We start from the raw sequence: 115,343 nt of genomic DNA, 5'->3' as shown, positions 1-115,343 counted from the left end.
CTGTTATGGGCTATCATATCGACAAATATCAGTCGTCGCCGACCGCTTATGAAAAGCATCATAAAAATTTTAACGTGCAGGTTAGCAAACGCAACACTCAAAAAAGGTTCCTGAAAGGAGATTATGTTATTTATCTTGATCAGCCGGCGAAGCGATACCTTGTTGAAATGCTGGAACCGACCGGCGATGATTCATTTTTTGCCTGGAATTTTTTCGACGCCATTTTACAGCAAAAGGAAGGTTACAGCGATTACCGCTGGGAAGATATTGCCGCAAAGATTTTGAAAAATGATCCGGTACTTAGTCAAAAGCTCGCTCAAAAGAAAGCCTCTGATACAAAATTCGCGAATGACAGTCACGCCATACTGAATTTCATTTATAAAAATTCGAGTTACTATGAAGCCGCGCATCTTCAATATCCGGTTTATCGGATAGAATAACGGCCAAATGCCATAATAAGCCAGGCAGCAATTGCGTAATAAACGACAACTGCTGTCTGACTAAATGTTTATAAGATTGGTTGTTTCAGCTGATCATCGAAAGGAATAGTTTCAGGTGCATTCCATTTATCATCAACTTTGACCGAAAAACCGGCAGGTTGCGACGAGTCAAATAAATAACCTGAAAATATATACTCCGTATTGGCGACAGCATTTAAAGCATAGATCTGGGAATCAACTTCGAGAGACTTGTGTTTAATTAGCTTATTGTTTTTATCATATACGTCCAGAAAATAAGGGTAATAAGGCGAGTGCGGCCAGATAAAAGCGGAAAAGGTCAGATTAGCTTTTCCCTGGTCGGTGGCTTTAACATTAAATGGCAAAACCCGGTCATCGAAATCATATCCATGAGAGGTATTATATGCAGCGCTTTCGGAAAACATATCAAATTCGGGAACAGCATTCCCGATTGAAACAACGATTTTTCCGACGTTTTCAGGCATGGCGTCCTGAATTTTAAATGTAATCTTACTGGTAATTCTCTTTAAAAGAATGTTTTTGTTAACAGCGCTTTGCACATCCAGGTCGACTTGCTGTAAAAAGGTGTCGCCCATCGACGATGTATAACCGTAGTAGCCGCTATAACTCGATGTATTAAACCCTAATGACGGGTGGTAGCTCCAGTCTACATAACTAAGGATATTCTGGCCGGTTCTATAACCAGACGATGTCGATCCAACGAAAAATACCTTGTATTTCCCGGCCGGGAGGGAATCGGTTATTTTGCCGAACGAAGCGTCGATAGACTTTTGCTCAATTTTTTTAACCAGCTTTAATGAATCCGGCGAGCCTTTATAGACAAAATAGGTGAGGAATTTAATTTGATCCTTAAGGCCATTTAAGGTAGCGCCTGTTCCTTTTACGGACATTCCTTTGGTTTCTACAGTGAAACCAGTGAGCTTAAAATTCACGGCGAAAAGATTGGAAGATGATGGTTTATCTGGCTTTAGTCCTGCGTCTTTTTTGCATGAAATTGAAAAAGCAATCGCCAATACCAATACGAGTAGTTTTGTTTTCATAGTTTAAAAAATTTACGTGAATTATTAAAAGTGATTTTTGAATTGCAGAAATCGCTATTTCGGAGCTATAGCTACTTTACTGGTTAAATAATTATCTGATTGTTATAAAGGTATTTAAATCAGATATATTAACTAATCACACATTTAGCTTGTATAGTATTGTGAGAAAATTTGGGAAATTTTGTCTTTAAACCCATGATAAATACGGCGAGGCGAATAAGACGAACGTATTTCAGTTCGTTCAAAAACTGCTATTTGTGAGTTAAAAACTTCGGAAGTTTAAGATGCTGTGTAGTATTCTTCCGTCTCAGTATTGTGTAGTCGGATAATTCCGGATAGCACTAAGTTGACCAGGATACGTTGTGCCTTACGCCTGGGAAGTTTCATAAGTTTTCCGTATTCTGCTGATGTGATTCTGTCGTGATCAGTGAGATATTCGAGTATTTTTTTTTCGTTGATGGAATATTCGAGATGAACGCCTACGTCGCTGTTGCTACGCTTCAGCACGTCTACAACAACTTTACTAGCGAGCAGGCTTTTGTCTTTCACCCTTATGTAAACCCACCATTTTTTATCCTCGCCTAAAGCATAATGAGGCTTTGTGTCACTTTCTTTAATTTCGGCAACCAGTACAATTTTGCCGTCTACATATATTTCCTCATAACTTATATCGATGGTTGGATGACAATAATTTTGCCCGGCTTTATCTAAAACATATTTTTCTTCCTCTTCGGACTTTACACCTTTAATCTGTCCGTCGTCGGCAACTCCTACGAGCAGTTTGCCGCCTTTATTGTTTGCGAATGCAACCAGAGTTTTTGCAATCTTTTCGCAGTTATTAATCGTCTTTTTAAAATCTATCGTTGCGTTTTCACCTTCAAGGATGGTTCTCTTTAAATTCATGGCGAGCGACTGAAGTGGCTATGGCTTAGTAAGCTACAACCTGATTTTCCCCTTTGTATAAGTTTCTAATATACACTTCGTTTTGAACTGTTGCACATAGTTCACCCTCTTTGTTGAAAATTTCCATTGGGAAGGTTTTGACAAACTTTCCCACGGTATCAAGCACCTGGCATGCTTCATCAATATTTTCTTCTGTTAGCACAATATTAAAGTACATATTCGTTCGTCCGGGTTTTAAATAGCTTATTTGACCACTTTTCAGCCACACACGCACTTTATAACCCCGTCGCTGCAAAACCTGATCAAACAGTAGTGAAAAGAAGGGATCGGTTGCCGCATAGATCGTTCCGCCGAAGATTGAATTGTTATAATTGGTGTTGAAAATACTTTTGGAAATTTTCACATCTGCACTTTTAAATCCCTGTCCAAATTTTCGAACCCAGATACGTTGAAAAAAAAGGGGAGGGTAAAAACGCATAGCCCATTTGAGGGTATTCTCTGAAACTTTCATTGTAAACGAATATCCGAAACCGCCATCAGGTTTTAAAATTTATCAGGGATTTTCGCATTAGGTTGACAAATGATTTATTTATTCAACAGGATTTGTATTTTCGGAGCCTAAACCAATTAGATCGTTTAAATGGCACTGGAATCACCGAAAACTACGGCAACAAGGAATGTCACTTTCTTAGTTATTGTTGCAGCGTTAGGATATTTTGTCGACATCTATGACCTTGTGCTTTTCTCAGTGGTGCGTATTAAGAGTTTTCATGATATAGGGATTTCCGAAGCCGACATGCGTACAAGCGGCGAGTTCGTCATCAATATGCAAATGGCTGGCCTGCTGATCGGCGGTATTATCTGGGGTGTTATCGGTGATAAATTTGGCCGGATCAAAGTATTGTTTGGTTCAATCCTGCTTTATTCGGTTGCTAACTTTATTAATGGACTGGTAACGGATGTCAATTCTTATGCGATAATCCGTTTCATTGCCGGTATAGGTCTTGCAGGCGAATTAGGTGCCGGTATTACGCTTGTGAGCGAAACAATGAATAAGGAATATCGTGGTTACGGAACAATGATCGTTGCAGGTGTCGGACTTTTTGGTGCAGCTGCCGCTGCTACTGTTGCAACCCATTTCACCTGGCAAACGTCGTATTTTGTTGGCGGCGGATTAGGCATGCTTCTTCTTTTTCTTCGCGTCGGAACATTTGAATCGGGTATTTTCAAAGAGGTGGAGAAGTCTGATGTTAAAAAAGGGAACTTTCTAATGTTGTTTACTAACCGTAAACGTTTTTTTAAATATTTGTATTGCATTTTAATCGGGATGCCGCTTTGGTATATCGTTGGAATTTTAGTTACACAATCTCCGGAATTTGGAAAAGCCCTCGGTGCATCCGAGCCGCTTAGCGCCGGAACCGGAATTATGTTTACTTATTTTGGTATTGCTATCGGCGACGTGTTTGCGGGACTCTTTGCACAACTTACGAAATCAAGACGGCTTACGATTCTTATATTCCAGGTCCTGTCGGTAATCAGCGTCATCATTTACCTGAACAGTAAGGGAATAACTGAAGACAAATTTGTGTGGCTGTGTCTATTCATGGGTTTTGCAGTTGGTTATTGGGCCACATTTGTCACCATAGCCGCTGAGCAGTTCGGAACTAATATCCGGGCAACAGTAACAACTACCGCTCCGAATTTCGTCCGTGGCGGATTAATACCAATCACTTTTATTTTTGAGTTTTTCGTCGGCAAATACGGGATTATTACTTCGGCTTATATCGTGATGTTTATATTGACAGCCATCGCAATCTTCGCTTTAAGCCAGTTAAAGGAAAGTTTCAGTAACGATCTTAATTATCTCGAAGAAGATATCGCTGCCGGTCAGGGAAATGTCCTTTCTTAAAATTGCAGCTGTTCGTAATCGCCAAAAACGCAAATTTGCGCCATGATTTCAAAGGAACAAATTGCCGAAGAATACAAAAAAATCCAGGAAGAAATTTGTCGCGGCCTTGAAAAGGCAGATGGTAAAGGTACTTTTATCGAAGAAGCTTGGGAACGCGAGGGCGGCGGCGGCGGACGTACCCGGATACTTCAAAACGGCGCTGTTATTGAAAGGGGAGGCGTAAACTTTTCAGCAGTATATGGCAAGCTTCCGGAAACCATAAAAAAAGCTCTCGGTGTTACCGAAGATGACTTCTTTGCTACAGGCGTATCCATTGTTATTCATCCGGAAAATCCATGGGTGCCGATCATTCACATGAACATTCGCTATTTCGAGCTTAATGAACAGGTACGCTGGTTCGGTGGAGGTATAGATGTTACGCCGCACTATGTTATCGAAGATGACGCCCGTTTTTTTCACGAATTTCAGAAATCTATTTGCGATCAATATCACCCGGCCTTTTACCAGGATTTTAAATCCTGGGCGGATAATTACTTTTTTATCAAACATCGTAATGAGACACGTGGCATCGGCGGAATATTTTACGATAGACTTAATCCCGAAAAATACGGCTTAGACTGGCCCGAATTATTTGAATTCTCTAAATCAGTCGGCCGTTCATTTGTCCCGATTTATACTGAGCTCATAAACAGAAATAGAGATAAAGAATTTAACGCGCAGCATAAACAATGGCAATACCAACGCCGCAGCCGTTACGTCGAATTTAATCTTGTTTATGATTCCGGTACAAAGTTCGGACTGGAAACAAACGGACGAATCGAATCTATTTTGATGAGCCTGCCGCCTCAGGCTAATTGGGTGTATGATTTCCGGCCTGAAGAGGGTAGTTTAGAAGAGGAAACATTGAATCTTCTGAAGAAAGATATTGATTGGGCGAACTAACGCGTTTTTGCAGTGAAAGGATAGCAGTAAACCTGGTTGAAGCGATAGCTTTTGCTGTTGAGAAAACTTTGAAATAGCTGTTGCACGCATAGTGAAACTAAAATGAAACACAGGACTACCATTTGCAAAATGAGCCGTAACCTGTTTTTCGATAAATTGATATTATTCAAACACAATCGTTTTGTTACCGCTGATAAAAACCCGATCCTGAAACACCAGTTGCATAGCTTTGCTTAAAACGGCGGTTTCGATTTCCTTTCCGGCGGTTACCATATCGCTTACTGTGAAAGTGTGATTTACATGAATGGTTTGCTGCGCTATGATCGGTCCTTCATCCAGATCATTTGTGACGAAATGCGCGGTTGCGCCGATTAACTTGACTCCGCGTTCGAATGCTTTCCTGTAGGGATTTGCGCCGATAAACGCCGGCAGAAAGGAGTGGTGAATATTTATGATTTTATCAGAAAAACTGGCAATAAAATCCGGCGAAAGTATTCTCATAAATTTTGCCAGGATAATATAATCGGGCAAATAAACATTGATGATATCCTTTAATTCTCCTTCAAATAATTCTTTCGTTTTGTTTTCGTGAGAGACATAATGATACGGCAGCGAAAAACTTTCGGCAAATTTTTGTAAAACATCATGGTTACCAATTACAGCGCAAACTTCTGCGTGCAGCGATTGAAAGAAATGACGGGTTAAGATATCGCCCAGACAATGATACTCTTTTGTGACAAGCACAACGATACGTTTCTCACGTTTCGGGTTTATTTTGATCTTCGAATCCTGTGGTAAAACGCTTAGCAAATCATCCAACAAAATTCGCTCATCGGCTATCGTTCCTGAAAATTCAACACGGGTAAAAAATCGCTTTGACGGTTCATCCACAAACTCGCGCATAGAAGTGATATTGCAGTTGAATTTTGAAATGATATGTGAAATGGACGACACTAGTCCAACCTTATCGCGGCATTGGATCAATAACAGATTCTTATCCATCCGGTAAATTTAATATTAGCCCGCTGCGCTGCAAATAATCTGTTACATTTCATCAAATAAGGGTTTATTCAAGCCACTTTTTTTCAACACCAGAGGTCAAACCCACATATTTTACTAACTTCGCAAGTCGCTTTTTAAGGCGGCCTTTTGCTTGAGAAAATCAGGCAAAAATTATTTTAGAACCAATCATAAAAGATGGCAGAAGGAACAGACAACGAAAACCAACTACCTCCAAACGACCGGATTATCCCCATAAACATAGAAGAAGAAATGAAATCCGCCTATATCGATTATTCGATGTCGGTTATCGTTTCGCGTGCATTGCCCGATGTGCGTGACGGTTTAAAACCCGTTCACCGCCGTGTTTTGTACGGTATGCTCGACCTTGGGGTGACCAGCAATAAACCTTATAAAAAATCCGCACGTATCGTCGGTGACGTATTAGGAAAGTATCACCCGCATGGTGACTCATCTGTTTACGACACAATGGTGCGTATGGCTCAGGACTGGAGCTTAAGATACCCGCTGGTTGATGGCCAGGGAAACTTCGGTTCAATGGATGGCGACAGCCCGGCGGCAATGCGTTATACTGAGGCAAGACTGAAAAAGATTGCCGAGGAAATGCTGGCTGATATCAACAAGGACACAATTGATTATCAGCTAAACTTTGACGACTCGCTGGAAGAACCAACTGTATTACCGACTAAGATTCCGAACTTGCTCGTTAATGGTGCTTCGGGTATTGCCGTTGGTATGGCCACGAATATGGCTCCTCATAACTTAACGGAGGTGATAAACGGCACAGTCGCATACATTGACAATAATGATATCGATATTGCCGGACTGATGCAATATATTAAAGCCCCCGATTTTCCGACCGGGGGAACAATTTATGGCTATTCAGGCGTTCAGGACGCACTCGAAACAGGTCGCGGCAGGGTAGTGCTTCGCGCAAAAGCCGAAATTGAAACATTTAAAGGCGACCGCGAACGAATTATTGTTACTGAAATTCCGTATCAGGTCAACAAAGCGAGTATGATTGAACGTACCGCCGAACTGGTAAACGAAAAGAAAATAGAGGGTATTTCCGAGATCAGAGATGAGTCGAGCCGCGAAGGATTACGTATTGTTTACGAAATCAAGCGCGATGGAAATGCCTCGATCGTATTAAACAACCTGTATAAATATACTGCGCTGCAGACTTCGTTCAGCGTAAACAACATCGCCCTTGTAAAAGGCCGCCCGATGCTGCTAAACCTCAAAGACATGATCCGCCATTTCGTGGATCACCGCCACGAGGTTGTCATCCGGCGCACAAGGTTTGAGTTAGCTGAAGCGGAAAAAAGAGCCCATATTCTTGAAGGGTATTTGATCGCTTTGGATCATTTAGATGAGGTAATTAAATTGATTCGCGCCTCCGAAACTCCGGATGACGCACGTGTCGGTTTGATGGAACAATTCGGTCTAAGCGATATCCAGGCCCGTGCCATCTTGGATATGACGCTTCGTCGTTTAACCGGACTGGAACGCGACAAAATCAAGGAAGAATACGCAGAATTGATGAAGACCATCGATTACTTAAAATCTGTATTGGCTGATGAAGGCTTAAGAATGCAGATCATTAAAGATGAACTGGCCGAGATCAAGGAAAAATACGGCGATGAACGCAAAACCAATATCGTGCATTCTGCTGAAGACATGCGCATGGAGGACTTCATCGAGGATGAGGAAGTAGTAATCACTATTTCGCATGAAGGTTATGTTAAGCGGACGCCATTAACTGAATATCGCCGGCAGGGAAGAGGTGGAAAAGGATCTATTGGATCTAATTCACGTGACGAGGATTTTATTGAGCATATCATAACGGCATCCGCTCACAATTATATGTTATTCTTTACCGAGGCGGGAAGATGTTTCTGGCTTCGGGCATTTGAAATTCCTGAAGGTACGCGTACCAGCAAAGGACGTGCTATTCAGAATATTATCAATATCCCTAAAGAGGAAAAGATTAAGGCCTATATCCGGGTAAAAAACCTAAAGGATCAGGAATACCTGGAAAATAACTTTATCATCATGTGTACCAAGAAAGGTACCATTAAAAAGACCTCTCTCGAAGCTTATTCCCGTCCGCGTGCAAATGGAATCAATGCCATTAATATTAATGATGGAGACCAACTGCTTGAAGCATGCCTAACTGACGGTCAAAGCGAAATTGTTATGGCATTACGCTCCGGTCGCGCGATCCGTTTCAACGAATCAACGGTTAGGCCAATGGGCAGAACGGCAACGGGTGTTCGCGGTATTACACTTGCTCATGAAAAAGATGAAGTTGTTGGCATGATCGCGATCAACAATCCTGAGATGACTGTTTTGGTTGTATCCGAAAAAGGCTATGGAAAACGTACAGATATCGAAGATTACCGTGTTACGAATCGTGGCGGTAAAGGCGTTAAAACGATCAATGTAACTGACAAAACCGGCGAACTGGTTGCCATAAAAGATGTTACTGATAAAGACGACCTGATGATTATTAACAAATCCGGAATTGTGATCCGCATCGGTGTGAGCGGCCTGCGCACTATGGGTAGAGCCACACAAGGGGTACGCTTGATTACGTTCAAGGGAGATGACGAAATCGCTTCAATCACGAAAGTTGAACATGAGGACGACGAAATTATTGATGAAAATTTATCTGAGGGATCAGAAAATACCGATAACGAATCTTCGTTACCAGAAAACGAGAATGAATAAAACCGTCAAAGTATTTACAGTTGCCTGCCTGTTGCTCTATGCAACAGGCGCTTCGGCACAATCGCCGATAAAGGAAGCTGAAAATGCATTTGCAGCTTATACAAAAAGCAAAAATTCCGACGATCTCTCGAAGGCGAAAAAAACAATGGATGCAGCGTATGCGACCAGGAAAGATAGCTTTCAGTATCGTAATAATCTGCTTAGAAGCATGGTTTATTCAACCCTGGCGAATCAGGACTCGTTGCGGAAAAACACTTATTCAAAGGATCCGATAGAAGAGACGAGTTATTCCCTGTCAAAACTTACCAGCACAAAGCTTAATGATCAGCACACTTCTGAGCTGAATTATGTAAACAAGCAGTTGTCAAATGCCTATTTGGGCCGAGCCAACAGGCGGCTCGCTAACGGCGAATATTCTGCTGCTTTAGATGATTATTTGTGGGTGGACTCACTGAGTTCCGGCGATAAAAAGGTAACACATAATCTTGCCGTTTTAAGTGAAAAACTTCAATATTATGATCGTGCGGCATTTTATTATCAGCAATTAATAAAAGATAAGAAACGGGCGTTACCCGAATATTATATCAGTCTTGCAGATATTCTGATTGCCGAAAACAATGAAATGGAAGCCTTAAAAATATTGGATAAAGGCCACACCACATTCCCGAAAAACAAGGATATACTGTTTAAGGAAATCAATATTTATAACAATAATCGCGATTTTACGCCAATTACAACGTTGATCGACGATGCCATAAATTTGGAGCCTGATAATCTGCAGCTTTATTACCTGGCTGGCTTTGCTTTTGATTCAATCGGAGATAAAAATGTAGCCGAAACATACTATAAAAAGATTTTAAGTATGGACGAAAACAATTATGCTGCAAATTATGCGTTAGGATTGCTTTACCTTGAACAATATTTGAAAAACAATAACCGCCCGGAAACGTTAACTGACGCAGGAAACTATCTTAAAAAAGCTAGCGATATTAATCCTAATTCTTCTGATACATTGAAATCACTTGCGATGTATTATAACCTAACCGGCGACAAAGTTCAATTGGAGGAGATTAATACGAAATTAAACCAGATTATCTTAAATTAAATAAATTATGAAAATTAAATCATTCATTTTATCCATTGCGCTTTTATCAGCAACAGCTGCATTTGCACAAAAAGGTGAATTGAGTACTGCTAAAGCCAGCTATGAAAAATACGATGGCATGAGAAGCATGGGAGCAAAACTTGCGATGCCAAGTCTGGAAGAAGCTAAAACATCCATCGACAAGGCATCGGCTAATGAAAAAACTGCTAATCTACCTGAAACATGGGCTATTCGTTCATTGATTTATGCCGATCTGGCAACTAGCGACAGCGTTGATGCGAAAGTAGCTCCTTATGTTGATGAAGCTGTTAAATCGATCAGCAAAACTCAGCAACTGGACACCAAAGGCGAACAAAAAGCAAATATCGAAAAAGCTAACCGTTTATTGGCTCAGGTGGTTTTGAACAAAGGCGTACGTGCGTTTAAAGCACAGAACTACACAGAGGCTTACAGTGCTTTCGATAGTGGTTTGAAATACATGCCTAACGACACTACTTTCACTTACTACGCGGCATTGTCAGCGGTTTCGGCTAAAAATTATCCAAATGCTATCACGAAGTACAAGCAATTAACGAGTACAAATTTCAAGGGACTTGAAGAAGTTTACGAAAACCTTGCGTTGCTTTATATGGATCAAAAAGATACAGCGGCTGCAATTGCAACAGCAGGCGAGGGTGCTAAAAAATTCCCGCAAAATAAAAATCTTGCGCAACGCGAAATCGAATACAGCTTGATGTCAGGCAAGCAGAGCGAAGTTATCAGCAAGATATCAGCCCAAGCAGCTAAGGAACCCAACAATAAAATTTATCCTTATTACCTTGGAATAGCTTACAGCTCGATTAAGGATTATCCAAAAGCAGAAGAAGCTTATAAAAAAGCTATCGCTGTTGACCCTTCTTATACAGATGCTTACATAAACCTGGGTGGCTTGATTATGAACAATGGCATTGACACTTATAATAAAGCAAATAAACTGCCGGCGACCAAGCAAAAGGAGTACGATGCTATGATGAAACAAGCAATGTCGAATTTTGACACGGCTTTACCGTACTTGCAAAAAGCAGCCGAATTGGATCCGAAAAGCAAACTAGCGCTTTCGAATCTGAAAACTTATTACCTTGTTAAAAAGAATTCAGCAAAAGCTGATGAAATGCAGAAAAAGATCGACGCATTATAAGAGCGACATAACCAAATAAAAAAAGCGATGATGTTATTCGTCGCTTTTTTTATTGGTGAGCTTTTTTCCATTCAATGCCTTTTTTCTTAATAGCTTCCGGAACGAGATTTTCACTATCGAATTTCTGTGTTACTGCATGATCGTCTTTATGCTTAATCAACAGCCATGAATTATCTTCAGCATTTTTAAACCGAACGAGAGCAAATTCGCCCTTTAATATGTTGCCATGAAGAATAAATTTTAAATCGCCTTGTTTCAACTCTTTTAGCAATCCTTTCTCATCCACGTTTTCCCGTAGAGGTTCATAGGTCCCTTCATCAAAAACAGAAACTGTTCCCGCGCCATAGTTTCCTTCAGGAATAGTTCCTTCAAATGTCCGGTAATCATAGGGGTGATCTTCAACCATCATGGCAAGACGCTTATCCGAAGGGTTGAGTGACGGTCCTTTCGGAATAGCCCAGCTTTTCAAAACACCGTCCATCTCAAGCCTGAAATCGTAATGCAAACGCGAGGCGTGGTGTCGTTGAACAACAAACCTGAGCTTCTTCGTGCTTTTTTTGATTTCTGCTTTCGGCTCGGATGTTTCTTCAAAATTCCGTTTTTCACTATATTTTTTTAAGCTCATAAATCAAATGATTATGCACCTTTACGGTTTAAACTCTGCATAAGCTGTTCGTACAGGTCGTCGCCGGTCGTTTTTGCTGGTTTAAGTTTTTTGATTGTCGGCCGTTTTCCTTTGGCCTTGGCTTCAATAATTTTCAGCAATTCCGTGTGATATTCGTCCTTAAACTTGGTAATGTCAAACTTGCTGGTGTACTGATCAATCAGTGCTAAACCGACATCAAGCTCCTTTTTAGTTACTTTAACTTCATTAGGACTAAAAATTTCCTCCGAAGAACGGATCTCCTGCGAAAACCGAATTTTTGTAATCACAAGCACATTTTCTACCGGATGAATTACACATAAGTTTTCCGATGTACGAAGCACAAAGCGCGCAACTCCAGCTTTTTTTGATTTTTTTAACGCTTCCATAAGGAGGGCATAGGCTTTCCGGCCTTGTGTTTCCGGCTCAGCGTAATACGAAGTTTCATAATACATCGGATTTATATCATCGATATTTACAAAATTCTCCAGTTCAATCATTTTAGTTTTCTCGGGACTGGCATCTTCAAAATCCTTAGTTTCGAGAATTACATAATTGTCTTTAATCTCATAGCCTTTTACAATCTTATCGAACGGAACTTCCTTGCGTGTTTTTTCATTAATACGCTGGTAGCGGATGCGTTCATGATCGCGACTATCAAGCATATCTAACGATAAGGAACTTTCCTGGACCGCAGAGTATAATTTTACGGGAATATTAACGAGGCCAAATCCAATTGAGCCTTTCCATATCGATCTCATTTTTAATGTTTTACGTCTCTTTAAATGTTTTGAAATAGAGTTGATCAATTTTATCGAAGGCCTCACGGATAATAAGCCTGTGTTCAGTTAGGAATTTCTTCAAGGATGTATATAATAAGTCTCCCTGCAACGCGTCGTCATATGCATCTAGTGCCGCGAGGTCGCCGTTTTTGCAAGTTTCTAAAATAACCTGGTCATTGTTGGAAGTAAATGCCGTCTTGATATTAAGCCAGTTTCTGTGAATTATTCCGAGAGGTCCGCCATTTTCATCGGATTGAACGGAACCACCATATCTGGATATTTTAACTGCAATATCATTAGCAATAGCTTCACGCTCGTTCGAAAATTGTTTGAAAAGTTCTTTCAGCTCATTGGATTCTGTTTTTTCGGCTGCTCTTAAATATCCTTGTTTTCCATCTTCAGCGATCGAGTATAAATGTTGTAGCTGTTTGATATAATGTTCCATAGCATATCGGTGTAATTATGCTAACGCTTTATCAAACAAATGGTTTATTGAAAACAACCGGTTTGGATGGAGCGGGGGTTACTTCAATTTTTTATTTAACATAATATAAATTATAAGACAAATTAAGTTATCCGATTTTAATAGTGGCTGGGAAATTTACCTCATATCATAACCAATTTACTTCACAAATACGATTAGATAATCGACCGAAATTCCAAAACTGCTTTTTTTAGGGTAATTTAAAGTCAACAAACTTTATTTAACTCTATCTAAACTCTACCAAGTTGAAAAACATTTTAATGGCAGTAATTTTAATTAGCGCCGTTAAGGCCTATGGTGTTGATAAACATCCGCTAATTAAAAACAGGTTTGTCTTCGCCGATGGATGCACACCAATAAGCACCTTGCCTTGTGCTAACCTAGATGTTAGCTTGCCTTATACGCTTAATTTCAATAGTTATGTCGCCAATACTATCGTTGATAAAAACGGTAACGGTACAGGCTTCACTATGGTGCGATCTATATCCGCATCTCGCGCATCCGGTGATGGCTCGCCAAGTAACAGCAGCGTTCCTGGCTACGAACCGTCAAAGTTAACGGTAAGCAATAGTACTCTTAAAATACTGACTAATAAAGGTATAGCGTCAACTACTTCAAACAACCAGTTAAATTCGCTTGGTGTGCGGGTTAATTCAACCATTAAACTTCAAATCGATACTAAGATCATTTTCCCATACAACGGAACTTCTTTTCAGCAAGGCGGCCTTTGGTTCGGTTTAAACGACAAAACTTTTTTAAAACTGGTTGCAGTCGGCAACAAAATTGAGTTTATGCGTGAGATCAATGATGTATCCGCGCAGAATGTTAATGATCAACGTGTTACCTCTACGATCAGCAACCTGGATAAAGACACTTTAAGACTCCGTTTGATTATCAATCCTGTCTCGCAAACTGCTGAAGCATTTTATTCAACCGATGGGATAAACTTTCTGAATGTCGGGGCATCTTACGCCACTAAAACGCTAAGTATCGCTGGAATGGGATTAACCAACAATACGGCCTATGCCGGTATTTATGCAACTTATAGAAATGGTTCTACACCGGTAACTTATACTTTCGATAATTTTTCTGTGGTAGAGGCAATCGCGAGCAAGCCAACAATAGCGCTCCAAAATCTTGATTATTTTCCATCGGACGGCCGGCTGGTTTTTTCCCTAATACAGGTACCCTGGAGGCGTACGAACGATGATGGCACTCACACGCCTTACAACGCAAACCACAATAAGGTAAAGCTCCGCATAAAAAATAATGGAACCGGTACCTTATCGGTTAGCAAACTTACATTATCAAATACCAGCCGGTGGAACCTTTCTTACTCGGGCTCGCTTCCTTTTCAATTAACAAGCGGTAAAACGATCGATGTAACCATTGAATTTAAGGCGCAGGACGCCGGATCAAGAGTGGCTTTACTTTTAGATCAGTTAACAATTACGTCAAATGATACTAGTTCGCCAACAAAGGCTGTTAAACTAAGCGGATTGTGGCAAAAGGAAGGCGAAAGTACCCGAGAGCCCTATACGCAGGAAATATTAAAGGTGTTTGGATTTACTACAAAAACGGGATATAATCATGATGATGGTTCAATTGACGGGTCCGCCGTTATAGCAAATTCTGACGAAGTAGCGGCCTCATATTTTGTAAAAGCCACTTCAACCAAACCGGTTACAGTTACACAGCTTGCGGCCTATCATGGATGTTGTGCAACCACTGAAACGATCTATTGGTTTGACAAGGGCTCGTCCGCGACTACAAAAATATTCACCCATATAGCGCTGGATGGCCAGTCGTTGTTACCAAGAAAGTCGGCTTCATCGACTATTCCGGCAAAAGCGTCCTTCGATCCGACAGGTAATTTTGGCTTTAAAGTAGGCAGCGCAAGTAGTGACAGGACAAAAAATGTCAGCGGAAAAATTGGTATTCGTGTTTGGCAAGTCAAAGATTATAACGGAAATATCGTTGCTAATACTTACATCCTCGGAAATGATTACCTGGGAACCCCATATACCAATTATGATTATCAGGACAATATCTATTATGTTGAAAATATTAAACTGGCAAGTTCAACGCTAAACGCCAGTGCACTGATGGCTACTGCCCAAATAGCAGATTCGATAATAATTGGCCAGACTGTTATACCGCTCGCACACCTGGATAATGCAGAACAAGCAGTTAACTATAAAAAGGCGGATTCCATGATCGCTGAAAATGTTCAGCGAAACAAGATCACCGTTTATCCAAACCCCGTGGCTGGAAGTAACGTTTCCGTGAGGATAGATAACTTTCCTCCCGAAGCTGCTGTGCAGGTGAGTATTTTGACTATGAACGGCAATATTTCGGAAACTCATGAAGTAAGTACCGATAATAATGGTGTCGCTGAATTAACATTTCAGAAAAGCAGCAAGCTGATAACCGGAATATATTTAATAAGAGCCTCAACAGCAACTACATCTTCAACAGCGAAATTGATAGTCCAATAATAAAATTGTTCTTGCAATGAAAATCCAGTCGATTGCGACTATCGTAAGTATGTCAGTTCAAGCTGCTTGTGATGGAAATAATACTGCTGCTGTTGTTATTGATAATCTTATTTATATTGTTAATTACGATACAGGCATTATTAATTCTGAAAATTTATCCGCACTATTTAAAAACACTGCCTAAAAGATTACAGCCACGGCAAATTTGCTATGTAAATTATGACAAGATCAATTTGCCGTTTTACAGGTTAAATTAGCCTGCTTTTAACCGCTTTCGGCAAACCTGCTACAACCTGGTCATACGAATGATCGATAAATTCGATGATTTTGCTAGCAGGCAGCGAACCGTTAAGATCAACAGTATTCCAAAGCTTTTTATTCATATGATATCCCGGCTTAACCTCCCCATATTGATCCCGTAATTCCTGCGCAAGCTCTGGATCGCATTTTACGTTCATTGTTAAAGGCGTGTCTAACGGTGCCAATAAAAACATCTTTCCGGCTACCTTAAAAACGATATGATCCGGTCCAAAAGGAAAAGTTTCTTCCACTTCTTTTTTTGAGATACAATACTCTCTGAGTTCTTCGATATTCATCAGATAAATTTTTGCAAATTTGCTTTCAATTGCGGAATATACGATTGCCCGAATAAATTCAGATGAATTAGCAAGGGATAAAGATTCCACAAAAAACAACGCTCCTGCCATTCTGGGGCTAAAGGAAAAACGTCGGTATAAGCCTGGTAAAATTCGCTCGAAAAGCCTCCGAAAAGTGTCGTCATCGCTATATCAATTTCCCGGTGGCTATAACTTACGGCAGGATCAATTAAAACCGGTTGCTGATTTAAGCCTGCCAAATAATTTCCCGACCATAAATCACCGTGAACCAAAGCCGGATCTTCTGTCGGATACAATTCATCAAATTTCGTGAATATTTGTTTGAATTTTAAATATAAATCACTGTTTACCAACTTATTATCGAATGCTATTTTGAGTTGGATCTCAAGTCTGTTCATAATAAAAAACTCCGTAAAATTATTGCAAAACGTATTTGTTTGCTTCAGCGAACCCATGTAATTGTCGAACTCGAGCCCGAATGATTCATGTGTGTTTTTATGCATTTCGGCGAGCCTCTCTCCTAGCAATCGCTGCGATTTTTTCGCTGTCTTATCTCCAGATGTAATCCACTCAAGTAATAAGAACTGTTCGTCGACGACAGCTCCTGTTGCAACAACGTCAGGCGTATTGATACTGCCGGAATTGGCTATAAGTTTTAACCCCTGCCCTTCTTTAAAGAGCATATCAGGATACTTCTTAAGATAGTTGAATTTGAGAAAATAAAACCCGGCGCCCGCTTTCAGTTTACAACAAAAGTTTATATCACCGCCCGAAACAATGCTTAATACTTCAAAATCACCGTTTCTTACTCCCTTTTGACGGAAGATCTGCTTTAGGTACAACGCTAAATGATCACTTAAAAACATGGCTTAAAATTACTTTCAAAAATTTATCTTTGCGGTTCGGATGAAGCATATACGGAATTTTTGCATTATAGCGCACATCGATCATGGTAAAAGTACATTAGCCGATCGATTGCTTGAATATACCAACACAATCACTCAACGCGAGGCGCAAGCCCAATTGCTTGATGATATGGACCTGGAGCGTGAACGTGGGATAACCATTAAAAGTCATGCTATCCAGATGAATTACAAACTGGATGGCCAGGATTACGTCCTGAACCTGATTGACACCCCCGGACACGTCGACTTTTCATACGAGGTTTCCCGTTCAATCGCTGCTTGCGAAGGGGCTTTACTTATTGTTGATGCTTCCCAGGGAATACAGGCGCAAACCATTTCCAACCTCTATCTCGCTTTAGAGCATGACCTGGAAATCATCCCGGTTTTAAATAAAATGGATCTTCCCGGGGCTATGCCGGAAGAAGTGAAAGACCAGATTGTTGACCTTATTGGTTGTAAGCGCGAAGAAATTCTGGCAGCTTCTGGTAAAACAGGAATGGGCGTTCATGAAATTTTACGCGCAATCGTTGAACGTGTGCCTGCACCGGTAGGCAATCCGGATGGCGAGCTTCAGGCATTGATTTTCGATTCCGTTTTCAATTCTTTTCGTGGGATTATCGCCTATTTTAAGGTTGTCAACGGTCAGATTCGCAAGAACGATAAAGTTAAGTTTATTGCAACTGGTAAAGAATATATTGCCGACGAAGTTGGTACGCTTAAGCTAAACCAGGTTCCGAAGGATGTTATAAAAACAGGCGATGTTGGCTACATCATCTCAGGTATTAAGGAGGCCCGGGAAGTAAAGGTTGGAGATACCATCACCACCATAGAAAATCCTTCAAAGGATGCGATCCAGGGTTTTGAAGAAGTAAAGCCGATGGTATTCGCCGGTATCTATCCGGTAGATACGGAAGACTATGAAGAGCTTCGCGAAAGCATGCATAAACTGCAGCTTAATGATGCGTCAATAGTTTTTGAACCGGAATCTTCGGCTGCTCTCGGTTTTGGATTCCGTTGCGGATTCCTGGGAATGCTTCACATGGAGATCATCCAGGAGCGCCTTGAACGCGAATTTGACATGACGGTTATTACAACCGTTCCGAACGTTTCCTACATCGCCTATACAACTAAAGGTGAAGAAATTGCTGTTAACAATCCCTCCGACCTTCCCGATCCGAGTAAACTTGAATACGTAGAAGAGCCATATATCAAGGCAAACATCATTACTAAATCTGAATTTGTAGGTCCGGTAATGTCGCTTTGTATTCAAAAACGCGGAATTATAATCAATCAGTCATATCTTACTTCCGACCGTGTTGAACTGGTTTTTGAAATGCCTATGGGTGAAATCGTATTTGATTTTTACGATCGCCTGAAAACCATTTCGAAAGGATATGCCTCGTTCGACTATCACCAGATAGGTTACAGGCAATCAGACCTGGTTCGATTGGATATTCGCCTTAACAGCGAGCCGGTAGATGCTTTGTCTTCGTTAATACACAGAAGTAACTCATATGATTTCGGCAAAAAGATCTGTGAAAAACTAAAAGAGCTTTTACCGCGCCAACAGTTTGAAATTGTAATACAGGCGTCAATCGGTGCAAAAATCATAGCCCGTGAGTCGGTGCGCGCTTTACGTAAAGACGTTACTGCTAAATGTTATGGCGGTGATATCTCCCGTAAACGAAAATTATTAGAGAAGCAGAAAAAAGGTAAAAAACGTATGCGCCAGGTAGGAAACGTGGAAATTCCTCAATCAGCATTTATGGCGGTTTTAAAATTGGATTAATAGATGGCGGATATGAGATTGAACCGATGTATGTCTCATATCTGATATCTCAATTCTCATATCTAAACACATGCAATTACTCGACGGAAAGTTCGTATCTGAAAAACTTAAAGAAGAAATTACAGCTGAAGCTGCAGGCGTTCTGGCAACAATTGGCAGAAAACCACATCTGGCGGCAATTTTAGTTGGTAACGATGGTGGAAGCGAAACTTACGTGGCGAGTAAAATGCGTAACTGCGAAAAGGTTGGCTTTAAGTCGACACTTATTCGTTATGACGAGTCGGTAACTGAAAATGAGTTATTAGATCGCATTAAAGAAATTAATAATGACTCTGAAGTAGATGGACTAATTGTTCAGTTGCCGTTACCTAAAAATATTGATCCTGAAAAGGTTACAGAAACTATCGACTATAAAAAAGATGTAGACGGCTTTCACCCGGTAAACCTTGGCCGGATGATGAGAAACCTTCCCTGTTTTATACCGGCAACTCCTTACGGCATATTAATGATGCTGGAAGAATATAAAATTGAAACCGCGGGAAAGCATTGCGTGATTGTAGGCCGCAGTAACATTGTAGGAAGCCCGATGAGTATATTACTTGCCCGTAACGATTATCCCGGTAACTGCACGGTGACCCTAACGCATAGCAGGACTAAAAATCTTACCGAGATTGTTCAAAGCGCCGATATTATCGTGGCCGCTATCGGAAAAAAGAATTTTATTACGTCTGAAATGGTTAAAGATAGTGCTGTAATTATTGATGTCGGTATTAACCGTGAGAAATCTCAAATTACAAAATCAGGCTATAAGCTTTATGGCGATGTGGACTTCGAGAATGTGGCTCCAAAGGCTTCCTGGATAACTCCTGTTCCGGGTGGTGTTGGATTAATGACGATAATCGGTTTGTTGAAAAACACGCTTGCCTCAGCGAAAAAAGAAATCTACAAATAGTTTATTTCGATCTCACAGCAGGTTGAGTCTGAATATTTTCCTGTACCGGTAAAAAACGTATTGTAGAGTTCAAAACAACTCTACAATATGAAAAAAATCGCTAAAACCGTACTGCTGCTGTTATTTCTAGCGTCTGGTTTAACTTTACATGCCCAGGATATTACAGACGGACAAACCATTAATCTGGATGGGTTAGAAGTCACTTTCCGTGTTGTCAATCAAGAAAGCGTTGAAATCAAGGGCGCAAAATTTGATCGCTATAAAGTTGTGGCCTCTGTTAAGAACAATACACAGAAGTCTTATAACGTTCGTCTTAAAAATTATCCTGACCCTTCATCTTTTACTGCAGGGAAACTAGTCGAATTAAATTGCGTTAATGCTACCGGAGCTAAACTTACTTCCAAAAAAATCGAAGTAAAAATGAATACCCAGCAGGTCAGTGTGACTTATCCTACGAAAGATAAAAATGACAAAATCATCAACTCGTTAATGGTTATAATCGCAGGTTATTACCTCGATCCCGGGCAGACAGTTGAAAATGATACAATTTTCATTGTGCCTAAGGATGAGAAACCAAAAGTTACAGTAAGACCTCTTAGCTAAGGATTATTCACCTAGTAATTGTTCTTTACTTTTTTGCAGATTATCCGCATCTTCTTGTGATAATTGCGGAGTTTTTAGGCTCATCGATTCAAGCGTTTCTTTAATAATTCCGCTTATTGCCAGCCGGGCAAACCATTTTTTATTCGCCGGAATGACGTACCACGGCGCATAATCTGTCGAAGTACTGGTTATAGCTTCTTCATAAGCCTTCATATAATCGTCCCAGCGTTCTCGTTCCTGCAAATCGAATGAGGAAAATTTCCAGTTCTTTTCGGCAGTATCAATACGTTCGAGAAAGCGTTTTTTCTGTTCGTCTTTTGAGATGTTTAAAAAGAACTTGATGATTTTGGTTCCGTTTCGGGTCAGATGTTTTTCGAAATCCCGGATGCTCTGATACCGATCCTGCCAAAAATCTTTGTTAACGTTTGGCGAATCAACCTGGCGTTCCTTTAAAAGCAAATCGGGATGAACCTTAGCTACCAGCACGTTTTCATAATGTGAGCGGTTATGTATGCCGATGCGCCCTTTTTCCGGCAAAGCCTTATAGTGTCTCCATAAAAAATCATGGTCATAATCTTCAGAAGACGGTTGTTTAAAACTGAAAACCTGGCAACCCTGTGGATTTAAGCCGCTCATCACATGTTTAATGGCGCTGTCTTTACCGGCTGCATCCATCGCCTGAAATATAATCAGCAGCGAATACCGGTCTGTAGCGTACAAACGATCTTGTAACTGCGCCATCTCTGATTTGATTTTTTCCATCTCTTGTTCTGCTGCTTCTTTTTCAAAGCCGCCAGTTTCGGAGGTATCTGATTTTTTTAAAGAAAGTTTGCTGTCTCGCTCAATTTGAAATTTTTTGGCTATGGAATTCATTTCTACGTTTATCTTTATTGCTGAAATTTTTTCGAGGATTTGCCGTTTATAGCGTATCCTGATTTAATATAAGAAGGTTTCCCCTAAGTATGTTTAAAGAGATTAAAAATAAGCCGCTTCGCATTGCGGTGATCGCTCTGTATTTTATAATTATTTTCTTCTGTGCTATCGAGCTGAACTTTTTGGGATTATTTGGTTATTCGCCTAGTGTTAAGGACATTAAGATGCCGAATATGCGCGTTGCATCGGAACTTTATACCGCCGACGGCAAATTGATCGGACGTTATTATAAGGAAAACAGATCTCCGGTTGAACTCAATAAAATATCACCAAGTGTTGTTAACGCTTTGGTTGCCACAGAGGATGTTCGATTTTATAGCCACAACGGCGTTGATTTTCGCTCATTGATTTCAGGCTTGATCTCTACAGCGTCCGGTGATCGTCGCGGAGCCAGCACTATTACCCAGCAGCTTGCAAAAAATCTTTATCGCACCCGCTATAATAAATCACAGGGCTTTATCAAGCATATTCCGTTTGTACGAACCATCGTTTATAAATTTAAAGAGTGGCTAACTGCCTTTAAACTTGAAAGAGTTTATTCCAAAGACCAGATTCTGACGATGTATCTTAATACGGTTTCTTTCGGAAATAATACGTTTGGAATAAAAACATCGGCAAAAAAATACTTCAATAAAGAACCTGGCATGCTTCAGCCGGAAGAGTCGGCTTTATTGATCGGCATGCTGAAGGCAACATCCTCCTATAACCCGGTAAAATATCCGGAGAAAGCTTTGGAACGACGCAATGTCGTCCTATCTCAAATGGAGAAATACGGTTATTTAAAACCCGGAGAATATAAAATTTACAGCGCAAGGCCTATAAAAATTACCATTGGCGAACTTGCTGACGATTCGGAAGGCGACTCATATCTTCGTTCTGCCGTAGCAAGATATCTCGATAAATGGTGTGACGAAAATGGTTACGACCTTTATGAAAGCGGATTGAAAATATACACGACGATTGATTCGCGAATGCAGAAATATGCTGAACAGGCAGTATCGGAGCAAATGAAAATGCTGCAGCGTCGCTTTGAAAATGTATGGGGAAATGAAATTCCATGGCGCGATTCGGAAGGAAAAGTAATACCTGATTTTGTTGAAAAAGCCTGCCAGCGTCTATCGTGGTATGACGAACTGAAGAAGAAATATAGCGGGAATCAGGATTCGATAGATCAGTTTTTGAACCGGAAGAAAAAGATGAAGGTTTTCAGCTGGGACGGCGACAAAGAAGTGAATTTCTCAACCACTGATTCTATTAAATACTACGCTAAAATTCTGAATACCGGGATGATGACACTCGATCCGTTTACCGGAAAGATCAAAGTGTGGGTTGGCGGGATCGATTTTAAACATTTTAATTACGACCACGTCAACCAGGCGAAACGCCAGGCGGGATCTACATTTAAACCATTTGCTTATTTAACCGCGCTGGAAGAAGGCATGAGCCCATGCGATAAGTTTACTGACAAGCCGGTGAAAATCGAATACCAGGAAAACGGAAAAACCGAATACTGGGAACCCAAAAATGCTGACTACAGCTTTTCCGGCCGTGAAATGTCATTGCGTTGGGCAATGGCGAAATCGGTAAATTCTATCACTGCGCAGGTAACCGAAAAAGTTGGATGGGACAATGTTGTCAAATATGCTCATCAATGCGGTATCGAAAGTCCGCTTGCATCAGTTCCATCGGTCAGTTTAGGATCCAATGATGTATCTGTTTATGAAATGGTTAAAGCCTATGGCACTTTTCTTAATAAAGGCGTGAAAACCGATCCGATACTGGTTGAAAAAATAACAGATCAGGATGGAAACATTATCGCAGATTTTAAACCAAAAATCGAACGGGCGATTTCTGAAGAGATAGCATGGCTTATGCTTTATATGTTCCGCGGCGGTATGGAAGAACCTGGAGGAACCTCGCAAAACTTATGGAGCTTCAATGATTTGTGGAAGAAAAACAATCAAATTGGCGGAAAAACCGGAACCTCATCCGATTACGTAGATGGTTGGTATATGGGTATTACAAAAGATCTCGTTACTGGAATCTGGGTTGGATGCGATGATCGGAGTGTCCACTTTCGGAGCTCAGAAAATGGCGAAGGAGCACATACCGCACTTCCTATTTTTGGACGGTTCATGGAGAAGGTTTACGCTGATCCCTCAACGGGAATTACATACGGCCCGTTTCCGAAGCCCGGCGTGAAAATCGAACGGGAATACAGTTGCCCGACACCTGTCTATCGTACCGATACAACTACTGTCGACAGTACTGCGGTGGATTCGCTGAATATACCTGAAATAATTGAACCACAGCAAGAACCTGCACCAGAAACCCAGCCGAAAGAACAGGCTCCGGCACCACAAAAAGATGTTCCAAAACCTGCGGAAAAGAACGATCAGGCAGTAACCAGTTCTGAAGAGGAAAAAACTCCAAAAGAAAAAAGACAGGAAGCCCGAAGGTTACGTAAAGAGAATAAAAAGGATTAAACTTTTTGATTTTGAAACCATCTATATTAGATGAGGTTTTTATTGTAAATTAGTATTGATTTCCGTCCTTATAAACTTAAACGCCGTTATATGACCAGAACTCGTACCCTCCTTCTTTCACTTGTCGCATCCCTAATTGCTCTTCTTTGCAGTACCACCGTTAACGCGCAATATTTCGGGCAAAACAAAGTGAGGTACAAAAATTTGAAATTTAAGGTTTATGAAACGCCGCATTTTAATATTTACTACTATTTACATAACGACAGTTTATTAAAGCGTTTTGCTAAAGAAAGTGAAATTTGGTATGACCTTCATCAACAAGTGTTTAGAGACACTTTTAAACGAAAGAATCCCGTTATTCTGTATGCTAATTCACCGGATTTCCAGCAAACAACAGCGATCGATGGCGAAATAGGCGTAGGTACAGGCGGTGTTACCGAAGGTATGAAAAACCGGGTAGTAATGCCGATTCAGCAAATCAATCAGCAAACACGACACGTTTTAGGTCACGAATTAGTTCACGCGTTTCAATATCATTCCTTGATTGAGGGAGACTCTACTAATCTGGAAAATATCGGTAATCTGCCGTTATGGATGGTTGAGGGTATGGCGGAATATCTTTCGATTGGAAAAACGGACGCTTATACAGCTATGTGGATGCGCGATGCTTATTTAAATAAGGATATCCCGACACTGCGCGACCTGACAATGTCCAATAAATATTTTCCATACAGATACGGGCAGGCGTTTTGGTCGTTCATTGGATCGACATACGGAGATACTGTTATCGTTCCATTCTTCAAATCAACAGCCAAATATGGTTATGAAATGGCAACGAGGCGTACATTCGGTTACGATGATCGAACATTGTCAAACCTTTGGAAAACGAGTATCGAGAATACTTACAAACCTTATTTAAAGGATACAGCGCAGGTTCCAATCGGGAAAAGAATTATCGATGAGAAGAATGGCGGTGATACTTATAACCTTGCTCCTGCCGTGTCACCCGACGGTCGATATGTCGCATTTTTATCTGAAAAGGACCTTCTCAGCATTGATTTATTCATGGCCGACGCCCAAACCGGGAGAATAATACGAAAGATATCCAGCAAGGCACGGGATAATCATATAGACGAAATTAGCTTTATTGAATCGGCCGGCGCATGGTCTCCAGACGGGAAGAAGTTTGCTTTTGCTATTTACAGTTCGGGCAGAATACGAATGTCCGTTGTCGATGTCAGCTCCGGACGAACGCTTCTTACTCAAAGTATGGGAGACGTTGGCGAATTTGGAAATATGGCATGGTCGCCCAATGGCAATGATATTGCGTTCACTGGTTTAAAAAATGGTCAGAGTGATTTATTTATGTTCAATATGAACACGAAACAGGTTACTCAGCTTACAAACGATGTTTATTCTGATTACCATCCCGTATTTTCTAACGATGGAAAAAAGATAGCGTTCAGTTCAGACAGAACCACATATGACAAAACCAATAAAGGCGTGGACATATCGTTTAACCTCGCTGTGATGGATCTTGCCACAAGAAAGATTACAGATATCAAAGTTTTCGATGGTGCTAATAACCTTAATCCTGCGTTTTCCGCTAACGATCAACAGCTTTATTTTCTATCCAATCGTGACGGATTCCGGAATCTTTACCGCTACGAGCTGGCAAGTGGAAAAGTTGAGCAGTTAACCGATTACTTCACCGGTATAAGTGGTATTACCGAATTCTCTCCTGCCGTGAGTGTTTCGCGTAACGACGATATTATTTATTCTTATTACCGAGCTCAGAAATACAGGATTTACAATGCGAAAGCGGCCGATTTTAAGCCGGTCAGCGTAGATCCAACAGCTATTAATCTTGAGATTGCAAAGCTCCCACCTATCAAATCGTTTGGTGTAGATATCATAAATACCAATTTGGATAATTTTGAGCGATTTGAGCAAATCACGAGCGATTCAGTAAAACAGATTGCCTATAAGCCTCATTTCAAACTCGATTACATCTCAAGTAATGGTTTCGGTGCCTCTGTCGGACAATACGGCGCAGGACTTGCCAGCGGCATTCAGGGTATTTTTAGTGACATTCTAGGACGAAACCAGATTTACGCTGCGGCCGCAATAAATGGTGAGATATATGATTTTGGTGGCCAGGTGGCTTACATTAATCAGCAAAGCCGTATCAATTGGGGCGGATCAATTTCTCACATCCCTTACCAGGCAGCTTATCCTTCAGATGATGCAGAAGAAATTGACGGGAACACTTATTACCGTTCAAGTTACGACCTGATACGCACTTTTCAGGATCAGGCGACAGTTTTTGGAAGTTATCCCTTTTCACGAATTCATAGGTTTGAATTGGGCGGATCGTTTTCCAATTACTCGTACCGTATTGACAGATACAGTGATTATTATGAGTTAATAAACTCCGGCGGTCAAACATATCTTGGTAATTATGTCGGTTCCGATAAGAAAAAAGTGTCTCTTGACGAAGCGAATTCTTACTATGAGCAATACGGACTTCGATTTCAGAACTTTAAGGTATTTGGTATTAACACGGCGTTGGTAGGCGACAATTCGTTCTTCGGTGTAACTGCTCCTTTAAATGGATTCAGGTACCGTATCGGTTATTCAAATTATTACGGTGATTACAAATTTGGTGAAGCAATTGTTGACTTGCGCCGATATATTCGTTTGAAACCAATAACGATCGCCGGAAGACTTTACGGAGATATTCGTACCGGTCCTGATCAAAATAAATTGTATGCAAATTACGTCGGGTACCCTTACCTGATACGAGGATACGAATACAATTCTTTCTACAAAAACGGTTATTTGCAGGAATCCGTTAACGGCAGCGGGTTTAATATTAACCAGTTGATCGGAACTAAAATAGCCGTTGCCAATGTTGAAATTCGTTTGCCGTTTACCGGCCCGAAAAAACTCGCTGCAATTGAATCGAAATTTTTGTTTACTGATTTAAATGCATTTTTTGATATGGGTTTGGCCTTCAATAAGGATTCTAAGGTTGCTTTTAAAGGCAAACCAGATGTTGTTAAGCAAGTTATAAATCCGGCAACCGGCGAGTATGAAGATGTCCTGGAACGAGTTCCTGCAATGAGTGCAGGAATTTCTCTACGCGTCAACGTGTTTGGTTATTTTGTTTTGGAACCTTATGCGGCAATTCCTTTCCAGCGTACCGATGTTAGCGGACCTGTATTCGGGCTTACATTCGCTCCTGGGTGGTAATATCGGAAATATAAAAGTAAAAGGGGTTGGCTTAAAAAGCTCAACCCCTTTTTTGTAACCCACACTTTTAAAATTTATTAAATTTATCCGGATAGAGATTAATTGATGTACCAATAACTGTATGACACTGTTTAAATCAACACTAATTTCATTTTCAATTTGCTTAGTTTTCTTTGTAAAATCGGCTTTTGCGAGCTCAGTTTTTATCCAGAATGACACAACTAAATCAATCAGCTTTTCAGATAAGGTCAAACGACTAACGACTCCGATCGCGGAAAAAAGTGTTGAGGATTACAAAGAAGGGCAAAATGCAAGGGAGCAGCGTAAGGTTATCGGTCAAATAGAAAATTTAAATGAGAAAGTTAAAATTCTGCTCAAAAAAGGAATCGACACCACCCGATTGTTAAATGAGATTCAAGCTGGCAAATCAGCTTTGAATGTTGTAAAGGATGGAATTTTTTTCAATAAGGGAACATCGCAAACACAACGTAATCTTGCAATTTCTGGCGTAATATTAAACGATCTTTTATCTAAATTCACAGCAAGAAAGATTTTAGTAGATCGCTATTCAGATAGATTAGTTGGCTTTAGAAGCGATATCGACTCGCTGGGAACTAATCCTGTTCTTTTTACTTTTCCCAAAGATTCCGCCAAGGTCACTCATTATCTTAAAAGACTTATAGTTATTGGACGTGAAGCCGGTCCGGTCGACTCACTACTAAGCAATGCTATAATCAGCGTTCAAAATATTCAAAATAAACTCGACCTGCTTGTTTTTGAGTTACGCTCTTCGATTGAGGATATTGAATTGTATAAAAAACAATTGAGCGAAATTTCGTTTGCGAGAGAATTTCCAAACATTTATGAAAAAGAGCGTTATTCCAGGCCTTTAAATGAGATAATAGATATTTCTTTCGCTAAGGAAGTCCTTGCTGTTAAATTTTACGTAACCGACAATGTTGGCCGTTTTATAATATTACTAACCGCAATCGTACTCTGTACAGTATTTTTAAGATCGGTAAGAGGAAAACTGAGAGAGGAAAACAAACTCAGGACGGATTTTGAGGAGCAATTATCCTTGCGCTATCCGGCTTTATCTGCCATGGTAATCTCCATCAGTTTGTTTCAGTTTATATTTCAAAGCCCGCCGTTTATTTTAAGTTTTGGGTGGTGGCTAATTGAAATTGTGTGTCTTAGTATTATCTTCTATAAATTTATTAGTCCGTTTTGGATGAGATTTTGGATTGTAATTTCGCTACTTTTCCTGGTAGCAAGTGTTGATAATATGATTTTACAGGCGTCCCGCCCTGAGCGGTGGGCAATGTTGGTCACATCACTTTGCGGTTCAATATACTGTTGCTATATTCTTTTTAACCATCACAAACACGAGTTGAAAGAAAGCTACATTCTTTTGTTTATCAGATTTGTCGTGTGTTTTGAGGTGCTATCTATCATACCTAATATTTTTGGCCGCTATAATCTGGCAAAAAGCCTGATGATCAGCGGATATGAAGGCATTATCATTGCAATCTTATTTTTGTGGACTGTCAGGTTTTTAAACGAAGTGCTGTTGCATGCTTCAAGCATTTACGAACGTCCGGATAAAAAATTATTCTATCTGAACTTCAACAAAATCGATGAAAAGGTTCCAGGCTTTTTTTACATTTTACTAGCTGTAGGCTGGTGTATCTTGATCGGCAGGAATTTTTATATACTTCAGCAGCTCGTTTCTCCATTCAACGATTTTTTGAATGCAGATCGGTCCATTGGTGAGTATACATTTTCTATTTACGGGCTGGTTATCTTCCTGCTTGTCATGGTTTGTTCCATGGTTTTGTCAAGGATAGTTTCTTTCTTCGCCGCCGAATCGGACAGTTTTCAGCATGGCACTAAAGAATCGAAAAAGCTAACACTTGGAAGCTGGATACTGTTGGTTCGTATTTTCATCATAAGCATGGGGGTGTTTTTGGCTTTTGCGGCATCGGGAATTCCACTCGATAAACTCACTATCATACTTGGCGCTTTGGGTGTGGGTATTGGCTTAGGACTACAGGGTTTAGTTAATAACCTGGTCAGCGGCCTTATTATCGCATTTGAAAAACCGGTTAATGTTGGTGATTATGTTGAGGTAAATGGTCAGTTGACAACCATGAAATCGATAGGATTTCGAAGCAGTATTGTTAAATCGGTTGATGGTGCTCATGTAATAATTCCTAACGGTGATTTGCTGAGCCAGCATCCTGTCAACTGGACAATGAACAAAAACGTGAAGAGAATGGATTTAACAGTTGGCGTAGCTTATGATACAGATCTTGAAAAAGCCAGAAACGTACTTAAAGAAATACTTGAAAGTGATGATCGAATTCTGGAGCAGCCGGCACCTGCTGTCTTCGCCCAGGAATTTAGTAACAGTTCAATAGATTTTAGATTATTCTTTTGGGTTGGCAACATAAGAGATTCATCCGCGGTGAAAAATGATGTTATTTTAAAAATTTCGACGGAATTTAGGGCACATAAAATAACAATACCATTCCCTCAGCGTGATATAAATTTAAAAAATTATCCGGGAGGTAATTCTGAAGAAAACATGCTAGACTGAATTCGCGTTAGGTCTATTTATTTACTTTCATGCGCTTAAGGCTAAAAAAAGAGGCGGTAACGAAGAGCTATTGATTATAATGAAAGTGTGAATCTACCTTGCTATCTTTATTCTATATTGCGAAAAATGTTTTAAAAGGCAATAATTCCGGTTTACAGGTGTTTATATTATAGTCTATTTAAAACATCTATTTACCTACGATGACTGTGTCTCATGGAACAGCATCAACAAAAATTTATTTATGAAAAAGATATTTTTAAGTCTGTTAGTCTCAGGTTTATTCCTGTCAGTAAACTCATTAAAAGCACAAACTGATTCGACCGGCACTAAGCAGTCTACAGGAACCAGCTCTACAAGCTCAAGTAGCGGAGCGACAACAACGACTGCTCAAACTGAGATGGCACCTAATAAAACCATCATCGAAAATGTATCCCAATCGCCTGATTACAGCACTTTGGTTTCTGATTTAAAATCTACGGGTTTAGATCAAACATTGACAGGCAGCGGCCCTTATACAATCTTCGCTCCTACCAATGACGCTTTTACAAAACTGAGTGCCACCGCTTCAACTAAAGATAAACTTGCGGAAATATTAAAATATCATGTGGTGCCAGGTAAATATACCTCACAGGATATTGCAAAGGCAATTGTAAAAGGTAACGGCTCAACGACCTTAACAACTCTTAATGGCGACAAGCTCATTTTTAAAATCAACGCTAATAAGAATTTAGAGCTTTCTGATTCGAAAGGTAATACTGCATTGGTAACTGCATTTGATAAGCAACAATCAAATGGCGTTGTTCATGCAATAAATAACGTATTGCTGCCTAAAAACAGCATCTGATCCCTTATACCCCTCTCTTATGTAAAAAGAGCTCCCTAAAAACAGGGGGCTTTTTTTTATGAAGCCTGCAATAATTGCGTTTTTTCCATTGTTTTAAAAACAATGTGTTCAAAGTCAAGACCGATCGTAAGGTCAATCCAATCGGGGTTAACATTTCTAACTAATTTTTCTTTCTGAGTACGTGTAAAGTGGCTAATAAGTTCGAAACGCTGTATTGCTATATTTTCACTATTCAGTTCCTCAAAATATATAAGCCTCGTTAATTGCTGACTATTATCGAAAAACAGGTTAGGCATATCCCTGTAAAACTTCATCGTTTTCATTAAATCAGAACTCATTCCAACATGCAGTGAAGCCCTGTTTCGATCCGTTACAACATATACATACTTCTTCATAAAAATTAATTTGATAGCTAATTGAATTAGCTTTTGTTTATGTTCAAAAAATATTGCTAACTTTATGAGCATAAAATTACTAATTATTTTAGCATAAACAAATTTATTTTAAAATGAGTAACATATCATCCAATCTTAAATATCTGCGAAAGCAAAAAGCTCTCACTCAACAGCAATTTGCTGATCAGATGGAGATTAAACGTTCGCTGGTCGGAGCTTACGAAGAAGACCGTGCAGAGCCTAAGTACGAATTGCTAAAAAAATTCGCAGAGTTTTATGAATTGTCAATGGATGAGCTGGTGAATGAAAAAATTAATGAGAAGTGGAAGCCAAAACAGCGATCGGATGCAAAAGTGAGGGTTTTGAGTGTTTCTGTTGATCAAAACGACCGGGAAAATATTGAACTCGTTCCGGTTAAAGCTAGTGCCGGATATTTAAATGGCTACTCCGATCCTGAATATATAAGTGAACTGCCGAAATTTCAATTACCTATGTTTAAACAGGGATCTTACCGTGCTTTTGAGATAAAAGGCGATTCGATGCTTCCTTTGCAACCGGGAACAATAATCATTGGTGAGTACCTGGAAAATTGGAACGATATAAAGATTGGCGAAACATATATCGTAATCAGCAAAACGGAAGGAGTTGTTTATAAGCGTGCCGGCAGTAAACTTCGTGAAAATAAGCCGCTTAAACTGGTATCGGACAATGCCGTTTATGAACCTTATACTATCTCAGCAGAAGACGTACTTGAGGTATGGAAATCAAAAGCATATATTTCTACTACATTTCCCGAGCCTGCGCCAGAACCTACTATGGAAAGCTTAACCAGTATGATGGCACAAATGCAGAAATCTATTTCGAAACTTCAGCAAAACAATTAAACCCTTTTAAATTCAAAGTGTCTATTCACTAAATCTAAATTTAAAAGAAATGAAAAAGTTAATGTTTTTTCTCGCCTTTTCAATGGGCATTGTTTCGTTAAGCAAAGCTCAGGGCGGCAGAAACATGGGTACTCCCGAAGAAAGGGCTCAGAAAAATACTGATGCGCTTGTAAGTAAATTGAAACTTACCGACGATCAGAAATCTAAGATCTACACAATTAATCTCGATCAGGCAAAAAAAGTTGACAGCTTATTCAAGGCTCCGGGCGATATGCAGGAAAAGCGTCCGGCTATGATGGCGCTTAGACAAACAAGTGATACCAACATCAAAGCGGTATTAACCGATGATCAGAAAAAAGAATATGACAGCTGGTTGGAAGAAAGACGAAGCCAGATGCGTAACGGAGGCGGCAGGCCTCAGGGTAATCAATAAGTTTAAACCGGCGAAAGCCGGTTTTTTTTGTTTAACATATTTTAACAATCCGCCAAATAAACCAAACGAGGTAATCAGCTTCTAATATTTAAACAACAATGAATATGAAAAAGTTAATTTTTGGAACCGTTATAATGTTGGGATTCGCTACTGCGAGTTTTGCTCAGCAAGATAGTTTACATCACCACGTAAAGAAAACACCAGAGCAGCGTGCTGAAATGACAACAAATGTTTTGGATAAGAAACTTGCTCTAACAAGCGACCAGAAAGCAAAAATTTATGCTATAAACCTGGAAAGAGCTAAAAAAATGGAAACAATGCGCGGACAGAAGGATGCCGACCATAAAGCAATCAAAAGTGAGTTTGCAGAGAGCGACAAACAAATAAATGATCTATTGACTGACAGCCAGAAAAAAACCTATGCAGATTTCAAGGCGCAGCAAAAACAGAAAATGGAGGCAAGAGCCGGAGGAAGGGGACATAAGAGAGATATAAAAGACTCCAGCTCTAATTAATGCTCCGGGCGGCACTTAAAAAGGTGCCGCTTTTTTTATTTTTGATGAAATTTAGTTTTGATAGACATCGTTCAACAATTTCATCAAAAACTGCAAGCCCGCGATAAGGACGGGTTGTTACGCAGTCTACCGCCAGAAACTGGTCTTATCGATTTTTGCTCGAACGACTACCTTGGTTTTTCCCGATCGCCCGAACTTAAACGTATTCTCAACGAACAGACCAACCTTCACTCCTATCAGATCGGCTCAACAGGCTCACGATTAATTTCTGGTAATACCACATTTGCCGAAGATTTGGAAACTTTTATCGCAGAATTCCATGAGTCGAAAGCTGCGCTGTTGTTCAACTCGGGTTACGATGCAAATGTTGGTTTATTTTCCTGCATCGCGCAACGTAATGACACCATTATAAGTGATGAACTTATCCATGCATCGATCATTGATGGTATACGGTTAAGTCATGCTACACGCTATACTTTCAGGCATAACGACCTTAACAGCCTCGAGAGCAAGCTCAAAATAGCAAAAGGAAATATTTTTATTGCAGTTGAGAGTGTTTATTCAATGGACGGTGATTTATCGCCTTTAAAAGAGATTTCTGCCCTGGCGAATCGTTACAACGCAGCGTTAATAGTAGACGAAGCACATGCGGCGGGTGTTTTTGGCCATGAAGGGCGAGGATTGGTTCACGAATTAAATATGCAGCAAGATGTTTTCGCTCGTGTCATTACCTTCGGAAAAGCTTTTGGAACACATGGAGCGGCAGTACTTGGCAGCAAAACACTTCAGTTATACCTGATCAATTTTGCGAGATCTTTTATTTACACCACAGCGCAAAGTTTTCATAACCTGTTGAGTATAAGGGCAGCTTACACTTTTTTGCAGATGTTTAATCACCAGGAACTTATTCATCAGCGTGTTTCCATATTTAACAAGCTTTTAAAATTGAATGACATTGATAGCAGATCGCCGATTAAGAAAGTTATTATCGGCGGAAACGAAAAAACTAAAATGCTCGCCTCTGATTTAAAAAAACAAGGATTTGATGTAAGAGCGATACTGGCTCCGACCGTACCGGCCGGGATGGAAAGACTGCGGATTTGCATCCATACACATAATACACATAGCGAAATTGAACAGTTAACGACAGCAATTGTTAATTATCAGAACCTCTAAATGAAACCATTATTTATTTCGGGCATAGGAACCGGCGTTGGTAAAACAGTCGTATCGGCAGTGCTGGTAGAAAAGCTTAAAGCCGATTATTGGAAACCAGTTCAATCAGGAGATCTGGAAAACTCCGATACACTCACTGTAAAAAGCCTGGTAACAAATGATAAATCCAACTTTTTTCAGGAAGCATTCCGCTTAACTCAACCATTTTCTCCTCATAAGTCCGCCGCTCTGGACAATATCGAAATCAAGTTAAACGATTTCATTTTGCCGGAAACTAAAAATCACCTGGTGATTGAAGGCGCCGGTGGCTTGATGGTTCCATTAAATAACCAGGATTTGATTATTGATCTGATACAAAAACTAAACGCAACGGTTATTCTTGTTGTACGCCATTATCTGGGAAGCATTAATCATACGATGCTTTCTATTGAGGCATTAAAAAACAGGAAAATAGATATCGCGGGACTTGTTTTCAACGGTAATTCAGACGAATTTTCAGAAAGCGTTATCTTGGAGCAAAGCTTATTGCCAGTAGTAGGGCGTTTGCCTGACTTACCATCAGTAACGAAGGGTGAAATAGCCAAGTTGGCCAATTTTATAGAAATTTAAAAATGAACAAAATCGCAGTTATCGGTTCCGGAACTATGGGGAACGGCATCGCCCATACGTTTGCCCAATTCGGATTTTCAGTCACCCTGATTGATATTCGCACTGAAGCGTTGACTAAGGCATTGCAAACGATTTCTAAAAACCTGGACCGGCAGATCGCAAAAAGCATATTGACAGAGACGGATAAAGCTGCGATTCTTTCGAGAATATCAACTTTGGACAACCTCTCTAATGGCGTTTCAGACGCGGATTTTATTATTGAAGCTGCAACTGAATCCGAGGATTTGAAACTTAGGATATTTAAGGAGATTTCCGAAGCAGCAAAATCACACGCTATTCTGGCTACTAATACTTCTTCCATTTCCATTACAAAAATTGCGTCCGTTACCAAAATTCCCGGAAAAGTCATCGGCATGCATTTTATGAATCCTGTACCTGTGATGAAACTTGTTGAAGTAATTGCTGGCTTTAACACTTCAGATGAGACAGTCGAAAAAGTAATGGAGCTGGCCGGAAAGATTGATAAGGTACCAGTCAAAGTAAATGATTATCCCGGTTTTATTGCAAATCGTATTCTTATTCCGATGATAAACGAGGCCATTTATTCTTTATTTGAAGGAGTAGCTGGCGTACAGGAAATCGATACAGTTATGAAATTAGGCATGGCGCATCCGATGGGCCCGCTGCAATTAGCTGATTTTATCGGCCTGGACGTTTGTCTCGCCATCCTGCAGGTATTATTCGAAGGTTTTAAAAATCCAAAATACGCCCCTTGTCCCCTGTTAGTAAATATGGTAAACGCCGGCCACCTTGGAATAAAAAGCGGTTCCGGATTTTATAATTATTCGAATGGTACAAAAGATTTAAAAGTTGCCGGTAATTTTATTTAATGTCATTTTCTGTATTAACAAAGAGTATTCTTAAATTTATATATCCGGAATTTATTCATTAACACTCAGATCCGTCCGTTTTTTAGCCGCAGATTAACCTGGTCAGAGTTATGGCTTCAAAATCTTTCAATGACAATAAAAATGAGGGCGCCAATAAATCTCCCAATGGTCGTCCTGCCGAGATAAGTAGGCATTCCATGTCTATTCAGACAAAACTGACAGTTGGAGATGCAAATGATTCGTACGAGCGTGAGGCAGATTCAGTAGCAAGTTCTGTGATGAGTATGACCGGTGCGGGCTTTGTGCAGCGAAAATGTGCTGATTGCGAAAAGGAAGAAGCTGGTAAAGTACAACGTAAACCTCTTACCAACGCTATCACAAGATTGCAAACTAAAAGCGAATCTGGCGCTGAAGTGAGCTTATCCGCCGCTCAATCGATTGATTCATCAAAAGGAAATGGTAACAGATTGGATAATCAAACCCATTCATTTATGAGTGATCGATTTGGAAGAGATTTCGATGATGTTACTATCCATACGGACACAGAGGCAGTTCAACTTAATCGCAGTTTAAATGCGCGGGCTTTTACAGTTGGCCGGGATATTTATTTCAATGAGGGTCAATATCAGCCAGGATCGGCTACCGGAAAATATTTGCTCGCACATGAACTGACACATGTCATTCAACAAAATCAATCTTCTACGGCTCAGGCTAAGTTTATTCAGCGCTATTCAGGATGCAGTGATACACAAGATACAACCGTTACGGATGACCACAGTCGCGCACGAACGATGTTGAGCAATGCCATTGATACTATTAGTTCCTATAACGGAACAAATCCTACGAAAGTCCGCGATGCATTGTCAAAGCATTTTAATGGTGCAACCAGCAATGCTTTCGCAACCTGGGTCAATATGAACTTGCGAATTCTGTGGGGTTTAACATGGATGGCCGGATATGAATGCTATACAGGTGGAATTATGGAAAGACAGTGGGCATGCCAGGGCCGGGATTTGGCTACGACATTCTGGTGCGTACCAACGGTCGCTATCAGATTATGTCCATCCTACTTCGGAGAATCAGATACTGAGCGTTCAACAACAATGATTCATGAATGGGTTCATAAATACGGATGCAATTTTGATCTGGGCTATGAGCACGAGGACGACTATGGCAATAATTCAACCGTAACTCAACTGCTTAACGCAGATTCGTTTTCAAATTTGATAAGGGATGTTCAGTAATAAGTTAATTTTATACCATATAAACAAATGAAAAAGACACCCAAACATCTTTTATTTTCACTTACGTTACTGCTTTTCTCATTCTTATTTTCGGAATGTAAAAAGGCGGAACCGGCCGTTGCAAACGAATTGATTATAGGAAAATGGGAACTCAGATCGAGTTTTAACGGGTTATCAGGTTCAGAAACTAAATATCTGGCCGGCAATGGAAACGAACTTCGTTTCACAACAAACACGTACGAGATTTATTCAAACGGTAAAATCAGTCAAAACGGGCAATATCAAATTGCTAAAGTAAAATCTGTCTTATCCGGCGAGATGGTTGATCAAATAATTTATGATAACAACACGAACTCTGTTCATGTCACGATAAAAATTCAAAATAACCAATTAACCTACGCAGTAGACGCATTTGACGGGCCAATTAATATTTACGAGCGATACTGATTAAACACCTCTTAACTCCGCGATGTCACTCCACGGCACTCCATACAATTTTGACAGCCGACATTTTTTCGTTCTCAATTCGAACATCACTAACCTTTCTAAATCCATTTTTAAGATAAAAATCAAGCGGCGACAAATACACTGCACCGTCCGATTTCAAGGTGTTTGATTGATCGATGGCCCAGGCATTAAGTTCCTGGTTGTCCTGCTTCAGTTTGTCCAGCATAAATTTTCCGTAACCTTTCCTGTGTATCGAGCTATCCAAAATAAGAGCAAACCATTTCGATTCATCTCTTGTAAATGTCACTGCCCATCCTTTTAGCTGACCAAACTCATCTGACAATAAATAATGCGACGGCTCAATCAACGTGTTTAGATATTCCCTGAAACTATTTCCGTCAGGATGAACCAGGCTTTCAGGATACTCGCTATTCCACAGTAACCGAATCTCTTCCAATTGCTGATCATAGAGCGAACTTGTATAATGGATTTGCATAAATGCAAGGTAAGAAAGCGATCACTTTTTTATCCAGCCTGTTAGCCCGTTATTTTTAACGAGGTAGAACCGGTTAAACTCGCCAATCACATTCACTTGATTTCCCTGCACAAGTACCGCTTTCTTGGCCGATAAAGCATCCGGGTTTTGAAGAAGTTCGTAGTTAGATGAAAGTGTAAGTTTCCGTATTGTCTTATCAATTGAAACCAGCTGGCTAGCACTGATGAATCCGCTGTGATTGTCTGGCAATGTTACTTTAAAATAGTTCGCTGTGGCTGCTTCTACCAATACGGGAATGCCGGCAGGCAATAATTCTGCAGAAGTCTCAACGTTTGTAGCCTGCATTAAACGAGTACCAGGAGTCGCCGTCCGCATACTATCATTCAAAAAGTTTATTTTGGCCGCAATTGTTGGTGGTTTTACAGTAGTTTTTTTAATAAAAACAAGTGGATCGATTGCCCCCTCATTACTATAAATTCCAAAATGCAAATGAGAGGGTGTTGTCCGCGCATTTCCCGTGTTCCCAACCAGTCCGATTGTATCGCCGGGTCTCACGTTCTGGCCATAACTAACTGTCTGACTATCCAGATGAGCATAGTATAAAGTATAATCTGCATCTTTTGGCCTGAGAAATACAACCTTTCCGCCGAGATTGTTATCGCCGGGTTGAACGGTACCTTCAGCCGCAGCAAGGACCGGTGTTCGAAAGGTTGCGAAAATATCAATCCCTTCGTGACGGCGAATTCCTGCATCGCGATCGGCACCGAATACACTTTCTATTCTCGGGTTTCCGGAAGAAGATACCGGAAAAGACAGACTTGGCCCGGACGTAATCGTCAAGGTATATTCGCCGCTTCGTAGTAGTTCCGGTTGCAGTCTCAACAGGTAGGTACCTGTCCGTTTTATTTCCAATTCTAAAACTTTCCCGCTTGTGTCTGCGGAAGCCATTAATGAACGATCATTTGCCTCCTGTCGCCATATATCCATAAAAACCGAAAAATCAGTAGCCGGATTTTTTGCTAGTGAAAATGTTAACTTTTCTCCCCGGGTTGCATTGAATTGAAGTGCTGTTGCGTTAATTCGATCTGAAGCAAAATATCCGGTTTCTTTATATGGTATCTGGATTTTGAGCGGCTTGTTTAAACTATTATCGGCGGCTTGAAACCACTGTCGTCCCATAGCTGTTTGCTGCAAGCCGGCATTTTTTATTTTATTACCATATATTTCATGCGGCGTTAATTTTTTAAAAAGTCCTGCCGGCCCGGTTGTGTTGCATGCTGAAAAAAACAAAACTGAGCATAGCAGAAATATGAGAGGCTGGTATCTGAACATAGTTATTGTTTACAAGGATAACTTGTTCTAAAATCGAAATGTTTGTTAGCTCGTGTGAGATATAAACTTACAGCACCCCAGCTACTTACAACTAACTACTAACTTGCCGCCAACACTAATCATCATCGTCATCTTTTTTTTGCTCCAGAATAACAAACGCACTTCGCTTTGGCGCCGGCATTATAGAATCTTCGCCTTTGACGAATTTCCAAACCACTTCATTTAAATCAAGGTCGGGAGCTTTATCCTCATTGGCAAAGTCAAATAATTCTGAACGCTGGCTGCTTTTATTATTAGCAATATTTCGCCGTTCAAGATCAACCAGAGCTGGTTTAACTGCATAAGGGCTAAAATCGGGTTTGCTGGTAAAGCATTCGAATAATGGTGTCGCGGCAGCATCATACTGGCTCATGGGCGATAGTCCCAAAATAAGTTCCATAGTTCGCAAAAACGCCGAAGTTGAATACATGGTATGAATAACGGCGTTTCGTTTTACATAAGGTCCGATTACGAAAGCCGGCGATCGGTGTGCATCAACATGATCCGGGCCATTTTGTGCGTCATCCTCCAATATAAATACAACGGATTCATTCCAGATCGAACTATGTGAAAGGTGATCAATTATTCTGCCCACTGCAAGGTCGTTATCAGCAACAGCGGCAAACGGGGTGTATTTCCCTTTCCGCTGCCCGCTTGTGTGGTCGTTAGAAATACGAAGGGTATTAAACTGTGGAACCTGATAAATCGCCAATAGCGAGTCGAAATCGTTTTGCCATGCGTCTGCTCTCACCTGATCCTTAATGTCCATATCGAATCCGGGAGATTTTGGGCTCATATGCCCTACCAGCGATTTAATGTTCGCTTTTCCATATTCACCAAACTCACCATAGCTCCTGTACGATATTCCGGCGCGTTTGCAATAATCCCATATAAACCCATCTTTTGGGTATGTCACCGGGCGCCCGCCTTCAAAACTGGTGCTTCCGCCTCTGTTTCCGTAACTGGTCGGCCATGTTTTTTCTACGACGTCCGTTGCATATGCCGCCATACTCCAGTTATGGCCATCAGCGCTTACTTCAGCATCTACATAAAAGTTGTCAAGCAACACAAAATCTTTTGCCAGTGCGTGATGATTTGGCGTGATATTTTTCCCAAACAGACACAACGAACTGTCTCCATTTCCTTCGGACATATCGCCAAAAACCTGGTCGTAAGTCCGGTTCTCTTTGATGATATAAAAAACATGTTTTATCGGCGAGCTATCGCCAACTTTTTGCGGGATGGGATTTCCCCGGACGCCTTCCGAAATCGCGACTTTTTTGTCGGTAAAAGGCGTATTTGCGTAAACCTGTTTGGTATATTCTTTCAACTTATTTTCCTTAGGAGGGTCGATAAATGATAAGGACCCCTTAAACAATCCACCGATGTATTGCAAGCGACTGTTATCGGTACTGCCAAACTGATACCCGCTGTTGTCAGCCTTTGATATTGGTTGCGGCCCTTTTGGATTGGCCATGGATGTGAGTCCTTTACCGTTAGTTACCAAAATTTTGCCATTTACATTCTTAACATTTGTTGGATACCAGCCTACTGGTATGAAACCCATACTTTTACTGTTTCCAGATTTTGATACGTCGAAAACTGCCAGGCAATTATTATCCGCATTTGCAATATACAGGGTCTGTTCATCATCGCTTAAGGCCAGGCCGTTTGTTGTTGAACCGGTAAGCTGAGTTGGATATAAGGTTGTAGAAAAGGTCTCTGTTATTTTCCTGCCTGATGTACTGATCACACTAACCGAGTTATCGTTCGCATTGGCCACATATAAAACGGTGCCTTTTTTATTAAGCAAAAGCTCATCGGGATGGTCACCGGCAGGTATTGTAGCAGAAATAACATTTGACTTTGTGCTGACTACTGCGATAGATTTTGCTCCCCAAAGCGATACATATAAAAAATCTTCGGCAGGAGATAAAATACAGCTATAGGCAATAGCAGGAAGCTGCACTTTGTTAATGATCTTTCTGGAGACAGGATCGATAATATAAAGACTACTGTCTTCCTTGGTCACCGCATACAGCGTAGAATTGCTTCGGTTGACAGCAATTCCTGTCGGGCAGATTTTGGCGGTTGGCCAGGGTGCTCCTAGTATAATAGTATCTGGTTTACCGAGCTTGTTCTTGCTGATATGAAAATTTAATATCCAGTTATCATTTCCACCGGACGCATATAATTCTTTTTCATTTGAGCTGAATGTTAAACCATACCAGGACTTACCTACAATACTTTCATCCAGAATTTTTTCAGCTTTTGGATCGATCAGTTGTATCGACTGCGTACTTTGTCCGTTGTTAGTAACGGCAACCAATTTCTTCGAACGACTAACCGCCATATTTAAGGGCAGATCACCGAGTTGCAAAGAACGTCCCACCGGGCTGATTTTCCAGCCATTAGGCAAAAGCACCTGGCCCGTTTGGTTGGTTTTACCCGGCAATTGAGCCCATAATCCATTAAAGGCAAATACGGTCGCTATTACAAGCGATAGTTTTTTAAAGTATAAACTCATTTCATAACTAATTATGCAGACTAAAGGCAACTTGGGCCCTTACAATGTATCCGTTGTTTGCCGATTGTAATTCTCTGATAGCTCCCGATGCAGGAACAATACTTCTGGTAGCATAAAAAACCGGTCCACCACATAATGAGAATGCCAATCTGGAATTTTCGGGAACCAGGTTCAGTGACGGCCCAATCAGTAATCTCGCACCACCTTCTGCTTCTTCTTTATCCCAAAAACCTTCTAGGTCTTCGCCAACAGCTTCAACACCCGCGAAAAATCCGCCAGCGATGCGGTGATGAAAACCGGCGCTGGTAACCAGGTCAATCTCATCCCTATTGCTATCGAACGCTTTTTCTAACCTCAAATTTCCGGTAAGTCTCCAGTTCAAAGCGTCTAAGGAGCCGGTAATTCTGCTAAAGAGTGATTTCACATTTGTATAATCGCGGCTTACTCCGATACCAAGACCGAGTCTCGGGCCGAGTAGTTTCTTTCCGCCGAAAAAATCACGGATTACTTCAGCCTGCTGTGCACTTCTTAAACTTCCCCCATTTTCCAAACCTAATCCCAAATTGGCATACAAAGTGAATCGGTTTCCAAAATAACCCTTGAGCGCAAAATGCTGATCAACGCCGTTGTAACCAAAAGGGCCCGAAACGCTTTCACCATAACTTCCCGAATAGTTGAAATTCCAGAAACTGGCACCCTGTGTTAAGGTGTTAACAGAAAACAGGAATGGCTGAATTTCAGAGCCGGATTTCACTGGTGCGAAGGACTTTTGTTGTGCCTTGCCGACCGAACAAACGGCCATTGCCAGAAGTAAAATACAGGTAGAGTTTTTCATCAGAATTATTTACTACGAAGCTATTCCAGCAGTATTAACAAATTGTAAATTCGCCGTTAATGAAACGTTTTTAAAGTAACAATCCTATGAACATTAACAAACAAGGTCGCTAATTTATATTTTTAAGAATGTACAAATCAAAGTCTGAGGTATGGCAAAGAGGACCGATTGAAAAGGTTCCGGCATTGCTGCAGCCGGTTGCGCATGCGTTATTGCAAGCTAAGGAGGAAGTTCGCGAGCTTACAACTGACTTTCCACAGACGTTGCTTTGGACAAAACCTGCCGGCTGTGCGTCAGTAGGTTTTCATTTACAGCATTTAAGCGGTGTGCTCGACCGTCTTTTTACTTATGCCAGGAACGAAACACTGTCGCAAAAACAGTTCGACGAACTGGCTGCCGAAGGCAAACTCAATGAAAAAATCAGGCTGATTGATTTGGTTGAACGTTTCGACAAACAGTTGGACATCGCAATTGAACAATTGAAAAATACAGATGAACGTATATTAACGGATTACAGAGCTTTTGGCCGGGCCAGGCTTGCCTCAACGGTTATCGGTCTTTTATTCCACGCAGCGGAACATACTATGCGGCACGTTGGCCAGCTTTTAGTGACTGTAAAGGTTCTTAAATGCTATAAGACAGACGACGACATATCTTCCGAAAATGAATAGCGCATTATGAAACAACTTTATACCTTTATTTTCTGCTTAATGGCCACTTTAGCATCCGGGCAGAAGCTCAACACCCATTTTATTGAAAAGCTTCTGAAAAAAAATTCCAATCTTTTTGACAGTATTTTAAAAGCACCCGACCATAAGCAGGTTCAGATTCTGTATACGCAGATCGATCGCGATAAAAACAACATTCCGCATTTCAAGTCTTACGGTTACCGTGTTGATCCTGAATGGTATTTCTATCCGGCCAGTACGGTTAAGTTGCCCACGTTAATATTTGCACTTGAAAAGTTAAACAAGCTCAATATTCCCGGCTTAAACAAGACAAGCACCATGATTACTGATAGTGCTTTCAAAGGGCAAACCAGGGTTTTAAAAGATTCAACTTCGGAAAGCGGCTTGCCAAGTATTGAGCATTATATTAAAAAAATCCTCTTAACCAGTGATAATGATGCTTACAACAGGCTTTTTGAATTCGTCGGCCGTTCGGAAGTTAACGCCAGGCTGAAAGCAAACGGAGTATTGCATAGCAGAATTTTAAATCGGCTTGCTATCGGTGATGGCGGCGAATCTGCAAAACACACTAACCCGATTAAATTTTATGACGGTGATAAGCTCGTTTATTCCCAGGAAGCTCAATATGATGAAAAAGATTATCCGCTTACCCTGACCAACCTCACCCGTGGCCGCGGTTATATGAATTCGGATGATAAGCTGGTGATGCAGCCTTATAGTTTCGCTAATAAAAATGTTTATACGGCGGCGGATCAGCAGCATATTTTAAAAAAGCTTCTTTTTCCGGAAGCATTTCCCGGCAATGAGCAATTTTATTTGAAGCCGGATGATTATACATTAATCTATAAATACATGTCTATGTATCCAACAGAAAGTGATTATCCGAAATATAATCCCAAAGAGTTCTGGACGGCATACAGCAAATTTCTGTTTTACGGGCATGATCCGGCGGCTAAAATTGATTCGAACATCCGCATATTCAATAAATACGGCGACTCATACGGTTACGTAATCGACAACGCTTACATTGTAGATTTCAAAAATCATGTTGAATTTATGTTATTCGCTGTTGTTCAGTCAAATAACGATGAGATTTATAACGACGAGAAGTATGAATACGAAACAGTTTGTTATCCGTTTCTAAAAAATCTCGGCCAGGTAATTTACCAACACGAACTTACACGCAAGAAGAAATATCTCCCCGATCTAACCAAGTTTAAACTAAGGTAAACACCCAATGGCTATTACAATACCTATTTTAAGAATGTTCGATTACGAAAAGGCAATCGAATTTTATGTGGGCTGGCTCGAATTTAAAATCGACTGGGAAGATAAAAAGGAAAATACTCCCATTTATATGCAGATCTCCAAAGGAGAGATAATCTTAAACCTTTCCGAACATCATGGCGACAGTACTCCGGGATCCCGGGTGTTTATCAGAAAGTTCGATAAAATCCAGGAGTTTCATAAAATGCTTCTCGACAAAAAGTACAAGTTTAACCGGCCTGGCATTGAAACGGCATTCTGGAATCCTGAAGCGTTGGTTACAGAAGTGATCGATCCGTTTGGTAACAGGCTTACCTTTACGGATAAATAGGATTATTATGATTTTTGGGCGTTGGATTGAGTTTTATTACCGGCGTTTTATACGTCACTGAACTATCCGGCTTCATAACCGGCATTTTAGAATGAACGTCCATCCTGGCAATCGGCATTTTGTAATATTGTTTAAATGGAGTTACTTGACTTATGGGATAATGTTTAACCCGCATTGAATCCAGGCTAAGAGAGCTTAAGAAATTCCTGCCAATTTTCGTTGAATCTGTTGGAAAACTTAATGTTGTATTTTTAGGTTTAACGGAAGCGAAAGTCCCTTTGATACCGAAAAGGACTAAAAAGGAAACGAGTAAGCCAAATTTCATATAACGAATGCTGATAAGCTAAAATAAACATTTAGTATTAACCAATAAGTTAAAATTAGTTAAAAATACGCATCCATTTTACTGTTATCACGACAAGCTTCGATGATTACCTAACCATAAACAAACCTAAATCCTGGGCAACCACTCTTCTGGTATTTTGCACAAATCAGTTTCATCACACCAAACCATCGATGTGATAAACCATCTTTCGTTTTTAAAAACATACTCGATATAATTCACGCCGCGAGGCCACCTTTCTATTTGTTCCCTCTTGAAGCTGTATTCGTAAACGCTCCTGCGTTGGGCAATCTTACCGAATATTTCAGTTTTGTCGGCAATTTCCTGTTGTGCAAAGAAACTGGTATTGCCAGCTTCAATCTGCTGCATCATAGCCTGGGCGAAACTTTGTACCGTAAATTCCAGCGGTTTTTCAAATGTGTTATTCAACAAATTACCTGTTCCTAAAAACAAGTCCTGCAGTAAATCGAAGTTTGGATAATGTTCCTGGTCGAACGATATGCTTTTATAAAAGCTCTCAGTAAGATGATCGATGTTCTGAATAGTCATATCTTAAACAGTTTCTTTATAAAACCAAATGCTTCCGGAAGTTTGACATATACCCCATCCGGTTTAATTTCCACGGGATAAATAGTTATATAATCTCCCTGCCCCACTGCTCCTCTCCCGGTTTCCAAATCATACTGATAACGATGATACGGGCAAACAAGTTTTTTATTTTCACACCAACCTTCACTTAAACGGGCACCGGCATGCGGACATTTAGGCTGGGTCGCATAAAATTGGCCGTCGGTTTTTATAACACATATATGTCTGCCAGCTGCCTTTAGGCTTTCAACGAAGTCATTTGCCTGTAATATATCCGGCCCGTAAATTTTGACGTCCTTCATCTTGTGCCGCAATAGTTATATTTGCAGGCTAAAAATACATAATGCCCCATCAAATACCAGCCGACGGAACTTTATTGCCTTTAATGGAGGAATTTTACACCATCCAGGGTGAAGGTTATCATACCGGCAAGGCTGCGTATTTCATCCGTTTGGGAGGCTGTGATGTTGGCTGTCATTGGTGCGATGTAAAAGAAAGCTGGGATGCAGAACTTCATCCGCTTACTGCTGCCGATACTATAGTCGAAAATGCGGCGAAGTATCCGGGAAAAACAGTTGTTATAACCGGCGGCGAGCCACTAATCTACAACCTCGATTATCTGACATCCGAACTGCAAAAACGTGGTATAAAAACATTTATTGAAACTTCGGGTGCTTATCCGCTTTCCGGCAATTGGGACTGGATATGCCTTTCGCCTAAAAAGTTTAAAGCGCCACGCCTGGATGTGACACCATATGCCGGGGAATTGAAAGTTATCGTTTTTAACAAAAGTGACTTTGAGTGGGCTGAACAATATGCTACACAAGTTTCTGAAAATTGTAAATTGTATCTGCAGCCAGAATGGTCCAAAGCTCAAGCAATTACCCCTCTTATCATCGACTACGTAAAGGAAAATCCAAAATGGGAGATTTCCTTACAAACACATAAATACCTCAACATTCCCTGATTTAAGGCAAGATTCGTAACTTGAGGCGTTTTCAACACCAGTTATGAAGTCTTTTTTTCTTGTTTTAACAGTATCGGTTTCCTTTACTGCTTTTGCCCAAAATGCATCTAAGGTCGCGGCAAAAGAAGCCTACGCTGAAGCTGGTAAGTTTATAAGCTATAAATCCTACGATAAAGCGATCGAACAGCTTAAAACAGCTGTCACCGCGGATAATAATTTCACTGCCGCCTATCAGCAATTAGGGGACATTTATCGCCGGCAGCAACGATTTCAGGAAGCTAAAGAGAGCTATTTAAAGGTTATTTCCATCGACCCGAATTTCTATGCTCCGGCCTATTTAAGCCTGGCGGAAAGTGAAATCAATACCGGCGATTATCAGAACGCTATAACCCACCTTACAAAATATCTCGGTTTTTCTGATATCAGTGAAAGCGGGAGAAAAACAGCAAATAAATTTTTGCAGGATTGCAGTTTCAGCACGCAGGCCATAAAAGACCCTCTTCCTTTTAAACCGGTTAACCTTGGAAATGCCGTTAATACTACTAACCAGGAATACCTGCCCGTGGTAACAGCAGACGAAGAAACTCTGATATTTACCAGGCAGGCAAACGGAAATGAAGATTTTTATAAAAGCATAAAAAAGAACGGGCAATGGTCGCCTGCAATATTTTTAAGTAATAACATCAATACAAAGGAGTTTAATGAAGGCGCGCAATGTATTTCGCCGGATGGCTTATACCTGTTTTTTACAGGCTGTAACCGTCCGGACGGTATGGGACGCTGCGATATCTATTTTTCAAAACGTGAAGGAAAAAACTGGAGTCAGCCCTTTAACATTGGCGCGCCGGTAAATTCGCCCGGATGGGAATCTCAACCATCGCTGAGTGCTGATGGAAAAACACTATATTTTGTCAGTACACGCCCTGGTGGTTTAGGTGGTTATGATATATGGAAATCAGACTTAAAGGAAGGTGGCTCATGGTCAGAACCTGAAAATTTAGGGCCGGAAATTAATACCCCATTCGATGAGCAGTCGCCTTTTATCCATCCGGATAATGAAACGCTATATTTTTCGTCCAATGGCTGGCCTGGTCTTGGCAACAAGGATTTATTTATGAGCCGTAAAGATGTTTCGGGAAAATGGCAAAAACCACAAAATTTAGGATATCCGATCAATACTTTTGGAGAAGAAAGCGGCCTTTTCGTAAGCAGTGATGGTAAGACTGCCTTCTATTCGGCCAAACAAAAAGATGGCAATGGCAGCCTAGATATTTACAGCTTTCCAATGCCTGAAAAAATAAGGCCGCTTCCTGTTACTTACGTCAAAGGATTAGTTGTAGATAAAAAGACAAAGGAACCACTCGATGCCGGTGTTAAAATCACAAATTTGAAAAGCGAGCAAGTGGTTTACGACGATACCTCAGATGATGAAGGGATTTTTTTAGCTACAATGCCGGCGGGAAATAAATTCGCATTAAATATTGAACGCGAGGGCTATCTTTTTTATTCCCAGAACTTTTCATTAGACAAACCGGCCTCTGCGAATAAGCCATTCATTCTCAAAATAGAGCTTCAGAAAATTGAACCGGGGAATATGGTGGTGTTAAACAATATCTTCTTCGATACAAATAAATACGATCTTCTCCCAGAGTCTAAAACAGAATTACAGCAACTGGTCGACTTTCTTAATAAAAATCCTAAAGTTTCTATCGAGATTTCCGGGCACACAGATAATGTCGGCGACGAAAAATTGAACCTGGTTCTGTCTCAAAATCGGGCGAAATCGGTTTACCAGTTTCTCACCGAACACAAAATAAATCCGGCAAGATTAACATATAAAGGCTACGGCAAAAGTATGCCGGTTGCTGAAAATACAACCGAAACAGGCCGGCAGCAAAACAGAAGAACAGAATTTAAGATAACCTCTGTCTAATTATCATCATCAGCGAACATGAAAATTATTGCAGCTTTTTTAATCGCTTTGCTTTGTCAAACGATTGCGCATTCACAAACGAAATCCACTAATTTATTTAATGGGAAAGATCTAACCGGTTGGCATATGGATGTCCCTGAAATGGATAAAAATGCTGATGCAAAAAAACCTTTTATTGTTCGAAATGGGTTATTGGTGAGTTTGGGTACTCCCGGCGGCCATTTAATCACTGATAAAATATATGCAAACTATAAGCTGGAAGTGCAGTACCGCTTTGCCGGCAAACCCGGAAATTGTGGTGTGCTGGTCCACGCTTCTACACCGAGAGCGTTGTACGGAATGTTTCCGAAATCTATCGAGGTACAAATGGAAAACCAGAATGCCGGTGATTTTTGGTGCATCGCCGAAGACATTACCGTTCCGGATATGGAAAGCCGCCGCGGACCCAAGGAAAATTGGGGAACTACCGGTGATAAATTGCGCCGCATAAAAAACCTGACGGATAATTCTGAAAAGCCGGTTGGTGAGTGGAATACAATGATCATCGAATGTGTTAAAAACACTATTAAGGTTTGGGTGAACGGCGACCAGGTAAATTCAGGTTACAACTGTACCGCTCAAAAGGGTCAAATCGCTTTACAGGCTGAAGGCTCGGAAGTTGAATTTCGGAAGCTGTTGCTTACGCCTGTTAAAACGAAGTAGAAGAATCAATCAGTTTAATTTCAATTCCTTTACCGAAGTAATGCCGTAGTTTCTGGGATGCTGGGTAAACACAATCAGATTGTAACCGGATTTTTCCTTTTCCGACAGATTTACAACCAGTTCCGTTTGTGATCCGCCAATCTTAGTGGAAACCAATTCATGAACAATATTGATGTGATTTAATGTTTTGCCGCTATTTTCACCGGCAGTGACATTATTGGTTCCACCGTTTTCTACTACAGCGGCAATTAGTCGATTGCCTTTCAATTCCTTGTCGGCAGTACATGTTATTTTAATTTGATTCCCTGTTGTGGAAACGGAGTATTCAGGAGTATTGGCAAGCGTTGGTTGGTTTAAAAACCAATTTATCGACCGGTCTACTTTTATGCTATCGCTTCCCAAAAATGGTTCCTTACCGTTCACAACCGCTTGCGGAGTATAAACCTGCGATTTTAAAAACTTGCAATATTCGTTCTGCCTTTCGGTAAACTCGTGTTTGCTGTAAGGATCTTTCCATCCATATTTATCCCAGTAATCAACATGAAGTTCCATTACGAATACTTGCTTACCAGCATATTGAGTCTCTAATTTTTTTAGTAACTGCTCAGCCTTAGGGCAGCTGGAGCAACCCTCTGAAGTAAACAACTCAACCAAAGCAAAGCTTTTAGCGCTGTTATCTGATTGAACGAATCCACATAAAATCAGTAACAAGAAAACCACACTTGTATTCATGACTTTGAATTTTAAACAGTTTTTTGTTTGTCGTAACGCTGCCGCAGCAACGCAACCGGCAAACCTATACTAAACATTAGTATCACCGCATTTTTAATAAAAGACATCGCATTAAATGGACCGGTTTGTAATTGAGTAAGCGGCAGAACTAAAAACGTCATTACTAGCTGGACAAATAAGCCGTATATAACCGCACTGAGGATAACGTTTCTTTTCAGGAACGTCAGATATGGATAAATGATAAAATAAAAAGCTGTAAAGCAAAAAGCGATAAAGTAATGCGCTAAAAGGCCAAACCAGATATAACCGGCGCCACCTGAAAATGCATCTTTTCCAAAAGCCGCACTGGCGATATATCGAAATACGCCGGCGGCGTGACCATGAGCAAGCAGGAAAATCGCTGCGAGCGCGTCAAGTGTTCCAGCTAACAGCCAGGCATAAATAAGCGTTGAAATAATTGAATTATAACGAATCTCTTTGGAAAGATTTTAGTTACAACCCAGACATAAAAGTGTTTTTTTTGGGTTATCCGATTGATTAGTAATCGAATATACAAAATGTCAGTCTGATGCGGTAATGTTTTTAATTCTGGCGGGTTCAGCCGGTATCGATTTGTTTTTTAAAAACCTGTATATCTCATACTGCGAGCGAACAGGTTTCCCAGTAGATTGTAACGGCATATTTCCAAGCTCGCGATTGAGCTGTACAGCCTGTACATTATCCACTGTTTGCAGTTTTAAGATGTCAATAAATTCATTTTTAATACGTTCGTCATAAATAGGAAAGCAAACTTCAACTCGCCGGTAAATATTCCGGTTCATCCAATCTGCCGAGCCCGCATATACCTCTGTATTGCCTGCATTATGAAAAATGAAAACACGCCCGTGCTCGAGGTAGCGGTCAACAATCCGGATCACGGTAATATTTTCGCTTAGCCCCTCTACTCCCGGTATTAAGCAACAAATACTTCTTACGATCAGCGTTATCTTTACGCCCGCCAGCGATGCCTCGTAAAGTTTTGCGATGAGTGAGCGCTCCTCAAGGTTATTCAATTTGATGAATATTTCCGCCGGAAGTCCTTTATAAGCATTTACTATCTCCCGGTCAATCAGATCTAAGAAGTGCTGGTGTAAATTGAATTGCGCTACTAATAAATGCTTGAACGGCGCGAAGTCTGCCGGAATTGTTTTCTCGCGTTTTGAAAGAAAAATGAACAGTTGTTCCATTTCCAAAAGCATTTCGCGGTGTGCTGTCATAAGAACATGATCGGTATAAAATGCAGCCGTAGTTTCATTGAAATTGCCCGTTGCCAGCAGACCGTAATAGGCTTTACCGTTATTTTCATTCCGTTTAACAAGGGCAATTTTAGCGTGGACCTTTAACGAATTCCGGCTGTAGACGATCTGCACGCCGGCCTGTTTCATCGTTTTTGCCCATTTAATATTATTTTCCTCGTCAAAGCGGGCTTTTAACTCAATGAGTACAGTTACTTTTTTACCATTTTTTGCTGCGCTTATTAAGGAACGAACAATGCGGGAGTCGCTGGCAACGCGATACAGCGTTACGTAAATCTCATCTATCAGGGGATCTACTACCGCTTCGTTAAAAAAACGAATGACGTTTTTATATTGCTGGTATGGCGTATGAACCACCCGATCTGCATCTGTGATTTGGTCAAAAATCGTTTGCTGAATACTGATATCAGACGACAAGGCAGCCGGCCATGGTTCGTATTCTAATTCCTTATTTTTCACCGGCAACTGCTGCAAATCTTTTAAATTATGATATATGCCTCCTTCGGCGACACTGCCCGGGGACAGATCCAGCTTTTTTAGTAATAAATAGAAAGTATCAAGCGGCATGTCAGGCTGATATAGAAACCGTGTCGCCTTACCAAAGTCGCGTTTCGCCAACTGTTCAGCGAGCGCATCTGCGACATCCCCCGGGTAATCGTCCTTAAGGTTTATTTCTGCATCCCGGGTTATTTTAAAACTATAGCAGCCAGTAACTCTTGAAGAAGGGAATACCCACTGCAAATGATGCCTGATAATATCATCAAGAAAAAGGATAAACAAGCCGGTCGTCGCCGAAAACGAAAAAAAGCGAGGCAGGCAGTCTGATGGAATGTTGATAACGAGAATCTTATCCAAGCCATTTTCATTGATCGTTACAACATGGTACAGTTTATTATTCTCGGGAAAAAATGATGCAGGTTCAACTGATAAATCAACTATTTGAATAAACGTAAGCACTTCCTGCAGGAAGCAATTAGTGGCAGACGGCATAATCGATTCTGGGATCGGCTTGCCATAAATCAGCTGGTAACCATTTTCTTTTAAAAGAGGTATCAGCTTCCCGGTTAAAATATTTCCAAAAGACCTTTGTTGATTTTGAATGATTTCCCTTGCCGTGGCAGCAACATCTTTACCATGGCTACCAATAATTTCTTCGTCGGTGTCAAGTTGCTGAAGTGCCATTAAAACCGGCATGCGTACCCTGTAAAATTCATCCAGGTTAGATGAAAAGATTGATAAAAATTTGATACGCTCCATTAAGGGCACCGAGTCGCGGCCAGCTTCCTGTAAAATACGTTCGTTGAATGACAGCCAACTAAGATCCCTGTTAAAAAAATGGCTTGTTTTCATAAAATTTTCAGGCAGATCTATTAGGGTATTAATTAAAAAAATCCGTTACCTGCTCACTTGAATAAACAAGCGAAACAATAACAAAAGCAAAAATGGACACGATAAGTCCGTACATAAAAATATTATAGGATATGCGCAACAGGCGATATTTTTTCCCCAGAGTTATGCCCTGGAAGTACAAATCTTTGATCAGTGTGCCATACAGGAACTCACGGTCGTTCATCACTTTTTCCATGCCCGCAGCGTATTCATCAAGATTCATCCGGTAAAAGTTTCCAAAAAAGAGAAGGTTTACCTTTTTTTCTTCGATATCCTTTTGGGTGAATGTTCCCGACGGAATGCTTGGCCTGGTAGCCAGAACGGCAAAAATCATGGCGCCAAGACTTATCATTAATATCAGGTACGTTGGATAAGCGAGGTAATAATAACTGTCGAGCTTGCGAAGTAAAATGCTGATCACCGCAGACAATATGATTGCGTTTACAGTAATCATAATATGAGCCTTGTTATCGGCCATGTCACTTAAACGCTGATGATTTCCCGAACTGATACGAAACATAGTTTCAATACCCCGGGAAGGACGGTCGGCTCCATGTTTTAAGTCAGAATTAAGATCCGGAAATTCCGCCTTCTCATTAGTTGGCTTATCATTTTCTTTCTGTTTTTGAATGAGATCCTTCAGATTTTCGTCTTTGCCCGCGTCTAAGAGCTGCTTCGCGTAAGCTGTCTGATAGTGATGTGAGTTGAAAAGGCCAATGGTTTTTTGCCGCCAATCGTCTTTTGAGATTTTCTCTCCATGAATTTGCTCATACTCCTTTCTCATAAGTTTGTTAAGATCAGGAAAATCCGTAGTGCCCAGGTGATAAAGGTCAGCGTCACATAATATTTGTTCGATTAATATTTCCGGCTTCTGTGGCATAACGGTAGCCATTATAGTTTTTTTTACCGCTGTAATTACCGATTCGTCTATGCCCCTGGGTTGAAGGTATTGCTCAGCCAGCCGGGCGCCTTCCCGCTCATGATCCTTGCTATTGGTAAAATATCCGGAATCATGAAAAATCGCGGCAATCTGCAGAATGAAAAAATCCGTCTCGTTTAACTGGTAGTGCCTGCCTATTTTTTCCGCAAATTCGATAACTCTATGCGTATGATCGATGTTATGATAAATAAATTCCCGTTGCTTGTGTGAATGGAAATAGGACGTAATATATTCTTTTGCCTGGTTGACGATGCCGCTTAAGTCTGTATTGTTCATGCTAATCATTTTTTTGAGCTGCATTAAATTCTCGGCCAATTAAATAAGCGGTCATAAATTTACTTACACCTTTAAGTTTAATTTTCTTTGCAATTTTTTGTTCAGGTAACGAGGTCAATCGTTTTAAAATAGTACGGGAAATTATTATGTTATTATTCAACGAACGTGTCAGTGACTGCAGTCGGGATGCAACATTTACAGCAAAACCCATCACGGTTAAATTGTTGTTTATACCGAGCCCGATACTACCAACAACGGTGTTGCCAGCATGAATCCCTATACCCACTTCAAACGATTTGCCGAACAGACTAAAATATTGCTCGTTACACAAGTCGAGTTCAATGTTTATTGCATGAGCTGCATCTACTGCATTTTGCGCTGTCTCAGCTATCGAATCATTATTTAATCCGAAGACAGCATACAAACCATCTCCGGCAGTTTCTAATATTTTTCCCTCGTGCTTTTCAATGGCTTTTTTAAAAATATTGAACAAACGCCTTAAGATGTGCATTACGTCGAAAGGGAGGTTAGATTCTATAAGTGAAGTAAAATCCTTTATATCGAGAAAAAACAAAGTTAACTCGCGTTCTTCGCCGATGGTTAGTTTGTCACTGTAAGCTTTGCTCCCAACATAATAGTAAATATCATCCTTATCGCGAATAAGACGCTGAACGGTAACTTCGCCGCCGAGAACCTGTGTCTGGCATGCAAGTCGAACAGTATCTGGCAAACGCATTTTTTCCTTCGCTGCCTGTTCCCGCGAATTGGGTTTATTGAGCCACTCCTCCCCGTCTAAAACAATTACCCGGCAGGTAGTACATTTAGCTTTACCTCCGCAATCGTGATAAAAAGGAATTTTGGCGGATAATGCCGTTTCAAGGATAGATTTTCCCTGGGGGATGCTTAGTTTTTCTTCACCGGTAATAGTCAATTCAAAAAATCGCTCGCCACCCATGATCTGAAAATTAATAGCTGAAATTAGTCAATTCCTGTTAAAATCTCATGCTTAATCTGATGTACGGATACCATCCTTCGGTTGAATATCCTTCAATAAATTGTGCAACCAGATAACGCGCCGGCGCGAAATACAACCCGGCACCAACGCCCTGGTGCCATTTTGAAGAATCTTCATTTTTAACCCAAACACGGCCGATATCATAAAATGCATTCATGCCGATCTCCCCGGGCAAAATGTAATTTGCCAGCTGTCCAAAACGCAGTCTTAATTCCAGGTTGTTATATAGCATTTGCTCCCCGGCAAAGCGAAATTGCCTGTAGCCAAGTAAATTCCCTTGTCCACCCAGGAAAACAGATTGATAAAAAGTTGCGTCACCGAAAGTTATTCCTCCTCCGGTACGGTTAGCAAGTACTAAAACAGAATCACGGCTTATTTTCTGGTAAAAGCTAAACTCAGGAAGTATCCTCACAAATGATTCTGAAAAAGAATTTAAGCCCTTGTAAGCCGCGGCTTTAAAATTCATATAAATCCCGGAGACCGGCAATAGCTTGTTTCCCCTCCTATCCTGTGTAAAATTAAAAGTCACTCCGCCATGAACTTTTTCGCGGTCGAGCGTAGTACTGTCATAGGAACCGATATCGGCGTTACTATTGATGAAACGCCCTGTATTATCGCCTGGATTGTAATGATAGTATTGAAAAGATAATCCGCTTTCTATTGAAATGCCACCCGGATGTCGCCACCGTATTGTAGGATCAACCTGGTATAAATTAAACCGCGTGCGATAATAAGTCACAAAATCACCTGACTTGTCAAATGGAGTTTCATTTCCGCGGCCATAAAAATTCATGGTATTGTTGGGTGCGTAAGCCGTAGCCTGCACAACGATATCGGCGCTGCCGATAGCGCGAAGCCATTCACCTGAGTACCTCAACCGAAAAGCTTTCGTGGAAAATGAATGTCCCGCCGTAAACGACTGGACACCTGCGTAGGGTACTTTTCTAAAACCCTGGTATGTATATTTTATTCCTAAACCCAGTAACAAGCCGTCATCTTTATTGTAGCCGCCAGTCACCAGAGGCTGAGGTATATTATAGCGGTTAGTTTGTACAATACTAACATTTGAACTGTCGTTCGACAAATGCTTACTAAAACGATGTTCCGGGTCGGTAAAATGATCATTGCTTTTAAGATCATAAACTTTTACCTTCCTGTTCGAAGCAGCGGCCGAATAATTTTTATCGCCCTGCCCGCCAACCACACGAACTTTCACAGGTGAAGTCTTGTTGTCTACTAACACCTGGTCGTTGCCTTTAGCTGTAAAAATTCTTACTTCGCGTGTAATTTCAGGATCCAGCGCTTTAAAGAACAATTGCTGTTCAAGTTCTCCGGATTTAGAAATTTTATATATGCGGACATTTAATTTCCTTTCGGCAGTGTCAGTAAGAACGATCTTTTCGTTCTTATCAGAGAGTTCAACATCTACGATTTTATTTAAAAACCGGTAGAATTTGTCCATTTCCGCTGGAAAACTGTTTCTACGCTGCTGCATATTCGCGAGCAACTCTTTGTGTCTGATATTGTATGACGATTCCGGAAGTCTCTTGAGTGCTCGTTCCAGCACACTGTCGGGAATCCGCGAAATAAAATCATTAGTCACCGACATCCATTTTTCATAGCTTATCTGATTTAAAACACGGGTAACCAAAACCCGCGTTTCCCAAAGCTGTGTGTTGACGTTTTCTATCTCACCTTTAAAACCCTGCATAAATGGAAAAAACCATCGCCTTGAAACACTGCGCGGCACGATGCCTTGGTTTACGTAAAACACCTGATCCCTGTCTCTCGGCACTGGCATGTAAAGCTTTCCGGATCCGTCTTTTTCATCCCTCCATCTCCATTGATCCAGATGCCGGTCCCAGTCCCCCATCACTAAATCTAGCATTATAGCCCGTAAAAACGCCTCGTCCGCTACCTGGTTATCATTGTCTTCGCGGAGGCTGCTTAACATCTTTATCGAATTATCTGATTTCCCTATCGGTTCGCGCTCTTCAAGCAGGCAAAGCTGATTCTCAAAGTCAGCGGAGAACTTACCTAAAGCACTGTCTGGCAACACTTTTCCGATAATAGGATTGCTATGATATATTCCTTCGGCATCGGCAAGCACAGGCACGATTAAAGCTGAGTATGGATGTTGAGCTGACATAGCGTCATTCACCCAATCTTTAGCGAATGTGTTTCTTATAGCTTCCGGCAAGAGCACTTCGGGAAATTTTTCAATACTTCTTAACACCCATTCCTGCCCTTTTTTATCAACTAGTCGAAGGGATTTTGTTTGATTGCCGCCACCACGTTCAAGTGCTTTTAAACCGCCTTTTATTTCGGAAATCCGAATTACCGGCAGAGTCGTTTCTGCCGCCCATTCCTTACGGTAATTTTCTCCAAAAAAGAACTTATGAAAGCCACTAACGTCGTTATAAGAAGCATGAGCACGCACTTTAACACTATCCTGGGCCTTTAATGTGCTGATAATGAAAAATGAGCAGGCAAGCAAGCCGGCATTTCTTAAAAAATGGTTCATTTTAACGTATAGCATTCTTCAGAATTACGGGTTAGTTAAGTAATCAGAGTTTTAAAACGGTAAATATTTATATAAAATTAAAAAATATACTGAAATCGCCTTGAAAGATTACGTTGCTTAGCAAGCAATTAATTTCAAACGGTTGGATATAACAGAATTTTCTGTTAAGAGTTTATTTTTAATACGACTAACCGTTTCAGGACATAAACCAAGATACGAGGCTATGACTGTCTGCGGTAACCGGCCTATAATGTGAGGATATGATCTGCTAAAAGTTTCATATCGCTCTTCGGCTGAAGAACCTATTAAACTCAATATGCGTCTTTGGTATTCTCCGGTTATTTCACGGTATATATCATTTAAAAAATGGGCAAGACCTGGATTCCGGGTTAACTCCGCTTTAAGGCGATCGGCTGAAATAATTAGCAACTCGCAATCTTCGACAGCTTCAATTGTGAAACCAGATGTCAGATTTGTGCCAAAACTTTCAAAATCGCTTATCCATTGATTGTCGCAAGCCAGATACATCGTATGTTGCCGTCCCTTGTCGTCAATACTGTATAAACGCATGGCGCCTTTCACAATAAATATCAAACTCCGACACATGGACCCTTCATTCGCGATCACCTGTTTTTTTGCAACTTTGCGCGGCCTCAGAATATCGCGAATTAGCTCATATCCGAGCTTACAAGTTTGCTTTTCAAAAAATTCCAGTTGAATCCGGGTGTTTTCCATGTTGATCAATTTAGCAACAGCCAAACTAATGCCATCATTTCAAATAATTAATAATCAATTACTTACAAAAGACAATTGACCTTAAAATAACGTCATTTCGTTAAATAGCGATAAAACAACTCGAATTGTCGTGATACTTTTAAGCAACTTACTGCTGCCGGCCTTTAAAAAACTTATTGTATTTGAGAAGCTGTTTATACCTGAAAACTTTCTTTTCCATAGTTTTCGAGATCGATTCATCGATCGAGGAAGGGTCATCAAATTTGGCAATTTCTATCCTTTGTGCTCCATAAATTCCGGAGTGCCCGCTGAAATAATATGCGGTAAAACACGCGGTGGCAAATAATATAGCATGTTCACCTCCAAAAAGTTCGATTCCCATAAAGGTACAGGCTATTGGTGTATTCGTTGCGCCGGCAAAAACTGCAATAAAGCCTAATGCTGCGAATAGGCTGACGGGAGCATTCAATAGATCTGATAATGAATTACCAAGCGTTGCACCGATATAGAACAGCGGTGTGACTTCGCCACCTTTAAATCCGCTTCCGAGTGTGATGCTTGTGTATAGTGTTTTCCACAGCCAGCTCCAGCCGTGGGATCCGCCGGTATGAAATGCAGATGAGATGGTAACAGCGCCCGGATATTCCGGATTTACTCCCAGGCTAAGATAGTCAGGCGCACCGATTAAAAGTGTCAGCCCAATAATGATTAGCCCGCCGGCAACCGGTATCATCCACTTTGTTTTAAAAAACTTAAGGCCGGCTTTTTTAATGGTATGTGTCATCATGGTAAACAGATAGCTGGCAAAACCAAAAACTGCCGATGCGATGATCACCTTAAAAAAAAGCAAAAGGTCAAAATGAAATAAGTTTGAAATAAATAACGGCGTATAAGGCAGGTCGTCTATATGATACTGAACATGTGAAACATGCCAGGCACTAACAGTGATATCGCCGATAATAGCGGCCATTAACGATGGAAGCAGCGCCCGATATTGTATTTTTCCAATCGTAAGAACCTCCATGGCGAAAACCGCACCAGTTAGCGGTGTGCCGAAAACGGCGCCAAAACCGGCCGCTACACTGGCTGTAAGAATTATCTGGCGGTTAGCACCGTTCAGTTTAAACACGTTGCCAAAAAACGATCCGACGCTTCCGCCGATTTGTACAGCCGTACCTTCGCGCCCTGCCGAGCCGCCAAAAAGGTGTGTCATAATTGTGGTAATCAAAATGATCGGGGCCATCTGCCAGGGTATGTCCCCTTCGTCCTGGTGTATTTGCTCGATAATCAGATTATTTCCCTTCTCGGATGATTTGCCTGCAGACTGATAAATTACATGAATAAGTAATCCGGCAAGCGGTAAAAGGAACAGCAACCAACTGTGGGAAAATCTAAAATGGATGGCCCAGTTTAACAGCCATAAAAAAAGCGAAACAATACTGCCGGTAACCAGTGCCACGGGCAATATCCAAATCGTCCACCGGATTAGCTGTTTGAAAATTGAAAATTGATCTTTCATCTAAACGTTCACCTGCAATAAAAAACAATTAAAACCCGGTAAGTCGGATACATTTTGCAGGTGTCATCAGCGCGAAGCGGTTATTTTAAACGGAAGACACCATTTCCGTCAGCACGAAGTTAAAAATAAAATATTCAGCAACGCAAAGGCCATTAAATTTTTGACACATCTACTCCAATCTTCAAAAACTCCTGTTTTCCGGCATCGGTAACGGTGTAGTGTTTATCATCAGGATGTTCCTTTGTGATCCAACCATTTCTCAAAAAGCTTTCAAAAAGCAATTCACCTAGTTTGCCGCCAATGTGGTTATAGCAAAGCTTCGCTGGCACTAACTGTTGCATTTTAAATATCAAGCTGTAACAAATTGCGTAAAAAAACGCTACAAATCTGAGTAGTTACACTTGATCCGTGTGTTTTATTTAATATTAAATTTAACTATTGTAATAGCGTTGTGACAAAAAAAAGTTTCCGTCACAAAACCCCGGGAACTTTTCTTTCGTATAATTTTTACATCAACTGCCACAAGTGAAAAACGTAAGACTTATATATCTGCTCATTGGCGCAACAATCACCTTGATCGTAGCCAACAGCATCTTTTTCCTGAATCAATTTTACAAGAATGAAGACAACTTCAGTGCATTAAACCGTAGTTATTACCTGATTGAGAATGCAAACGTAGTACTAGCAGATATTAAAACAGCATCAGAGAATGAGCAGAATTACCTTATAACTAAGGAAACCCGATATAAATTGCTGTATGGATCAACCAAGCGTGAATTACTGAAGTCTTCATCCAGATTTTATGCCCAGATAGCGGAAGCCGGAGAAACGAATGATGCTATTGAAAGTTTGCAAAAACTTATAAGCAAAAAGATCAGTGATATGGATGAGCTGATAGACAGAAATGATGACCTGGCAGCCAACATTCGTTACGTTAACTCGGAAGAAGCACACATTCTTTCAAATGTAATTGAATCGAAGATAAAGCGGATCGCCGGACTCCACAGAAACATCCTGGCGGCCAAAAGCAGAGATATTAAGAACCAAAGCTCACAATTACAGCTATTCTCAATTGCAAGTAACTGGGCTCTGCTGACGTTTGTCATCGTCGCATTCATAACCATCATGCGAAACCGGAAACGTATCGCCGATCTCTTCATCCGTATAGCGAGAAAAAATGAGTTGCTGGAAGCCAAGAAAAATAATTTACAGGCAGTGAGCGAACATCTGCGTCAGCAGAATGACGAGCTGGAACGTTTTGCCTACATCGCTTCACATGATTTAAGATCGCCGGCAATCAATCAGCTGGCCCTTTTAAAACTTTATGTGCAGTCTAAAACAGAAGGTGAAAAAGAAGAAATTTTTGGCGCACTTGTCGAAACATCAGAATGCCTGGTAGCCAAATTAGATGATATCATTGAGGATTTACGCCTGAAACACGAAGCCATAGACACCCGGGAGGTTTTATCTTTTAACGACGTGTATTGCCACGTTGTAAAAAACCTTTCTGCTGATATCAAGAGCACCGGCGCGCGAATAAATTGTGATTTCAGCGACGCACCAAAAATTAACGTACACAGAACGTTCCTGGAAAGTATCTTGCAAAATTTATTATCAAACGCAATAAAGTACCGCCACCCGGAGCGCGAACCACAAATTTCAATACGTTCATATCTAAACGATAGCAAGATTTGTTTCGCCGTTAGCGATAACGGCCTGGGTATCGATCTGGAAAAAAACGGCGAAAGCCTGTTCAATCTTTACAGCAGGTTTCATAAGAATGCTGATGGCAAAGGCGTGGGACTGTATATCACCCGGAAGCAGGTTTTAGCATTGGGCGGCAGCATCGATGTCAACAGCATGCCCGATGTTGGTAGTACTTTTACTGTAAACTTTTAGCGTGAAAAAATTCCGTGCTAAAGTTGACCAGGAACACCTCTTTAACCGCCCGGGTTATTGCTGTGTAAAGCCATCTTAAAAAATCGGTGTTAACCATTTCTTCTGTTAAATAACCCTGATCAATAAATACCGCATCCCATTGGCCGCCCTGCGCTTTATGGCAGGTAGTTGCAAATGCAAATTTTACCTGCAGCGCATTATAGTAAGGATTTGTCTTTAGCTCGAGAAAGCGCATGCTTTTGTTAGTGATGTGAGAGTAATCGGTCATCACTGCCTCAAAAAACCGCTTCTGATCAGCACTTGTTAAACTCGGGCTGTCGAGATACAACGTATCAAGCATTAGTTTACATGACAGCGGCTCGCTCTGCTCATTATCAACGAATTCAATAACAGCGTCGGCAAACCGAAATCCGTACATCTCGTGAATATTACGAACGCGTTTAATTTTTGCAATATCACCATTGGCGATAAAATTGTTTGCGGCATTTTCGTCCTTAAGCCAGAAGTAGTTATTTCTGACAACCATAATATAATCCCCGCCGGTTAGTTCTTCCTCACGATAAAGAATACGGTTTCGGATTTGTTGATTGTAGGTATTAGCGTTTTTATTTGAACGGCAGATAACCAGCGTGTTCTCCATTCCGTACTTATCATAAGCGTAATGCAAGCCTTCTGGCAGCCGCTCGCCTGTCATTTGATAAATGTCTTTAAATCCGCTTATAACAAATTTCGGGAAGCCGGCTTTTTTCATCTGAAGCTGCCGCCTGATCTTGGTTGCATTTGCAAGTATTCCTGATTCTTTTTCCTGGCGCACAACTTCCTGCAGTTCTTCGCCAAAAATTGTCATGGCAAAATGGTCTGCCAGGTAAGCGTTGTCGAGCGCCGGACTTTTTTCGGTACCGACAGGCGGCAACTGAGCGGTGTCGCCGACAAACATCAGCTTACAATTTTTGCCGTTATAAACGTAGCTGATCAAATCATGCAACAAGCTGAACTTACTGAAATCACTTGATTCATCACTGATCATAGATGCTTCATCAACAATAAAAATCGTATCCTCAGCCATATTTGGTGCCAGCGCGAAAATCATGTCAGGAGTTATGGCGTCCTTCTTCCGGTAAATCTTTTTGTGAATTGTGAACGCCTTTTTGTTTGAATAGCCCGACATCACCTTAGCCGCCCGGCCAGTAGGCGCCAGCAATACCGATTTTAAATTGAACTGGGCTAAAGTTTTAACAAGTGCCGCGATGATAGTTGTTTTTCCCGTACCCGCATAGCCTTTTAACACAAAGCATTCATCACCTTCATTTGCCGCAATAAATTGGTCGATCTTAAGAAAAACCCGCTCCTGGCAACTTGTGGGCTCAAATCTGAATTTCTCCCTGAGTGTTTCGCTAATACTCATCGGTGTAAAGTTGCATATTCGTTCACTGATTTCCATTAAGCAAAAAAATTATAGTTTTGTTGTGTGGATAAAGGAATAAAAACTCACGTAGAAGAACCTGGCTTTCAGTCGCAGCAATCATCCAAGTGCGATCTTTTGATCTCAGTTACAGATTCTGTTTTTTCATATCTCGTTGTTGATATGCTTCACGATCAGGCGAAAATCTACGGATCAATCGGCTTTAAAAATTTAACCGACCTCGAATCCGCTATTGACGAGACTGCCATTTTGCGGTTTTACTACCGAAAAGTTAAAATAAGCATTCAAACAAATCTATTCGCTTTTATTCCACAAGAGGTTTTCGATGAAGGAGATGCCGGTCGGTATGCAGGTTTTGTTGGCGGCGGAGTTACGCTGACCAATGCCATTAAAACGGCCTCTATCAAAACTGTTGCGTCATTCGACACGCAGTTGAAAGAATTCCTAACGAAACGATTCCCTTCCGCATTGATTTTAACGCAAGCTGAGCCATTTGTAGAAGCTGCGTTGAAATTTTATTCCTCCGAATCCCGGCAGTTATTTATCGGCATTGCCGGCGAAAAATTTGAATTGTTGCTTACGGAAGGCAAAAAAGTGATTTTTTACAACTTGCTGCCCAAGCATGACGCTGACGAGTTCAACTATTACATATTGACTATTATTAAGCAATTGCAAATAAACCCTAAAGAAGTTTCTGTAATCCTGTCTGGCGAGTATGATGCCGAAGTTATTGAACGTCTTGAGAAATATTTCAACGAGATTCATCATGTCATTGCAGCGCTGGTAGTCAATATACCCGATGATTTTAAAACCATAGAGCAAACCAGGATTTTCACTTTAAGTGCCCTGTTGCTATGCGAATAGTTGGCGGCAGGTTAAAAGGCCTGCGGATACAGGCGCCGTCAAACCTTCCAGTACGGCCTACAACAGACATGGCGAAAGAGGCCTTGTTCAATATCCTGAACAATCGTTTTGATTTTGAGCAAATTAAAGTACTCGATCTCTTCAGCGGAACCGGCAGCATTACGCTGGAGTTTGCCTCGCGCGGGACAAGCGATATAACCTCCGTCGACCTTAGCTATCATTGTGTCAAATTTCTCAAAGAATCGGTTCAGCAATACAAGCTAGCCAATGTTAAGGTTATAAAGGCCGATGTCTTTAAATACCTGAATACAGAAACCAAAGCTTATGATCTGATTTTCGCCGATGCACCTTACGACAATCCAAAACTTCCGTCAATTCCGGATCTTGTATTCACTAAAAATCTTCTGAATAATAGCGGACTTTTAATTGTCGAACACCCGTCAACAATCAGGCTGAACCATTATAAACAGTTCACCGAGCAACGAAAATATGGCTATTCGTCGTTTAGTTTTTTTGAAAATTTAGACAAAAGCGAAAATACGCTTTAACCATTTTGAATTACCTTTAAGTTATGAAAAAAGCCCTGTTCCCGGGATCGTTCGATCCAGTTACTAAAGCCCATGTGGATATTTTAAAACGATCCATTTCATTGTTTGACAAAGTTGTGATTGGCATCGGACTTAATTCATCCAAACAGGCGCTGCTCGATCCGGAAACTAGAAAAAAAATGCTGGAAGCCGTTTTTAGCTACGAGCCTAAAATCGAAATTTCAACTTACGAAGGCCTTACCGTCGATTTCTGTAAAAGTATCGGTGCCGAATATATGATCAGGGGCATCCGGACAGTTTTAGATTTCGAATATGAAAAAGCAATTGCCCAGATGAATCATGCCCTCGTTCCTGAAATTGAAAGCATTTTCATCCTTAGCAAACCGGGATATTCGTCGATAAGCTCAACGATTGTCCGCGATATTCATCGCTATAACGGTGATATCAGCCAGTTCGTTCCTAAAGAAGTTATACCTTTTCTTTAAGCAAGCCGATTAAACCGGAGATTAAGGGATAGGTGTTTTTTTCGACCATTGCAAAATCATCTTTTCCTAACCAGCGCGCATCGGTTATATCTTCTTCGAGCTGAGGAACCAGGTTTGGCTGATTTAGCGCTTTCATCGCGTACCAGGTCGTCTTTTTAAGAACGATCTGTTTAGAGATTTCGTAAACGTGCCAGGTTTTGCAAAGCTTCTGCCCCACTTCATCAACGTGGATGCCACATTCTTCCTCTACCTCGCGAACTGCTGCTTTTTTTGTTTTTTCACCCTCATCAATTTTTCCTTTGGGGAGATCCCAAACACCCTTTCGGAAGATAAAAAGATACTTGTCATCTTCATTTTTCACCAGGCCTCCGGCGGCCTTTATTACACGTACCGATTCCTTTAATGTTTTAAAATACTGTCCGGCATTTTTAACTTTTATAACAAAGATTCCGCTTTGTTTTCCGGTCTTAACAGATTTGTAAAAAGCCGGAAATACAAATCCCTCATGGTCAATTTGTTTTGCTTTGCTTTTAGTTTTTATCTTAGTATCAGTGATTATAAGGACTGTTTCGTTAATATAAATTGTATACATTTGCGCCATGACGAATAAAAGTGAGATTGAACAGAAAGTTGCCGAATTTTTGTTGCAAATTAAAGCAATTAAATTACAACCAAATAATCCTTTTACTTGGGCATCCGGATGGAAATCTCCGATATACTGCGATAACAGGATTACGCTTTCTCACCCTTCGATTAGAACCTATATCCGCCAAAATCTGTCGTCATTGATCCAGGAAGAATTCGGTTCTGTTGGCTTAGTTGCCGGTGTCGCTACAGCCGGAATTCCGCAGGGAGTTTTAGTTGCTCAGGACCTTGGATTGCCCTTTGCTTATGTGCGTTCTAAACCAAAAGAACACGGAACCGGCAGCCTTATTGAAGGTGAATTTTTTGCAGGACAGCGCGTGGTGGTAGTCGAAGACCTGATTTCAACCGGTAAAAGCAGCTTGCAGGCCGTTGAAGCTTTGCGTGCTGCGGGTTGTGATGTGGCAGGCTTAGTAGCGATTTTCAGTTACGGTTTAAATGAAGCTTCGGAAAATTTTAAAAATGCAAAATGCCGCTTCGAAACGCTGTCAAATTATGATGCGCTGATCGACTATGCATCAACTCACCATTTCGTTAGTAAAGATGATCTTGAACTGCTGCGTACCTGGAGAAATAATCCGTCGCAGTGGGGGAATTAATATATAACATTACCTATGACAATTATTGAAAGTACAGTAACCGTTAATAAACCTATAGCAGACGTTTACGCATTTCTTGCTGACCTGAATAATCATCAGCAGCTGATGCCGGAGAATATTTATAACTGGTCTTCAACAACAGACGAAGCACGTTTTACAGTTCAGAATATGGCCAAACTTGCTTTAAAAGTTTCGAGCCGTGTGGAAAATAAAGAAATCGTCATCTTACCAAGCGAACAGGCGCCTTTTGCTATTGAACTTAAGTGGGACCTGGCCGACAACGGAAATAATACAACTACTGCCAAACATATCATTTCAGCCGATCTGAACATGATGATGAAAATGCTGGCGAGTGGTCCTTTGCAAAAGCTTGCTGATCACCAGACAGAAAAACTAAAAAGTATTTAAGTGCTTCTTAACAAGTTGTTCATTTGACAGGAATAGGTCCGTCCTGTCCCTGTTTTTTCTCATTTGTAAGCAAATAACATACTATCATCGCGGTTCCAGGAATAATTACGGCTTCCAATCCAAGATGTTTACCCGCTATCGCCCCAATCACGCAGCCGATTAAAAATCCGCCGATGGTGATAAACTGTTTCTTTAAGCTTATCCATGCTGTCGTTTCGATAAATCCTGATTGAACCAAACTCCCGAAATCCAGCGCAGCTTGGGTGACATTACCTGTCATCATGGTAGTCGGGCCGTAAGTTTCTTTGCTGAAAAGCTTGCCAAATGCATTTTGTAGTCCCATTGCCACCACTACCATCATTGCCACGAGATACATCGGCCAGCCCGAACCGAAAGCGCCATACAGCTGAAATACGATAACGGCAATACTAGCGGAAAGTAATATTAATCCCTCCAACAACAACATATAGCCGTTTGCCACTTTTTTTGCCGTCCATCCTCCTATGGCTACCGAGAAAATAAAAACAGGAAAAGTCAAAAGCTTCACCCATGCATCCTGATCTGCACCTTTAATCAGCTGATAAGCGAACACAATAAAATTTCCCGTTACATGCGCGGAAAATATTGCATCAGCGGCTATAAAAGTTACGGTATCACAATAGCCAGCAACCGCTGACAGTAAAATAGTGACATACCAGATATTATGTTGTTGTTCCATGATACAAAATATTAACGGAGATGTGCTCTTAACATCCAGGCCATCTTTTCATGAGTTTCCGCTAAGCCAGTGATGAAATCGCTGGTTCCGGCGTCGTGCATTTTTGTGTTAAGTGGATTGATCAGTTCACGCAGACGAATAATCAGGCTTTCGTGATCATTCAGCAGCTCTTTTATAAAAATTGTACTGCTGTTTCCTTCATGTAAATGCTCATTCAGATGAGTTAATTCTAAAAACGATTTTAGCGTGGCCGGCGCATAATGACCGAGTACCCGAATCCGTTCTGCGACTTCGTCCATGATTTCGTCGAGCTGTTCATACTGGCTTTCGAAAAATAAGTGTTTGCTGTGAAAATCCGCGCCTTCGACGTTCCAATGCGCGCTTCGGGTTTTGGTGTAAATAATAAATTCATCAGCTAAAATACTGTTAAGTGAGTGGGCCGACTGCGAAAGCAATTCCGGACTTATTCCAATGTTTGGTGTCATATAGTGGGTATTGAATTGAATATATAGTGATCGGCTGAAAGTGCTCCGGGGCCGACGATTAACAGGAACAAAAAACAAAGCGTATACATGTAGGGAACATCGCGAACTTCAGGCGAATCCTTTCGGTGAACCACCATGTATCCGGTAGCAGTGACGCCGATTACTGGAAGAATAACGAGCCTGGTAGCTATACCGAACATAACCAGAAAAGGCACTACAGTATCAGAAAATGTGGCGATAATGCCATTCAGTTTGTCGGGCAATCCAAGCGGATTAGGTACATGTTCTTTTTGTCCGTTTTCAAGCTTGAATTTTTTCAATCCGTGTACGCGGAATAATTCCAACGCCAGTAAAATTCTGAATGCCAGCATAGCCCAGTTGTTAACGTGGTTTCCGAGATCCGAAAAAAGTATCAATTTAAATAAATCGTTCATTTGATCGATTAAAATGCAAAACATGAACATCCCAGTGCTCCCCAGAAAGCAGTGTAATTATTCACAGGAACCTGGCTCTGTCGCGCGGCGTTATGATTATGGCCATGAACAGTACACTGGCCGGCACATTGATGTATTTGTGATATGAGGTGTAACTGCGCCCCTGCATCAGTGTGGTTTTTTCCGGGTAACACATTTGAGCTTAGACCGGCAGCATTAGTTGACGGCGAGTAATAGCCCTTGTAAAATCCGGCCGGCGACCAATCGGGTAACACCGGTATCGGCTCCGGTGAAAATGAAGAAAAATCGCCTTTTGCATAAACGATCTTACCACCAACGATTGTCAGTTCCGATTCGATGCTCTTTACATCTTCATCTGCGACACTGAAATAATCTTTATCAAGCACTGTGACATCGGCCAGCATTCCAACTTTAATAGCTCCTTTCACATGCTGCTCGTTAGAGAACCATGCGCTGCCTTTTGTATAAAGCTCCAAAGCCGTTTCCCTGCTCAATTTCGTTTTCTCGTTGTAAATTTCGAGGCCACCTACCGTTTTGCCGGCAGTTAACCAATATATCGATACCCAGGGATTATAGCTGCTTACCCTGGTTGCATCTGAGCCGCCACCTACAGGCACACCTGCGTTGAGCATGTGCTTGACCGGCGGCGTGTGAGCAGCAGCTTCAGCGCCGTACCGGCCAGAGAAAACTTCTCCCTGGTAGGCCATACGGCTTTGTATCGCTATGCCTCCTCCTAAAGTTTTTACACGTTCAATATTTCGTTCGTCGATGGTTTCAGCATGATCAAAAATCCAGTGTAAACCATCAAATGGAATATCCCGGTTCACTTTTTCGAAAACATTTAAAAATCGTGTGATACTTTCATTGTAGGTAGCATGCATGCGAAACGGCCACCGGTTTTCCACCAGTAAACGAATTACCCGCTCAAGTTCGGCTTCCATCGTTTCAGGAAGATCCGGCCTGGGTTGTACAAAGTCCTCGAAATCCGCCGCTGAGAAGACAAGCATTTCGCCCGCACCATTATGCCGGTACATATCGTTGCCCTGATGCAGCTCAACCGACTTTATCCAGTTGTCGAAATCTTCGTACTCCTGTTTCGGCCGCTGCGTAAACAAATTATAGGCAATCCTTATCGTGAGTAAGCCTTCTTCGTGGAGATCATTAACAACTTTATAATCGTCGGGGAAATTCTGAAATCCGCCGCCTGCATCAATTACGCTGGTAACTCCGAACCTATTAAGCTCTTTCATGAAATGACGTGTTGAGTTTACCTGGTGCTCGTAAGATAGCTTCGGTCCTTTTGCGAGCGTCGAATACAGGATCATGGCGTTCGGGGTAGCGATAATAAGGCCCGTTGGATCGCCGTTTTGGTTTTTTTCAATATATCCGCCCGGAGGTGCCGGTGTGTCACGGGTATAACCAATAGCTCGCAGAGCCGCCCGGTTCATTAAAGCGCGGTCGTACAAATGCAGAATAAAAACAGGTGTATCCGGAGCAATTTCGTTAATTTCTTCCAGCGTGGGCATCCTGCGCTCGGCGAACTGAAACTCTGTCCATCCTCCAACAACACGTACCCATTGCGGAGAGGGTGTTCTGCCTACTTGTTCCCTAAGCATGCGCAGGGCATCGGCTAATGAGGGAACACCGTCCCAGCGCAGCTCAAGGTTGAAATTCAATCCACCACGGATTAAATGTGTATGCGAGTCGTTAATTCCCGGAATAACCAGCTTTTTTTTAAGGTCGATTATATGAGTTTCTTCACCAGCGTATTTTAGAATCGACGTATCGTCGCCAGCTGCTAAAAACTTACCATCAGCGATAGCAATCGCCGATGCGGCGGGATTTGCCGCATCTCCGGTATAAACTTTACCATTATGAAAGATCATGTCAGCATTCTTCATAACTAGTTGGTATGGTAAGTTTTTATAAAATGTTTTATGGCAGCGCCGGATGGTTCGAAAAATGCCTGTCCGGATAATAAGGTCATCTTTTCCAAAGGCTGGAATGCCGTTAATCCTTTGCTTTGGAGGTAAAGCTCTGTTTCGTAGGCTTCAATCGCTCCTTTGACGACATTTGTCGCAACTAATCCTGTCGGAGAGTCAATTCCCGCGTCTTTCAGGTCGCTGGCATGTGAATAGCTGCTTACGCCGAGGCGCAACGCTTCCCGCATACCAACTCTTCCGACGTTCGTCATTAATTCCGGCGTAAAATCATTACGATTGCCCAACCCGACCAGGAGAAGTTTATGGGCGGGCACACTTCCTTTCGATGGAGTAATCAGTATCGTTTCCAATGCATGACCGGCAAATTTTCCGCTTTTTCTTAAATCAGTTATCAATCCGTTTAAAGCGTGATCAACGTGTAGCAAGCCGTTCGCAGCAGCCGGCAAAGACTGCGGACTGGTAATATCACCTTCAACATACTCAAACACGCATATTATCTGTAACGGAGTTGGTTGGTTGGATGGGCTCTGCACTTTTCCTTCAATTGCTACGCCTTCTAGCTTGCCCAATATTGCAGCAGTGCCAACAGAGGGTAATGAATTATTTTGCGGCGTTTGTGCGAAGGAGAAAGCTTGCAGAAATAAGAACAGGCACAAAAGATATCGGAGATTTGTTGTTCTTCCTGACCTGTTTTTTTTTGTATTAAGTGATTTAATCATCATCGTGATTCTAAAATTTGAAAGTAAACTGAGCGTTAAAAAAGTTTGAATTTGGCGGGTTTGCGCCTATATCGCGGATAAAATTACCAGTGTCGAAATACTGGGCGCCACAACTGAAACTTGTGTATTTATTAAACCGGTATTCGGCGCTAAGCAAATAAGCAGTTCCTATGTATCGCTCATTTGATGCGGATCCCGGTAAATTGAATGATCCGCTTGGGCGATAAATTCCATCATTTAAAGAATAGCGCCAGTTGAACACGACATCTGCCTGCATAGAAAGCTTATCAGTAAACGACACGGAAGCGTAAGGATGTAAATCGACCAGGTTCGCCGGCCCGATTCGGGGATTAAAACCAAAGTAGCCGCCTTTTGGAAATAAGGGATTAAACGTCTCCAAATCACCATCTCCAGCGTTTTTATCGCCGGATATATAATCGTTGCGTAAGTTTACCGAAGGCTTTAAACGGCTGTTGCTGAAAGTATAACCGACTTCAATCGCTGTTGTCCAGGCACTGATGTTTCCTCTGCCAAATCGCCCGAATTGGTAAGCTGCCTCGAGGTTATAAGTAAATCCATTACCATATTTCCAATATCGGCTGGCTACAGTGTGGCGAACTTCTTTAGCGGTACCTTCCTCGAAACTGGCGTTGTCTCGCCTTATTCCGAGATAATAAAAATCAAAATTTCCGCCTTTTGGAACGACCAGGTAGGAATATGCGCCCCACAAATTTGCTTCTTTTGATGACGTATTATCAAACACACCGGGCCGAACATTATCGGCCATCATAACAAAGCCGTCGACCGAAAACCGCGGCGATGAATAAGTTAACTTTCCGCCGGTAAAATATAACCGCACATTGGTTCCTTCACGCACCGAAATTAGCCGGCCCGAACCATAATCAATTTCCTGCCTTCCAAGGCGCAGCGCCAGGTTTTTGGCTCGTTTTCCCCGTATTCTGTATTCGGCAAAAAAATTCTGGACAGCCAATTTATCTTCGTCAGCAGGACCGGCGCCGTATTTACTGCCATTCTCTATGCAGCTATTTACTTGAGCATAAAGCCTGAACCTGTTTCCCGCGTGAAAATCAGCCAGCAATACATATCGTTGAAGAAATGATTGATCCCTTCCTCCCCCGTTATTCTCCCAGTCTTCATTGTTTTTAAATGCATATTCGTAACGCAGCTCGCCACCCAGCGAAACATAAACGCTTTTTTTGACGGTCAGAGGGGTATACTTCAGCTTCTCATAAAAGGTACGGGACGAGTCCGTTCTGAGATAACTGTAGTCTTCATCGAACCGAAGCAATTTGAATGTCTGGGCATTAAGTGCCATATGATAAAAAACTGTTAAAAGTAAACACAGTGGTAAGGTCAGATAGCCGGCCCGGCTGTTCATAAGTAAACGGAGTATTAGTGCTGCAGCATTGTATGCGCATACTGAATGCCGATTCCGTATGCGCCTCCAAACCGTTTCATCAGACTAGTGACCGGCGCATAGGTTTCCTGCCTTGCCCAGTCGCGTTGCAGTTCAAGCAGATATTGGACAGCGGTAACAGGCTGTACACCGCCCTGAACCATTCGTTGTATTGCACGCTCATGAGCTTCAGTACTTACATCGCCACAAGCATCTGTGACAACATACACATCGTAGCCTTCAGAAATCGCCGATAAGGCCGGGCCGACAATACATACGGATGTCCAAAGACCTGCAAAAACGAGTTTCTTTTTTCCGAAACCTGTTATCGCCTCATATGCCGGGGCATCCTCCCAGCTATTCATTGTAGTACGATCTAAATAACCGGAGCTAGCAATCGGATAAAATTCTTCGAGTTCAGGAAAAACAGGGCCGCTGAATGTTTTTTCAGCAACTGTAGTAACAAGCGCCGGAACATTGAAAATCTTAGATGCGCCAGCGACGATTGCGGTGTTTATACGAAGCAGGGCGATATCAATATTACTAACTGCAAACGCCATCTGGCTTTCGAAATCAATCATAATTAAAGCATGATTGTCTGGTGACAAGAGATTTGGGGATGGTTTCATTAAAGGTTCATTTTAATTTAACCGCTGTTACCAAAACAGTACCAAATATATAAATACCTATATAACAGACAATTAACAACTGTATATCGTTAAATTAATTTTTGTATTTGGTAAATTGACGATATATAAACAGTGATATTGTTAGAATGCGAAGTATAAAGAAGTAGAAACGATATAAGAAATTTTGAAAGCAGTTTCCGGCTTACATCGGTTCTGGTAGTCCCGTTTTTTGTTTTAGCTTTTGTCGTGAGCGGAACTATAACACGAAAGTATTGATGAACAAAAGCTATCGCTGTCACCCGGGTTTATCGCACGCAGGACAAACTTTCATAGCAACACAGCGACTTTGTACAATAACTGTTCGGGTTAAACCGGATTGGAATGAATACCTGCCGAGGCGGAATGCCTGCAGGCGTATAAATGTAAAGCCGGGCTAGCGGCCGCTAACAGTAGCTTCGTTCATTTTCAAATCTAAATACTATCTGAAGTTTAAAACAAGTCCCGGATAGCAGGTATGTACCGATGATAAACATACCTGCTTACCATTTGACTTTTGCCGCTAAATCAGGGCCTTCCTTAGTTCGCCTGCAGCGTAACGTAACGCGGATTGTACCGCTGGAACTTTTGCCAATGGATTCAGTAAACCGTAGTCGTGAATCATTCCCTGAATCCTAACCAGTGTAACATTAACACCAGCTTCGTCCATTTTGCGGGCATAAGCTTCGCCCTCCGACCGGAGTACATCGTTTTCGGCTGTTTGAACGAGCGTTGGAGGCAGATCTTTTAAATTACCCAGTTCAGCTTTCAAAGGTGATGCATAAATCTCGTTTCGTTCTTCGGTACCGATGTAATTGTCCCAGAACCAGATCATCATGTTTCTTGTCAGAAATCTGTCTTCCGCATACTTGTGATATGATTTGGTATTAAAATCGGAGTCGGTCACCGGCCAAAACAATAATTGAAATTTAAGTTTAGGCCCGTTTTCATTAGCCGCTGTCAGTGCTACCGCCGCCGCGAGATTTCCTCCGGCGCTATTTCCGGCAACAGCTATGTTTGTGCCGTCGACACCAATTTCGGCGCCATGTTCAGCAACCCATTTTGTAGCGGCATAACACTCGTTCAATGCAACAGGGTATTTAACCTCAGGCGAACGGCTATACTCAACAAATACCGCAACGAGTCCGGAATAAACTACCAGGTCTCTAACAAACCGCTGGTGAGTCGGAAAATCGCCAAGCACCCAGCCACCACCATGAAAAAACATAAAAGCAGGTAAAGTGCCTGTCTTACCACCCGGCCGGGTAATAAATATTTTAACAGAAATGCCATCTTGTGTGATGCTTTTTTCAGAAACTTCAACGCCCGATAGGTCAACCTCAACAGAAGTCTGCGCACCTTCCAAAACTTTTCGGGCCTCTGCTGGCGCCATGGTTTCCATCGGATCACCGCCACCACTATTCAGAGCTTTTAAAAATGATTTGGTGTGCGACTCAATTGCCGGATCGCTGGCATAAGGCTTAATTTCAATAGTTTTCATTTTTTTCAGTTTAAGAATTTAAATGAGATTTATTTTTTAAACATTGGAAGCGGGTTTAACGGGTGCTGCAGAAAGTTCAATGCAATTTTTTTGATCAGAAAAAAGTGGAAGCCTTCGTTCTGTAAGTTAATTCTGCTTTCCCTGATTTTTTTCCTACTTACGCCAAAGGCCATAATACCAAATGAAACATCCATCCAATCCGCCTTTCTGAAGGTTTCAACCGTTTTTGAATAGTCACCTTCGTACCTGCTGACTTTGTGATGCCAGTTGATCATTCGTGAAATCTCTTCAACCCAGTCTCCCCTGCATGATTCGTCCAGGTATTTTTCTACTTGTTTGATTGAAGGGTCCAGGTAGTCGATCGTGTTATCTGTCCAAATTCCTATATCGTGAAATACCGCTGCAACGGCATATTTTTCAATATTTTCATCTTGCTTGTCCATCAGAAGACAATTCAAAAACACCCGGTATATATGATTTCGGTATTTTACATAATCTGTTCCCATCAAGGGCTTAAACCGAAGCATTAGTTGTTCAATTGTTCTGTTGAAAGGTTCCATTCACAGATTAATTTTGCCAGATTTTATAGTTATTGGCCAGGGAAACAACTTCCAATCGTTATGCCACTTTTAAAAATAACTTGAGTATCAGTTACTTACAACCAAATCATAAAGCGATAGCTATTTACGAGTGAGTGATTTGTCTAAATATCAGCAATCAGCGTAACGGGAACTGAAAGTTAAAAGGCCGGAAAATAAAAAATGAGATCTCATAATCAGATCTCATCTTGTTGGGTTATAAATGAATTACGAATGGTAAACGGCTGATCAGCTATTCAATTTTTTCATCTCCTCAACCGCATAATTGACTGCCCGTGCGGTCAACGCCATGTAAGTAAGTGAAGGATTTTGTGTAGACGTCGATGTCATACAAGCGCCATCTGTAACAAACACGTTTTTACATTCGTGAACCTGGTTCCATTTATTGAGAATCGAAGTTTTAGGGTCATTGCCCATCCTTGCGCCGCCCATTTCATGAATATCGAGACCCGGCGATTGTTTACTATCGTTAGCCTGGATGTTTTTGAAACCCGCGCTGGTAAACATATCTGTCATCTGTTCGATATAATCTTTGACCATTTTCTCATCATTTTCATCGTAGCCAATGTTGATTTTGAGAAGCGGCACACCCCAGGCGTCTTTCTTACCCGCGTCAAGACTTACATTATTGGTCTCTTTTGGAATTGTTTCGCCCATCATATGTGAACCGACACGCCAGTTACCTATTTTACGATTAGCTAAATTGTTTTTTAACGATTCTCCGACACCCTTATAGTCTACTTCAGACGCTCTGTGCGCACTAAAACCGGCTGCATAGCCTCTTAAAAAGTCTGTTTCCTGTTTATATAAGTTTCTGAAACGTGGTATATAACCACCTCCTGCCGGGTTTCGGCCATCGGTAGTCCAATCCATGAAACCATCGTATTCGGCTGAAATACGTGCCCGGTAATTATGAAAAGCAACATATTTACCGAGTACACCGCTGTCATTGCCTAATCCGTTTGGAAAGCGCGCGGATTTAGAATTCAATAAAATAAGGTTAGAGTTTATGGCTGCGGCATTAACGAAAATAATTTTTGCATAATACTCAATGACTTCTTTCGTCTCGGTATCAACGATCCGAACACCTGTAGCTTTATTTTGCTTATCGTCATAGATTATTTCCTGAACTACCGAATGCGGCCTTAACGTCAGTTTACCGGTTTTAAGCGCCCATGGAATAGTAGACGCATTGGAGCTGAAATAACCGCCGAACGGACAACCGCGCTGGCAAAGCACCCGCTGCTGGCATTGAGCTCTTCCTTGTTGTAAATGGATATCTTTGGGTTCGGATAAATGGGCGCATCTTGCGCTGATAACATTTCGACCAGGATATTTTTTATTAACGAATTTACTGAAATAACTTTCCACATCATTTAACGGAAACCCGGGAAGAAAATCGCCATCCGGTAGATTGACCAAGCCATCACGGTTGCCTGAAATACCGGCGAATTTCTCTACATAGCTGTACCATGGAGCGAGATCCTTATACCGGATTGGCCAGTCGACCGAAAAACCATCTCGTGCAGGACCTTCGAAATCGAAGTCACTCCAGCGTTGTGTTTGTCGCGCCCACAGTAAAGATTTGCCGCCCACCTGGTACCCGCGTATCCAATCAAATGGCTTTTCCTGGATATAAGGGTGTTCCTGGTCTTTTACAAAAAAATGCATGGCATCTTCGCGGAAAGCATAACAGCGGCTCACCACAGGGTTAGCCTGCTGAACATCATATGGAACCTGGCCGCGGTGCTCAAATTCCCAGGGATATTTATTGGTAGTTGGATAATCAACCAAATGCCTTACATCTCTTCCCCGCTCAAGCATCAGGGTATTCAATCCTTTTTCGGTTAGCTCTTTTGCAGCCCAGCCACCACTTATCCCGGACCCAACAACAATGGCATCAAAGCTGCGCTGTGAAACGCTCCTGGTATTAAGATTAGCCATTTTTAACTACTGATTTGTTAGTAACTGAAAAATGAGCATTGTATCGTCCTGGTATCAGCTCGTAAACTACTTGCTTCGTCATAAAATACTTTGAATTTGTATAGCCCAGCACTGTATTTCCTTTCATAATTTCGAAGAACGCGAATAAATCATTCCGCGTATCAGCGCCGGCTGTTTCTGTTTTATTTTGCTTAGATAATTGCAGCTTTGTATCAATACTGTTCAATAAAGCTTCACGCTGGGATTTAGAACATTGAACAAACGGTTTATCATGTGTTTTCTCAGCTTCGGCATCCAGCAGGCTTATACCGTTTTCGAAGGATTTTTGATCGGCTGTCCCATAACAATCATCAACCATCTTCATTACAAATAAATGGAGACTAAGATCTTTTGCCCCTGGTGTATTGGTTTTCGGAATTATCGTTTCCGCGACTTCCGCCAATAACTTCTCCTGCGATCCGCTTATTGTGAGGTGTTTAAGTCGAATGCTTGCCGTATCATCACTTCGCAGACAGGACGGAAGCAAAATAGTACCACCGATCACCAGACCGAGGTTCTTTAAAAGAGTTCGCCTGTCTATTGTTCTATTTTCGGTCATTAAATTATTTTGTAAATCCAAATCCGGTGTTATGTAGAACTACTTGTTAACCGGACTTATTTTGTTCGGCGTTGAAGGTAATAAAAAAGCGAAAAAAAGCTTTATCGCTAAGAATAAAGATTAATGTGAGATAAGAATTCATCACCTCTGCAAACAGGATAATATTTTACATTTCTGGCAAACAGCATATTCTTTAACCGGACTCTTAAGCATTCGTTTCGTGCTACAATTAAACAAAAAACCCAACGCGGACGCATTGGGTAAGGATGGGTTGAAATTTGTAAATAGTTTAACGATGAGCTACAAATATAAATCCCATTGAAAAGAAATTTTTCACACTAAGTAAGATGCGATTTCAATTGTGCAATTTATTCTCATTTGAAAAGGTAAAAACTGCTCAGCGAACAATACTTGCAAGTCACTGTAAAATCTCTTTAAAAAGATGTGATAGATTTTGTGTAGCAATGTGAAAACCTCATTGACTAAATCTAGTTATATTGATGTCAGATAAAATATAAACCTATGAACCAATATCTACAGGAAACTCTCCCCCTATTTATAATTTCCTTTATGGTTATTTCTGCGTGTAGCTTACTTTACATTAAACGTTCAAAAAAAGCCGACCGAAGAAAAAAACAGGAACAATTGTTTCAGAATTACATGCGTCTTCAGTATCGCAACCCGAACCGAGTTCATTAATACGGATATATTTCCCGTCTGCGGATCTTTAGTTACCGGCCCGAAACTTAACTTCAAATCTCTGCTACCAGCTTAATTTCTCCAATAGGCATCTCTAGTCCTGCGAGGCGTCTTTTGTCATTATTGAATATTCAAATCTCAATTACACTTCGACCAAGCTTATTTCACAACGATTTGTATTTTTGCTGGCAATACTAAATAATAACTGTCATGCCGAAACGCACAAAGATCAAGGATTTATTAAACGCCACAGAGTTTGGCCAGCAGGTAACTGTGATGGGCTGGGTGAAAACATTTCGCAATAATCAGTTTATTGCGATTAATGACGGCTCGGGTATTAATAATATCCAGGCAGTTGTCGATTTTAACAATACCGATGAATCCTTGCTTAAACGCATAACTACGGGAGCTGCTGTTTCGGTTACTGGCGAGCTTGTTGAGTCGCTTGGTAAAGGGCAACGTGTTGAAATAAAAGTTCAGGATCTGGAAATTCTTGGCGACAGCGATCCGGAGAAATTCCCTTTGCAGCCAAAAAAACATAGTCTCGAGTTTTTAAGAGAAATTGCGCACCTGCGTTTTCGTACCAATACTTTTAACGCGGTTTTCAAAGTGCGTCATGCATTGGCTTTTGCCGTTCATAAGTTTTTTAACGATCAGGGATTTGTTTATATGCACACCCCGGTAATCACCGGGTCTGATGCGGAAGGTGCCGGTGAGATGTTTCGTGTGTCTACAATCGATTTTGATAACATTCCCCGCAATGATGACGGAACGGTAAATTATAAAGAAGATTTCTTCGGTAAACCAACCAACCTGACGGTTTCCGGACAGTTGGAAGGAGAACTTGCTGCGATGGCGTTTGGGGATATTTACACCTTCGGCCCTACTTTCCGAGCAGAAAATTCAAATACAACCCGTCACCTTGCCGAATTCTGGATGATCGAGCCTGAAATGGCGTTTTACGACCTGGACGATAATATGGATCTGGCTGAAAAGCTTCTGAAATATGTTATCAAATATGCACTTGATAATTGCAGTGACGAGATTGAATTCCTTTCATCGCGTTTAGTGGAAGAAGAAAAACAGAAACCGCAAAACGAGCGGTCGGAACTGAACCTGATAGACAAACTGAAGTTTTGCCTTGAAAATGATTTCGAGCGCTTAACGTATACAGAGGCGATCGATATTTTGAAAAGCTCAAAACCCAACCAGAAGAAACAGTTTAAATATCTTATTGACGATTGGGGAGCGGATCTTCAATCGGAACATGAGCGTTACCTGGTAGAAAAACATTTTAAGAAGCCTGTAATTCTGACTAATTATCCGGCTGAGATAAAAGCATTTTATATGCGCCAAAACGAACCTGACGAACATGGCCGTAAAACAGTTCGTGCAATGGATATTTTATTTCCGGGCATTGGAGAGATCGTAGGTGGTTCGCAGCGTGAGGAACGCCTTGAAAAATTAGAACAACGTATGCACGAAATGCATGTTCCTGCGGAGGAACTGAGCTGGTACCTTGATACCCGGCGATTCGGCAGCGCGCCCCATGCCGGCTTTGGATTAGGTTTTGAACGCCTTGTTTTGTTCGTAACCGGAATGACTAATATCCGGGATGTAATTCCATTCCCAAGAACGCCAAAAAACGCAGAATTTTAATCATATGGGGCTGAGAAATCAGCCTCTTTTTGTTTATGGAAGAAACTATCCGGTTTACAATTAACGAAGTTATCAATGAAACAGCCGATGCGAAAAGCTATTTGCTTAAAACGGACGATCAACCTGACTTTCTTCCCGGCCAGTTTCTCACATTCCTGGTTTCTGTAAATAACAAAGAATACAGGAGATCATATTCCATCGTCACCTTGCCGGGTGAGCAACTAAAGATTATCGTGAAACGGGTTGAGAACGGTGTTGTCTCCCGATATATTTTCGACAACTGGCATAAAGGTTCAGCATTGACAGCTTTGCCGCCATCCGGAAGATTCACCTTACAAACGCAAAGTTCAATACAGCGTGATATTTATTTTATTATAGCCGGAAGTGGAATTACACCAGCCATTCCACATATCAGAAATTTGCTGATCAATGAACGGCAATCTGCCTTGCACCTTATCTACAGCAATCATAATGAACACTCAACAATCTTTTTAGCTGAAATCAAGCGGCTTGACGATGAATATGAAAATTTGTTTGTAGAATTCCTTTTCAGCGATCCGAATTTACATTTCGAACAAAGGAAACGACTGAATAATGGCTTGCTTGAAAAAATGATCGGTAAGAGTTTGAAGTATCGGCATGAAAATGCAGTTTTTATGCTTTGCGGTCCTTTCACCTTTATGAGAATGGCAAAAATTACAGCAATATTTATGGGTTTCCATGCAGATCAGATAAAGACCGAACATTTCATCCCTGAAATTCTATACAGCGGAACTCACCAAACACCAGTATATTCTGACCGCACAGTTTCAATCATTTACAAAAACCGGCGTTACCGGGTCAGTGTAACAAAAAACCAATCCATACTTCGTGCTGCGAGACTTCAAAACCTGGAACTTCCTTACAGTTGCGAGGGTGGCATTTGCGCAACATGTATGGCAAAATGTATATCAGGTAAGGTTGATATGACTATCAATGAGGTTCTCACACCAAAGGATCTTCAAAAAGGACTTGTCCTTACCTGCACTGGGCATCCGATGACGGATGATGTCTTAATTGATTTTGATACGACTGATCAGTAATCTGAAAAATTCTTTTTCTGTATCCGGATTGCGTTTAATATTGCCAACATGGCTACGCCGACATCGGCAAACACAGCCTCCCACATTGTTGCCAGTCCGCCTGCTCCCAGGATTAAAACAATTGCTTTAACGATAAAAGCCATCGTGATGTTTTGCCAAACGATACGATTGGTTTCTTTGCCGATTTCGATTGCCTGCGCAATTTTCGATGGCTGGTCAGTTTGAATAATCACATCAGCTGTTTCAATAGCGGCGTCACTTCCTAATCCTCCCATCGCGATACCGATATCACTTAACGCCAGTACCGGGGCATCGTTAAGCCCATCTCCTACAAACGCCACAATATTTTTCGGATCACCTTTTAACGCACTAACCTTTTCAACTTTACCTTCCGGGAGAAGATCACCGAATGCACTATCGATTTTAAGTTCGTTTGCAATCCGGTTAACCACAGTTTGTTTATCGCCGGAAAGCATGATAGTCTGAATGTTTCTTCTGTGCAGTGCTTCGACAGCGGCTTTACTATCGCCTTTAATCTCATCAGCAATCACAAGATAACCCAGCAATACGCCGTCGATCGCTACCATCACAACCGTATCAGTCAGAGCTGTTACATCATCAGGTATTGATATCCCTGCCATTTTCATCAACTTGCTATTGCCTGCAAAAATTTCTTTCCCGTTCAACAGACCCTTCATGCCGCCGCCAGCAATTTCCTCCGGGTTACTTATTTCAAGGTTTACATCATTACCAGCATAGTCCACAATCGCCTTTGCAACAGGATGCGTAGACTTTGATTCGAGCGCCGCCGCCGCCTTCAGCCAGTCCGTTTTATCACCTGTAAAGTTTATAACGTTCTGCACCTGGAAAACACCTTTGGTTAACGTACCGGTTTTGTCCATCACCACATAATTAACTTTCCCTATCAGGTCAAGAAAATTTGACCCCTTAAATAAAATGCCTGCGCGGGAAGCAGCGCCAATACCGCCGAAATATCCTAATGGAATTGAAATCACCAGTGCGCAAGGGCATGATACCACCAGGAAAACCAATGCCCGGTAAAGCCAGTCTCTAAAGATATAATCCTGAACAATCAATGCCGGCAGAAGAACAATTGCGGTGGCAAGAAACACGACAATCGGTGTATAAACCCTTGAGAACTTACGGATAAACAATTCGGTTTTTGCTTTACGTGTTGTAGCTTCCTGTACCAATGTTAAGATCCGGGCCAGCGAACTGTCATTAAATAATTTGGTAACCTTTACTTCTACAACTTTTTCCTGGTTTATCATCCCGGCTAAAACCGTTTCGCCCTTTTCGATAGTAGATGGCTTGCTTTCGCCTGTTAACGCCGCGGTATTAAACGACGATCTTTCGTTTAACAGCTGTCCATCGAGCGGAACCCGCTCCCCGGCCTTAACTTGTATGGTTTCTTCAATTGCAACTTCATCAGGGCTAATTTGTATGTAATTGCCATTTCGCAAAACCGCGGCCGTTTTTGGCCTGACATCGAGCAAGGATTTAATACTTCGTTTTGCTTTATTGACCGCTGCATCCTGGAATAATTCACCTATCGTATAGAATAACATTACAGCCACACCTTCCGGGTATTCGCCGATAGCAAACGCGCCTAAGGTAGCAATACCCATCAGGATGAATTCGGTGAAAACATCGCCTTTTAATGCATAGATGAGTCCCCTTTTTACGACGGGATAGCCTACCGGAATATAGGCCAGCGAATACCACAACAGTCTTAGCCAACCGGAAAAGAAAGAGGGATGAATAAAATGATCGGCAATGATCCCGGCGAGTAACATACAAAAACTTAGCGCAGGCGCCGAGTATTGTTGAAAACCTGCCGCAGCTTCACCATGTGTATGATCATGATCGTGGGCATGGTCGTGATCGTGATCGTGATCGTCAATTTTATTGTCTGATACGTGATCATGAGCACAACATTCGTTATCACTATTCGATGTCTTTACCAGGGGTTGAAACGAAGCCAATACTTTTAATCCGTTATCTTCTATGATACGGATTATCGCTTGCCTGCCGACTTGCTCATTGTCAAACTCTGCCCTGATTATTCCGGTTCCGCTTACTGAAACCTCCATAATGCCGGCAGTTTTTTTTAATACATTCTCAACTGCTATTGCCTGATTCAGATCCGTTACGCCCTCTGTCTCTGTTAAAAAGTGCTTATACCTTTTTGAAATAGTTACTCCCGCCTTTTCCGCTTCTTTTTTTACCTGCTCTATCGTCGTCTGATCAGAGTCATAGTGAAAACAAAGGCTTGAGTGTTTGTCTTTTTCACCTGCTTTAAGATGAACATCTTTAATTCCTTTATTCGTTTTCATTAACCCGATAAGCCTGACAACGCAAGCATCACGGTCATCAGGTATTTCTGGTAAAAGTATCGCTAAGTCGATTTGTGTTTTTTCCATTAATCTTTGTAAAACGAGTACCTATCGCTGAAATGAGCTGTTATCATTCAAAACACCTTCTTTCCATCATTCCTTTGATCTGGCACATCTCAGGCTTTCGATATTTTTCTAAATATCGGTAGAAAAGAATTTATACGATTTTCAAGTCCTCGCTAATAAACACGAAAAACAAATGAACAGTTTTAGTAATTAAAAACCATGCGAAATGATTCATAGTCGCCGGAAGATGGCGGTCCGTTTGCCAACGGCAATATTATTAAACGCTATTTAAAAAGCATTTCCTTTCTTATGCCAAGCTTTTTAATTCTTGATGTAAGCGTTGAATAAGGCAGATTAAGTATTTCAGCGGCTCCGCCCGGTCCAGAAATTTTCCCTTTACAAATTTTGAGAACCTCCTTGATATGGTCGATCTCGTTTTCTTCAATGGTTTTAATCCGCATAGGCTCTTTCAGGCTCTGTACCGTCCGCTCATCTTTCATGGTCGGAATTTCCACGTTTTCAATGGTTGTGCCGAGTGTAAGCAATACGGTCCGCTCAATTAAATTTTCAAGCTCCCTTACATTTCCCGGCCAATGATATGTTACCAATGCGTTCATCGCCTTAGCCGAAAGCCCGTTGATCTTCTTTCCGAACTTACCGGAAAAACGATCTACATAGTAGTTAACTAACTGCGGAATATCTTCTTTGCGGTCGCGTAATGGCGGAATTATAATCGGAAATACATTTAGCCTGTAATACAGGTCCATCCTGAAACGGCCTTCGGTAACCTCTTTTTCCAGGCTTCGGTTCGTTGCAGTAATGATTCTTACGTTAATCTTTATTGTTCCTCTTCCACCCAGGCGTTCAATCTCTTTTTCCTGAAGTACCCTTAAAAGTTTTGCCTGCAACTCGGCTGGGAGTTCTCCTATTTCATCTAAAAAAATCGTTCCACCTTGGGCCTGTTCAAACTTACCGATCCGGCGGTCGACAGCTCCGGTAAATGCTCCTTTTTCGTGACCGAACAATTCTGATTCAATCAACGATGCAGGCAAAGCCGCACAATTCACTTTTATAAATGCTCTGTCCTTACGATCAGAGCTGGCGTGTATGCAATCCGCTATACGTTCCTTACCCGTTCCGCTTTCTCCTAAAATCAGAACGGTAGTTTCTGTCGGCGAAACAATCTTCACATAATCCAATGCTGCTTTTAAACTGCTGCTATTCCCAATTATGCTCCTGGTGCAGTCGTTTTTAGAAGAAGTCTCTTCTTTTACCAAAGCAACTTCCTGTTTGCGTAATTGCATCCTTTGTTCGTGCAGCTGATGAGCAATGTCGAGCATGATCAAAACGTCGCGTTCCCGGAATGGCTTTACAAGAAATCCGTATGGCTGCGTTGCCTTCGCATCGGTTAAGGTTTTTTTATTGGAATTAGCTGACAGGAATACAAACGCTATATTTTTTTCGCGAAGAACTTTCGCAAGATCGATACCTGTAAGGCGGCCTTTTAAAAAAATATCCAGTAAAACGAGATCTGGTTTTTCACGGTCAACTATTTCGACGGCAATTTCAACGGATCGGGCAATTGTGCAGACGCTATATCCTGCCTTTTCCAGAATCATCTTTAAATTATTTGCCTCAATGAATTCATCTTCAACGATGAGTATCTTTTTATTCATAGGTTATTTGAATTATTCTGTTGAAAAAATGCCTGTTATAGAAAACCTGCCAGATCCAGCTTTCAGATCGATGATAAAACTCTCATAAATCTAAGGTTTTTATTGTCAAATTTCCAACCAGTTCGGCAAAACCAAATAAAAGAAAGCGCTTATTTATTGTGATTCAGCTGATAATTGATTTGAATAAAACGTTTATCGCTTCAAAGAGAGCTTTGCGCCTATCCTGATCAATAATTCCGTCTTTACATTTCATCAATTGCCGAAATATCATCATGTTTTTTTCCGACAAAGCTTCCAGCCGGCTTATCAGGGCGCTTTATGCAGTGGCACTTTATTAGCTTACACAAATACTATTATTTCTAAGGCGTTAAGAGTATTGATTGACAAATCCATTTACGTTACATAAATAATTAATTACAATCATTATGAAATCGATCCAAACCAAGAACATCGTATTCGTCACAGGTGCATTTGTAAGCAATAATTGCTGGGACGAGTGGATTCCTTATTTCGAAAGCAAAGGTTACTCTGCTATTGCACCGCCATGGCCTTACAAAGAGGGAACAGTGTCTGAGTTGAGAGCCAAGCAACCAAATGACATTGATCTGGCTACATTAACGTTGTCGGAACTAGTTGATCATTATGCGGATATTATCAGGAAATTCCCCGAAAAACCTATTGTAATCGGCCATTCGCTAGGCGGACTGATAACTCAGATTATCGTAAACCGTGATCTTGCAGCAGCTGGCGTAGTAATCCATCCTGTGCCGCCACTTGGAGTTTTTCCTTATGAATTTTCTTTTCTTAAGGCGGGCTGGAAGGTATTGGGTTTATTCACGTCGCTTAAAAAAACCTACCTGATGTCGTTTAAAGACTGGCAGTATGCTTTTGTAAATGAAATGGACCTGGAAGATCAAAAAATAGCATACGCAAATAGCGTTATCCCCGAATCGAAAACCGTTGCCAGGGGCGGTTTGACAAGCGCGGCAAAAGTTGATTTTGATAAGCCCCATGCCCCTTTGCTTATCACAGCAGGAAGTCTCGATAATATTATACCTGCTCATTTAAATCGAAGAAATTACAATGCCTATCATAAAAATGGTTCGATTCTCGAGTACAAGGAATTTCCGGGCCGAAATCATTATGTGCTTGGCCAGCCAACCTGGAAAGAGGATGCGGATTACATTCTTAACTGGTTAAGTGAAAAGTAAATTGCAGCCGAGTGATTTTTCCAGCACGATGTTAACAGTCCGGGTTTGGTTATCCTATTGTCATACCGGGTCAACAGGCAATGGCGGAGACTGGATATGAGATCTGAATGAACCGGAGACATTTATCAATTTCTTATCTAAACCGTTTCTAAGCAATATTCGTCCTTCAAAGGAGCCTTCCATTGCTTCAATGCTGATATTGGTGATTTTCAGATTTAAATTGGTATCTCCGGAATCATCTGTTTGTGTTGCAGTATGGTCGCTTATGTCGTCCGTAGTGAAGTACATAAAATCTCCGCTGTGATCTAGCGTGTAGCTACCAACGCCGCTTAGTTTTGCTGACGATAAGCAAAACTCAAGCTTAGGATATTTATCACGCACCGTAAAAAAAATGTAAGCACCAGGCATCGCATAATTCCCTGAAAAACTAATCGAATCCCTGGCACTCTCCCATTCGTTCGCACCGCGGTAATAAGAAAAGTTGCCTTCGCTGGATTGTATTTTAAGAAAATAGTTGTATTTCGGTTCAGGATTAGAGGCTTTTTTGCATGAATTTAAAAATAGCAACCCAAACAAAAAGGCAAAAGCAAGAGAGCGCATAACTTGTGATAAGGTTTGCAAAGATAAAAAAATAGCTGCATTAGTTTAATTGTAGCTATCTCAGGACGCGACAGTATCCCGGCTAAGTAATTTTGAAAGCGTTTTTACAAGCTTACATTTGCCGGTGGAGCAGCCTGCTTTTTGTTTTTATCCAATACTACCCTTTTCAACCATGCCCGGATCGGTTCATCATACAACTTAAGGCAGGCATAAGCCAGGATAATACATATTATGAACACGAGCAAAGCAACCGGCCATGCTTCCCTGAATGGCATTTTATGGTTTGCCACCCAGGCTGTGTAGATATAAATAAAGGGATAGTGAGTGATGTAGATAGGGTAAGAAATATCACCAAAGAACTTGCAAAGGCGCGAAGAAAATCTGCCTTTTATTTCGCCACTTGCTGCCAGAAAAACAATTAGCGGAAAGATCAGGATGATAGTGAGTGAATCATAAAGGCCGTTCATCCACAAGTGCTCACTTCCACCAATCCGCGGCATTGCCAGGCTTGCGAAAACTAACAGGCTGCACAGCAGGAACGCATTTTTGATATGAGTGAGTTTTCCAAGTCGAAAAAGCAGTAACCCCGCAAAAAACGGGTACATCACCCGAGCGAAACCGACGTGCAATTGCTCTGGTGTAACCGACCAGCCGCCAATAACATCTCCGCCGGGACTTGTTACCGCGAGGTGTATCAACGCACAAGCTGATAGAAACACCAATACGGCGAGCAGCATTTTTGAAAATCTCCGTACAAAAAGCCCGTAAAGAATATTGGCGATATACTCAAAGAATAACGACCAGCCCGGGCCATCCAGCGGATGCATCTCCTGCCAGCCGCGTATATCCATTGACACTGGCACAGGAATAAGCGTAAAGCCTACCAGCATTACAACCAGTAGTTTCCAGACCGGAACCTCATGTATCGTTGGCCACAATACCGAATCCTGGAAGTAGAAACACAAGGCGCCAATAATCATCCCCATAACTACCATCGGCTGAAGCCTCACCAAACGACGTTTAAAAAAGCCACCTGCCGACATTTTCCCCCAACGGTCGTCGTATGCATAGCCAACCACAAACCCGGAAAGTAAAAAGAAAAAATCTACGGCAAGATATCCGTGGTTTATGAATTGATCAAGGTGGCTCGTAGCATGCGCTTCAAAAAGATGAAATGCCACTACGGTAAGAGCGGCAACACCCCGTAGCCCGTCAAGGATGGGATAATGAGGTTTTGAAGGTAATGAAGTAGTACTCATTTATAAATTGGTATAGGTTAGGTTACTACATTCTTCGAATGTCCTGCAAACTTACTTCATGCATGGTTTGTTAGTTCAACAGAATTTAGTTGCCGTAAAGATATTAGTTTGCGCAAAGTTTCCTAACCACTATTATCAAGTGCGCTTCTTATGCTTTACTTAAATCCCGTCGGCTAAATCAACTGGAAGACGCCGAACCATTCTTGACGGGTTAAGCAGAAAGTAGATTTAGTGAGCAATTTCGTCATTCGAAAATCTCAACATGAGAAAATCTTCGTGATATAACAAATTTGATTTTCAATTAAGATTGGCTAGATTTAACTCATTGTTATCTATAGGTTTACGACCAGCTCTCTCCCTCCTATAGTAACATCCTGATGAGTTTTAAAATCCTAAACAAATTGAAAATAGCCTATCAAAACAGCCAGGCGCCAATCTTTGTGAACACAGGAACGAAGAAATTTTCTAACGGCTACGCCTTTTTATTTTTGCTTCTAAGCATTGTCATATCCGAACTGTTTGCTACTTCAGTCGATCTTAAAACGGATGAGTTAACAGCGCTTTTAAATTTATATCTGCCAATTTTTATTGGCATAGCTACACTGTTATTTTACTGCGCAGTTTCCCTTTTAACCATCCACACTAAACGCCGCAGGAAAGTAGTGATCACTTTAATTTTAATCAATCTGCTAGCGGGAGTTTCACTGGATTTTTACTATCGGAATTTTTCAAACGATACCGACCTGAAAACATTTTCTGAAGCGAATAATGTTTTTACAAAAGAAAGTAGCTCACACAACACCGGTCAGGCCTATCTTAATATTAATAACCTAAATGGTCCGCTTAACGATCAGTTGAGTTTTTCATTTCTTGAAAAATTTTCCAAGCCAAATACGTTAAGCCATAGTGAAGCTACTATCAGTCTGAATAATTCCGGCACGAAAGATCTGAAGGTTTACAGCGCCGCATTTTCACAAAATGGCTTTTGGAAGATCAAGAAGGTTAACGGAAAGCAGTTCTCGGAGACCGAATTTCCAATTGTTATTCAACCAGGTAAAGCAACCACAATTACGATCGCATTTACAGCACAAAAAATTAGCCTGCGGGCGCGAACTTTTATTTGGCGGGCGCTTTTCAGATTTCAGATTGCGATGCTCAGGGCAGCAAGAACATTAAATTATCAACTTCTGATAGGAACAACCTGCGTCAATGTCGAAGGGCAGCTAAAACTACAAACGGATGATAGCTTATCGCCGGTTAAAACGGTTGGCTTACATTCTCTTTGGCAATATAATACGGAAGGAGACTGGGAACCTGATCTTCAACGTATAATACGTGCACTCAATTACCGCACGGTGGTAGGATTCAGAAATTTTGACAATGGATTACAGGGCGAAAATGTAGTTCCTTTCAGCGACGAAATTGCTGCAAGTTGTTTTAAAACATATAACAAAAATTTACCGGTTAAAATTGTCCAACTTGCAGCATACCATGGGTGTTGTAAAACTGAAAGCTCTGACACGCTGATGTTTTATACCCCCGGCCAAACTAATTATAAAGGTATTTTTTATACTGAAAAAATTGGCGGCCAAATGGTTTTGCCGCCTACAACAAACATGCTGCCAGGCAAGGGCGGTTTTAACCCAAAGAAACCTTTTGCGCTAAAAATAGGGTCGTATTATTCCGAACGAAAAAAAAACAGTAACGGCAAAATTGGCTTAAGGGTTTATCGTGCAAAAGACGAAAATCAAAAAATAATCAGAAGCACTTACCTGCTTGCGCTCGATTATCTTGGAATACCCGGTACTAACTATGATTACCAGGATAATCTATACCTGATTGAAAACGTTGTACCACTTTAATCAGTCATTAACTTTCGTAAAATTCAATTGGCAAATTGTCAGGATCTGCGATAAACGTAAATTTCTTCCCCGTAAATTCATCAATCCGAACCGGTTCGGCAATGACCTGTTTTTGCTTTAAATATTTAACAATGTCTTCTATATTGTCAACTTCGAATGCGAGATGGCGTAAACCCGCAGCTTCCGGCCTAGAAGGACGCTCCGGCGGAGATGGAAAAGAAAACAGTTCGATCACATATAATCCGTTTAGCGATAGATCAAGTTTATACGAATCACGTGATTCCCTGTACACCTCGCGCTCTATTTTTAACTTCAATATCTCAACATAGAACCTTTTCGACTTTTCATAGTCCGTACAAATAATTGCAATGTGATGAATTCCTTTTAGCATTTGCCAATAAATAAATCGGCCAAACATACAAAATCGGTGTTGATACAACGCTATGTAATGTTAAGCAATATGGTCAGCCGGATTTCCAAAAACGCTGGTAGCTTGCGTCCAATTTAAGAACACAGCGATACAAGTTAACGTAAGCAGTTCCAAGTCACTATTTCACTTTACCATTATATTTACTTAACTTGCAGGCTTAGTAACAATATAATGCAAAAAGAAGGAACAGTAAAGTTTTTCAACAACCAGAAAGGTTTTGGATTCATTTCACAGAGTGATAGCAAAAACGATGTTTTTGTTCATTCTACTGGCCTAATCGACCAAATTCGTGAAAACGACAAAGTATCGTTTGATTTAGAAGAAGGTAAAAAAGGGCCAAGCGCGGTAAATGTAAAAGTAATTTAAAAAATCACTATAAATTTCATCGTTAGCACCTGCCCAAAGCAGGTGCTTTTTTGTTCTAAAGGTTACATTTTAAAAATTATAGTTATGGCAAAATCGCAGGCAACCTTTATGAAAAAGCAATTAGAGAAGAACCGTCAAAAGAAGAAAGAGGATAAGGCTCAGCGTAAGCAGGAACGGCGGGAAAATTCTTCAGGAGGAGACCTTCAGAACATGATGGCTTATGTAAATGAACATGGGGAAATTACATCGACCCCCCCATCACCCTCTGTAGGTAAAACATCTAACACTTAAACGTGCATTTATTGCATATCAGAATACTTTCCGAGTCTTCTGATATGTGTTAAATGCGATGACAATGCATTAGCCATAGTGCGATGCTCAAAGTAAGCAACATTAAACTCCTCACAAGTTTGCTTAACAAGCTTATTAATTTCCGGATAGTGAATATGGCTGATGCCAGGAAACAAATGATGCTCCACCTGGAAGTTCAACCCTCCTAACAGCCAGGAAACAATTTTGCTTTTTGTCGCGAAATTTGCGGTACTGTTTATCTGGTGCACAGCCCACTCCTTTTCAATTTTTTCGTTTTCAGGAACCGGAAATTCGGTTTCTTCAACAACATGTGCCAGCTGAAAAACAATGCTCAGCGAAAGGCCGCATGCCACACTCAAGATCAGGAACCCTATTAAGGTTTCTAACCATCCGATCATCAGAACCGGTATAACAAGGTATACGGTAGCATAAACCGCCTTCGTTAACCAGAAAATAAAATGTTCCTTAAAATTAAACGGCCGAGACACACCATTTTTACCCATCTTTCCAGTGAAATATTTTTCAAAGTCCTGGTATAATATCCAGGCCATATAGGAAATTCCGTAAAGCAGTACCCAGTAAATGTGCTGAAATCTATGATACCACAACCTTGGCTGTTCTCTATGCATGCGCATAAATTTTACGTCAATATCATGATCCATCCCATCGATGTTAGTGTAGGTATGGTGATCTATGTTGTGTTTTTGTTTCCAGAAATAGATGGTACCGCCCAGTAAGTTTAATGAGTAGGCCGACAGAACATTTACCCATTTATGTTTAGAAAAGCTGTCATGGCCACCTTCATGCATGATATTAAAACCGATAGCCGACAAGTTTATACCCAATACAACACACAAAGCGATTGACAAATAAGGATGAGGTGTAAAAAAGACAAGCACCACGTAAAGCGTTACGGCAGACATTGCTATTAACAATCCCTTAAGAAATAGTTTAGTGCCGCCTGTTTTTGAAAGTTGGTTTTCTGAAAAATAGCCATTTACTTTCTGCTTTAAAGATTTAAAAAAAGGACTGCCGGAGTTGTTAAAGCTTATTTTAGACATTGTATATCGGTTCAGGTACTCACAGATCATATGACCTGTTATTATAACGTTTGTTTCGTAAGATAGGTATAGAAATGCCAAATAAAGAATCGGTATCCAACTAGTTACCGAGTGCGCCGTATCCTCCTATCGTGTTTATCTTACCAGCTTTTAGAATGTATCTTTACATCAATAACAAACCAACTAACATGCTCGATATTCTCCGACAGCCATGGCACTGGTATATCTCCGGGTTGGCGATTGCGTTTATAATGGTTCTGCTTTTATTTTACGGCAAGTCATTCGGCTTCTCATCAAACCTGAGAACAATTTGTACGATAGCAGGAGCTGGCAAAAGAGTTAAATTTTTCGACTTCGACTGGAGGACTCAAAAATGGAATCTCCTGTTTTTAATCGGCTCTGTTTTGGGCGGAGTAATTTCGGCCACCTTACTTAAAAACGACGAACCGTTAAAGCTTTCGGAAGCTACAATACTGGATTTACAAAATCTGGGAATAACATTCGACGGTGATCTGAACCCTTCTCAAATTTTCGGTTTGGCGGAATTCTACTCGCTTAAAAACTTATTAATATTAATTGTGGGCGGAGTATTAGTTGGATTTGGAACCAGGTATGCTGGTGGCTGTACTTCCGGTCACGCCATTAGCGGCCTGTCGAATCTGCAGATACCTTCTCTTGTCGCTGTTATCGGCTTCTTTGCCGGCGGCTTAATAATGACACACTTGTTGTTCCCCTTAATTTTTTAGTATGAAAGGATTGAAGTTTATACTCGCCGGAATATTTTTCGGAATTATCATGGTCAAGTCAGAAGCCGTTTCCTGGTATAGAATCCAGGAAATGTTCCGCTTCCAGTCATTTCATATGTACGGAATTATCGGCACCGCAGTAATTGTCGGAGCCACATCTGTTTACCTGATAAAAAAATTCAGACTGAAAGACGTACAGGGATTACCCATTACGTTTAAGGACAAAGAAAAAAGCTGGAAAAAATATCTTATCGGCGGATCGATATTTGGCCTTGGATGGGCATTAACCGGTGCCTGCCCTGGGCCGATGTTCGTCAACATTGGTTACGGATACTTGCCCATGATACTGGTAGTTTTAGGCGCTTTAGCCGGAACTTACCTCTACGGGCTTGTCAGAGATAAATTGCCTCACTAATTATTTTCGGCATTGCAAGTACTTTAAAGCAAGCTTTCAATATTTCGGAAAACAAAAATTTATAACGGATCGTTAGTTATTGATTAAAATTATTAATGCAATGAAATTATCGACCTTATTATCTGCACTTGCTATCCTGTCGATTTGTAGCATTGGCTGCGTCAGTAACAAAAAATATGCTGAACTACAGACAAACTATCAGCAATTACAGGACAAGACAAGTGACTTGAATCAGAAATTTCTGACGAGCCAGCAGCAACTTAATTATACAACAAGTAAAGTAAAAAGCCTCGAAGACCAGATCGCTTCTGAAAGACAAAATGTTACTGCTTTGCAGGATGCTTTAAACAAATGTTTATCCTCAAGCAGCCAGGGAAATGTTAACATCTCTAAACTTGTTGATGAGATCAATGCGTCTAACAAGTACATTAAACATCTTATTGACGCTAAAAACAAAAGCGATTCGCTTAATATGGTGTTAACCAACAATCTCACCAGGTCGTTAAGCCGTGACGAGATGAAGGATGTTGACGTTCAGGTTCTGAAAGGTGTAGTATATATTTCTCTGGCCGACAATATGCTTTATAAATCAGGAAGTTATGAAATTTCCGATAAGTCAGGCGAAACGTTAGGCAAGATTGCAAAGATCATCAAGGACTACCAGGATTATGATGTATTAATTGAAGGTAACACGGATAATGTTCCTATCGCCCAGAAAAATATTCGTAACAACTGGGATTTGAGCGCACTCAGGGCCTCATCTGTTGTACAATCATTACAGAATAATTACGGCGTTGATCCGAAACGCCTGACAGCAGGTGGGCGCGGAGAATTTAATCCGATCGCTTCCAATGACTCGCCGTCGGGAAAAGCACAAAACCGGCGTACCCAGATTATCATTACTCCTAAGCTCGATCAATTTATGGATCTGATCGGAAAAGCTCCGAAACAGGAATAATTCTGGAGTAAGGCATTATTCGTTTACAGCCACGATTCAATCAACGTTTTAAAAACACAAATTGAATCGTGGCTATTTTATTCAGCGATTTTCCGATTCTTTTTATTTTAGCTGGATGGCAGAATATCGAATTCCACTTAAGTACCGGAAAATGGAAAATCTTCACATAGTATTTTGGTTGTTTAAAGACATCGGCTGGTGTCTTATTTACAAGCCTCTTGGAATTGTGATGATCTTTCCAACGCTCATCATATCAATTGTTATCGCGTTCCGCACCAGGCATATGGTTTCTGAGCTATGCCATAACCTTGCGATTACTTTCTGGATCACCGCAAATTCATACTGGATGATAAGTGAATTCATGGCCATCGACACCTTGCCTGTTTACAGTTGGCTTACTTATAAACATTTGGCGCTTATTCCTTTCTTTATCGGTGTATTTTGCCTAGCCTACTACTACCTGATCTGGCAGCCAAAACATCCGAATGAGATAGAAACCATGTAAATGATCAGCAGAACTTACTTAATATCGTTGAACAGATTTGACGCGCACCGGTTGCAACGACGGAGATTTTGGTGTAATCGTAAAAAATTGAATCAGTAATTTCCGGACGTTCAGAGAAAGGCTCACAGCACCGAGTGCGTTACTTAGATTTTTCATAATTGGAGGTTTGATTTTATAAACTCATTTCGGCAAAAAAGCCGGGTTTCATATGGTTAAAATGAAGTTACAAAAACAATTTTTCCGGAATGAAGAATGTCAAATCAGTATTATGATTAGATGATTTTGTATCATTGGCAGCCATTGTCCAGTGTCATAAAGCTTATGGATATTTATGCAAATTACGGTTCTGCGAGCGACCGCCATCCTCTCCGTCACGCTGAGGCACTGAAGCGAGCGTGAAACGCAATTAATCAACGCTCCGTCTTTTTGGGGGCCTTCTGACCGTAGTTGCTCAGTAACTTATTTTGTGATAATTGCAGCCCAGCCGCCTCCATTGGCAAGATGTAACTTAATTTTATCGCCTCCTGAAACGTTTACGACAGTCCGTTTATAGTCTGTTGCATCTTTATCAGCATTCAGCCCGTCGCTGAATACTTCCGCTTTGTAATTTCCTGAACCTAAAAATGAAAGGTCGAGCTCAATATCCCGCTGATCCCAGTTACCCAGCGCACCGATATACCAGGTATCACCTTTACGTCGGGCAATCGACACAAACTCAGAAACTTTGCCGTCAAGCGCGATCGTCTCATCAAACACCGTCGGAATTTTACTGATAAATGTCGTACTCTCCTGCTCCTTCACATAGCTCGTCGGGTTATCTGCAAGCATTTGCAAAGGCGCTTCAAAAACGACATACATAGCTATTTGGTGGCAGCGTGTTCCCTGGCTCATCGGCATCGAGTTGGAAGGATAAAAGTTTGGCTTCGTCGCGTTGCGCATAGCGCCCGGCGTATAATCCATCGGGCCGGCAAGCATTCTTATAAAGGGAATGGTGGCGTCGTACCGCGGAACATCATCATGCGGTGTCCATTTTGAATTCTCCAACCCTTTTACTCCCTCAAAATTCACAACGTTTGGATAAGTATGCTGCAGGCCATCCGGTTTATAAATACCGTGGAGGTCGATAAGCAGTTTGTTTTCGGCCGCTTTTTTTGCGATGAGGTAAGTAGATGACGTTGAAAGCTGGTCATCCCGATCAAAAAAATCAATTTTAAATCCCTTAACGCCGAGTTGAGAGTATGTCTTCATTATTGCATCGGCGTTTTCTATCATCGCGCGCCACGACGCCCATAAAATTACGCCTACATTTTTTTGCTTTCCATACTCCACCAATTCAGGTACAGACACTTCCTGATTAAGTTTCATGAGATCCACCGGATCGCTCCAGCCTTCATCAAGAATTATATATTCAAGTTTATTTGCCGATGCAAAATCGACATAGTGTTTATAAGTTTGAGTGTTTACTCCGGCCTTAAAATCGACATGTGAAATGTTCCAGTCGTTCCACCAGTCCCATGCAACCTTGCCCGGCTTTATCCAGGATACGTCCTTAACACGGACCGGTGCAGCTAATTTTTGAACCAGATCATTATTCGCTAATTGCGCATCATTTGTCGCGATAACAAGTGCTCTCCATGGGAAGTTGTCCGATCCCTTCATTTTAGCAATATAGTCGGCCCGTTTTGTAACGACAGAATTAAATTTATTATGTCCGCCCGGCGTTTCGCTGAGCGGATAACCTGCAAACGTGCCTTTGAGCGAATTGCCTGCAGCTTTGGTGATCATCATACCCGGATAATTTTCCAGATCCGCATCCAGTATGCCAACCTTTATTCCGTTCTCCTGCTCCACCAATAGCGGAAGAAAGGCAAGAGAATCCGTGAATACCTGCGATAAATTCTGATGATCATAAAGTGCTTCGTACGACGAAATGAACTGATCGCCCGGCACCCGTAAATCACGAACATAGGGAATGAACACTTTATAATCCTTGTCGAAACGAAATTCAGCTTGCTCTGATTTTACAATAATTTCGCTTTGACGCTTGCTGAAAAAACGATACGCAGCTCCATCGTTATAAACTCGTATCTGAAGACCGTAATCGCTTTTAAAGTCAATAACTAATTGCGAATACTGGTCTTTAACAACGCTTTTTTTGTAGAACGGCGTTTGCAGGTTATTATTAACCGAGCTTAGTGAGGAACGAACAACTTTGGGATTTCTTCCCCATGTCTCGCCATTTTGCAGCGTAAGCATAACCGGCGAAAAAGATATAATTTGCTGACTGCCGATTTTAACCGACCATTTCAAAGTATCTGAAGCAGAAATCGAAACCCGGATTTTCTTATCCGGGGAACTAAGCTGCAATGGTTTTTGGGACTGAGAAAAGCTATTAAGCGCAATTGACGAAATAAAAGCAATAGTTATAAAGATTCTCCTCATGTGTTTCTAAGTTTGGGCGAATTTACCGGTTCAAACATATTTGAGTTGTACAAACAGGTGACATAAAGGTATAATTATCAATTACTCGAGTTTTTGATTGATTAAAAGAGGCTATGAAATGTTAAAAAAGTACCGACGCGGTTTGTAAGCAGTGTATTAATAACAATTGGGAAAGAATGTAATTTTGATCAACCCTTAACTAATCAACCATGAAAGCACTCACCTTTTCTGAATTTGGCGAAAGCGACGTTTTAAACTACCGCGACGTAAGCAATCCGGTTTTAAAACCCGGAGAGGTATTGGTTAAGATGGAAGCGATCGGCCTGAACTTCGCCGACATATACCGAAGGAAAGGGAATTATCATTTAAAAGGAATTCCTCCTTATATCGCAGGTTACGAAGGTGCCGGGACTATAATTGATTCAAACGATACAGATTTTATCGAAGGGTTAAGTATTGGTTTTGCCGACGTTCCCTTCGCTAACGCAGAGCTGGTTGCAGTGCCGGCCGATCATATTATACCACTGGCAGAAGAGATTAGCTTTGACCTTGCCGCTTCAGTTTTACTACAAGGCCTCACCGCTCATTATCTTGCCACCGAAAGCCATTCCATCAAAACCAATGAATTCGCGGTGGTTCACGCCGCTGCCGGTGGCGTTGGGCAGCTGCTACTACAAATGGTCAAAGCTCTGGGTGCTCAACCTATCGGCCTGGTTTCAAGTGTCGAAAAGAAAAATTTTGTCGAAAGCCTGGCCGTCTGCCAGGTTTATCTTTACGAAGATGACTGGGTAGAGAAAGTACTTAACTATACGTCTGGTGGTGCTGATGTCGTCTATGACAGTGTTGGAAGCACATTAAATGACAGTTTCAGAGCAACGAAGGAACGTGGACGGGTTGTGTTTTACGGCATGTCTGGTGGCGATCCCGAACCAGTAGATCCAAGAATGTTAATGGATACGTCGAAAACTCTTACCGGGGGTGATCTTTGGAGTTTTTTAACGTCTCATAAAGAGCGGACAAACCGCGCTGCTCAATTGTTCGAATGGATAAAATCCGGGGAAATAAAGCCGCCTGTTATCACGAAATTTCAGCTTAGTGAAGGGCGGGTGGCACACGACTTTTTGGAAAGCCGGAAAAATATGGGTAAGATAATAATGGTACCGTAATTTCATTGAGCGCAACACCGATGCTGAGCTCAATGAAATATGCTCTTTGAGGCATTAATCGTGGCCTTGCGTCTTGACGATCTTATTATAAATGCCGAGCAGCAAAAACGGCGCTGCCCACTGCCCTATAAATAAAGCGTCGTGCTTTTTGCCTAAAAGTTTCAATGTAAAGGATACACCCATTGAACCTAAAGCCGCCCATAAAAAAACGTCCGACGGTACTTTTGCAGTTTGATCCTCTATTGCCTTCGCAACCTTTCCTTCCTGGTGTTGTGGATTTTCGTTTTCCATAATGATGTTGTACTAATTACTAATTGTATAGAATTGCTTTAACGCTGCAGAGCAATTCTGGTAAAGCGCGCTAACATGATGACATTAATTTTATTCAGGAATAGCTGATTCATCAATATCATCGTCGAGATCTTTATCAGCCGAATAAGATTCATCCTCATCAGCATCGCCCGAATTGGAGTCTAAATCGTCATCCTCAGAAATATCTGATTCTTCTTCAGTTTCAATTTCTGAATCAGCATTGTCGTTTTCGACAGAATCGCCTTCAGATGGATCTATAGCCCGGTTACTTTGGAAATTAGTGTTTTGACCTTCTGCTCCTTGAGCATCTAAATCGTTAAAAAATGTATTCATAGATAGATAAAATAGCAACGCCGGCATCCTTTCAAAGTTTACATTATTAATTAAATGAGTATTTATCGCGGCTGTAAAGTATTTATACCGTTCAAACGATGCACAATTGTCCCAATGAAGTTCTATGTAAAACCTTATCACGATTGCCTCGTTTAGGCACTGCTACTTTGGTTAAATAACATCTGAGACTATACTAAACATTAATCATTTATTATAAGAACCGGGAATTTCTTTGTTACCTGTAGCGCCGCCGCCTAACTGGCAGATGAGTTGGTCTGCTCTAATCAGGATAACCAGGGATATTATAAATCGGCTTTTGAGGATATATCTCGGAAAGCTGGCCGCCAACGGTTTGTAAAACTTCTACCATATGGCAACGCATTTTCAAAAGTCCGGTTTCAAAAACGGCGAACAGTCCAACCGGCCCTGTCTTATGATAGATATATCAGTTTGATAGTTTTCCGTTAATCTTCGCCCGCGTAGCTGTAATTTGTAAAACTTGCTTTGCCGATATTACTATGTAACAGTTCTATTTTTATGCCCATATGTAAACAGTGATGCGAGTATGGCGATGATACCGAGAGTAACAAACAGTACACGTGGTGCTCCTGCAATATTTAATATCCAGGGAAGGGCGATCATGAAAATCCCTAGCAACATATCGCCCCACAAATGAACCGGCATCGGAACTATTTTGAAGATACCTGCTTCGTACTCGGTACATATTGACATCACGAGGATAATAAGGCCGAGTAATATGGCGGCCCATTTTAGACCTGGCGTATTATGAAAATTAAAAATCCAGGGTGACGCCATAAGCAACATGGCTGATAAATAATCCAGCACCGCATGCATTTTTGTGTTTATGAATTTCATGGTTAAAAGTTAATTAACAGTTGAGGAATCATGATGAATCCATTCTAATACAACTTTGGGCTGAGATTATTGATTCAGAAGTAACTACCTGTTTGTGAGTTTACAACTACCTGTTTATTCCCAAAAAAACAGTGCTTACCTCAGTATTTGTACGTGAAATTGTAGATATATACGCGTTTTCTTGTCACCTATAAACCTGTGGCACATGTGGCTTGTAGTAACATAAGTTTCCAATTCAATAATGAATACTGCGCTTGGCGATGAAATATTAAAGGTGCTAAACAAAACCTATGAGCCATCAACGATGGTCGAACTGAAGTTTAAGCGATACGATATAGCGTTTAAAACAGACGAATCAGATAAGCCTGTTTTACTTTTTTGGCCATAAAGCCACCGATGGAAAAATTAAGGGCGAGCGTTTTGCCAAACGAATTGTAAAAGATCATTCCGACAAAAGATCAGGGATCACTGGGATAACAAAGGAAAAATAAACTAAATAAATTACATACACTTATAAACTATCTATATGCCTACGAAAACTAACGGTGCTGCAAAATCAGCAGTTAAGCAACAAGAGGATAGCGCCCGTAAAGAGTTCATAGCAGTTGTTGGCAGCTGATTACAACGCAGTCGAGTCCTAATAAATCTTATATAACATCTAGGACCGGAACGCGGTCCTCAGATGTTTTACCCTGCCACCATTATCACAACATCTACATCTAAACAAGGGCATTTCTGCTACTGTATTGAAACGCCTGGAATAAATTGACCCTATGAAAAATATACCGCCACAGCTGATTTGCTTTTCTCATCTTCGATGGAATTTTGTTTACCAGCGCCCCCAGCATCTGATGTCTTGCCTGGCTAAAACAGCGAACATATTCTATTTTGAAGAACCTGTTTTTGATGCGTTTGGGGAAGCTTATTTGTCAATCTTACCATCCAATGGCAACGTGACCGTCTTGGTGCCGCATCTTCCGCTTAAACAATCACATAAACAAAACACCGCAATAACCAAGGTTTTATTAGATGAGTTTTTGAAGACAAAAGATTTAGATGACTTCACTTTTTGGTACTATACACCAATGGCTTATGAGTTTACGTCACATCTCAATCCTGGCCTGACAGTTTACGATTGCATGGATGAATTGTCTGCGTTTAAATTCGCTCCGCCAGAACTACCCATCCTCGAAGATAAGCTGCTCCAACACTCGGACCTGGTTTTTACAGGTGGATATTCACTTTACCAGGCAAAGAAGACGCTGCATCCCAATATTTATCCGTTTCCAAGCAGCATTGATAAAAGTCATTTTGGTAAAGCGAGGGAACGAAATATTGAGCCAGCTGATCAGGGCTTGATAAAAGGATTCAAGCTGGGCTTTTATGGTGTGATCGACGAGCGTTTCGACATCAAACTAATCGACCAGATATCAAGACAGAAGCCAGAATGGCAAATTATACTTATTGGCCCGGTATTAAAAATTGATCCTGTCACATTACCTAAGCGTAAAAATATACACTACCTTGGAGCAAAATCCTATTCAGAATTGCCTGCATACTTGTCGGGTTGGAACGTCGCGCTGATCCCTTTCCTTCTTAACAGATCTACACAATTTATTAGTCCCACAAAAACTCCCGAATACCTGGCTGCCGGTGTACCGGTTATTTCTACCGCTATCCGTGATGTGGTGAATCCTTACGGACGAGAAAATTTAGTTCATATAGGAGTAGACGCAGAAGATTTTATCAACGCGGCCGAATTTGAAGTAAGACGGCTTGACCGAACTGCCTGGCGTTATAAGGTAGACCGGCACCTGGAAGGAAATTCCTGGCAGAAAACGGTAAGCGAAATGCTCGGGCTGATGGACGAAACAATTAAAAAGAGGCATATTATCTTTAAAGCAGGTTAATATGTTTGATTACTTAATTGTTGGAGCGGGCTTCGCTGGAAGCGTGCTGGCTGAAAGGCTTGCATCTATTGCTAATAAAAGAGTTCTCATAGTGGATAAACGGCCGCATATCGCCGGTAACGCCTACGATCGTTATGATGAAGCGGGACTGTTGGTACACAAGTACGGGCCGCATATTTTTCATACGAACAGCGCTGACGTTTTCAATTATCTCTCTCAGTTTACTTCGTGGAGAAATTATCAGCATCGTGTGCTTGCCAGTACAGATGGCCAGCTTTTCCAGATTCCTATTAATTTGAACACCGTCAACTCCATGTATGGCCTTCAGCTTAACAGCCAGGATCTGGAGGTTTTCTTTGCATCAAAAGCCGAACCTCTTAAAAATGTGCGTACTTCAGAAGACGTAGTGGTTAGCCAGGTGGGGCGAGAATTATACGAAAAGTTTTTCAGGGGATATACAAAAAAACAATGGGGTATGGATCCGAGCGAGCTGAACAGTTCGGTTGCCGCGAGGATTCCAACGAGGCTCAATAAAGACGACCGGTATTTCACCGACACTTATCAGGCGATGCCACTCCATGGATATACAAACATGTTCGAAAACATGCTTAATCATCCAAATATCAGCGTTTTACTTAACACCGATTATAAGGAGGTCATAAATGAGATTCAATATAAGTTTATGATTTTTACCGGGCCGGTAGATGAATACTTTGATTATCAATACGGAAAGCTGCCCTACCGTTCGTTGGAATTTAAGTTTGAAACTTATGATATGGAACGATTCCAGGAAACAGGAACCATAAACTATCCGAACGATTATGACTTTACCCGCATTACCGAATTTAAATATTTAACGGGTCAGAAACACCATAAAACATCGGTTGTTTATGAATATCCGAAAGATTATGGCGACCCTTATTATCCTGTTCCTAAGCCTGAAAATATGGAGCTTTACCTACGTTACCAGGCACTTTGCAAGGAAGAAAAGAATACTCTCTTTACGGGTCGGCTGGCGACTTACAAATATTATAACATGGATCAGATTGTCGCACAGTCTCTTGCTGCGTTCAAACGGATTTTAACTTTAAATAATACCGCCGATAATACTGTTAATGGTTATGCCAGTATCTGATTATGACATGGCAAGTCCGTTCACATCATTCTGGATGGCTGGCTTTGAATGCGCAGACCATCTTAACAGCAGCCGTCAGCGCGTGAGTTTATTAAAAGAAACAGCGCATGACCTGTTGGTGAAACACGATTATGAACGGCTAAAAGCATTCGGCATCAACGCTGTACGTGAGGGAATTTGCTGGAGCGAAGTTGAAATAAGTCCTTATAAGTTTGATTTTAGCCGGCTAGAACGATTTATTGAGGCTGCTGAAGAAACCGGTATTCAACAAATCTGGGACATTTGCCACTTTGGTTTTCCCGACGATTTAAATCCCATGAATCCACATTTTAAGGATCGATTTGTTGCTTTATGCGATGCATTCGCCACTTTTTTTAATTTGAACAAATCGGACGATACGTTTCCGTTTATTGTAACTCCGATAAATGAGGTAAGCTTCCTGTCTTGGCTGGGCGGCGAGGCCGCAGAAACAGAACCTTACCTTAAAGGCGAAGGATGGAATGTTAAATACCAGTTGATGAAAGCTTATATCGCCGGAATCGAAGTATTGAAGAAAATTGATCCCGATGTAAAAATATTGACGACAGAGCCCATTGTAAATATTGTTCCGCCATTAAATGCAGATGATTTTCAGATCAATTATGCCGCTGAGCAGCATGAATTACAATATCAATCGCTCGATATGCTTTGCGGCCGGATATGCCCTGAGTTAGGCGGCAAACCTGGGTATCCCGACATACTCGGCTTCAATTATTATTACAACAATCAATGGATTTCCGGTTTTAAAGAATTTTTGCCTTGGGTAAATACGGCCGAAGATATGCGTTGGCGCCCGCTTTCGTCGTTGTTGGAGGAAGCATATTCCAGATACGAAAAACCGATGATTATTTCGGAAACAAGCCATCCTGGTGTTCATCGGCCGGAATGGCTTAATTTCATTACAGAACAATGCATCGAAACGCTTAGTCAAAAAATTCCCCTGCTTGGTGCCTGCCTCTATCCTATTATTGACCGCCCCGACTGGAACGACATAACACTCTGGCATCACGCTGGTTTATGGGATCACGATGGAATGGATGCAAACAGCCGGGATATTTACGAGCCGTACGCCCGATGCCTGAATAGATGCGAAAAGTTATTAAAAGCCGACGATTCCCTTATAAGCTATGAAGATATTGAAATTATTAACTCAATAGGATAATGAATATCAGAAGTATTTCTTTTCTATCCTTATCAACAAATGTCTTGTCGAAGGTTCCATGTGTACCCTGATAATAAACATTCCGGAAAACAAAGCGTTTTAACATTCTGTCGAACACTGCTAAGGCACTATGGAACAATATACCTCTAACACATTCAAACAAATCGGCGATTTATCCTACGATGTATATTTTGTATTTGATATTTCCAAAAATCGGTTTGAATATTTAAATCCTTCGCTAGTAAAACTTACGGGCTTCAATCCCGAAACGGTTATCGGTAGTCCTGGGTTACTGGCCGGTTTAATCCACGCTGAAGATAAATCGTATGTACATGAACAGTATCATGCCGCATGTAAATCTCATATTGAAAGCAAATTTGAATTCAGAATCATTGTAGCAGATGGAACGCTTAAATACGTTCGGCTAACCTTGTTTCCTTTGCCAGAAAACGATAAAACTTGTCTAATCGCCGGCATTGCTGAGGACATAACGGTACTCAAGAACAATATTTTTTACGCAGAAAAAATCAACGCCCGTAAAAACTCCACATTGGAAATCCTGGCTCATGACTTGAAAGGGCCGATTGGAGTAGTGAATATGATGGCGTCTTCTATCCAACGCGAGGCAGAGATAAGCGGAAATAAAAACATCCTTGACGCTGTTAAAGTTATCCAGGATCTTTGTAACCGTAATATTCAGCTGATCCGGGAACTTATAAGTCAGGAATTTTTAGAGTCTCGCGAAGTTGAACTTCGTAAGGAAAGAGTTGACCTGGTATGGGCGATAAACGATGTGATTGATAACTATAAAAAGTCGGCTGACATTATTTCCAAGCAATTTAAACTTAACAGCTCTGCCAAAAAAATCTTTGTAAAGATAGACACCCTGAAATTAATTCAGGTATTTAACAACCTGATATCGAACGCGATGAAGTTTACAGCGGCCAATGGGATGATTGAAGTCGACGTTCAGGATCAGCGGTCATCTGTTCAGATAACTATTAGTGACAACGGGATCGGCATTCCAGAGGAACTGCATCCATACCTGTTTGACAAGTTCACCCGTGCCCGCCGTCCCGGCTTACAAGGTGAAGAAAGCGTCGGACTTGGTATGTCGATAATCAAAACAATTGTCGAGCTTCATGGAGGAGATATTTGGTTTGACAGTAAGGAAAATGAAGGAAGTACGTTTTATATCAAGATACCCAAATAGCAGCGATAGCGTTAATATAAAAAACCTAAATCTCTTAATACTAACTTTAGCTATATTTATTTAAAACAAAACCGATTATGAAAAGAAATCATTTTTCAGCAGTTGCTTTACTCGCAATTGCGTCAATTTTTTTCTCCTTTAGTTCCTTAGCACAAAACAAGCCTGTTGCAAGTCCGCGGGATAGTGTAAGCGGAACAGTTGCGGGATCTCAAGTTAAAATAGCCTATGGAAGTCCTGCCGTGAAGGGCCGGAAAATATGGGGTGAGCTGGTGCCATACGGCAAAGAATGGAGGACCGGAGCGAATGAATCAACAACATTCGCTACGAGTAAAGCATTAAAAATTGGCTCTAAAACGTTACCTGCAGGAAAATACAGTCTATTTTCGGTACCGGGTGAAAATGAGTGGAAATTCATTTTAAATTCTCAAACTGGAATGTGGGGAATCAAAATGGATGGAACGGCAAATGATGATCCTTCCAAAGATGTATTGACGTTAACGGCTAAACCGGTAAAGTCAAAAGAGTTCAATGAACGTATGAAGTTTAAGATTACCGCTAATGGCTTCGCATTGCTATGGGAAAACCTGGAAGTTCCGGTAGCTCTTAAATAACTGAAGCTGTACTAGACACGCTATCAACTTATTACAAACCATAAACAAGGCGCCGGTACTTCCGGCGCTTTTTTTTCTAAGTGCACTACTTTTTACGCCCAGTCGAAATCAACTATACGGTTATTTAAATTCCATTTCCGGGGTTCGGTGTTTTCGAGCCAGTCAAGCGGTTCCGCTAAAGTCTGCACTTTCGCAGCCTGAGCAAATGCTGTTTTCAAAGCTTGTTTTTGTTCCTCTCCGATTGCCTCGGGTTGGGCAGATACGAACAGCGGCGCGCTGCTTTCGGAAAGTAATTGCAGCCATTGTTTATTCCTGTCCCAGGAAATCTCAGTAGTGAGCCCAACGCAATCGCCGTCTGCAGCATAAAAGGCATTATGCTGAGGCAGCCGGAAAGCAAGCGTATTCACGCCCATTTTTCGGGTACGGCCCCACTCCTTGCCGCTGGTATCATCCCCGATCCGGCATAGCTCAAATAAACCTGCACTAAGATGACTCATGGTATTGCAACCAATGATATACATGCTATCGCCGGCAGCCTCCCGAATTGAACGGTAAAGCATTAAGGTAATTTCTGCATTTGTTTTGCTTCTGTCATGAAAGTTCCATTGTGGCGACGTGATTCCTTCCGACATTTGAAAGCCCCAGCGGCCGGTGAGATCAAACGTGGTGAAGTCGTGTTTTACCATTTCATATCCCCAGGCCTTATAAACATCGAAATAATGTTTAATGCGTTCTATATTCTCGGGGATTGTCGGATCAAGAACTGGCATTTTCGGATTATCTCTTCCGGGGATTGAAGGTGCAAGCAAAGCCGGATTTTCATCATGCCGGGCACAAAGCGGGCGCATCCACAATCCAGGACGCATTCCTAACTTCTTAATCTCGTCGGCAAGCAAATGCATATCTTTAAATTTGTCATTTGGTGTCGAAAAATCATCGTTCCATGCACCATCGCCCGGAGCAAGAGGCGAATAAACCGCCCAGCCGGCGTCGACTACTGAAAATGGTTTATTGGTATTGTCGGTCACCAACTCGCTCATCATGGCGGTGGTTTTCAGTATCAGATCTGAACTGTTCTTACCGTAGGCGAAATACCAATCGTTTATACCATAAACAGGCTGTTTTGGCAAGCGGGGCTTTTCGCACATTAGCTTACAAAAACGGTGATCGGTTTGAAACAGGTTTTCATCTGCTAATCCTGCAGACGTAACGATATCCGCCGCATGTAACTGGCGGCTTCCTAACAACACGCCATTTCCGCCCGACTGTGTATCCAGCGTTAGCTGCAGGCCTCCATTAGTTAACTCCCACCAGCAGATGCTGTTCGCTCCTGTCCTTACGCCGAAACACGCCGTTGTTTTTTTATCATGGATAATAACATACCATGGATTTTTTACGCCGGCGAACTTTTTTTTCCACCGCAGATCGCCATAAGAACGTTCCCAGTGATCCCCCAAAAATATGGACCTCGCAGCCATTTTGTGCCCCCATTTTAAACGGACCGTGTTAAGCTGTTTGGTTGGAGAAACAACATACACGCCCACGGCATCGCCATTCGTTTTTAAGGTGACTTCTATGTCTCCATATTTAAACCCGGATACGCCGTCTTTATTTAACCTGAACCACTCCCCGCCTGATTGTGCCCAAACTTCGTCGGGTTCATTAATTACCGTTTTTCGAGGTGAAACAGCATAAACCAGGTCACTCAGCAAAACCGCAGCGGCAGCGGTACCTGAAAGTTTGAGAAAGTGTCTTCTTAGCATTATAAAATATTGGTTAGTTGGTTCGAACAAAGCGAGGTTGTAAATTAAATTTTTTTTTGATTAAAAACGTTAGCGACTGTAAGGAATCCAATTTGAGAATAATAGTGAAATTTAGATCCTAGCCTGGCTCAGAACCCGGGATATAATTAAGTTTGTAAAGCTGTGGAGGATCAACTTCCATCGATTTTTTCAAACAAAACTTATAAAATGAAATTCTTACCATTAAGCTTCTCCTGTCTTCTTCTGCTCTCATTCAGTCTGAAAGCTCAGGAATCAATAACGCGCACGGGCTATACGCTTACGTTTAAAAGCAATTACACGGAACTCGATCCTCAACTGAAAAAAAGATTAACCGAAACCTTTTTTACTGTATATCCGAAATTAGCCAAAGAATATAACCCAAAGACGCTGAAAAAGGTCGTATTCTTTGTCGACACGGCATATAAAGGTGTAGCCGCTACCGATGATGGACAAGTTGTGTTCAGTTCAGAATGGTTAAAGAAGCATCCGGGCGACATTGATGTTGTTACGCACGAGGTAATGCATATTGTACAAAATTATGGTGAAAGCGTTGGTCCGGGTTGGCTCACCGAAGGTATTGCCGACTTTGCGCGAAGTAAATTTGGCGTTGATAACGCTGGTGCCGGTTGGAAGTTACCAGATCTCAAACAGGGGCAATCATATGAAAACAGCTACCGGATAACCGCAAGGTTTTTCACCTGGATGGAACAAAAAGTGAAACCGGGAATCGTTAAAACCGTTGATTCAAAGCTCCGCGACCACACCTATACTGATAACGTCTGGAAACAACAAACCGGCAAAACGCTCGACGAACTTTGGGCGGAATATGTTAAGAATCCGTCGATCGCGTAATAAACTTATTTTACAGTGCCAGGCCCGGCGATTTTTCGCACGGGCTTTTTTTAATTGTGAAAGCATCTAAAATCAATGAACTGATTTTCGAGCAACACGCCCATTCACATTAACATTTCCTCAAAAAACGACACCAAACGTTGTGCAATTTACACGATCTGCTATACAAGGCCTTTAAACTTTTCAATTAAAACACAAACTTGTTCTATATTTCGTGGTTTATATAACAGAAATAATTGCGAATATGAAAGATAGAAATTCTTGCGTCAAACTTTACGGCAGTGATTATATGGACACGTTTGACCAAATCAAGCAAGCACTCAAGTCGGTTCAAACTCAAAACGAATCCTGGTTCAATCAGAAAGCCAGCAATAGTCCTTTCAAAACTTCGGCTATCCTGGATTTTTGCAAACTTGTGAAGACATATCCTACATTTCGGCTTTACATCGACAGAGAAGTTCCGATTTCAATCAGGCGGCAATGTGAAAGTGTGCTCAAGCAATTTGGTTATAATCCATAACTAATTCCGGTTAGTAAACCCGGGTATTTTTCACCACCCATTCGTTTATTTTTACCCCGGGCTACGGGAAACTCGCAACGCCTTTTCAACATTCGTTGCGGCGTCAGCTTACTTTATGTACTTTTCCGGCTGGTTCATAAGCCATAGATAGTGAAAAGTTAATGAAGGTTATAATTGCTGAGAAACCATCCGTAGCGAGAGAAATTGCCCGTGTATTTGGCGCAAACACAAAAAAAGACGGTTACCTGGAAGGCAAGGGCTATACTTTCACATGGGCTTTCGGGCATTTACTGCAGCTCGCTCCTCCGCAGGAATACGGTTTTTACGGCTGGAATATCCGAAACCTCCCGATGCTTCCGCAAAAATTCAAGTTATCGGTGCGGAAAGTAAAAACGAAAGACGGCATAGTTGAGGATCCGGCAGTACGAAAACAACTCGATATTATTCAACGCTTGTTTGACGAAGCAACGGAAATCATCGTAGCAACGGATGCGGGTCGCGAGGGAGAACTGATCTTCCGTTATATTTATTACTATCTCAAATGCAAGAAGCCTTTTAAACGGCTATGGATATCTTCCCAAACAGATGAAGCCATAAAAAATGGTTTTCGTAACCTGAAACCAGGTACTGAATATGACACGCTGTTTAACTCTGCACACTGTAGGTCGCAGTCCGACTGGCTGGTTGGAATGAACGCCACACAAGCTTTAAGCATATCCTGTGGAAATCGCAGCGTTTTGTCGTTGGGACGAGTGCAAACGCCTACCCTTGCGATGATCTGTGCCAGATATCTTGAAAACAAGAATTTCGTTCCGCAGCAATACTACCAGGTTAGCATACAGCTTGACAAGGATGGCCAGGTATTCAAAGCGATTTCAGCTAAGAGCTATAAAACGAAGGAAGACGCTGAAACTATCCTGGAAAAAGTTGAAGATATAGCTTCCGGTTTTCCAAATGGAGGACACATTACTTCCGTAGAAGCCAAGCCACGTAAAGAGCCGCCACCGCTTTTGCACGACCTGAGCAGCTTACAGCAGGAAGCCAACAAAAAAATGGGCTTCACAGCAGAGCAAACTTTAGGTATTTTACAAAACCTGTATGAAGGCAAACTGATCACCTATCCGCGGACTGGCAGCCGTTATATCGGCGACGATGTTTTTGCAGGAATTCCGGAGTTGATCTCAAAATATAAAGATCATCCGGAATTTGGTAAACAGGCAACCTTTCTAACTGGTCACAAGCTTGGCAAACGAAGTGTTAACGCTGCTAAAGTGACCGATCACCATGCAATCCTACCAACCGGAGAACCGGCTTATCAGCTGTCCGGCGACAGGCAGGCAATGTTTAATCTCGTCGTTGGGCGAATGCTCGAGTCTTTTCACCAGGAGTGTATAAAAGAGATCACAAAAATTACCATTGAATCCGGATCAACATTTACCGCAAGCGGTACAGTGATCAGTTCGGCCGGATGGCGATCTGTTTTTAACGAAGCAGATGAAGAAAAGAAAGATGAAGAAAACGCCTCATTACCCAAAGTAAAGCGAGATGAAAATCTACCGGTAGTCGACAAAGTTTTGCTTGAAAAACAAACTAAACCCAAAGCTTTGTATAACGAAGCTACACTGTTAAAAGCTTTAGAAACCGCCGGCAAAGAAATTGAAGATGATGAGCTTCGTTACGCCATGAAAGACAGTGGCCTGGGTACGCCAGCAACCCGCGCAGCAATCATTGAAACATTGATCAAACGCGATTATATAAAGCGTGAGAAGAAAAGTCTGCTGCCAACTGATACAGGCCTGGCCGTTTATAACATCGTAAAAGACCAACGCATTGCACAGGCCGAACTGACCGGCAGCTGGGAAAAAAGGCTGGAAGAAATACGGTCTGGAGCTTCTGTAAATGAGTTCCAGGAAGAGATCAGAACTTACACCCGTTCGATTACGCAGGATCTGCTAAAATCAGAATTGAAGGTAGCTGAACCTCATCAACCTATTAAATAGCAGTTACTTATAAACACAGAGATAGTTTTTTTAAAACCGAAAAATTTGATTGCTTAATCGGTCGGGATTTTCTAGTGAAGCCCTAAACATAACTCGACAGAAGCAACTGGTAGCCAGTACAAAAACGAATGTTTCCCAAACAAATCGATGCCACACTTCATTATATAAAAACCAATTATTAATTCTATGAAAATTGTTTGCCCTGAACACGATGGCATTATCGAAATTCCAGATGACGTTTTTGTTAATGCTGTTAACAGTCCGCTTAAGCAGCTAGTATTCACCTGCCCGGTTTGTGAAGACGAAATATTATTCGACGATTCTGATAGTCAGGCTTTAAAAAAGAAGAAAAAACCGGAGGCTTAGCTTTCCGAAATAAATGATCTATTCCGTTGCAATCCTACCTCCGGCTTATTAGTTATATTGAACTGATAAAAAAGTTTTGACCGGCAGAATGTTTGTGCTCGTTAGAGCTCATCACCAGCCAGGCATTTTATCCAGCGATTGTACCTTCGGAGACCCGTAAAGCTTGATAAGCTGTTCTTTAGTATTCTTTTCAAACACCAACTCCGACCAGCTCATGAAGAACGTCCACTTTGGCTGATAAGTAAGTTCTTCCTCGGTAGGAAGTTTGTCGCACTCGCCAATCGCGATCGGCTTTTTTCCGGCAATATTAACCATTGCCATATATTTAGCCTGTGTGAATCCGCTGCCATCGTAAACATCCAGCGCAGCCACATCGTAGTAATCATCACCAGGATAGTAACTTTTAACATCATTGCTTAAAGTACTGAAATCCTGCACATCCCAAACCCAGATCAGGTTCGTCAATCCTTTGGTTTTCACCATATAATCGTGCGTCAGTTTCCAAAGCTTAACCGTTCCGCTTGCGCCCGGGCGGCCGGCCCACCAGAATTTTCCCTGGTTCATTTCGTGCATCGGGCGCCACAATACTTCTACTCCCTTGTCTTTTAACTGCTGCAAATACAGGCAAACTTCATCCATCATACCCTTCCATTTGGCGTTAATGGCGGTTCCGTCGGTGGTCAATTCGGTAAATTGCTGGTCAGTTAATGAGCTTAGAACGCCTTTTCCATCGTCCCAGCCACAGGGCTGAGATAAAGCAGGGTTGCAGGCATGCCACATAATATTAATGACCGCACCTTTCTTCCATTGAGTAACCGCTTCATTAACCATGATTTGCCGATTGTTGATATTTTCGGCCTGGAATAAAAAGTCTCCGCTCCAAAGTGCCGGATATTTACCGGTAGTGTTATATATCTCGTCAGTCCACCGGGCGGGCGTGGCATTTGGTTCGCGGTTATGAATGCCTGACAATGTCTTCTCGCCAGAAATGCTATACAGATAATTTAAGGTTTTAAAAGGCGTATTTGGTGTTTCTTTAGGCGGCGTAACGGGTTTATCGTCTCCGCTGGTTTTACTGCTCTTACTGCAATCCGAAAAAAGCAGCACGACAAGTAATGAAGGTATTAACATAGACTTGATCATAAATGTACTAATTAAGAAAGCAAAAGCGCCCCGGTTAACAAACCAAAGCGCTAATTGCAACGGGACTATTGTTTCTTAACATCAATCCAAAATTTACGCGGACGACTGACGATCTTATCGTAATCCGAATAAATATTACCCCAATCATCTGCTGAACTCAAAGTAAATGCAAAGGAATTATCGGTGATAGTTTTGTTGTTACCATTGCCGAGGCTTTCGGTTCCGGCGCCCAAAAAGGTGCCAACCACTTTCTTGCCATCGGCAAAAGTGAAGGTGATGGTATTGGCGGTATAATTTCGCTCCCACTTTCCGGTTCCTGTTGGAATCGCGCGATAAAATTTATTTACGTCGAATATTGAATTTTTAGCGCTGTATAGGAAATTGGCATATTTACCGTCGGCGCCGGCGTCATTCACTATATCGCCATACGTACTTCCATCGGCCGTTACACCTGTAAAAGTGAAGGTTAGCTTATTGTCCAGTTCAGTTGATGGCTCCGCGCTAACTGGCCAACCACCCTTATCGCTTAGCTTAAATACTGAGCCACCTCCGTACTCCGGTCCGGTACCACCAAAAACGGTAAGATTTTGAATGCTGTAAGAACCGATCAGGGTTTCGGTGAAAGGAATCAGTTCAACCGTCCATTGCCGGCTTTCTCCCGACTCTGCCGTAACGGTATAGGTTGATTTGTTATTTCCAGCCTTGAAATTCACGGTCGAGCCAGAAACGGGTTCAACGGTTGATTTATAAGAGCTGATCACATTACCTGCAACTTTTGACAGATCGGTATTTGCCTGCATTAACACCCGCACTTGTACCGTTCCCGCAGTTCTGTCGATCACCGCCGGTCCAACCTGCACGAGTCCGCCTCCGAGAGTATATGCTTCGATGGATTTTTCGTTGCTGGTTACACCATCGTATGGATCTTTTTTACAACCCGCCATCAAAAACAAAGCGAGAAATAAAACAGGGATATAGTTAATTATAGATTTCATTTCTGGTTAATCTTAAGGTTTCATTAATGGGTTTGTATCAATTTCACGTTGCGGTATCGGGAAGAAATAAGCGCCGCTGGTAATGGTTTTCCCATACTTGTCGTGAAGCACTTTCTCCATAGTTTTCGTGCGTCGAAGATCGAACAGCCGGTTTCCTTCGAACGCGAGTTCAAATGATCGCTCTTCAACAACGGCATCGCGGAAAGCCTGCACGCTTAATGACGGATTGAGTGCACCTAAACCAGCTCTATCTCTTACTTTTTGAATGGCTGCATAACCAGCAGGCGTCGGTCCTTCCGCTTCAGCGAAAACAAGAAGAATATCAGAGTATCTCAGGATTGGCGAGTTACAGCTGCTCGCATCACCAATTCGCAGCGGATCGATGAATTTCCTCGTAAAGGGACGCGCGCTGCTCGTTATATCCAGGACATATTTGCTCGTGCCGTTTGTGTATTCGGACACGATCAATTGTGTTTTGCGCTTGTCGGTTGAAGCGTAGGCGTTATAAATAGCCGATTCGGTGCGAAAATGCGCCCACCCTTGTCCAATATCGATTTTATTGCTACCGGGATTTGCCTGGTCGTACAGGATCGTCATCGGGCGATCAGCAGGTAAAAACATGTTTGGCAATTTGGAAAAGCTTCCTTCACGATCGCCGTTACGATCAACCGCCGCGTCGAAAATATGCTCAGAGGTGGCTGCCTTTTTATAAATTTCTGTATTCCAGATATCTGGCAGACTTTGGGTGAACGTAAATGTACTCTGTCCATCGATAACTTTTGATGCATAAGCTTTTGCCTGTGCATACATTTCGTCGGCATTACTTACAAATTCATAGCCCGGCGATCCTGAAACTTTCGATGATGCCAGATGAAGATAAACTTTAGCGAGTAAAGCCTGAGCTGCGACCTTGTTAGCACGGCCTTCGCTGATTCGCGGAACAGTAATTAAATTTTCAGCATTTTTTAAATCGCTGATAATAAGATCATAAACATCCTTGATGGACGATTTTGCTACAGGTATCTGTGTTGCATCGGCGATAACATCCTGACGTATTGGAACTTCTCCAAACATCCTGACGAGGTTAAAATAATGCAGTGCCCGAAGGAAATATCCTTCGCCGGTTATCTGATTCCTGTTTGCTTCAGGCATCGAAATTTGCGGAACATTCACTATGACGGCGTTCGCCCTTGTAATACCGCGATACATGTAAGTCCAGATGTTGTCAAGGTCGGAATTTGTCGAAGTCGTCCGCAATTCATCCAGTTCGAAGTTTCCTACACCGGCATCGCCTTTTTGGGTCAGGTCCTCGGTTGGCAGTTCTGTAACGATGTAATATCCACGGGAATAATACCCTACTTCCGGAAGATCGGAATAGGCGTAGATGATCGCTGATTCTGCATCCTGCGCGGTTTTATAAAAAGTAACTGTGTTGATCAAGCCGTACGGCTTTTCTTCTAGTTTGGCGCAGCTCCCCAGTAAAATTGAAGCTAATAAGGTGCCGCTAATTAATATCTTGTGATTCATGATGTACAATTGATTAT

At 41.4% G+C, this 115,343-nt stretch carries 110 protein-coding genes, 1 pseudogene and 1 riboswitch (2 of these 112 only partly in view); of the genes and pseudogenes, 56 read left to right on the top strand and 55 right to left on the bottom strand.

Annotated features, from left to right (window positions below; genetic code table 11):
• Window positions 1–440, top strand: partial view of a M14 family metallopeptidase gene (locus tag GS399_RS06775; protein ID WP_160843832.1) — the end only. It extends 1,282 nt beyond the left edge of the window; the window shows 440 of its 1,722 coding nt (coding positions 1,283–1,722); the start codon falls outside the window, past its left edge; the stop codon is at window positions 438–440.
• 68 nt (window positions 441–508) lie between these two features.
• On the opposite strand, the gene GS399_RS06770 is transcribed toward GS399_RS06775, so the two are convergent.
• From GS399_RS06770 to GS399_RS06760, 3 genes are all read right to left on the bottom strand, one after another.
• Window positions 509–1,519 (bottom strand): FimB/Mfa2 family fimbrial subunit, encoded by a 1,011-nt coding sequence (locus tag GS399_RS06770; protein ID WP_160843831.1) that lies wholly within the window; start codon window positions 1,517–1,519, stop codon window positions 509–511.
• 279 nt (window positions 1,520–1,798) lie between these two features.
• Window positions 1,799–2,422, bottom strand: a complete 624-nt coding sequence (locus tag GS399_RS06765; protein ID WP_160843830.1) for an RNA-binding domain-containing protein — start codon at window positions 2,420–2,422, stop codon at window positions 1,799–1,801.
• 25 nt (window positions 2,423–2,447) lie between these two features.
• A complete protein-coding gene (locus tag GS399_RS06760; protein WP_160843829.1) occupies window positions 2,448–2,933 on the bottom strand; it encodes a DUF4442 domain-containing protein in 486 nt (161 codons plus the stop codon).
• Between the two features lie 129 nt (window positions 2,934–3,062).
• Here GS399_RS06760 and GS399_RS06755 point away from each other — a divergent pair, with 129 nt between their 5' ends.
• Complete coding sequence (locus GS399_RS06755; RefSeq protein WP_160843828.1) at window positions 3,063–4,331, top strand: MFS transporter; 1,269 nt, start codon at window positions 3,063–3,065, stop codon at window positions 4,329–4,331.
• A gap of 42 nt (window positions 4,332–4,373) precedes the next feature.
• On the top strand, window positions 4,374–5,273 hold the full coding sequence (gene hemF, locus GS399_RS06750) for an oxygen-dependent coproporphyrinogen oxidase (protein ID WP_160843827.1): 900 nt from the start codon (window positions 4,374–4,376) through the stop codon (window positions 5,271–5,273).
• Between the two features lie 162 nt (window positions 5,274–5,435).
• On the opposite strand, the gene purU is transcribed toward hemF, so the two are convergent.
• Window positions 5,436–6,275: a formyltetrahydrofolate deformylase gene (purU, locus tag GS399_RS06745; RefSeq protein WP_160843826.1), complete on the bottom strand. Its 840-nt coding sequence runs from the start codon at window positions 6,273–6,275 to the stop codon at window positions 5,436–5,438.
• Window positions 6,276–6,470: 195 nt separating this feature from the next.
• Between purU and gyrA the strand changes: the two genes are divergently transcribed.
• From gyrA to GS399_RS06730, 3 genes are read left to right on the top strand one after another with little or no spacing between them, the layout of a single operon-like run.
• The gene (gene gyrA / locus GS399_RS06740) at window positions 6,471–9,026 is read left to right on the top strand and encodes a DNA gyrase subunit A (protein WP_160843825.1); all 2,556 of its coding nucleotides are present in this window, start codon (window positions 6,471–6,473) and stop codon (window positions 9,024–9,026) included.
• Window positions 9,019–10,131, top strand: coding sequence for a tetratricopeptide repeat protein (locus tag GS399_RS06735; RefSeq protein ID WP_160843824.1), 1,113 nt, complete (start codon window positions 9,019–9,021; stop codon window positions 10,129–10,131). Before gyrA ends, GS399_RS06735 begins: the two co-directional genes overlap by 8 nt.
• 7 nt (window positions 10,132–10,138) lie before the next feature.
• Complete coding sequence (locus GS399_RS06730; RefSeq protein WP_160843823.1) at window positions 10,139–11,308, top strand: tetratricopeptide repeat protein; 1,170 nt, start codon at window positions 10,139–10,141, stop codon at window positions 11,306–11,308.
• A gap of 49 nt (window positions 11,309–11,357) precedes the next feature.
• Here the strand turns inward: GS399_RS06730 and GS399_RS06725 are convergent, their stop codons facing one another.
• Genes GS399_RS06725 through GS399_RS06715 form a run of 3 tightly spaced genes read right to left on the bottom strand, consistent with a single transcriptional unit; the run spans window position 11,358 to window position 13,178 of the window.
• Window positions 11,358–11,933, bottom strand: coding sequence for a DNA polymerase ligase N-terminal domain-containing protein (locus GS399_RS06725; protein ID WP_160843822.1), 576 nt, complete (start codon window positions 11,931–11,933; stop codon window positions 11,358–11,360).
• A gap of 11 nt (window positions 11,934–11,944) precedes the next feature.
• Window positions 11,945–12,712: a non-homologous end joining protein Ku gene (gene ku, locus GS399_RS06720; protein WP_160843821.1), complete on the bottom strand. Its 768-nt coding sequence runs from the start codon at window positions 12,710–12,712 to the stop codon at window positions 11,945–11,947.
• 10 nt (window positions 12,713–12,722) lie between these two features.
• On the bottom strand, window positions 12,723–13,178 hold the full coding sequence (locus GS399_RS06715) for a ferritin-like domain-containing protein (protein ID WP_160843820.1): 456 nt from the start codon (window positions 13,176–13,178) through the stop codon (window positions 12,723–12,725).
• Window positions 13,179–13,477: 299 nt separating this feature from the next.
• Here GS399_RS06715 and GS399_RS06710 point away from each other — a divergent pair, with 299 nt between their 5' ends.
• Complete coding sequence (locus GS399_RS06710) at window positions 13,478–15,715, top strand: T9SS type A sorting domain-containing protein (protein WP_160843819.1); 2,238 nt, start codon at window positions 13,478–13,480, stop codon at window positions 15,713–15,715.
• A 16-nt stretch (window positions 15,716–15,731) separates the two neighbouring features.
• A complete protein-coding gene (locus GS399_RS06705) occupies window positions 15,732–15,899 on the top strand; it encodes a hypothetical protein (RefSeq protein ID WP_160843818.1) in 168 nt (55 codons plus the stop codon).
• A gap of 64 nt (window positions 15,900–15,963) precedes the next feature.
• Here the strand turns inward: GS399_RS06705 and GS399_RS06700 are convergent, their stop codons facing one another.
• Together GS399_RS06700 and GS399_RS06695 are read right to left on the bottom strand one after the other, a co-directional pair.
• On the bottom strand, window positions 15,964–16,311 hold the full coding sequence (locus tag GS399_RS06700) for an MmcQ/YjbR family DNA-binding protein (RefSeq protein WP_160843817.1): 348 nt from the start codon (window positions 16,309–16,311) through the stop codon (window positions 15,964–15,966).
• Window positions 16,311–17,198, bottom strand: a complete 888-nt coding sequence (locus GS399_RS06695; RefSeq protein WP_160843816.1) for a fructosamine kinase family protein — start codon at window positions 17,196–17,198, stop codon at window positions 16,311–16,313. Before GS399_RS06695 ends, GS399_RS06700 begins: the two co-directional genes overlap by 1 nt.
• Window positions 17,199–17,238: 40 nt before the next feature.
• Between GS399_RS06695 and lepA the strand changes: the two genes are divergently transcribed.
• The 3 genes from lepA to GS399_RS06680 all read left to right on the top strand — a co-directional run bounded on the left by lepA (window position 17,239) and on the right by GS399_RS06680 (window position 20,581).
• Window positions 17,239–19,026, top strand: coding sequence for a translation elongation factor 4 (gene lepA / locus GS399_RS06690; protein WP_160843815.1), 1,788 nt, complete (start codon window positions 17,239–17,241; stop codon window positions 19,024–19,026).
• A gap of 70 nt (window positions 19,027–19,096) precedes the next feature.
• Complete coding sequence (locus GS399_RS06685) at window positions 19,097–19,978, top strand: bifunctional 5,10-methylenetetrahydrofolate dehydrogenase/5,10-methenyltetrahydrofolate cyclohydrolase (RefSeq protein WP_160843814.1); 882 nt, start codon at window positions 19,097–19,099, stop codon at window positions 19,976–19,978.
• A gap of 87 nt (window positions 19,979–20,065) precedes the next feature.
• Window positions 20,066–20,581, top strand: coding sequence for a hypothetical protein (locus GS399_RS06680; protein ID WP_160843813.1), 516 nt, complete (start codon window positions 20,066–20,068; stop codon window positions 20,579–20,581).
• A 3-nt stretch (window positions 20,582–20,584) separates the two neighbouring features.
• Here GS399_RS06680 and GS399_RS06675 read toward each other — a convergent pair whose 3' ends face one another.
• Window positions 20,585–21,454 carry a polyphosphate kinase 2 family protein gene (locus GS399_RS06675; RefSeq protein ID WP_160843812.1) on the bottom strand — a complete coding sequence of 290 codons (870 nt, stop codon included), beginning with the start codon at window positions 21,452–21,454 and terminating at the stop codon, window positions 20,585–20,587.
• Between the two features lie 89 nt (window positions 21,455–21,543).
• Here GS399_RS06675 and GS399_RS06670 point away from each other — a divergent pair, with 89 nt between their 5' ends.
• The 4 genes from GS399_RS06670 (at window position 21,544) to GS399_RS06655 (ending at window position 30,698) form a co-directional block, all read left to right on the top strand.
• Window positions 21,544–24,000: a transglycosylase domain-containing protein gene (locus tag GS399_RS06670; protein WP_160843811.1), complete on the top strand. Its 2,457-nt coding sequence runs from the start codon at window positions 21,544–21,546 to the stop codon at window positions 23,998–24,000.
• 90 nt (window positions 24,001–24,090) lie between these two features.
• The gene (locus tag GS399_RS06665) at window positions 24,091–27,255 is read left to right on the top strand and encodes a basic secretory protein-like protein (RefSeq protein WP_160843810.1); all 3,165 of its coding nucleotides are present in this window, start codon (window positions 24,091–24,093) and stop codon (window positions 27,253–27,255) included.
• 121 nt (window positions 27,256–27,376) lie between these two features.
• A complete protein-coding gene (locus tag GS399_RS06660) occupies window positions 27,377–29,854 on the top strand; it encodes a mechanosensitive ion channel family protein (protein ID WP_160843809.1) in 2,478 nt (825 codons plus the stop codon).
• Window positions 29,855–30,095: 241 nt separating this feature from the next.
• Complete coding sequence (locus GS399_RS06655; protein ID WP_160843808.1) at window positions 30,096–30,698, top strand: fasciclin domain-containing protein; 603 nt, start codon at window positions 30,096–30,098, stop codon at window positions 30,696–30,698.
• Between the two features lie 56 nt (window positions 30,699–30,754).
• Here the strand turns inward: GS399_RS06655 and GS399_RS06650 are convergent, their stop codons facing one another.
• On the bottom strand, window positions 30,755–31,093 hold the full coding sequence (locus tag GS399_RS06650) for a GIY-YIG nuclease family protein (protein ID WP_160843807.1): 339 nt from the start codon (window positions 31,091–31,093) through the stop codon (window positions 30,755–30,757).
• 113 nt (window positions 31,094–31,206) lie between these two features.
• On the opposite strand from GS399_RS06650, the gene GS399_RS06645 reads away from it, so the two are divergent.
• From GS399_RS06645 to GS399_RS06610, 8 genes are all read left to right on the top strand, one after another.
• Entirely contained in the window at window positions 31,207–31,977 is a 771-nt protein-coding gene (locus GS399_RS06645) for an XRE family transcriptional regulator (protein ID WP_160843806.1), read from the top strand.
• 49 nt (window positions 31,978–32,026) lie between these two features.
• Complete coding sequence (locus GS399_RS06640; RefSeq protein ID WP_160843805.1) at window positions 32,027–32,410, top strand: DUF4890 domain-containing protein; 384 nt, start codon at window positions 32,027–32,029, stop codon at window positions 32,408–32,410.
• 104 nt (window positions 32,411–32,514) lie between these two features.
• Window positions 32,515–32,925, top strand: a complete 411-nt coding sequence (locus tag GS399_RS06635; protein ID WP_160843804.1) for a DUF4890 domain-containing protein — start codon at window positions 32,515–32,517, stop codon at window positions 32,923–32,925.
• A 57-nt stretch (window positions 32,926–32,982) separates the two neighbouring features.
• Window positions 32,983–34,101 carry an aminotransferase class I/II-fold pyridoxal phosphate-dependent enzyme gene (locus GS399_RS06630; RefSeq protein WP_202409390.1) on the top strand — a complete coding sequence of 373 codons (1,119 nt, stop codon included), beginning with the start codon at window positions 32,983–32,985 and terminating at the stop codon, window positions 34,099–34,101.
• A complete protein-coding gene (gene bioD, locus GS399_RS06625; protein ID WP_160843803.1) occupies window positions 34,102–34,710 on the top strand; it encodes a dethiobiotin synthase in 609 nt (202 codons plus the stop codon). It abuts the gene before it with no gap.
• 2 nt (window positions 34,711–34,712) lie between these two features.
• Window positions 34,713–35,600 (top strand): 3-hydroxyacyl-CoA dehydrogenase family protein, encoded by an 888-nt coding sequence (locus GS399_RS06620; RefSeq protein WP_160843802.1) that lies wholly within the window; start codon window positions 34,713–34,715, stop codon window positions 35,598–35,600.
• A gap of 110 nt (window positions 35,601–35,710) precedes the next feature.
• Window positions 35,711–36,844 (top strand): eCIS core domain-containing M35 family metalloendopeptidase, encoded by a 1,134-nt coding sequence (locus GS399_RS06615; protein ID WP_160843801.1) that lies wholly within the window; start codon window positions 35,711–35,713, stop codon window positions 36,842–36,844.
• Between the two features lie 27 nt (window positions 36,845–36,871).
• The gene (locus tag GS399_RS06610) at window positions 36,872–37,291 is read left to right on the top strand and encodes a hypothetical protein (protein ID WP_160843800.1); all 420 of its coding nucleotides are present in this window, start codon (window positions 36,872–36,874) and stop codon (window positions 37,289–37,291) included.
• A gap of 25 nt (window positions 37,292–37,316) precedes the next feature.
• Here GS399_RS06610 and GS399_RS06605 read toward each other — a convergent pair whose 3' ends face one another.
• The 4 genes from GS399_RS06605 to GS399_RS06590 form a co-directional block, all read right to left on the bottom strand.
• On the bottom strand, window positions 37,317–37,787 hold the full coding sequence (locus GS399_RS06605; protein ID WP_160843799.1) for a GNAT family protein: 471 nt from the start codon (window positions 37,785–37,787) through the stop codon (window positions 37,317–37,319).
• Between the two features lie 21 nt (window positions 37,788–37,808).
• A complete protein-coding gene (locus GS399_RS06600; protein ID WP_160843798.1) occupies window positions 37,809–39,119 on the bottom strand; it encodes a M23 family metallopeptidase in 1,311 nt (436 codons plus the stop codon).
• 115 nt (window positions 39,120–39,234) lie between these two features.
• Complete coding sequence (locus tag GS399_RS06595) at window positions 39,235–41,685, bottom strand: bifunctional YncE family protein/alkaline phosphatase family protein (protein WP_160843797.1); 2,451 nt, start codon at window positions 41,683–41,685, stop codon at window positions 39,235–39,237.
• Window positions 41,686–41,692: 7 nt separating this feature from the next.
• Window positions 41,693–42,520 (bottom strand): hypothetical protein, encoded by an 828-nt coding sequence (locus tag GS399_RS06590; protein ID WP_160843796.1) that lies wholly within the window; start codon window positions 42,518–42,520, stop codon window positions 41,693–41,695.
• A 128-nt stretch (window positions 42,521–42,648) separates the two neighbouring features.
• On the opposite strand from GS399_RS06590, the gene GS399_RS06585 reads away from it, so the two are divergent.
• The 3 genes from GS399_RS06585 to GS399_RS06575 are packed head-to-tail and all read left to right on the top strand — an operon-like array spanning window position 42,649 to window position 44,806.
• Window positions 42,649–43,191: a DinB family protein gene (locus GS399_RS06585; RefSeq protein WP_160843795.1), complete on the top strand. Its 543-nt coding sequence runs from the start codon at window positions 42,649–42,651 to the stop codon at window positions 43,189–43,191.
• A gap of 39 nt (window positions 43,192–43,230) precedes the next feature.
• On the top strand, window positions 43,231–44,439 hold the full coding sequence (locus tag GS399_RS06580) for a serine hydrolase (protein WP_237487882.1): 1,209 nt from the start codon (window positions 43,231–43,233) through the stop codon (window positions 44,437–44,439).
• A 7-nt stretch (window positions 44,440–44,446) separates the two neighbouring features.
• A complete protein-coding gene (locus GS399_RS06575; protein WP_160843793.1) occupies window positions 44,447–44,806 on the top strand; it encodes a glyoxalase superfamily protein in 360 nt (119 codons plus the stop codon).
• Here the strand turns inward: GS399_RS06575 and GS399_RS06570 are convergent.
• The 3 genes from GS399_RS06570 to GS399_RS06560 form a co-directional block, all read right to left on the bottom strand.
• The gene (locus GS399_RS06570; protein WP_160843792.1) at window positions 44,793–45,131 is read right to left on the bottom strand and encodes a hypothetical protein; all 339 of its coding nucleotides are present in this window, start codon (window positions 45,129–45,131) and stop codon (window positions 44,793–44,795) included. The two genes, GS399_RS06575 and GS399_RS06570, sit on opposite strands and share 14 nt — an antisense overlap.
• A gap of 126 nt (window positions 45,132–45,257) precedes the next feature.
• Window positions 45,258–45,698, bottom strand: coding sequence for a hypothetical protein (locus tag GS399_RS06565; RefSeq protein ID WP_160843791.1), 441 nt, complete (start codon window positions 45,696–45,698; stop codon window positions 45,258–45,260).
• Window positions 45,695–46,039 carry a Rieske (2Fe-2S) protein gene (locus GS399_RS06560; RefSeq protein ID WP_160843790.1) on the bottom strand — a complete coding sequence of 115 codons (345 nt, stop codon included), beginning with the start codon at window positions 46,037–46,039 and terminating at the stop codon, window positions 45,695–45,697. Before GS399_RS06560 ends, GS399_RS06565 begins: the two co-directional genes overlap by 4 nt.
• A gap of 41 nt (window positions 46,040–46,080) precedes the next feature.
• Between GS399_RS06560 and GS399_RS06555 the strand changes: the two genes are divergently transcribed.
• The 3 genes from GS399_RS06555 to GS399_RS06545 are packed head-to-tail and all read left to right on the top strand — an operon-like array spanning window position 46,081 to window position 49,339.
• Window positions 46,081–46,704: a 7-carboxy-7-deazaguanine synthase QueE gene (locus tag GS399_RS06555; protein ID WP_160843789.1), complete on the top strand. Its 624-nt coding sequence runs from the start codon at window positions 46,081–46,083 to the stop codon at window positions 46,702–46,704.
• A 43-nt stretch (window positions 46,705–46,747) separates the two neighbouring features.
• A complete protein-coding gene (locus tag GS399_RS06550) occupies window positions 46,748–48,637 on the top strand; it encodes an OmpA family protein (protein WP_160843788.1) in 1,890 nt (629 codons plus the stop codon).
• Window positions 48,638–48,655: 18 nt separating this feature from the next.
• Complete coding sequence (locus tag GS399_RS06545; RefSeq protein ID WP_160843787.1) at window positions 48,656–49,339, top strand: 3-keto-disaccharide hydrolase; 684 nt, start codon at window positions 48,656–48,658, stop codon at window positions 49,337–49,339.
• A 9-nt stretch (window positions 49,340–49,348) separates the two neighbouring features.
• Here the strand turns inward: GS399_RS06545 and GS399_RS06540 are convergent, their stop codons facing one another.
• From GS399_RS06540 to GS399_RS06505, 8 genes are all read right to left on the bottom strand, one after another.
• Window positions 49,349–50,071, bottom strand: coding sequence for a DUF1223 domain-containing protein (locus tag GS399_RS06540; protein WP_160843786.1), 723 nt, complete (start codon window positions 50,069–50,071; stop codon window positions 49,349–49,351).
• 560 nt (window positions 50,072–50,631) lie between these two features.
• Window positions 50,632–52,716 carry a polyphosphate kinase 1 gene (ppk1, locus tag GS399_RS06535; RefSeq protein WP_160843785.1) on the bottom strand — a complete coding sequence of 695 codons (2,085 nt, stop codon included), beginning with the start codon at window positions 52,714–52,716 and terminating at the stop codon, window positions 50,632–50,634.
• 28 nt (window positions 52,717–52,744) lie between these two features.
• Window positions 52,745–53,971 (bottom strand): Pycsar system effector family protein, encoded by a 1,227-nt coding sequence (locus tag GS399_RS06530; RefSeq protein WP_160843784.1) that lies wholly within the window; start codon window positions 53,969–53,971, stop codon window positions 52,745–52,747.
• 1 nt (window position 53,972) lies between these two features.
• Complete coding sequence (locus GS399_RS06525) at window positions 53,973–54,926, bottom strand: adenylate/guanylate cyclase domain-containing protein (RefSeq protein ID WP_160843783.1); 954 nt, start codon at window positions 54,924–54,926, stop codon at window positions 53,973–53,975.
• A 37-nt stretch (window positions 54,927–54,963) separates the two neighbouring features.
• Window positions 54,964–57,510: a BamA/TamA family outer membrane protein gene (locus GS399_RS06520; RefSeq protein ID WP_160843782.1), complete on the bottom strand. Its 2,547-nt coding sequence runs from the start codon at window positions 57,508–57,510 to the stop codon at window positions 54,964–54,966.
• Window positions 57,511–57,627: 117 nt separating this feature from the next.
• On the bottom strand, window positions 57,628–58,245 hold the full coding sequence (locus GS399_RS06515) for a Crp/Fnr family transcriptional regulator (protein WP_160843781.1): 618 nt from the start codon (window positions 58,243–58,245) through the stop codon (window positions 57,628–57,630).
• A 148-nt stretch (window positions 58,246–58,393) separates the two neighbouring features.
• Window positions 58,394–59,764, bottom strand: coding sequence for a chloride channel protein (locus tag GS399_RS06510; RefSeq protein WP_160843780.1), 1,371 nt, complete (start codon window positions 59,762–59,764; stop codon window positions 58,394–58,396).
• 50 nt (window positions 59,765–59,814) lie between these two features.
• Window positions 59,815–59,880, bottom strand: a riboswitch (Fluoride riboswitch).
• A 36-nt stretch (window positions 59,881–59,916) separates the two neighbouring features.
• The gene (locus tag GS399_RS06505) at window positions 59,917–60,105 is read right to left on the bottom strand and encodes an ArsR family transcriptional regulator (RefSeq protein WP_160843779.1); all 189 of its coding nucleotides are present in this window, start codon (window positions 60,103–60,105) and stop codon (window positions 59,917–59,919) included.
• 184 nt (window positions 60,106–60,289) lie between these two features.
• Here GS399_RS06505 and GS399_RS06500 point away from each other — a divergent pair, with 184 nt between their 5' ends.
• Window positions 60,290–61,663: a sensor histidine kinase gene (locus GS399_RS06500; RefSeq protein ID WP_160843778.1), complete on the top strand. Its 1,374-nt coding sequence runs from the start codon at window positions 60,290–60,292 to the stop codon at window positions 61,661–61,663.
• On the opposite strand, the gene GS399_RS06495 is transcribed toward GS399_RS06500, so the two are convergent.
• On the bottom strand, window positions 61,647–63,068 hold the full coding sequence (locus GS399_RS06495; RefSeq protein ID WP_160843777.1) for an ATP-dependent DNA helicase: 1,422 nt from the start codon (window positions 63,066–63,068) through the stop codon (window positions 61,647–61,649). The genes GS399_RS06500 and GS399_RS06495 overlap by 17 nt on opposite strands.
• A gap of 63 nt (window positions 63,069–63,131) precedes the next feature.
• Between GS399_RS06495 and GS399_RS06490 the strand changes: the two genes are divergently transcribed.
• From GS399_RS06490 to coaD, 3 genes are read left to right on the top strand one after another with little or no spacing between them, the layout of a single operon-like run.
• Complete coding sequence (locus GS399_RS06490; protein WP_160843776.1) at window positions 63,132–63,950, top strand: DUF3822 family protein; 819 nt, start codon at window positions 63,132–63,134, stop codon at window positions 63,948–63,950.
• Window positions 63,941–64,498 carry an RsmD family RNA methyltransferase gene (locus tag GS399_RS06485; RefSeq protein ID WP_160843775.1) on the top strand — a complete coding sequence of 186 codons (558 nt, stop codon included), beginning with the start codon at window positions 63,941–63,943 and terminating at the stop codon, window positions 64,496–64,498. Before GS399_RS06490 ends, GS399_RS06485 begins: the two co-directional genes overlap by 10 nt.
• A gap of 23 nt (window positions 64,499–64,521) precedes the next feature.
• A complete protein-coding gene (gene coaD / locus GS399_RS06480) occupies window positions 64,522–64,983 on the top strand; it encodes a pantetheine-phosphate adenylyltransferase (RefSeq protein ID WP_160843774.1) in 462 nt (153 codons plus the stop codon).
• Here coaD and GS399_RS06475 read toward each other — a convergent pair.
• Window positions 64,967–65,575 (bottom strand): NUDIX hydrolase, encoded by a 609-nt coding sequence (locus GS399_RS06475; RefSeq protein WP_160843773.1) that lies wholly within the window; start codon window positions 65,573–65,575, stop codon window positions 64,967–64,969. The two genes, coaD and GS399_RS06475, sit on opposite strands and share 17 nt — an antisense overlap.
• A 7-nt stretch (window positions 65,576–65,582) precedes the next feature.
• Between GS399_RS06475 and pyrE the strand changes: the two genes are divergently transcribed.
• A complete protein-coding gene (gene pyrE, locus GS399_RS06470; protein WP_160843772.1) occupies window positions 65,583–66,224 on the top strand; it encodes an orotate phosphoribosyltransferase in 642 nt (213 codons plus the stop codon).
• 15 nt (window positions 66,225–66,239) lie between these two features.
• Complete coding sequence (locus GS399_RS06465; RefSeq protein ID WP_160843771.1) at window positions 66,240–66,632, top strand: SRPBCC family protein; 393 nt, start codon at window positions 66,240–66,242, stop codon at window positions 66,630–66,632.
• 19 nt (window positions 66,633–66,651) lie between these two features.
• Here the strand turns inward: GS399_RS06465 and GS399_RS06460 are convergent, their stop codons facing one another.
• The 11 genes from GS399_RS06460 to GS399_RS06410 all read right to left on the bottom strand — a co-directional run bounded on the left by GS399_RS06460 (window position 66,652) and on the right by GS399_RS06410 (window position 77,676).
• Entirely contained in the window at window positions 66,652–67,350 is a 699-nt protein-coding gene (locus GS399_RS06460) for a YoaK family protein (RefSeq protein ID WP_160843770.1), read from the bottom strand.
• 11 nt (window positions 67,351–67,361) lie between these two features.
• Window positions 67,362–67,835 carry a Dps family protein gene (locus GS399_RS06455; RefSeq protein WP_160843769.1) on the bottom strand — a complete coding sequence of 158 codons (474 nt, stop codon included), beginning with the start codon at window positions 67,833–67,835 and terminating at the stop codon, window positions 67,362–67,364.
• Entirely contained in the window at window positions 67,832–68,269 is a 438-nt protein-coding gene (locus tag GS399_RS06450) for a DoxX family protein (RefSeq protein ID WP_160843768.1), read from the bottom strand. The genes GS399_RS06455 and GS399_RS06450 overlap by 4 nt, the downstream gene beginning before the upstream one ends.
• Window positions 68,270–68,277: 8 nt before the next feature.
• Window positions 68,278–70,191: an amidohydrolase gene (locus tag GS399_RS06445; protein ID WP_160843767.1), complete on the bottom strand. Its 1,914-nt coding sequence runs from the start codon at window positions 70,189–70,191 to the stop codon at window positions 68,278–68,280.
• A gap of 2 nt (window positions 70,192–70,193) precedes the next feature.
• Window positions 70,194–70,955 carry a M17 family peptidase N-terminal domain-containing protein gene (locus GS399_RS06440; protein WP_237487881.1) on the bottom strand — a complete coding sequence of 254 codons (762 nt, stop codon included), beginning with the start codon at window positions 70,953–70,955 and terminating at the stop codon, window positions 70,194–70,196.
• Window positions 70,956–70,962: 7 nt separating this feature from the next.
• Window positions 70,963–72,288 (bottom strand): alginate export family protein, encoded by a 1,326-nt coding sequence (locus tag GS399_RS06435; protein WP_202409388.1) that lies wholly within the window; start codon window positions 72,286–72,288, stop codon window positions 70,963–70,965.
• A gap of 77 nt (window positions 72,289–72,365) precedes the next feature.
• Window positions 72,366–72,998, bottom strand: coding sequence for a hydrolase (locus GS399_RS06430; protein ID WP_160843765.1), 633 nt, complete (start codon window positions 72,996–72,998; stop codon window positions 72,366–72,368).
• Window positions 72,999–73,557: 559 nt separating this feature from the next.
• The gene (locus GS399_RS06425) at window positions 73,558–74,535 is read right to left on the bottom strand and encodes an alpha/beta hydrolase (RefSeq protein WP_160843764.1); all 978 of its coding nucleotides are present in this window, start codon (window positions 74,533–74,535) and stop codon (window positions 73,558–73,560) included.
• Between the two features lie 29 nt (window positions 74,536–74,564).
• Window positions 74,565–75,095 (bottom strand): HD domain-containing protein, encoded by a 531-nt coding sequence (locus tag GS399_RS06420; protein ID WP_160843763.1) that lies wholly within the window; start codon window positions 75,093–75,095, stop codon window positions 74,565–74,567.
• 267 nt (window positions 75,096–75,362) lie between these two features.
• Window positions 75,363–77,078 (bottom strand): GMC oxidoreductase, encoded by a 1,716-nt coding sequence (locus GS399_RS06415; RefSeq protein ID WP_160843762.1) that lies wholly within the window; start codon window positions 77,076–77,078, stop codon window positions 75,363–75,365.
• The gene (locus tag GS399_RS06410; protein WP_160843761.1) at window positions 77,071–77,676 is read right to left on the bottom strand and encodes a gluconate 2-dehydrogenase subunit 3 family protein; all 606 of its coding nucleotides are present in this window, start codon (window positions 77,674–77,676) and stop codon (window positions 77,071–77,073) included. Before GS399_RS06410 ends, GS399_RS06415 begins: the two co-directional genes overlap by 8 nt.
• A gap of 909 nt (window positions 77,677–78,585) precedes the next feature.
• Here GS399_RS06410 and asnS point away from each other — a divergent pair.
• Both asnS and GS399_RS06400 read left to right on the top strand, forming a co-directional pair.
• Window positions 78,586–80,034, top strand: a complete 1,449-nt coding sequence (gene asnS / locus GS399_RS06405) for an asparagine--tRNA ligase (protein WP_160843760.1) — start codon at window positions 78,586–78,588, stop codon at window positions 80,032–80,034.
• 35 nt (window positions 80,035–80,069) lie between these two features.
• On the top strand, window positions 80,070–81,116 hold the full coding sequence (locus tag GS399_RS06400; RefSeq protein WP_160843759.1) for an iron-sulfur cluster-binding domain-containing protein: 1,047 nt from the start codon (window positions 80,070–80,072) through the stop codon (window positions 81,114–81,116).
• Here the strand turns inward: GS399_RS06400 and GS399_RS06395 are convergent.
• Window positions 81,110–83,560, bottom strand: coding sequence for a heavy metal translocating P-type ATPase (locus tag GS399_RS06395; RefSeq protein ID WP_369410103.1), 2,451 nt, complete (start codon window positions 83,558–83,560; stop codon window positions 81,110–81,112). The genes GS399_RS06400 and GS399_RS06395 overlap by 7 nt on opposite strands.
• Before the next feature lie 263 nt (window positions 83,561–83,823).
• Window positions 83,824–85,215: a sigma-54-dependent transcriptional regulator gene (locus GS399_RS06390; protein WP_160843758.1), complete on the bottom strand. Its 1,392-nt coding sequence runs from the start codon at window positions 85,213–85,215 to the stop codon at window positions 83,824–83,826.
• Window positions 85,216–85,640: 425 nt separating this feature from the next.
• On the opposite strand from GS399_RS06390, the gene GS399_RS06385 reads away from it, so the two are divergent.
• Window positions 85,641–86,426: an alpha/beta hydrolase gene (locus tag GS399_RS06385; protein WP_160843757.1), complete on the top strand. Its 786-nt coding sequence runs from the start codon at window positions 85,641–85,643 to the stop codon at window positions 86,424–86,426.
• A gap of 60 nt (window positions 86,427–86,486) precedes the next feature.
• Here GS399_RS06385 and GS399_RS06380 read toward each other — a convergent pair whose 3' ends face one another.
• Complete coding sequence (locus GS399_RS06380) at window positions 86,487–87,026, bottom strand: hypothetical protein (RefSeq protein ID WP_160843756.1); 540 nt, start codon at window positions 87,024–87,026, stop codon at window positions 86,487–86,489.
• 104 nt (window positions 87,027–87,130) lie between these two features.
• Complete coding sequence (locus GS399_RS06375; RefSeq protein WP_160843755.1) at window positions 87,131–88,285, bottom strand: acyltransferase family protein; 1,155 nt, start codon at window positions 88,283–88,285, stop codon at window positions 87,131–87,133.
• 377 nt (window positions 88,286–88,662) lie between these two features.
• Here GS399_RS06375 and GS399_RS06370 point away from each other — a divergent pair, with 377 nt between their 5' ends.
• Window positions 88,663–90,147 (top strand): hypothetical protein, encoded by a 1,485-nt coding sequence (locus GS399_RS06370; protein ID WP_160843754.1) that lies wholly within the window; start codon window positions 88,663–88,665, stop codon window positions 90,145–90,147.
• A gap of 7 nt (window positions 90,148–90,154) precedes the next feature.
• Here GS399_RS06370 and gloA2 read toward each other — a convergent pair whose 3' ends face one another.
• Window positions 90,155–90,538 (bottom strand): SMU1112c/YaeR family gloxylase I-like metalloprotein, encoded by a 384-nt coding sequence (gloA2, locus tag GS399_RS06365; RefSeq protein ID WP_160843753.1) that lies wholly within the window; start codon window positions 90,536–90,538, stop codon window positions 90,155–90,157.
• Between the two features lie 210 nt (window positions 90,539–90,748).
• On the opposite strand from gloA2, the gene GS399_RS06360 reads away from it, so the two are divergent.
• Entirely contained in the window at window positions 90,749–90,943 is a 195-nt protein-coding gene (locus tag GS399_RS06360; RefSeq protein ID WP_160843752.1) for a cold-shock protein, read from the top strand.
• Window positions 90,944–91,027: 84 nt separating this feature from the next.
• On the top strand, window positions 91,028–91,234 hold the full coding sequence (locus GS399_RS06355) for a hypothetical protein (RefSeq protein WP_160843751.1): 207 nt from the start codon (window positions 91,028–91,030) through the stop codon (window positions 91,232–91,234).
• Between the two features lie 8 nt (window positions 91,235–91,242).
• On the opposite strand, the gene GS399_RS06350 is transcribed toward GS399_RS06355, so the two are convergent.
• Window positions 91,243–92,316 (bottom strand): fatty acid desaturase family protein, encoded by a 1,074-nt coding sequence (locus GS399_RS06350; protein WP_160843750.1) that lies wholly within the window; start codon window positions 92,314–92,316, stop codon window positions 91,243–91,245.
• Window positions 92,317–92,504: 188 nt separating this feature from the next.
• Between GS399_RS06350 and GS399_RS06345 the strand changes: the two genes are divergently transcribed.
• The 4 genes from GS399_RS06345 to GS399_RS06330 all read left to right on the top strand — a co-directional run bounded on the left by GS399_RS06345 (window position 92,505) and on the right by GS399_RS06330 (window position 94,940).
• Window positions 92,505–93,062, top strand: a complete 558-nt coding sequence (locus tag GS399_RS06345; protein ID WP_160843749.1) for a YeeE/YedE family protein — start codon at window positions 92,505–92,507, stop codon at window positions 93,060–93,062.
• A gap of 1 nt (window position 93,063) precedes the next feature.
• Window positions 93,064–93,477, top strand: coding sequence for a YeeE/YedE family protein (locus GS399_RS06340; protein ID WP_160843748.1), 414 nt, complete (start codon window positions 93,064–93,066; stop codon window positions 93,475–93,477).
• Window positions 93,478–93,577: 100 nt separating this feature from the next.
• Entirely contained in the window at window positions 93,578–94,435 is an 858-nt protein-coding gene (locus tag GS399_RS06335) for an OmpA family protein (RefSeq protein WP_160843747.1), read from the top strand.
• Between the two features lie 151 nt (window positions 94,436–94,586).
• Window positions 94,587–94,940 (top strand): hypothetical protein, encoded by a 354-nt coding sequence (locus tag GS399_RS06330; RefSeq protein WP_160843746.1) that lies wholly within the window; start codon window positions 94,587–94,589, stop codon window positions 94,938–94,940.
• 459 nt (window positions 94,941–95,399) lie between these two features.
• On the opposite strand, the gene GS399_RS06325 is transcribed toward GS399_RS06330, so the two are convergent.
• On the bottom strand, window positions 95,400–97,382 hold the full coding sequence (locus tag GS399_RS06325; RefSeq protein WP_160843745.1) for a retaining alpha-galactosidase: 1,983 nt from the start codon (window positions 97,380–97,382) through the stop codon (window positions 95,400–95,402).
• 209 nt (window positions 97,383–97,591) lie between these two features.
• On the opposite strand from GS399_RS06325, the gene GS399_RS06320 reads away from it, so the two are divergent.
• Window positions 97,592–98,548, top strand: coding sequence for a quinone oxidoreductase family protein (locus GS399_RS06320; protein ID WP_160843744.1), 957 nt, complete (start codon window positions 97,592–97,594; stop codon window positions 98,546–98,548).
• 54 nt (window positions 98,549–98,602) lie between these two features.
• On the opposite strand, the gene GS399_RS06315 is transcribed toward GS399_RS06320, so the two are convergent.
• The 4 genes and pseudogenes from GS399_RS06315 to GS399_RS06300 all read right to left on the bottom strand — a co-directional run bounded on the left by GS399_RS06315 (window position 98,603) and on the right by GS399_RS06300 (window position 100,069).
• Window positions 98,603–98,839, bottom strand: a complete 237-nt coding sequence (locus tag GS399_RS06315) for a hypothetical protein (RefSeq protein WP_160843743.1) — start codon at window positions 98,837–98,839, stop codon at window positions 98,603–98,605.
• A 90-nt stretch (window positions 98,840–98,929) separates the two neighbouring features.
• On the bottom strand, window positions 98,930–99,334 hold the full coding sequence (locus tag GS399_RS06310; RefSeq protein ID WP_160843742.1) for a hypothetical protein: 405 nt from the start codon (window positions 99,332–99,334) through the stop codon (window positions 98,930–98,932).
• Between the two features lie 145 nt (window positions 99,335–99,479).
• Window positions 99,480–99,637: pseudogene (locus GS399_RS21185) on the bottom strand (ferredoxin--NADP(+) reductase); the annotation flags it as partial.
• A 72-nt stretch (window positions 99,638–99,709) separates the two neighbouring features.
• On the bottom strand, window positions 99,710–100,069 hold the full coding sequence (locus GS399_RS06300; RefSeq protein ID WP_160843741.1) for an SPW repeat domain-containing protein: 360 nt from the start codon (window positions 100,067–100,069) through the stop codon (window positions 99,710–99,712).
• Between the two features lie 241 nt (window positions 100,070–100,310).
• Here GS399_RS06300 and GS399_RS20635 point away from each other — a divergent pair, with 241 nt between their 5' ends.
• From GS399_RS20635 to GS399_RS06270, 6 genes are all read left to right on the top strand, one after another.
• A complete protein-coding gene (locus tag GS399_RS20635; RefSeq protein ID WP_202409387.1) occupies window positions 100,311–100,457 on the top strand; it encodes a hypothetical protein in 147 nt (48 codons plus the stop codon).
• 385 nt (window positions 100,458–100,842) lie between these two features.
• Window positions 100,843–101,979, top strand: coding sequence for a glycosyltransferase (locus tag GS399_RS06290; RefSeq protein WP_160843740.1), 1,137 nt, complete (start codon window positions 100,843–100,845; stop codon window positions 101,977–101,979).
• Between the two features lies 1 nt (window position 101,980).
• Window positions 101,981–103,114 carry a UDP-galactopyranose mutase gene (gene glf / locus GS399_RS06285; RefSeq protein ID WP_160843739.1) on the top strand — a complete coding sequence of 378 codons (1,134 nt, stop codon included), beginning with the start codon at window positions 101,981–101,983 and terminating at the stop codon, window positions 103,112–103,114.
• Window positions 103,101–104,315, top strand: a complete 1,215-nt coding sequence (locus tag GS399_RS06280) for a glycoside hydrolase family 1 protein (protein ID WP_237487880.1) — start codon at window positions 103,101–103,103, stop codon at window positions 104,313–104,315. Before glf ends, GS399_RS06280 begins: the two co-directional genes overlap by 14 nt.
• Before the next feature lie 130 nt (window positions 104,316–104,445).
• Window positions 104,446–105,528, top strand: a complete 1,083-nt coding sequence (locus tag GS399_RS06275; RefSeq protein WP_160843738.1) for a PAS domain-containing sensor histidine kinase — start codon at window positions 104,446–104,448, stop codon at window positions 105,526–105,528.
• Between the two features lie 77 nt (window positions 105,529–105,605).
• Window positions 105,606–106,139, top strand: a complete 534-nt coding sequence (locus GS399_RS06270) for a DUF2911 domain-containing protein (protein WP_160843737.1) — start codon at window positions 105,606–105,608, stop codon at window positions 106,137–106,139.
• A gap of 92 nt (window positions 106,140–106,231) precedes the next feature.
• Here GS399_RS06270 and GS399_RS06265 read toward each other — a convergent pair whose 3' ends face one another.
• On the bottom strand, window positions 106,232–107,902 hold the full coding sequence (locus GS399_RS06265) for an alpha-amylase family protein (protein WP_160843736.1): 1,671 nt from the start codon (window positions 107,900–107,902) through the stop codon (window positions 106,232–106,234).
• A gap of 207 nt (window positions 107,903–108,109) precedes the next feature.
• Here GS399_RS06265 and GS399_RS06260 point away from each other — a divergent pair, with 207 nt between their 5' ends.
• The 4 genes from GS399_RS06260 (at window position 108,110) to GS399_RS06245 (ending at window position 111,661) form a co-directional block, all read left to right on the top strand.
• A complete protein-coding gene (locus GS399_RS06260) occupies window positions 108,110–108,775 on the top strand; it encodes a basic secretory protein-like protein (protein WP_160843735.1) in 666 nt (221 codons plus the stop codon).
• Window positions 108,776–109,019: 244 nt separating this feature from the next.
• Window positions 109,020–109,295, top strand: a complete 276-nt coding sequence (locus GS399_RS06255; protein ID WP_160843734.1) for a hypothetical protein — start codon at window positions 109,020–109,022, stop codon at window positions 109,293–109,295.
• 161 nt (window positions 109,296–109,456) lie between these two features.
• On the top strand, window positions 109,457–111,295 hold the full coding sequence (locus tag GS399_RS06250; RefSeq protein WP_160843733.1) for a DNA topoisomerase 3: 1,839 nt from the start codon (window positions 109,457–109,459) through the stop codon (window positions 111,293–111,295).
• A 186-nt stretch (window positions 111,296–111,481) separates the two neighbouring features.
• Entirely contained in the window at window positions 111,482–111,661 is a 180-nt protein-coding gene (locus tag GS399_RS06245) for a hypothetical protein (RefSeq protein ID WP_160843732.1), read from the top strand.
• 111 nt (window positions 111,662–111,772) lie between these two features.
• On the opposite strand, the gene GS399_RS06240 is transcribed toward GS399_RS06245, so the two are convergent.
• The 4 genes from GS399_RS06240 to GS399_RS06225 form a co-directional block, all read right to left on the bottom strand.
• The gene (locus GS399_RS06240; RefSeq protein WP_202409386.1) at window positions 111,773–112,804 is read right to left on the bottom strand and encodes a glycoside hydrolase family 26 protein; all 1,032 of its coding nucleotides are present in this window, start codon (window positions 112,802–112,804) and stop codon (window positions 111,773–111,775) included.
• A 65-nt stretch (window positions 112,805–112,869) separates the two neighbouring features.
• Complete coding sequence (locus GS399_RS06235) at window positions 112,870–113,799, bottom strand: SGBP N-terminal domain-containing protein (RefSeq protein ID WP_160843731.1); 930 nt, start codon at window positions 113,797–113,799, stop codon at window positions 112,870–112,872.
• A 12-nt stretch (window positions 113,800–113,811) separates the two neighbouring features.
• A complete protein-coding gene (locus tag GS399_RS06230) occupies window positions 113,812–115,326 on the bottom strand; it encodes a RagB/SusD family nutrient uptake outer membrane protein (RefSeq protein WP_160843730.1) in 1,515 nt (504 codons plus the stop codon).
• Between the two features lie 13 nt (window positions 115,327–115,339).
• A protein-coding gene (locus GS399_RS06225) for a SusC/RagA family TonB-linked outer membrane protein (RefSeq protein WP_160843729.1) crosses the window boundary here: on the bottom strand, window positions 115,340–115,343 show its final stretch. Its footprint extends 3,071 nt past the window's final position; the window shows 4 of its 3,075 coding nt (coding positions 3,072–3,075); the start codon falls outside the window, past its right edge; it ends in the stop codon at window positions 115,340–115,342.

The organism is Hufsiella arboris, from assembly GCF_009834875.1.
Lineage (GTDB): Bacteria > Bacteroidota > Bacteroidia > Sphingobacteriales > Sphingobacteriaceae > Hufsiella_A > Hufsiella_A arboris.
The sequence above is the reverse complement of the archived record's forward strand: the minus strand, read 5'-3'. Positions and strand labels throughout refer to the sequence as shown.

Coding starts and splice junctions, on each gene's coding strand:
- GS399_RS06770 (WP_160843831.1), bottom strand. CDS start 1,519: ATGAAAACAAAACTACTCGTATTGGTATTGGCGATTGCTTTTTCAATT.
- GS399_RS06765 (WP_160843830.1), bottom strand. CDS start 2,422: ATGAATTTAAAGAGAACCATCCTTGAAGGTGAAAACGCAACGATAGAT.
- GS399_RS06760 (WP_160843829.1), bottom strand. CDS start 2,933: ATGAAAGTTTCAGAGAATACCCTCAAATGGGCTATGCGTTTTTACCCT.
- GS399_RS06755 (WP_160843828.1), top strand. CDS start 3,063: ATGGCACTGGAATCACCGAAAACTACGGCAACAAGGAATGTCACTTTC.
- hemF (WP_160843827.1), top strand. CDS start 4,374: ATGATTTCAAAGGAACAAATTGCCGAAGAATACAAAAAAATCCAGGAA.
- purU (WP_160843826.1), bottom strand. CDS start 6,275: ATGGATAAGAATCTGTTATTGATCCAATGCCGCGATAAGGTTGGACTA.
- gyrA (WP_160843825.1), top strand. CDS start 6,471: ATGGCAGAAGGAACAGACAACGAAAACCAACTACCTCCAAACGACCGG.
- GS399_RS06735 (WP_160843824.1), top strand. CDS start 9,019: ATGAATAAAACCGTCAAAGTATTTACAGTTGCCTGCCTGTTGCTCTAT.
- GS399_RS06730 (WP_160843823.1), top strand. CDS start 10,139: ATGAAAATTAAATCATTCATTTTATCCATTGCGCTTTTATCAGCAACA.
- GS399_RS06725 (WP_160843822.1), bottom strand. CDS start 11,933: ATGAGCTTAAAAAAATATAGTGAAAAACGGAATTTTGAAGAAACATCC.
- ku (WP_160843821.1), bottom strand. CDS start 12,712: ATGAGATCGATATGGAAAGGCTCAATTGGATTTGGCCTCGTTAATATT.
- GS399_RS06715 (WP_160843820.1), bottom strand. CDS start 13,178: ATGGAACATTATATCAAACAGCTACAACATTTATACTCGATCGCTGAA.
- GS399_RS06710 (WP_160843819.1), top strand. CDS start 13,478: ATGGCAGTAATTTTAATTAGCGCCGTTAAGGCCTATGGTGTTGATAAA.
- GS399_RS06705 (WP_160843818.1), top strand. CDS start 15,732: ATGAAAATCCAGTCGATTGCGACTATCGTAAGTATGTCAGTTCAAGCT.
- GS399_RS06700 (WP_160843817.1), bottom strand. CDS start 16,311: ATGAATATCGAAGAACTCAGAGAGTATTGTATCTCAAAAAAAGAAGTG.
- GS399_RS06695 (WP_160843816.1), bottom strand. CDS start 17,198: ATGTTTTTAAGTGATCATTTAGCGTTGTACCTAAAGCAGATCTTCCGT.
- lepA (WP_160843815.1), top strand. CDS start 17,239: ATGAAGCATATACGGAATTTTTGCATTATAGCGCACATCGATCATGGT.
- GS399_RS06685 (WP_160843814.1), top strand. CDS start 19,097: ATGCAATTACTCGACGGAAAGTTCGTATCTGAAAAACTTAAAGAAGAA.
- GS399_RS06680 (WP_160843813.1), top strand. CDS start 20,066: ATGAAAAAAATCGCTAAAACCGTACTGCTGCTGTTATTTCTAGCGTCT.
- GS399_RS06675 (WP_160843812.1), bottom strand. CDS start 21,454: ATGAATTCCATAGCCAAAAAATTTCAAATTGAGCGAGACAGCAAACTT.
- GS399_RS06670 (WP_160843811.1), top strand. CDS start 21,544: ATGTTTAAAGAGATTAAAAATAAGCCGCTTCGCATTGCGGTGATCGCT.
- GS399_RS06665 (WP_160843810.1), top strand. CDS start 24,091: ATGACCAGAACTCGTACCCTCCTTCTTTCACTTGTCGCATCCCTAATT.
- GS399_RS06660 (WP_160843809.1), top strand. CDS start 27,377: ATGACACTGTTTAAATCAACACTAATTTCATTTTCAATTTGCTTAGTT.
- GS399_RS06655 (WP_160843808.1), top strand. CDS start 30,096: ATGAAAAAGATATTTTTAAGTCTGTTAGTCTCAGGTTTATTCCTGTCA.
- GS399_RS06650 (WP_160843807.1), bottom strand. CDS start 31,093: ATGAAGAAGTATGTATATGTTGTAACGGATCGAAACAGGGCTTCACTG.
- GS399_RS06645 (WP_160843806.1), top strand. CDS start 31,207: ATGAGTAACATATCATCCAATCTTAAATATCTGCGAAAGCAAAAAGCT.
- GS399_RS06640 (WP_160843805.1), top strand. CDS start 32,027: ATGAAAAAGTTAATGTTTTTTCTCGCCTTTTCAATGGGCATTGTTTCG.
- GS399_RS06635 (WP_160843804.1), top strand. CDS start 32,515: ATGAAAAAGTTAATTTTTGGAACCGTTATAATGTTGGGATTCGCTACT.
- bioD (WP_160843803.1), top strand. CDS start 34,102: ATGAAACCATTATTTATTTCGGGCATAGGAACCGGCGTTGGTAAAACA.
- GS399_RS06620 (WP_160843802.1), top strand. CDS start 34,713: ATGAACAAAATCGCAGTTATCGGTTCCGGAACTATGGGGAACGGCATC.
- GS399_RS06615 (WP_160843801.1), top strand. CDS start 35,711: ATGGCTTCAAAATCTTTCAATGACAATAAAAATGAGGGCGCCAATAAA.
- GS399_RS06610 (WP_160843800.1), top strand. CDS start 36,872: ATGAAAAAGACACCCAAACATCTTTTATTTTCACTTACGTTACTGCTT.
- GS399_RS06605 (WP_160843799.1), bottom strand. CDS start 37,787: ATGCAAATCCATTATACAAGTTCGCTCTATGATCAGCAATTGGAAGAG.
- GS399_RS06600 (WP_160843798.1), bottom strand. CDS start 39,119: ATGTTCAGATACCAGCCTCTCATATTTCTGCTATGCTCAGTTTTGTTT.
- GS399_RS06595 (WP_160843797.1), bottom strand. CDS start 41,685: ATGAGTTTATACTTTAAAAAACTATCGCTTGTAATAGCGACCGTATTT.
- GS399_RS06590 (WP_160843796.1), bottom strand. CDS start 42,520: ATGAAAAACTCTACCTGTATTTTACTTCTGGCAATGGCCGTTTGTTCG.
- GS399_RS06585 (WP_160843795.1), top strand. CDS start 42,649: ATGTACAAATCAAAGTCTGAGGTATGGCAAAGAGGACCGATTGAAAAG.
- GS399_RS06580 (WP_237487882.1), top strand. CDS start 43,231: ATGGCCACTTTAGCATCCGGGCAGAAGCTCAACACCCATTTTATTGAA.
- GS399_RS06575 (WP_160843793.1), top strand. CDS start 44,447: ATGGCTATTACAATACCTATTTTAAGAATGTTCGATTACGAAAAGGCA.
- GS399_RS06570 (WP_160843792.1), bottom strand. CDS start 45,131: ATGAAATTTGGCTTACTCGTTTCCTTTTTAGTCCTTTTCGGTATCAAA.
- GS399_RS06565 (WP_160843791.1), bottom strand. CDS start 45,698: ATGACTATTCAGAACATCGATCATCTTACTGAGAGCTTTTATAAAAGC.
- GS399_RS06560 (WP_160843790.1), bottom strand. CDS start 46,039: ATGAAGGACGTCAAAATTTACGGGCCGGATATATTACAGGCAAATGAC.
- GS399_RS06555 (WP_160843789.1), top strand. CDS start 46,081: ATGCCCCATCAAATACCAGCCGACGGAACTTTATTGCCTTTAATGGAG.
- GS399_RS06550 (WP_160843788.1), top strand. CDS start 46,748: ATGAAGTCTTTTTTTCTTGTTTTAACAGTATCGGTTTCCTTTACTGCT.
- GS399_RS06545 (WP_160843787.1), top strand. CDS start 48,656: ATGAAAATTATTGCAGCTTTTTTAATCGCTTTGCTTTGTCAAACGATT.
- GS399_RS06540 (WP_160843786.1), bottom strand. CDS start 50,071: ATGAATACAAGTGTGGTTTTCTTGTTACTGATTTTATGTGGATTCGTT.
- ppk1 (WP_160843785.1), bottom strand. CDS start 52,716: ATGAAAACAAGCCATTTTTTTAACAGGGATCTTAGTTGGCTGTCATTC.
- GS399_RS06530 (WP_160843784.1), bottom strand. CDS start 53,971: ATGAACAATACAGACTTAAGCGGCATCGTCAACCAGGCAAAAGAATAT.
- GS399_RS06525 (WP_160843783.1), bottom strand. CDS start 54,926: ATGGGTGGCGAGCGATTTTTTGAATTGACTATTACCGGTGAAGAAAAA.
- GS399_RS06520 (WP_160843782.1), bottom strand. CDS start 57,510: ATGAACCATTTTTTAAGAAATGCCGGCTTGCTTGCCTGCTCATTTTTC.
- GS399_RS06515 (WP_160843781.1), bottom strand. CDS start 58,245: ATGGAAAACACCCGGATTCAACTGGAATTTTTTGAAAAGCAAACTTGT.
- GS399_RS06510 (WP_160843780.1), bottom strand. CDS start 59,764: ATGAAAGATCAATTTTCAATTTTCAAACAGCTAATCCGGTGGACGATT.
- GS399_RS06505 (WP_160843779.1), bottom strand. CDS start 60,105: ATGCAACAGTTAGTGCCAGCGAAGCTTTGCTATAACCACATTGGCGGC.
- GS399_RS06495 (WP_160843777.1), bottom strand. CDS start 63,068: ATGAGTATTAGCGAAACACTCAGGGAGAAATTCAGATTTGAGCCCACA.
- GS399_RS06485 (WP_160843775.1), top strand. CDS start 63,941: ATGCGAATAGTTGGCGGCAGGTTAAAAGGCCTGCGGATACAGGCGCCG.
- coaD (WP_160843774.1), top strand. CDS start 64,522: ATGAAAAAAGCCCTGTTCCCGGGATCGTTCGATCCAGTTACTAAAGCC.
- GS399_RS06475 (WP_160843773.1), bottom strand. CDS start 65,575: ATGTATACAATTTATATTAACGAAACAGTCCTTATAATCACTGATACT.
- pyrE (WP_160843772.1), top strand. CDS start 65,583: ATGACGAATAAAAGTGAGATTGAACAGAAAGTTGCCGAATTTTTGTTG.
- GS399_RS06465 (WP_160843771.1), top strand. CDS start 66,240: ATGACAATTATTGAAAGTACAGTAACCGTTAATAAACCTATAGCAGAC.
- GS399_RS06460 (WP_160843770.1), bottom strand. CDS start 67,350: ATGGAACAACAACATAATATCTGGTATGTCACTATTTTACTGTCAGCG.
- GS399_RS06455 (WP_160843769.1), bottom strand. CDS start 67,835: ATGACACCAAACATTGGAATAAGTCCGGAATTGCTTTCGCAGTCGGCC.
- GS399_RS06450 (WP_160843768.1), bottom strand. CDS start 68,269: ATGAACGATTTATTTAAATTGATACTTTTTTCGGATCTCGGAAACCAC.
- GS399_RS06445 (WP_160843767.1), bottom strand. CDS start 70,191: ATGAAGAATGCTGACATGATCTTTCATAATGGTAAAGTTTATACCGGA.
- GS399_RS06440 (WP_237487881.1), bottom strand. CDS start 70,955: ATGATGATTAAATCACTTAATACAAAAAAAAACAGGTCAGGAAGAACA.
- GS399_RS06435 (WP_202409388.1), bottom strand. CDS start 72,288: ATGGCACTTAATGCCCAGACATTCAAATTGCTTCGGTTCGATGAAGAC.
- GS399_RS06430 (WP_160843765.1), bottom strand. CDS start 72,998: ATGAAACCATCCCCAAATCTCTTGTCACCAGACAATCATGCTTTAATT.
- GS399_RS06425 (WP_160843764.1), bottom strand. CDS start 74,535: ATGAAAACTATTGAAATTAAGCCTTATGCCAGCGATCCGGCAATTGAG.
- GS399_RS06420 (WP_160843763.1), bottom strand. CDS start 75,095: ATGGAACCTTTCAACAGAACAATTGAACAACTAATGCTTCGGTTTAAG.
- GS399_RS06415 (WP_160843762.1), bottom strand. CDS start 77,078: ATGGCTAATCTTAATACCAGGAGCGTTTCACAGCGCAGCTTTGATGCC.
- GS399_RS06410 (WP_160843761.1), bottom strand. CDS start 77,676: ATGACCGAAAATAGAACAATAGACAGGCGAACTCTTTTAAAGAACCTC.
- asnS (WP_160843760.1), top strand. CDS start 78,586: ATGCCGAAACGCACAAAGATCAAGGATTTATTAAACGCCACAGAGTTT.
- GS399_RS06400 (WP_160843759.1), top strand. CDS start 80,070: ATGGAAGAAACTATCCGGTTTACAATTAACGAAGTTATCAATGAAACA.
- GS399_RS06395 (WP_369410103.1), bottom strand. CDS start 83,560: ATGGAAAAAACACAAATCGACTTAGCGATACTTTTACCAGAAATACCT.
- GS399_RS06390 (WP_160843758.1), bottom strand. CDS start 85,215: ATGAATAAAAAGATACTCATCGTTGAAGATGAATTCATTGAGGCAAAT.
- GS399_RS06385 (WP_160843757.1), top strand. CDS start 85,641: ATGAAATCGATCCAAACCAAGAACATCGTATTCGTCACAGGTGCATTT.
- GS399_RS06380 (WP_160843756.1), bottom strand. CDS start 87,026: ATGCGCTCTCTTGCTTTTGCCTTTTTGTTTGGGTTGCTATTTTTAAAT.
- GS399_RS06375 (WP_160843755.1), bottom strand. CDS start 88,285: ATGAGTACTACTTCATTACCTTCAAAACCTCATTATCCCATCCTTGAC.
- GS399_RS06370 (WP_160843754.1), top strand. CDS start 88,663: ATGAGTTTTAAAATCCTAAACAAATTGAAAATAGCCTATCAAAACAGC.
- gloA2 (WP_160843753.1), bottom strand. CDS start 90,538: ATGCTAAAAGGAATTCATCACATTGCAATTATTTGTACGGACTATGAA.
- GS399_RS06360 (WP_160843752.1), top strand. CDS start 90,749: ATGCAAAAAGAAGGAACAGTAAAGTTTTTCAACAACCAGAAAGGTTTT.
- GS399_RS06355 (WP_160843751.1), top strand. CDS start 91,028: ATGGCAAAATCGCAGGCAACCTTTATGAAAAAGCAATTAGAGAAGAAC.
- GS399_RS06350 (WP_160843750.1), bottom strand. CDS start 92,316: ATGTCTAAAATAAGCTTTAACAACTCCGGCAGTCCTTTTTTTAAATCT.
- GS399_RS06345 (WP_160843749.1), top strand. CDS start 92,505: ATGCTCGATATTCTCCGACAGCCATGGCACTGGTATATCTCCGGGTTG.
- GS399_RS06340 (WP_160843748.1), top strand. CDS start 93,064: ATGAAAGGATTGAAGTTTATACTCGCCGGAATATTTTTCGGAATTATC.
- GS399_RS06335 (WP_160843747.1), top strand. CDS start 93,578: ATGAAATTATCGACCTTATTATCTGCACTTGCTATCCTGTCGATTTGT.
- GS399_RS06330 (WP_160843746.1), top strand. CDS start 94,587: ATGGAAAATCTTCACATAGTATTTTGGTTGTTTAAAGACATCGGCTGG.
- GS399_RS06325 (WP_160843745.1), bottom strand. CDS start 97,382: ATGAGGAGAATCTTTATAACTATTGCTTTTATTTCGTCAATTGCGCTT.
- GS399_RS06320 (WP_160843744.1), top strand. CDS start 97,592: ATGAAAGCACTCACCTTTTCTGAATTTGGCGAAAGCGACGTTTTAAAC.
- GS399_RS06315 (WP_160843743.1), bottom strand. CDS start 98,839: ATGGAAAACGAAAATCCACAACACCAGGAAGGAAAGGTTGCGAAGGCA.
- GS399_RS06300 (WP_160843741.1), bottom strand. CDS start 100,069: ATGAAATTCATAAACACAAAAATGCATGCGGTGCTGGATTATTTATCA.
- GS399_RS20635 (WP_202409387.1), top strand. CDS start 100,311: ATGAATACTGCGCTTGGCGATGAAATATTAAAGGTGCTAAACAAAACC.
- GS399_RS06290 (WP_160843740.1), top strand. CDS start 100,843: ATGAAAAATATACCGCCACAGCTGATTTGCTTTTCTCATCTTCGATGG.
- glf (WP_160843739.1), top strand. CDS start 101,981: ATGTTTGATTACTTAATTGTTGGAGCGGGCTTCGCTGGAAGCGTGCTG.
- GS399_RS06280 (WP_237487880.1), top strand. CDS start 103,101: ATGCCAGTATCTGATTATGACATGGCAAGTCCGTTCACATCATTCTGG.
- GS399_RS06275 (WP_160843738.1), top strand. CDS start 104,446: ATGGAACAATATACCTCTAACACATTCAAACAAATCGGCGATTTATCC.
- GS399_RS06270 (WP_160843737.1), top strand. CDS start 105,606: ATGAAAAGAAATCATTTTTCAGCAGTTGCTTTACTCGCAATTGCGTCA.
- GS399_RS06265 (WP_160843736.1), bottom strand. CDS start 107,902: ATGCTAAGAAGACACTTTCTCAAACTTTCAGGTACCGCTGCCGCTGCG.
- GS399_RS06260 (WP_160843735.1), top strand. CDS start 108,110: ATGAAATTCTTACCATTAAGCTTCTCCTGTCTTCTTCTGCTCTCATTC.
- GS399_RS06255 (WP_160843734.1), top strand. CDS start 109,020: ATGAAAGATAGAAATTCTTGCGTCAAACTTTACGGCAGTGATTATATG.
- GS399_RS06250 (WP_160843733.1), top strand. CDS start 109,457: ATGAAGGTTATAATTGCTGAGAAACCATCCGTAGCGAGAGAAATTGCC.
- GS399_RS06245 (WP_160843732.1), top strand. CDS start 111,482: ATGAAAATTGTTTGCCCTGAACACGATGGCATTATCGAAATTCCAGAT.
- GS399_RS06240 (WP_202409386.1), bottom strand. CDS start 112,804: ATGATCAAGTCTATGTTAATACCTTCATTACTTGTCGTGCTGCTTTTT.
- GS399_RS06235 (WP_160843731.1), bottom strand. CDS start 113,799: ATGAAATCTATAATTAACTATATCCCTGTTTTATTTCTCGCTTTGTTT.
- GS399_RS06230 (WP_160843730.1), bottom strand. CDS start 115,326: ATGAATCACAAGATATTAATTAGCGGCACCTTATTAGCTTCAATTTTA.